Annotated in this window: 92 protein-coding genes and 2 riboswitches (2 of these 94 cut by a window edge); of the genes, 82 read left to right on the top strand and 10 right to left on the bottom strand. The window is 38.7% G+C overall.

What is annotated here, in order from left to right:
* The 8 genes from ACFSFW_RS15325 to ACFSFW_RS15290 form a co-directional block, all read left to right on the top strand.
* Positions 1–487: the final stretch of an alpha amylase family protein gene (locus ACFSFW_RS15325; RefSeq protein WP_388039522.1), read on the top strand. Its footprint begins 695 nt before the window's first position; 487 of the gene's 1,182 nt are visible here — the last part of the coding sequence; the start codon falls outside the window, past its left edge; it ends in the stop codon at positions 485–487.
* A gap of 14 nt (positions 488–501) precedes the next feature.
* Positions 502–1,194, top strand: coding sequence for an N-acetylmannosamine-6-phosphate 2-epimerase (locus tag ACFSFW_RS15320; protein WP_388039520.1), 693 nt, complete (start codon positions 502–504; stop codon positions 1,192–1,194).
* A gap of 83 nt (positions 1,195–1,277) precedes the next feature.
* Positions 1,278–2,156, top strand: coding sequence for an ROK family protein (locus tag ACFSFW_RS15315; RefSeq protein WP_388039518.1), 879 nt, complete (start codon positions 1,278–1,280; stop codon positions 2,154–2,156).
* A gap of 19 nt (positions 2,157–2,175) precedes the next feature.
* Positions 2,176–2,907 carry an alpha/beta hydrolase gene (locus ACFSFW_RS15310; RefSeq protein WP_388039516.1) on the top strand — a complete coding sequence of 244 codons (732 nt, stop codon included), beginning with the start codon at positions 2,176–2,178 and terminating at the stop codon, positions 2,905–2,907.
* Between the two features lie 53 nt (positions 2,908–2,960).
* On the top strand, positions 2,961–4,829 hold the full coding sequence (locus tag ACFSFW_RS15305) for a beta-N-acetylhexosaminidase (protein WP_388039514.1): 1,869 nt from the start codon (positions 2,961–2,963) through the stop codon (positions 4,827–4,829).
* An 88-nt stretch (positions 4,830–4,917) separates the two neighbouring features.
* Positions 4,918–5,976, top strand: coding sequence for an SGNH/GDSL hydrolase family protein (locus ACFSFW_RS15300; protein WP_388039512.1), 1,059 nt, complete (start codon positions 4,918–4,920; stop codon positions 5,974–5,976).
* Between the two features lie 52 nt (positions 5,977–6,028).
* Positions 6,029–6,979 carry an acetylxylan esterase gene (locus ACFSFW_RS15295; RefSeq protein WP_388039510.1) on the top strand — a complete coding sequence of 317 codons (951 nt, stop codon included), beginning with the start codon at positions 6,029–6,031 and terminating at the stop codon, positions 6,977–6,979.
* A 299-nt stretch (positions 6,980–7,278) separates the two neighbouring features.
* Positions 7,279–7,953: a CBS domain-containing protein gene (locus ACFSFW_RS15290; protein WP_388039508.1), complete on the top strand. Its 675-nt coding sequence runs from the start codon at positions 7,279–7,281 to the stop codon at positions 7,951–7,953.
* 111 nt (positions 7,954–8,064) lie between these two features.
* Here ACFSFW_RS15290 and ACFSFW_RS15285 read toward each other — a convergent pair whose 3' ends face one another.
* Positions 8,065–10,743, bottom strand: a complete 2,679-nt coding sequence (locus tag ACFSFW_RS15285) for a GTP-binding protein (RefSeq protein ID WP_388039506.1) — start codon at positions 10,741–10,743, stop codon at positions 8,065–8,067.
* A 495-nt stretch (positions 10,744–11,238) separates the two neighbouring features.
* On the opposite strand from ACFSFW_RS15285, the gene ACFSFW_RS15280 reads away from it, so the two are divergent.
* Complete coding sequence (locus ACFSFW_RS15280; RefSeq protein ID WP_388039505.1) at positions 11,239–11,742, top strand: hypothetical protein; 504 nt, start codon at positions 11,239–11,241, stop codon at positions 11,740–11,742.
* A gap of 13 nt (positions 11,743–11,755) precedes the next feature.
* Positions 11,756–13,162: a hypothetical protein gene (locus ACFSFW_RS15275; protein WP_388039504.1), complete on the top strand. Its 1,407-nt coding sequence runs from the start codon at positions 11,756–11,758 to the stop codon at positions 13,160–13,162.
* Positions 13,163–13,263: 101 nt separating this feature from the next.
* On the opposite strand, the gene ACFSFW_RS15270 is transcribed toward ACFSFW_RS15275, so the two are convergent.
* A complete protein-coding gene (locus tag ACFSFW_RS15270) occupies positions 13,264–13,395 on the bottom strand; it encodes a hypothetical protein (RefSeq protein WP_304216764.1) in 132 nt (43 codons plus the stop codon).
* Between the two features lie 20 nt (positions 13,396–13,415).
* Positions 13,416–13,502, bottom strand: a riboswitch (cyclic di-GMP riboswitch).
* Between the two features lie 198 nt (positions 13,503–13,700).
* Complete coding sequence (tagU, locus tag ACFSFW_RS15265) at positions 13,701–14,657, bottom strand: polyisoprenyl-teichoic acid--peptidoglycan teichoic acid transferase TagU (protein ID WP_388039503.1); 957 nt, start codon at positions 14,655–14,657, stop codon at positions 13,701–13,703.
* 149 nt (positions 14,658–14,806) lie between these two features.
* Here tagU and ACFSFW_RS15260 point away from each other — a divergent pair, with 149 nt between their 5' ends.
* The 18 genes from ACFSFW_RS15260 to ACFSFW_RS15175 all read left to right on the top strand — a co-directional run bounded on the left by ACFSFW_RS15260 (position 14,807) and on the right by ACFSFW_RS15175 (position 38,991).
* A complete protein-coding gene (locus ACFSFW_RS15260; protein WP_388039501.1) occupies positions 14,807–16,822 on the top strand; it encodes a penicillin-binding transpeptidase domain-containing protein in 2,016 nt (671 codons plus the stop codon).
* Positions 16,823–16,980: 158 nt separating this feature from the next.
* Positions 16,981–17,790: an SGNH/GDSL hydrolase family protein gene (locus ACFSFW_RS15255; protein WP_388039499.1), complete on the top strand. Its 810-nt coding sequence runs from the start codon at positions 16,981–16,983 to the stop codon at positions 17,788–17,790.
* Between the two features lie 153 nt (positions 17,791–17,943).
* Complete coding sequence (locus ACFSFW_RS15250) at positions 17,944–19,026, top strand: Gfo/Idh/MocA family protein (RefSeq protein WP_304216768.1); 1,083 nt, start codon at positions 17,944–17,946, stop codon at positions 19,024–19,026.
* A gap of 595 nt (positions 19,027–19,621) precedes the next feature.
* Positions 19,622–21,496 (top strand): polysaccharide biosynthesis protein, encoded by a 1,875-nt coding sequence (locus ACFSFW_RS15245; protein WP_304216769.1) that lies wholly within the window; start codon positions 19,622–19,624, stop codon positions 21,494–21,496.
* A gap of 94 nt (positions 21,497–21,590) precedes the next feature.
* On the top strand, positions 21,591–22,295 hold the full coding sequence (locus ACFSFW_RS15240; protein WP_304216770.1) for an acyltransferase: 705 nt from the start codon (positions 21,591–21,593) through the stop codon (positions 22,293–22,295).
* 19 nt (positions 22,296–22,314) lie between these two features.
* Complete coding sequence (locus ACFSFW_RS15235; RefSeq protein WP_388039496.1) at positions 22,315–23,544, top strand: glycosyltransferase family 4 protein; 1,230 nt, start codon at positions 22,315–22,317, stop codon at positions 23,542–23,544.
* A 27-nt stretch (positions 23,545–23,571) separates the two neighbouring features.
* Entirely contained in the window at positions 23,572–24,723 is a 1,152-nt protein-coding gene (locus tag ACFSFW_RS15230; protein ID WP_304216772.1) for a DegT/DnrJ/EryC1/StrS family aminotransferase, read from the top strand.
* An 8-nt stretch (positions 24,724–24,731) separates the two neighbouring features.
* Positions 24,732–25,373 (top strand): sugar transferase, encoded by a 642-nt coding sequence (locus ACFSFW_RS15225; protein ID WP_304216773.1) that lies wholly within the window; start codon positions 24,732–24,734, stop codon positions 25,371–25,373.
* A gap of 168 nt (positions 25,374–25,541) precedes the next feature.
* A complete protein-coding gene (locus ACFSFW_RS15220) occupies positions 25,542–26,651 on the top strand; it encodes a glycosyltransferase (protein ID WP_304216774.1) in 1,110 nt (369 codons plus the stop codon).
* A 93-nt stretch (positions 26,652–26,744) separates the two neighbouring features.
* Positions 26,745–27,854: a DegT/DnrJ/EryC1/StrS family aminotransferase gene (locus tag ACFSFW_RS15215; RefSeq protein ID WP_388039493.1), complete on the top strand. Its 1,110-nt coding sequence runs from the start codon at positions 26,745–26,747 to the stop codon at positions 27,852–27,854.
* Positions 27,855–27,863: 9 nt separating this feature from the next.
* Positions 27,864–28,631: a Wzz/FepE/Etk N-terminal domain-containing protein gene (locus ACFSFW_RS15210; RefSeq protein WP_388039491.1), complete on the top strand. Its 768-nt coding sequence runs from the start codon at positions 27,864–27,866 to the stop codon at positions 28,629–28,631.
* Between the two features lie 2 nt (positions 28,632–28,633).
* Positions 28,634–29,947 carry a nucleotide sugar dehydrogenase gene (locus ACFSFW_RS15205; protein WP_388039489.1) on the top strand — a complete coding sequence of 438 codons (1,314 nt, stop codon included), beginning with the start codon at positions 28,634–28,636 and terminating at the stop codon, positions 29,945–29,947.
* Positions 29,948–30,036: 89 nt separating this feature from the next.
* Positions 30,037–31,371, top strand: coding sequence for a flippase (locus ACFSFW_RS15200; protein WP_388039488.1), 1,335 nt, complete (start codon positions 30,037–30,039; stop codon positions 31,369–31,371).
* The gene (locus tag ACFSFW_RS15195; protein WP_304216780.1) at positions 31,368–32,531 is read left to right on the top strand and encodes a glycosyltransferase; all 1,164 of its coding nucleotides are present in this window, start codon (positions 31,368–31,370) and stop codon (positions 32,529–32,531) included. Before ACFSFW_RS15200 ends, ACFSFW_RS15195 begins: the two co-directional genes overlap by 4 nt.
* Positions 32,528–33,775 carry an O-antigen ligase family protein gene (locus tag ACFSFW_RS15190; protein WP_304216781.1) on the top strand — a complete coding sequence of 416 codons (1,248 nt, stop codon included), beginning with the start codon at positions 32,528–32,530 and terminating at the stop codon, positions 33,773–33,775. Before ACFSFW_RS15195 ends, ACFSFW_RS15190 begins: the two co-directional genes overlap by 4 nt.
* A 37-nt stretch (positions 33,776–33,812) precedes the next feature.
* Positions 33,813–34,910 carry a glycosyltransferase gene (locus tag ACFSFW_RS15185; protein ID WP_388039485.1) on the top strand — a complete coding sequence of 366 codons (1,098 nt, stop codon included), beginning with the start codon at positions 33,813–33,815 and terminating at the stop codon, positions 34,908–34,910.
* 17 nt (positions 34,911–34,927) lie between these two features.
* Complete coding sequence (galU, locus tag ACFSFW_RS15180) at positions 34,928–35,803, top strand: UTP--glucose-1-phosphate uridylyltransferase GalU (RefSeq protein WP_388039484.1); 876 nt, start codon at positions 34,928–34,930, stop codon at positions 35,801–35,803.
* A gap of 188 nt (positions 35,804–35,991) precedes the next feature.
* A complete protein-coding gene (locus tag ACFSFW_RS15175) occupies positions 35,992–38,991 on the top strand; it encodes an SH3 domain-containing protein (protein WP_304216785.1) in 3,000 nt (999 codons plus the stop codon).
* 70 nt (positions 38,992–39,061) lie between these two features.
* On the opposite strand, the gene ACFSFW_RS15170 is transcribed toward ACFSFW_RS15175, so the two are convergent.
* Both ACFSFW_RS15170 and ACFSFW_RS15165 read right to left on the bottom strand, forming a co-directional pair.
* Positions 39,062–40,069, bottom strand: a complete 1,008-nt coding sequence (locus tag ACFSFW_RS15170; RefSeq protein WP_304216902.1) for an LCP family protein — start codon at positions 40,067–40,069, stop codon at positions 39,062–39,064.
* Positions 40,070–40,101: 32 nt separating this feature from the next.
* Complete coding sequence (locus ACFSFW_RS15165) at positions 40,102–40,743, bottom strand: YigZ family protein (RefSeq protein WP_388039482.1); 642 nt, start codon at positions 40,741–40,743, stop codon at positions 40,102–40,104.
* Between the two features lie 424 nt (positions 40,744–41,167).
* On the opposite strand from ACFSFW_RS15165, the gene ACFSFW_RS15160 reads away from it, so the two are divergent.
* The 18 genes from ACFSFW_RS15160 (at position 41,168) to ACFSFW_RS15075 (ending at position 59,315) form a co-directional block, all read left to right on the top strand.
* The gene (locus ACFSFW_RS15160) at positions 41,168–42,307 is read left to right on the top strand and encodes a sensor histidine kinase (protein ID WP_388039481.1); all 1,140 of its coding nucleotides are present in this window, start codon (positions 41,168–41,170) and stop codon (positions 42,305–42,307) included.
* 191 nt (positions 42,308–42,498) lie between these two features.
* A complete protein-coding gene (locus ACFSFW_RS15155) occupies positions 42,499–43,188 on the top strand; it encodes a response regulator (RefSeq protein WP_388039479.1) in 690 nt (229 codons plus the stop codon).
* Between the two features lie 490 nt (positions 43,189–43,678).
* Positions 43,679–48,175 (top strand): S8 family serine peptidase, encoded by a 4,497-nt coding sequence (locus tag ACFSFW_RS15150; RefSeq protein WP_388039477.1) that lies wholly within the window; start codon positions 43,679–43,681, stop codon positions 48,173–48,175.
* Positions 48,176–48,263: 88 nt separating this feature from the next.
* Positions 48,264–48,800: a BsuPI-related putative proteinase inhibitor gene (locus ACFSFW_RS15145; RefSeq protein WP_388039475.1), complete on the top strand. Its 537-nt coding sequence runs from the start codon at positions 48,264–48,266 to the stop codon at positions 48,798–48,800.
* A gap of 145 nt (positions 48,801–48,945) precedes the next feature.
* Positions 48,946–49,788, top strand: coding sequence for a DegV family protein (locus ACFSFW_RS15140; protein WP_388039474.1), 843 nt, complete (start codon positions 48,946–48,948; stop codon positions 49,786–49,788).
* Between the two features lie 60 nt (positions 49,789–49,848).
* Positions 49,849–51,339, top strand: coding sequence for an ATP-dependent helicase ComFA (locus ACFSFW_RS15135; RefSeq protein WP_388039472.1), 1,491 nt, complete (start codon positions 49,849–49,851; stop codon positions 51,337–51,339).
* Positions 51,340–51,405: 66 nt separating this feature from the next.
* Positions 51,406–51,993, top strand: coding sequence for a class D sortase, LPxTATN-specific (gene srtD / locus ACFSFW_RS15130; RefSeq protein WP_388039471.1), 588 nt, complete (start codon positions 51,406–51,408; stop codon positions 51,991–51,993).
* Between the two features lie 181 nt (positions 51,994–52,174).
* Positions 52,175–52,456, top strand: a complete 282-nt coding sequence (locus tag ACFSFW_RS15125) for a late competence development ComFB family protein (protein ID WP_304216796.1) — start codon at positions 52,175–52,177, stop codon at positions 52,454–52,456.
* Positions 52,457–52,459: 3 nt separating this feature from the next.
* Positions 52,460–53,164 carry a ComFC family protein gene (locus ACFSFW_RS15120; RefSeq protein WP_388039469.1) on the top strand — a complete coding sequence of 235 codons (705 nt, stop codon included), beginning with the start codon at positions 52,460–52,462 and terminating at the stop codon, positions 53,162–53,164.
* A gap of 84 nt (positions 53,165–53,248) precedes the next feature.
* Entirely contained in the window at positions 53,249–53,656 is a 408-nt protein-coding gene (locus tag ACFSFW_RS15115; protein ID WP_388039467.1) for a TIGR03826 family flagellar region protein, read from the top strand.
* Between the two features lie 73 nt (positions 53,657–53,729).
* Positions 53,730–53,990, top strand: coding sequence for a flagellar biosynthesis anti-sigma factor FlgM (gene flgM, locus ACFSFW_RS15110; RefSeq protein WP_388039465.1), 261 nt, complete (start codon positions 53,730–53,732; stop codon positions 53,988–53,990).
* 21 nt (positions 53,991–54,011) lie between these two features.
* Positions 54,012–54,494: a flagellar protein FlgN gene (locus ACFSFW_RS15105; RefSeq protein WP_388039464.1), complete on the top strand. Its 483-nt coding sequence runs from the start codon at positions 54,012–54,014 to the stop codon at positions 54,492–54,494.
* A gap of 15 nt (positions 54,495–54,509) precedes the next feature.
* The gene (flgK, locus tag ACFSFW_RS15100) at positions 54,510–56,075 is read left to right on the top strand and encodes a flagellar hook-associated protein FlgK (protein WP_388039462.1); all 1,566 of its coding nucleotides are present in this window, start codon (positions 54,510–54,512) and stop codon (positions 56,073–56,075) included.
* Between the two features lie 9 nt (positions 56,076–56,084).
* Positions 56,085–56,963 (top strand): flagellar hook-associated protein FlgL, encoded by an 879-nt coding sequence (gene flgL, locus ACFSFW_RS15095; protein WP_388039460.1) that lies wholly within the window; start codon positions 56,085–56,087, stop codon positions 56,961–56,963.
* 42 nt (positions 56,964–57,005) lie between these two features.
* On the top strand, positions 57,006–57,596 hold the full coding sequence (locus tag ACFSFW_RS15090) for a DUF6470 family protein (RefSeq protein WP_388039458.1): 591 nt from the start codon (positions 57,006–57,008) through the stop codon (positions 57,594–57,596).
* 17 nt (positions 57,597–57,613) lie between these two features.
* Positions 57,614–58,057 carry a flagellar assembly protein FliW gene (gene fliW, locus ACFSFW_RS15085; protein WP_388039456.1) on the top strand — a complete coding sequence of 148 codons (444 nt, stop codon included), beginning with the start codon at positions 57,614–57,616 and terminating at the stop codon, positions 58,055–58,057.
* A gap of 11 nt (positions 58,058–58,068) precedes the next feature.
* Positions 58,069–58,302: a carbon storage regulator CsrA gene (gene csrA, locus ACFSFW_RS15080; RefSeq protein ID WP_388039454.1), complete on the top strand. Its 234-nt coding sequence runs from the start codon at positions 58,069–58,071 to the stop codon at positions 58,300–58,302.
* A 197-nt stretch (positions 58,303–58,499) separates the two neighbouring features.
* Positions 58,500–59,315 (top strand): flagellin N-terminal helical domain-containing protein, encoded by an 816-nt coding sequence (locus tag ACFSFW_RS15075; protein ID WP_388039452.1) that lies wholly within the window; start codon positions 58,500–58,502, stop codon positions 59,313–59,315.
* Positions 59,316–59,717: 402 nt separating this feature from the next.
* Here the strand turns inward: ACFSFW_RS15075 and ACFSFW_RS15070 are convergent, their stop codons facing one another.
* Complete coding sequence (locus tag ACFSFW_RS15070) at positions 59,718–60,572, bottom strand: DNA endonuclease (protein ID WP_388039450.1); 855 nt, start codon at positions 60,570–60,572, stop codon at positions 59,718–59,720.
* A gap of 153 nt (positions 60,573–60,725) precedes the next feature.
* Between ACFSFW_RS15070 and flaG the strand changes: the two genes are divergently transcribed.
* The 5 genes from flaG (at position 60,726) to ACFSFW_RS15045 (ending at position 69,086) form a co-directional block, all read left to right on the top strand.
* The gene (gene flaG / locus ACFSFW_RS15065) at positions 60,726–61,094 is read left to right on the top strand and encodes a flagellar protein FlaG (protein WP_388039448.1); all 369 of its coding nucleotides are present in this window, start codon (positions 60,726–60,728) and stop codon (positions 61,092–61,094) included.
* Between the two features lie 44 nt (positions 61,095–61,138).
* On the top strand, positions 61,139–62,668 hold the full coding sequence (locus tag ACFSFW_RS15060) for a flagellar hook-associated protein 2 (protein ID WP_388039447.1): 1,530 nt from the start codon (positions 61,139–61,141) through the stop codon (positions 62,666–62,668).
* Positions 62,669–62,686: 18 nt separating this feature from the next.
* Complete coding sequence (gene fliS / locus ACFSFW_RS15055; RefSeq protein WP_388039445.1) at positions 62,687–63,088, top strand: flagellar export chaperone FliS; 402 nt, start codon at positions 62,687–62,689, stop codon at positions 63,086–63,088.
* On the top strand, positions 63,088–63,438 hold the full coding sequence (gene fliT, locus ACFSFW_RS15050) for a flagellar protein FliT (RefSeq protein ID WP_388039443.1): 351 nt from the start codon (positions 63,088–63,090) through the stop codon (positions 63,436–63,438). The genes fliS and fliT overlap by 1 nt, the downstream gene beginning before the upstream one ends.
* 153 nt (positions 63,439–63,591) lie before the next feature.
* Positions 63,592–63,677, top strand: a riboswitch (cyclic di-GMP riboswitch).
* 81 nt (positions 63,678–63,758) lie between these two features.
* Positions 63,759–69,086, top strand: a complete 5,328-nt coding sequence (locus tag ACFSFW_RS15045; protein WP_388039441.1) for an OmpL47-type beta-barrel domain-containing protein — start codon at positions 63,759–63,761, stop codon at positions 69,084–69,086.
* Between the two features lie 100 nt (positions 69,087–69,186).
* On the opposite strand, the gene ACFSFW_RS15040 is transcribed toward ACFSFW_RS15045, so the two are convergent.
* Together ACFSFW_RS15040 and fdhA are read right to left on the bottom strand one after the other, a co-directional pair.
* Positions 69,187–69,603 carry a GlcG/HbpS family heme-binding protein gene (locus tag ACFSFW_RS15040; RefSeq protein ID WP_388039440.1) on the bottom strand — a complete coding sequence of 139 codons (417 nt, stop codon included), beginning with the start codon at positions 69,601–69,603 and terminating at the stop codon, positions 69,187–69,189.
* Positions 69,604–69,631: 28 nt separating this feature from the next.
* Positions 69,632–70,849: a formaldehyde dehydrogenase, glutathione-independent gene (fdhA, locus tag ACFSFW_RS15035; protein ID WP_388039438.1), complete on the bottom strand. Its 1,218-nt coding sequence runs from the start codon at positions 70,847–70,849 to the stop codon at positions 69,632–69,634.
* Positions 70,850–71,024: 175 nt separating this feature from the next.
* Between fdhA and ACFSFW_RS15030 the strand changes: the two genes are divergently transcribed.
* The 5 genes from ACFSFW_RS15030 to prfB all read left to right on the top strand — a co-directional run bounded on the left by ACFSFW_RS15030 (position 71,025) and on the right by prfB (position 77,708).
* On the top strand, positions 71,025–71,384 hold the full coding sequence (locus ACFSFW_RS15030; RefSeq protein ID WP_388039436.1) for a winged helix-turn-helix transcriptional regulator: 360 nt from the start codon (positions 71,025–71,027) through the stop codon (positions 71,382–71,384).
* Positions 71,385–71,845: 461 nt separating this feature from the next.
* Positions 71,846–72,403, top strand: coding sequence for a ribosome hibernation-promoting factor, HPF/YfiA family (gene hpf, locus ACFSFW_RS15025; protein WP_099361320.1), 558 nt, complete (start codon positions 71,846–71,848; stop codon positions 72,401–72,403).
* Between the two features lie 177 nt (positions 72,404–72,580).
* Positions 72,581–73,648, top strand: coding sequence for a GGDEF domain-containing protein (locus ACFSFW_RS15020; protein ID WP_388039434.1), 1,068 nt, complete (start codon positions 72,581–72,583; stop codon positions 73,646–73,648).
* A 276-nt stretch (positions 73,649–73,924) separates the two neighbouring features.
* Positions 73,925–76,435, top strand: a complete 2,511-nt coding sequence (secA, locus tag ACFSFW_RS15015) for a preprotein translocase subunit SecA (protein WP_388039432.1) — start codon at positions 73,925–73,927, stop codon at positions 76,433–76,435.
* Positions 76,436–76,606: 171 nt separating this feature from the next.
* Positions 76,607–77,708 (top strand): peptide chain release factor 2 gene (prfB, locus tag ACFSFW_RS15010; RefSeq protein WP_388039430.1). Its coding sequence is split into 2 segments (ribosomal slippage): positions 76,607–76,678 and positions 76,680–77,708, totalling 1,101 coding nucleotides; the frame shifts between segments, so codons are not numbered across the junction.
* Between the two features lie 175 nt (positions 77,709–77,883).
* On the opposite strand, the gene ACFSFW_RS15005 is transcribed toward prfB, so the two are convergent.
* Positions 77,884–78,042 (bottom strand): Fur-regulated basic protein FbpA, encoded by a 159-nt coding sequence (locus ACFSFW_RS15005; RefSeq protein ID WP_099354889.1) that lies wholly within the window; start codon positions 78,040–78,042, stop codon positions 77,884–77,886.
* A gap of 618 nt (positions 78,043–78,660) precedes the next feature.
* On the opposite strand from ACFSFW_RS15005, the gene ACFSFW_RS15000 reads away from it, so the two are divergent.
* Positions 78,661–79,404, top strand: a complete 744-nt coding sequence (locus tag ACFSFW_RS15000) for a DUF4230 domain-containing protein (protein ID WP_388039429.1) — start codon at positions 78,661–78,663, stop codon at positions 79,402–79,404.
* 113 nt (positions 79,405–79,517) lie between these two features.
* Positions 79,518–81,014, top strand: coding sequence for a methyl-accepting chemotaxis protein (locus ACFSFW_RS14995; protein ID WP_388039427.1), 1,497 nt, complete (start codon positions 79,518–79,520; stop codon positions 81,012–81,014).
* A 167-nt stretch (positions 81,015–81,181) separates the two neighbouring features.
* Here ACFSFW_RS14995 and ACFSFW_RS14990 read toward each other — a convergent pair whose 3' ends face one another.
* Positions 81,182–82,066: a LysR family transcriptional regulator gene (locus tag ACFSFW_RS14990; RefSeq protein WP_388039425.1), complete on the bottom strand. Its 885-nt coding sequence runs from the start codon at positions 82,064–82,066 to the stop codon at positions 81,182–81,184.
* A 183-nt stretch (positions 82,067–82,249) separates the two neighbouring features.
* Between ACFSFW_RS14990 and ACFSFW_RS14985 the strand changes: the two genes are divergently transcribed.
* From ACFSFW_RS14985 to ACFSFW_RS14870, 24 genes are all read left to right on the top strand, one after another.
* A complete protein-coding gene (locus tag ACFSFW_RS14985; RefSeq protein WP_388039423.1) occupies positions 82,250–83,074 on the top strand; it encodes a sulfite exporter TauE/SafE family protein in 825 nt (274 codons plus the stop codon).
* A 154-nt stretch (positions 83,075–83,228) separates the two neighbouring features.
* Complete coding sequence (locus tag ACFSFW_RS14980; RefSeq protein WP_388039422.1) at positions 83,229–84,392, top strand: galactokinase; 1,164 nt, start codon at positions 83,229–83,231, stop codon at positions 84,390–84,392.
* A 74-nt stretch (positions 84,393–84,466) separates the two neighbouring features.
* Positions 84,467–85,456, top strand: a complete 990-nt coding sequence (galE, locus tag ACFSFW_RS14975; RefSeq protein ID WP_388039420.1) for a UDP-glucose 4-epimerase GalE — start codon at positions 84,467–84,469, stop codon at positions 85,454–85,456.
* 10 nt (positions 85,457–85,466) lie between these two features.
* Entirely contained in the window at positions 85,467–86,954 is a 1,488-nt protein-coding gene (galT, locus tag ACFSFW_RS14970; RefSeq protein ID WP_388039418.1) for a UDP-glucose--hexose-1-phosphate uridylyltransferase, read from the top strand.
* 12 nt (positions 86,955–86,966) lie between these two features.
* Entirely contained in the window at positions 86,967–88,001 is a 1,035-nt protein-coding gene (locus ACFSFW_RS14965) for an aldose epimerase family protein (RefSeq protein WP_388039416.1), read from the top strand.
* 92 nt (positions 88,002–88,093) lie between these two features.
* A complete protein-coding gene (locus ACFSFW_RS14960) occupies positions 88,094–89,074 on the top strand; it encodes a LacI family DNA-binding transcriptional regulator (RefSeq protein ID WP_388039414.1) in 981 nt (326 codons plus the stop codon).
* A gap of 666 nt (positions 89,075–89,740) precedes the next feature.
* Complete coding sequence (locus ACFSFW_RS14955) at positions 89,741–90,085, top strand: kinetochore Spc7 family protein (RefSeq protein ID WP_388039412.1); 345 nt, start codon at positions 89,741–89,743, stop codon at positions 90,083–90,085.
* 130 nt (positions 90,086–90,215) lie between these two features.
* A complete protein-coding gene (essC, locus tag ACFSFW_RS14950; RefSeq protein WP_388039410.1) occupies positions 90,216–94,826 on the top strand; it encodes a type VII secretion protein EssC in 4,611 nt (1,536 codons plus the stop codon).
* Positions 94,819–95,070 (top strand): methyltransferase, encoded by a 252-nt coding sequence (locus tag ACFSFW_RS14945; RefSeq protein ID WP_099354906.1) that lies wholly within the window; start codon positions 94,819–94,821, stop codon positions 95,068–95,070. Before essC ends, ACFSFW_RS14945 begins: the two co-directional genes overlap by 8 nt.
* Before the next feature lie 397 nt (positions 95,071–95,467).
* Positions 95,468–96,154, top strand: coding sequence for a hypothetical protein (locus ACFSFW_RS14940; protein ID WP_304216867.1), 687 nt, complete (start codon positions 95,468–95,470; stop codon positions 96,152–96,154).
* A gap of 4 nt (positions 96,155–96,158) precedes the next feature.
* Positions 96,159–97,577 (top strand): Mbeg1-like protein, encoded by a 1,419-nt coding sequence (locus tag ACFSFW_RS14935; RefSeq protein WP_304216869.1) that lies wholly within the window; start codon positions 96,159–96,161, stop codon positions 97,575–97,577.
* Positions 97,578–97,579: 2 nt separating this feature from the next.
* The gene (locus ACFSFW_RS14930) at positions 97,580–98,347 is read left to right on the top strand and encodes a hypothetical protein (protein WP_304216870.1); all 768 of its coding nucleotides are present in this window, start codon (positions 97,580–97,582) and stop codon (positions 98,345–98,347) included.
* Positions 98,348–98,383: 36 nt separating this feature from the next.
* Positions 98,384–98,575, top strand: coding sequence for a hypothetical protein (locus ACFSFW_RS14925; protein WP_099361338.1), 192 nt, complete (start codon positions 98,384–98,386; stop codon positions 98,573–98,575).
* A gap of 110 nt (positions 98,576–98,685) precedes the next feature.
* Positions 98,686–98,988 (top strand): WXG100 family type VII secretion target, encoded by a 303-nt coding sequence (locus tag ACFSFW_RS14920; protein WP_099354911.1) that lies wholly within the window; start codon positions 98,686–98,688, stop codon positions 98,986–98,988.
* Between the two features lie 40 nt (positions 98,989–99,028).
* Positions 99,029–99,331, top strand: coding sequence for a pore-forming ESAT-6 family protein (locus ACFSFW_RS14915; RefSeq protein WP_099354912.1), 303 nt, complete (start codon positions 99,029–99,031; stop codon positions 99,329–99,331).
* Between the two features lie 108 nt (positions 99,332–99,439).
* Positions 99,440–100,696 carry a DUF6382 and FHA domain-containing protein gene (locus tag ACFSFW_RS14910; protein WP_388039407.1) on the top strand — a complete coding sequence of 419 codons (1,257 nt, stop codon included), beginning with the start codon at positions 99,440–99,442 and terminating at the stop codon, positions 100,694–100,696.
* A 162-nt stretch (positions 100,697–100,858) separates the two neighbouring features.
* On the top strand, positions 100,859–101,626 hold the full coding sequence (locus tag ACFSFW_RS14905; RefSeq protein WP_388039405.1) for a PP2C family protein-serine/threonine phosphatase: 768 nt from the start codon (positions 100,859–100,861) through the stop codon (positions 101,624–101,626).
* A gap of 31 nt (positions 101,627–101,657) precedes the next feature.
* On the top strand, positions 101,658–103,598 hold the full coding sequence (locus tag ACFSFW_RS14900; RefSeq protein ID WP_388039403.1) for a protein kinase domain-containing protein: 1,941 nt from the start codon (positions 101,658–101,660) through the stop codon (positions 103,596–103,598).
* 63 nt (positions 103,599–103,661) lie between these two features.
* Entirely contained in the window at positions 103,662–104,231 is a 570-nt protein-coding gene (locus ACFSFW_RS14895; protein ID WP_388039401.1) for a hypothetical protein, read from the top strand.
* Between the two features lie 5 nt (positions 104,232–104,236).
* Positions 104,237–109,612 (top strand): Ig-like domain-containing protein, encoded by a 5,376-nt coding sequence (locus ACFSFW_RS14890; RefSeq protein ID WP_388040325.1) that lies wholly within the window; start codon positions 104,237–104,239, stop codon positions 109,610–109,612.
* 259 nt (positions 109,613–109,871) lie between these two features.
* Positions 109,872–111,080, top strand: a complete 1,209-nt coding sequence (locus ACFSFW_RS14885; protein WP_388039400.1) for a hypothetical protein — start codon at positions 109,872–109,874, stop codon at positions 111,078–111,080.
* 25 nt (positions 111,081–111,105) lie between these two features.
* On the top strand, positions 111,106–111,447 hold the full coding sequence (locus ACFSFW_RS14880) for a hypothetical protein (protein WP_388039398.1): 342 nt from the start codon (positions 111,106–111,108) through the stop codon (positions 111,445–111,447).
* Positions 111,448–111,464: 17 nt separating this feature from the next.
* Positions 111,465–112,268, top strand: a complete 804-nt coding sequence (locus ACFSFW_RS14875; protein WP_388039396.1) for a YfjC family protein — start codon at positions 111,465–111,467, stop codon at positions 112,266–112,268.
* Between the two features lie 134 nt (positions 112,269–112,402).
* Positions 112,403–115,343: the 5' portion of a lamin tail domain-containing metallophosphoesterase family protein gene (locus tag ACFSFW_RS14870; RefSeq protein WP_388039394.1), read on the top strand. Its footprint extends 815 nt past the window's final position; the window shows 2,941 of its 3,756 coding nt (coding positions 1–2,941); the start codon lies at positions 112,403–112,405; its stop codon lies beyond the right edge, outside the window.

Below are 115,343 nucleotides of genomic sequence, written 5' to 3'. Positions count from 1 at the left end.
AAACTTTGTTCAAAAAGCAAAAAATGTGGTTAAAACAAGGAATTCAGATTTGATTTTCACGATCTATGTGGGTTCGTGGTATCCATTGTATTATAACGAAGGCGTCAACTGGGGAAGTGAGACCTATCACCCTTCTTTCGAGTGGACATCTGATACGCACAATACGTCTGGATATGCCGAGGAATTCGATTTTATCATGACAGGTTGCTATTACCCAGAAGTAACGATTGAGGAAGCGTTAGTCAATGAGAGACCTGCAACTTGGTATAGTGTTGAGGGCGCGATTGAGATGAGTAAGGAAGCAATTAACGGACAAATTCCTGTGATTGCTAGCTTATATTTAAAAGATTATACCGATAATGTTGAACAATTTAAGAAGGCTGTGCAACTTTGTAAGGAAAAATCAAATGGAGTTATGCTGTTTGACACAGTGTATTTAGAGGATTATCAGTGGTGGGAAGAGCTAGAAAAATCCATTAGTAAGTAATTGGAGTGGATGACATGGAAAACAAACAAGGGTTTTTTGACAAAATATATAGAAAGTTAGTTGTGTCTTGCCAAGCCTTGCCTGATGAGCCTCTTCATAGCTCCTATATTATGAGTAAAATGGCGGTGGCTGCAACTCAGGCAGGCGCAAGTGGGATTAGAGCTAACAGTGTTGAGGATATCCATGAGATAAAGAAGGTAACAGATCTACCAATCATTGGAATCATTAAACAGGATTACGATAACTCGGAGGTTTTTATCACACCAACATTGAAGGAAATTGAGCTTCTTGTAAATGAAGGTGTCGATATGATTGCGCTAGATGCGACAAGCCGGGTACGACCAGATGGCCATACAATTACTGAGATTTATCCAGAAATCAGACGAAAATATCCCAATCAACTCTTTATGGCGGACTGCTCTACCTTAGAAGAGGGCATTCAAGCAGAAAAACTAGGATTTGATGCGGTTGGAACCACATTGTCAGGCTATACCGAATACACAAAGGATGTAAAACTGCCCAATATTGATTTGATAAAAGAATTTGTGGAACATTTGAGTGTACCAATCATTGCTGAGGGCGGAATCTCGTCACCCGAGGAATTAAAGGAAGTCATGTCAACGGGAGTCCATTCAGCAGTAGTTGGATCCGCAATCACACGACCACAAGAAATCACAAAACGATTCATAAAAGTTATACAGGAATAGGGACAAGGGGACAGGTCCCTTGTCCCTGTAAAAATATGGTGGGACGAGGGACCTGTCCCTGTGACCCATGAGGTGAGAGAGAAATGAAAATATTTGCTGCGGATATTGGTGGGACCTCGATCAAAATCTGTGTGACGGATGAGAGCGGTACGGCACAGATTTTTGATGAGGTTGAAACGGAAAGTAAAAAAGGTGGCCCACATATTATTCAAAAATTGGGAGATATCATCGCAAAATACCAAGACATAGACGCAATCAGCATTAGTACGGCTGGTCAGGTGAATAGTGAAGAAGGGTATATTATCTTTGCAAATGAAAATCTACCAAACTATACCGGTACTCGGATAAAGGATTTACTAGAATCAAGGTTTAACGTACCTGTGAAGGTAGAAAACGATGTGAATTCAGCAGCTCTTGGTGAAAAATATTATGGAGTTGGCAAGGAATATCGTGATTTTCTGTTTTTAACATTTGGAACAGGCATCGGTGGAGCGATAGTAATTGATTCTAAGCTGTATCGCGGTTTTACTGGCAGTGCAGGAGAATTTGGTCACATGAATCTATATCCGAATGGTATCGATTGCGGTTGTGGAAAGGTAGGTTGCTATGAACAATATGGCTCCACAACAGCCCTTATCAGGGAAGCGAAAAAGGTTAATCCCGACTGCACGAACGGTAGAAAGTTGTTTGAAATGATTCAGCATGGTGATAATCAGTTATATGAAGTTTTTGATAATTGGACGAATGAAGTGGCTCTTGGACTTTCCAGTTTGATCCATATCTTCAACCCTCCTTGTGTCATTTTGGGTGGAGGGATTATGGAACAGGACTTAGCTGTTAAACTTGTATCTGAAAAGGTTCAAAAACATATTATGGACAGTTATTCAGGTGTTGAAATTTTGAGATCCAAAAATGGCAATAAATCTGGGCTTTACGGAGCGATTTCGCTTCACAAAATTTAGCTATAAGGGGCTAAATACAATGAATAAATCCAATCGAACATTTTATAGTTCTCATTTAAACAAAACACTAGATTACATGGTACTAACGTTAAGCGAAAATATTGAAGATGCTTATCTATTATATGTCCAGGATGGCCGTGATTATTTAGAATTAGGTGGATTGGAAAATGCGATTCAGGATGTAGTACGTGTGAATCCTGAATTGGCCAATCACCTTGTTCTCGTGCTGATTCACCCTGGGGATTCGATTGAAAGATGGGAATCGTTCAGTAGATCAGGATCTTCCTTTCATCAATACCTGCGTTTTATGAATGATGAATTCATTCCTGAGTTTGAAAGAAACCTAGGCGCTAGCATTTCTAAAAGAGGTCTCCTTGGCGACTCATTAGCGGGGAATATAAGTTTGAATATTGCATTAGAGAAGCCGGAACGCTGGACGCACTTATTGCTACAGTCTCCGGCTATTTCTGATGGAGATATTCAACAGGTGAAAGAAACGGACATTTCTGGTTGGAATGTGCTTCAAACCGTCGGTACTTATGAAGATGAGTTTATCTCCTCGATATCGAATGAAAAATTATATATCTTAACTAGAAATCGAGAGTTATATAGAAGCTTCTCAGCTAAAAATATAAATATTAAATATATAGAAACAGAAGATGAGCATCTGTGGAAAGTGTGGGAGCGGGATCTACCGCAGGCGCTTGAATTTTTCTGTTGGGACAGAGGGACAGGTCCCTTGTCCCTGTAAAAATATGGTGGGACGAGGGACCTGTCCCCGCGACCCAGTGAAGGAGGTTTGAGATGAGGGTTCATTTTACAGGTGATTTAGCCGAGGTGCTGGATGGGGTTCGAATTCTTTGTGATGATTTGGGATTAGAAGTTACGGAGGACGGATACCCGATTGAAGTAGTAAATCGTCAAGGTCCGTTAGTCGTGACGAACAACCAGATCATTTTTGATAAAAGGATTCATTTTTTCAGAGGGTTAGGATTATGGCTTCAACATATGGAAAGGAACAATGAGTTCCATTTAACTGAGGAGCCTCAATTTGAAACAAGTGGAGCAATGATTGATGTTTCTAGAAACGCGGTTCTAACGGTAGATGGCATTAAAATGTTGCTTCGTAAAATGGCCGTGATGGGCCTAAACATGGCAATGGTTTATACAGAAGATACGTATGAGGTTCCAGAAGTCCCTTATTTCGGATATATGCGTGGGAGATATACGGAAAAGGAAATTCGTGATTGTGATGAGTATGCATTTCAATTAGGGATTGAAATGATACCGTGTATCCAAACATTGGCCCATTTAAAGGAAGCACTGAAATGGGGTTATGCGAATGAAATCAAGGATACAGATGATATACTGCTTGTCGGTGAGCCGAATACCTATGAATTTTTGAAACATTTGATTGAGGGAGCTGTAAGACCGTATCGGACAAAAAGGATCCATATCGGCATGGATGAAGCCTTGCAGTTAGGTCGAGGTAAGTATATGGAGAAAAATGGGTATGATGACCGTTTTGAAATTATGAACAAGCACCTTCAGGAAGTTGTATCAATTACCGAGGAATTCGGCTTGGAACCAATGATTTGGAGTGACATGTATTTTCGTTTAGCCTCTAAAAACGGGAATTATTATGACTTTGATCAGACGTTATTGGAACAGGTTAAACAATCTATTCCTAACGTCCAAATGGTGTATTGGGATTACTATCATGCCGAAGAGGAATTTTATGAGGGAATGTTAAATACCCATAAACGAATCGTATCGGATCCACTTTTTGCAGGCGGTATATGGACCTGGAATGGAATCTCTCCTAACTATGCGAGGGCCTTTCGAAATTCGGAGGCCGCATTAAATGCTTGTAGAAAAACAGGAATTAAAGAAGTATTTACAACCATGTGGGGTGACAATGGAGCTGAAACTCCAATTCAAACCGCGCTTCCAGGACTGCAATTGTTTGCTGAGCACACATATCATCAAGAGGTGAGCCGAGAACATTTGGAAGAACGTTTTTACTACTGCACAGGTTATCAGTTAAACGATTTCTTTTTGTTAAATCAAATGGATGAGATCCCAGGAGTCATGGAGGATAACTTATATTCCTCAAATCCGTCTAAGTTCTTGCTTTGGCAGGATGTGTTAATGGGACTGTTTGATGAAAATATAAAAGGATTGCCGGTTGCTGAACATTACAAAGGTTTAGTGGAAAAGCTAAAGACAGCTAAGGAACGCAATCTAGGCGCTGAAAAATTGTTTCACTTTTATGAGCAACTAGCAAGTGTCTTAAGTGAAAAGGCTGAGTTGGGAATTGAGCTAAAGTTTGCTTATGATAAGGGGGATAAAACAGGGGTTAAGGTGTGTCTTGAAAAGGTAGAGCTTCTTAGAGTAGAAATTGATGCTTTACGAAAGGCACACAGAGATGTATGGTTTACCGTCAATAAACCGTTTGGATGGGAAGTTCTAGACATGCGATACGGCGGCTTACTAACACGAATGGAAACAGCACAACATCGATTAAATCTATGGCTGAATGGTGACATTTCATCACTAGCAGAATTAGAAGAAGTGCGACTTCGTTACGACGGTCCAGAACAATTCCCTGAAAACGTAACACTAGGAAGAGGCGAAACCTACAACCGAATCGCCACAGCAAGCGCGACATAAGTCTGGGACAGAGGGACAGGTCCCTTGTCCCTGTAAAAAATGGTGGGACGAGGGACCTGTCCCCTTGACCCAAATGGGGGGATGAAAGGTGCAAGAGGAGTTGCAGTGGTACAGTCCAAAAGAAAAGCCTATTCGTTTAAGTGGTTTTGCGTGGTTTAATGAGGGAGAACGATATCGGCGACTTCCTGTAAATCCGGAATATCATATTCCGCCACGTGTGGATGAATTAGCGGATCATACTTCTGGTGGACAAATTAGTTTTCGGACAAATGCTACAAAGCTTGAAATAAAAGTAAAGCTAACGGATGCAGCTTACATGGGGCATATGACGGCCTCTGGTCAATGTGGCTTCGATGTATACGTGGGGGAACCAGGGGAACAACAGTATTATACAACTGCCATTCCATCACTACTTGATCAATCTTATGAGAAAACGGTATGGGATTTTACTAGTAGTAATCAACCCTCGATCGAGCATCCCAGAGAGGTAACGTTGTATTTTCCTTTGTATCAGGGGGTAGAAGAGGTTTTCATCGGAGTTAATCCAAGTGCAATTATTGAACCGCCTACTCCGTATGTTTCAGATAAACGAGTGATTTTCTATGGTACATCCATTACCCAGGGGGCCTGTGCAAGTAGGCCTGGTATGTCGTACACAAATATCCTTAATCGAAGATTTAATTTTGAATTTATTAATCTAGGATTCTCCGGAAGCGGGAGAGGTGAGCAAGGAGTGGCCTTAACCATCAGAGAAATCGAACGGCCAGCCTGCTTTGTCCTTGATTATGAGGCTAATGTTTCATACAAGGAATATAAAGAGACACTACTTCCTTTTATCGATACCTATCGGGAAGTTCATCCGGATGTTCCTATTGTCATAGTGTCACGAATTCCATTTGTACAGGATAAAGAAATTGGAGAGTACGAGGATTATCAAAACCGTAGAGAGTACTCGAAATCAACAGTGGAAAAATTAAAGCAACAAGGTGATAAAAATATTTCATTTATAGATGGATCTACGTTGTTAGGGGAATACTGGCATGAATGCACAGTCGATGGAATCCATCCGAATGACCTAGGATTCATGGAAATGGCAAATCGTATGGAGAGTGCGTTTGCTTTTTTAAATACCCATAAAGGTGATTAGTAATTCCTAGTCACTGCTCAAGAAACGATTAAAAGTATTTGGGAGGGTTATTTTGTTATATTTCGAACAACAAATCAAAGAATATGAAACATATAAACCACCTTTAACAAAGACGAAGGACTTCCATACATTCTGGGAAGATACGTTAAAGGAGTCTGAGCAACTCCCTTTACAAAGCCATCTAGTAAGAGAAGAATATCCGATTAAGCAGATTGATGCCTATAAGGTAACCTACCAAGGATTTGGTGGAACACCAATAAGTGGGCATTATATTTTACCGAAAGAAGCTAAGGAAAACCTGCCTTGTATCATTTTGTACCATGGTTATGGAATGGATAAGGAGTCTATTTCAGATTATATGAAATGGGTTATACAAGGATATGCAGTTCTAGCGATTGATAATCGTGGCCATGGTGAGAGTAGTGACGACTCTGGCTACATGACTGGAACAAATGGGACATGGGTGTTACATGGCATTCTAGACAAAACCGAATATTATTATCGAAAAGTATACATCGATAATAAACGCGCAATCGATTTTCTGTTTACAAGACCTGAAATCGATAAAAGTCGGATTTGTATTTATGGTGGAAGCATGGGTGGAGGAATCGCCCATGCGGTTGCTGCACTGGATAATCGACCTAAATTAGTCATTGCTGATGTGCCGAATATGTGTAATATTGAACTAGCTATTCAGCTGAAGCTAGAAGGATCACTAGTTAGCCTCGAACATTATTTAGCAAGGTATCCTGAAAAGGTACAACAGGTTTTCCATAATCTAAGTTACTTTGATAATCTGAATTTTGCTTCCATGATAAAAAGTAAAACGAGAGTAACAATTGCGCTGAAAGACCCGGTTTGTCCACCACAATCGATTTTTGGTGTATATAATCACATCCAAGCAGAGAAGAGTTATGTCGTTTATCCGTTTACTGGACATAACGTTGGGGGCATTAGCTCACATCTTGATGATACGCTTACATATGTGAATGAGAATTTATAAAGGTAAAAGTGTTTGGCACTGCAGAAAATATAGAATATTCTTGTCTTTTGTTTGTGGGGAAATTAGCATAAATTTATATGGAAAATAAAGACGCAATGAGTGAGAAAAATTCGCTCGTTGTGCCTTTTTTGTGTTCAGCGAAAGTGAGGAAAGGGAATCCAGAAAAAGTGGTGGGACAGGGAACCCTGTGTCCCAAAATATTTTTAGTTGAGATGGAGCCGCTGGTATTTTAAGATATAGGTTAGCAAATGAAATACATAATAGTTTGTTAAAGAATTAGTTTTTAAGGAGAATTCAAAATGAGCACGATTTATACATCGTATCAACTTTCGGAAAGGTTTGAAGTGGCTTTTAATCAAATACATGACTCGTTAAAATCTATTGTTAAGATACAGGATGATAGATTCAAAGTACTATTAGATGTTGGTTCGAGGAAGCATCAAATCATTAGGGAATTTTACGAAGACTTAAAACAATATGCAAAACTTCGGAACTCCCTTGTTCATGATAAAAAACAGCTAGGGTTTTATATTGCTGAACCTCATATCGATGTTGTTAAACAAATTGAAAAAATTGCGGCTATCTTTAGTCGACCTAATTTTGCACTTTCAATTGCAACAAAAGAGGTAATAACGGTTGGTTACGAAGATGATCTCATCGATACGTTTCAAACTATTAAAAGGTATGGGTTTTCCCAATATCCTGTTTATAAAGGGAAAGAATGTGTGGGCATTCTAAATACAGGGGAAATTGTAAGATGGGTAACCGAAAACGTAACAACTACAATTGTTGATTTTTCAGGTATTAAGGTAAAGGATGTCCTATCCAGGGTTCATCATCATCCGATAGATTTTGTTGCAAAATCGATTGATATCTTTTCAATTGAGGATATCTTTGAGGAAAAGCACAAGAAAAAATTAGATTTAGAAGCCGTTATTATCACGGAAAATGGTAAAAACGATGAGATTCACTAGGTTTGGTTACTGCATGGGATTTGATTGAGATTGATTATACCATTGACTAATGATCTTATAAAAAAGGTCCAACGAGTTGTTTTTTAATGCTCGTTGGACCTTTTTGTGTTTTTAGTTGGTTTGGGACATGGAACCCGTCCCCGTGTCCCCAGATGCTGGGACAAGGGACCTGTCACTAAGACCCACTATTTTTTCGTAGTGTACGAGTCTTGTTTCGAATAGTTTCAATGGGTCGTAGTAGACTTCTGGGTTTGATTTCATTTTTGCCAAGGTTTCTTTGTCTTGTTCTATACGGTCTTTAGTTTGGTCGATTGCTTGTGAAAGTCCATCTAAAGGTTCCTTGTAGAATAGACCGATATCCTGCGGCAGTGACCTCTTGAAGAAGTCAAATTGCTGCCAGAACTTACTTTGTATGGATTCTACAACTTCGGCGTAAGAAGCATTTTCTACATATTTTTTATATTGATTGAGCATGTATGATTGCTGCTTCTGTGGTAGCAAGCCCAATACTTTACCTGCGCCTTTCAATAATACTTGCGCTGGATTGTGGCGAAGCATGATGTTTTCCTTATCAATTTGGATTTGATAAGTCATGCGACCAATGTCTCGGCGCCAGTCCTCAACGACTTTAAAGTCACATTCCAACTTGAGCTCTTTTTCAGGATAGACCTCAGACAGTGACTGGGTCATGTCATCTAAATATTCTTGAGTCGCAACCAATTTCGAATTCGAATTTTCAAGCCAATCTTGTAGTTTACTAGAGAGCCCGGGTATAACCTCTTGCTGGAATAAACGCTGAATCTCTTCGTTCATTTTTTCATTTAACTCAATATGCAATTGGTTGAGGTTGCTGTCTTCAGTAATAATCTCCGAGCAACCTGTAAGGATCTTTGGTATTTTTTCAGAAAGATCTCGTTTAACGTCCGAGATTACTTTGGAGAATGAATCCGTAATTTCCTTACTCTTCTCGGTTTCCTTATCATGAAGGCTATTTAAAAATCCAGCTAACCTTGTATTGTATTCTTCATTATGCGCGATTACATCGAGTAATTTGTTCTCTGCATCGGCACGTTTTTTCAATAGGCTGGAAATCACTTTTCTCAATAAAAATAGGGTTTTTCCAACACGATAATTCGTTCCGAAGCCTACTTTAATATCACGTAAGAAGTTCATGTTTCTTACTGAATGAATCACCGCTTCAGGGAAATATTCATTTATCTTCACTGTGTCCAATGTATTACGCAATACAAAATGTACAGGAGTATCCTTTGCACTATGTTTGATTTGCGCGAGATAGTCAAAATCAGCCTCTGATAGGCTTTCTGCATCGCTCACGAATAATACGCCATCGACAACAGGTAAGAAACCGAACGTTTTTCTCTTCTCCATAAAATACTCTTTATATCCAGTGGTATTCAATCGTAATTCAGACGTTCGTAACTGGGCAGACGGTACTGTCAACTCTAATATCGAGTCTGGAGTAATGGCTTCCTCCGGACTTGGTAGGGGATGACGACCAGCGTCCGACACGTCGGCTATCCTTTTTTCTGCTCCGTATTGAATGCTTGTATAATTAGAGAGAGTTGGAGTCAGTAATTCCTCATCTAAAATGGCATTTACAAATGAATACTTACCTTTTCCTAGGACAAGTAAATTCGTTGTTTTTGTATCAAAAAGTTGATCAAAGCCCCATATTAACCGGTCGCTCGTTTCAATATTATTTTTTTGAGCCCAATCAATGATTGATTTCATGAAGTGTTGGCATTCATCCAGGGATAATGAACGGCTATGTGCGTTTTCTAGGACAATTTCTGCCTCTTTTACGATTACCATTTTGATGGCGGAAGGGAAAATATCATCCCACGCAAGAATGGCTGCCGCTGCAGCTAATCCATTCGTTGCAGTCGTTGTGTTCAACCAATTGACCAGCAATTTCGGCATAAGCTGCCCGATATCACGTAATAAATAATCACCAGTCGTTAATTCAAGATACGCTTCCTCGAATAAGTGAGTAATGGTATGCCACTGCTCGTACGGATTGATCTCCAAATCCTTCATGATTTTTACGACCGCTTGAAGCCAGTTTAGATATTCGCTCGTATTCTGGTAGCTTTTCCAAACAGCAGCCATTAGTTGTTTAAATCTTGCTTGGTCAAGTTCGTATAACTTGCGCAATACCGAAACGAATGTATCAGGTGCAAATGAACTGCTATGCCCTAATTCGCAGTAATCAATTAAAGCGTCAAACCATTCAAGACCCTCTGTTCGCTTCGTTTCATTGATAGCCAGTTCAATCGCATTTTTCCAATCTTCTTGTTCCTCGTAAAAATGCTTGGCAACCGTTGTAATGTTTGGATAATCGGGATTTCCTTCAACTGCTTCCTGAATAATTCGGTAGGCTGCATCAATCTTGTTATCCTCAAGATAAAGTGAGAATAGGCTCAACGAAACCTCGCTGGTCAGGGTTTTATTACTCGATATAATTGAGCCATACACTTCATCCGCATTTGAGAGCAAGCCAAGCTCATAATACGCATCCGCAATATTTTTCTTCGCCCACGGCTCTAAGTCGTTCGAGATGTTCTCCCACTTATAGATGGCCGCCTCATAATCCTTATAATGAAAATAAATCTCCCCTTGCGCAAAGCGTATATAGGACAGGTCATACAGCTCCTTCTCCTGCTCAGCCATATATGCCTCACCAAGAATCTCTACCGGATGCCTCGTGTCATTTTCAGAAATAAAAGTTTGATAGTACGTCTTCGTAATAAACTCATGCTCAGATGTCATATGTAAACCTCCAATGCTAGGACAGTGGGATCGAGCCGGTGGGGCCTTGCCCATTGGGCAAAGCCCCATGTCAAGGTCTCGCCCAGGGGACAAGGGACCTGTCCCTGTGTTCCACTGTCTTTTGTTGTTTAATTTGGTTCATTTATCCTTTTATGGGTATTCGTATACCCAATCATATATTAATACGTTTTAAAAGCTGATTTTATGTCGATTATTGGGGAAGTAAAACTAGTATTCTATTAAAAAAATCCCACTTAAGATAACTGTACTAAATAAGGATACTATATTCAATCAAACTTCTTATTGGTGCTTTGGGTCGAAGAGGAGATAACCACTTATTGGCTGTAAAAAAATGGTGGGACGAGGGACCTGTCCCTGTGTCCCTTAAATATTATTCTTATATTGTGAGAAAAGTCCTATATAATTAAGAGTATGTGTAATTTAGCGGTAGAGATAACGGGAGGTCACTATATGTATTTTAAGGATGAAGAGAGCTTGAAAGAAATCGATGAATTGATAGAGGAAGCAGATAGAATCCTCCGAACGGATCAGGTTTTATTATTGGGAGGTAGTACCACTTCTTTAGCTGTTGGCCGAGCCATTGGTGGCAGCATAGGTGAAGACATTATGTATGATGGTATGGGTGCCCTACACGATGACATTTTGAAAAGGCTCAAAGCCCTTGAATCCATAACCATAGATTCAGGAAGGCCTTCTTTTTTTAAATGGTTAAAACAAATCATTACGAAAATACTTTTTAAGAAAAAAAGAGAAAGAGAATTACTTCAGAAGAAAATAGCTAGATTACAAAAGGTGGTTGCGAAACAAAACGAATTATACGAAAAACAGAAAACTGAAAAGGAAAAACTAACCAGGGAATTTGATAGAACGAGGGAAGAAGTTGAAAAGTTAAAGGATAAATTGAAGGAATATGAGTTGTTATTTGAGGCTTTACTGAAAAAACAAGAAGAGTTGATGAGTGATTTAAATCAAATATAGGGGTTAAAGCGAGATGGATATTGAAAAAGAACAACAATTACTGAATCTATTAAAATATAACCAGGACAAAATCGAAAACCTGTTACAAGAATCAAAATCAAAAAAAGATGAAGTGAAAAAAAACAACAGAGCCATAGAAAGTCTTAATGCACAAGCGGATCTAAAGCTTGCCCATTTTAAGCAGCGCATGCAGGGGATAGGAATCGATTTATCAAAAGTTGATCAACAAATGGCTAAACACAAAGAATCTAGGGCCACAGATGTGAAGGAAGAAACGTTTGATGAAGATATAAAACCTACTACATATGAAGACCTATTCGAAACAGCAACTAAAAGTGGCTATCATGAAACAACCATAGAGGAGTTATTGACTCCAACTGAGATTGCTGATGCAGATGCTAGGGTTGATGAGATAAATCAACTGTTTCAAAATAAAACAAAGCTGACAAAGGTTGATATCACCTTTCTCATTTTAGCTACGGCTATCCAATGTATACGCCAATATGTCTTTACTTCTTTTGATAGTCGCTATGGACACAAAGAAGGTGAAGATGTTGTTAAAGAGGAAAAAGAAAAGTGGAAGAAAAAGTTTCCAGAAGGTTTGCATGATATCTTAACTGATGGAGTTCCTTATGATGTTATTAATGGAAGTAAAGAAATAGGGCTGGGGGGTAATGGCAAGGGGTACGATAGCGTCAGTCATAGGTATCGAACACTTGGACACGACCCTATTCTGGGATGGGTTTTTGGCACTTTAAATATTTTAACAAGCACTTTAACGGATTGGCGATTTTCCACATACAAAGTGATGAGGGTCCCGGATATTATCGGTAGGATGTCAAAGAAGATTGTGGATGAACCTAATGTAACAACGGGTGAAATGATTGAAAATGGGATTCAGAAAGCGATGGATGAAAAGGTGTTGCTCGCTGCGGCAGTTGTTACACAAGGTCTTCATCTTAAATCGGATGTTAACACAAAGGTTGGTCTTCCTATTCCTTTGGTAAGTTCAAGTCTATCCCCGGAAATTGCAGAAAAATTAGCCGATGTGGGCATCGATTTTAAAAATCTAGCTACGGTTGGGAAACAGGCAGGAGCATCGATTCTAATCAACCAGATTATCGCAATGATCCATGCATTATTTTACGACGAAAAAAAGTACCTAAGTCGCGAACTCTATGAGGTCAAAACACGCAAAATCCTTTTGTATTCGAATGTTTTAGCTTCATCTAGTAACCTCATTGTTACAGCACTTACAAAAGATGTAAAAAAGCTCGATGTAGGTGGATTGTTGGTGACAATTGCAAGGCTATTTACTGATATCCGCTTTATCACAAGAGTCAAAGAAGAATTTGTTTATTTGGAATTGGACAAGGATCTTCAGAATGAGATTGATCGGTTAGACGGGTTATTAGAATAGTAATCATTGTGCTTGTCCAGTTCATGGGAACAGGTCCTTGTCCCTGAGTCCAACTATAAAAGAGGGTCCAATAGCGAATAGCTTTTTGGACCCTCTTAAAATTACAAATTATTTGCAAGTAAAGTCATAGTTGCACTAACTAAGATTGCTAGAATAGGAAATGAAACATATAAAAGAGTTTTGTTTCTCTTTCTTTTTCGTTCCATTTCTTCTGGTGTAACCCATGTACTCATTATTCACTTTCCTCCTCGTTTTCGGTAGCTGGCTGGCTTAGTCAATTGGACGGTAGCCCCTATAGCTTTGCGTATTCCACTTTTCAATGGTTTTGCTATTATCGAACGAATATAACAAATCAATACTATTATCGTCGCATTTTGTCGAAAAGTTAATAGGTAAAATGTACTATTATAAAGTTAAATATTGGGAGTTTCGCATCGAACACGAGTAAAAAGAAAAGGCCCGATTAGCAGATGCTTATCGGGCCTTTACAACGGATGGGACAAGGAGCGGCGTCCCAGGAAGACACTTTTACCTTTACTTAATTCATAGTTACACTATCTGTCATTTCTAGGTGTTGTTTCAATTTTGCTGTTAGGGCAGTGCGCTCTTCTTCAGGAACGATATAATAGTAGATGCCGTCAATTTTTGTACCACTTCCGGCAATTTGACTTTGTTCTAGAGTAGTAGAAGCCGCTTTATAATTTTTTTGGATATCTATCATTTGATCAAAAGTAAGGTTTGTTCGAATGTTCTCTCCAAATATATTTAGAATATCACCTGCTTTTGGAAGCGATGATAATGATGCACCTTTCTTAATAACGGCTTGAATAATTTGTCGCTGACGCTCTTGTCGTCCGAAATCCCCTCTAGGATCCTCATATCTCATCCGCGAATAAGCAAGAGCTTCATCACCATTTAAGGTAATGCTACCTTCACCAAAGGAATGTCCTCCAGATGAAAAAGCAAATGAATTGTCAACAGTCACTCCACCAACTGCATTCACGATATCCTTAAAGCTTTCCATATTTACTTGGATAAAGTAATCAATTGGAATATCGAGGAAGTTTTCTACTGTGTCAATTGCCATTTCCGGTCCACCAAATGCATAAGCATGGTTAATTTTATCATCGAATCCCTTACCGATAATCTCGGTTCTTGTATCACGTGGAATACTTACCATTTGTGTTGACTTCTCATTTGGGTTTACGGTGAGAACAATTAACGTATCTGAACGGCCGCTATCACCTTTACGCTCGTCGACACCCATTAATAAAATAGAGATTGGGTCCTGTTCTTTAAACTCAACAGCCTCTGTTCGTTTCTCTGACTTATCCCTATCAATTGGATTGTGCATAGAAGAAACTGTGTTTTCAACAGAATTATATAAATAAAAAGCATATCCTCCCAAACCGAGAATAAGAATGCCAATAATACTTGATATACTAACGATCCATTTTTTAAATTTACTCATCTTTTTCTTCTTCGTTTTCTCCATACATATCCCCTTCTTGTATGAAACTGTAAATACCATAAGATTATAGACCTATTTGTAAAAATATACAATAAAAAATCGAAAAGTCTCTAAATATACTATAATATGTATAATATAGGAATAATACATAAATATGGAAGGAGTGAATTTAGATGAAACGGTATTTATGGTTAACTGCATTTTTTGTATTAAGTGTTTTATTGTTAACAGGTTGCAAACAAGATCCTCTTCCAGAAGATAGCTTTGACTCATTTATTCAAGATTGGGAAAAGCAGGACTTCAAAAAAGTATATGAGCAATTTTCCTCTGATGTTAAAGCTAACATCCCCAAAAATGAATTCGATGAACGTTTTACGAAAATCTACAATGATGTTGATGTAAAAAAACTAAAAGTCAGTTTTAAAGCACCAGAAGAGAAAATTGAACCCAACGAAAAAGGAGAGGTTACTTTCCCATACGCCCTTTCAATGGAAACAATAGCTGGTCCCATTGAATTTAAAGAACAAGCGACACTTGTTTTAGAGGAAAAAGGTGACGAAAAAAAATGGACAATTAGGTGGAAACCAGCAATGTTCTTCCCTGAAATGGAAGATGGCGATGAAATAGGTCTTGCGCTATCATCTCCGACACGTGGGGAAATTTTAGACAGAAACGGTGTCCCGTTAGCTGAAAATGGAATCGTATATGAAATTGGCTTAGTACCTAAGGACCTTGGAGAAAATAGAGCATCTACTATTGCAACAGTTGCAGAGAAGTTGAAATTATCTCCTGAGTCTATTGAAAAGAAATTAAATGCTTCATGGGTCCAACCTGATTATTTCGTACCAATCAAAAGGCTTTCCTTAGAAGAACAAAGCCTTGCCACAGAAGTAACACAACTTAACGGTGTTTTATCCAAAAAGGTAGATTCACGGGTATACCCATTTAAAGAAGCAACAGCTCACTTAATTGGGTATATTGGAAATGTGACAGCAGAAGATTTAAAAGAACTTGAGGAAAAAGGCTATTCTGCAAATGATATAATTGGTAGAAAAGGTCTTGAAATGGTTTTAGAAGACCGCTTAAGAGGAGAAAAAGGAGCTAAAGTCTTCATTAAAAAGGCAAATGGTGAAGGAGAAGTCACCCTTGCTGAACAGAAAGCAAAAGACGGAGAAACGATTACTTTAGCTATTGATATTGATGTTCAACTTACGACATATGATCAACTTGGTGGGAACGCGGGGGCTGCTGCTGCAATCCATCCATTAACAGGAGATACATTAGCTCTCGTAAGTAGTCCTTCCTTTGATCCAAATGCCTTTGTTCTTGGAATTTCGACAGAAGAATGGAATCGATTGAATGAAGATCCGTTAAAGCCTTTAATTAATCGTTTTGGTGCTACTTATGCTCCTGGTTCAACGTTTAAACCAATCACAGCAGGGATTGCTCTTGAGAATCAAGTGATTACACCTGAGACAACAATAGATATAAAAGGCAAAGAGTGGAAAAAAGATAATTCATGGGGAGGTTATTCAATAACGAGGGTAACAGACCCTGGCAAACCAGTGAATTTAAAAGATGCTTTTGTTTACTCAGACAATATATATTTTGCCCAGGCGGCACTAGGAATTGGCGGGGAGAAATTTGAAGCTGAACTAAAGAAATATGGCTTTGGTGAACCATTCCCTTTCGAGTATCCTTTATATGAATCAAAAGTTTCAAACGAAGGTTTGAGTTCCGAAATTCTAATTGCGGATACGGGCTATGGCCAAGGTCAACTTGAAATGAGTCCAGTTCATTTAGCGATTTCCTATACACCATTATTAAATTCCGGAAATTTAATCAAACCACGTCTAGTATTAGATGGTTCAGAAACAGAGGTCTGGAAGGGAAATGTCATCTCTCCTGATACCGCCCAACTAATCCTTGGAGATTTAGTTCAAGTCATCGAGGACCCTCATGGCACTGCGCGTGATGCAAAAGTTGATAGTATTAAGTTAGCTGGCAAAACTGGAACAGCAGAGCTCAAAACTAGTAAGGATGAGGACGGAAAAGAAAACGGTTGGTTTGTCGCCGTTAACACTGAAAATCCTAGGTTATTGGTAGCTATGCTGATTGAGAACGTCAAAAATGGAAGTCATGATGTCACTCCAAAGGTTAAAGCGGTATTTGAATCTGTATTAAAATAATAAAAAGGCTGACGACATTGTCGAGGTTCGTCAGCCTTTTACATGCTGAATTTCCAATTTCCGAGGAAATATTACATAAATTCCCCAAAAAAGCTAAAAAACATTTGTTAATATTGTATAATATAGTCAATTCGTAGTGTTCTGTTGGGGGTTAGTGTATGAAAAAGATACTTGTTTTTATTGTCATAGTTCTTTCCGTTGCAATTGTTGTGACCGGGAAATTGCATTGGAATGATAAAATTCAAGCAACTGCTAAGACTGCACAAGTCAAAAAGGCAGAGAAAGTAGAAGTAAAAACTGCAGCTGAAGAAGGCCAAGAGAATAGAGCAAAAGAAGTAACAGCCTATTCGAAAAATTTACCGAAAGAGATACAAACAAAACTTATTTCTGCTGTAGAAAGTGGTAAGCCATTGAATCTAGTCATCGCCGGTTCAAGTGCAACACCGGAAGATCCAACAGGGTGGCCAACCCTTTTAAAAAATGAGCTAGAATTAACGTATGGTGAAAGTGTATTTAATGTTGCAATAAAAGAAATAGCTGATAAATCATCAACTGAGTTTGTCCAGGAAGAGTTATATCAGGAAATCATAAACCTTTCCCCAGATGTTTTATTATTAGAACCGTTTATTTTGCACGATAATGGAGAATTAATCAAAATGGCGGATCGACTAGCTAATCTTACAACCATCATTGAAGCTATCAAAAAGGAACTGCCAGAAGTAATTGTGCTATTACAACCTGCCTATCCAATACATAATGCAAAGCATTATCCAATAGAAGTTAATGAACTCAAATCTTATGCAGAAGAGAGTAATATTATATACCTAAACCATTGGGAGGCTTGGCCAGATTATCAATCCGATGAGATTACCGAATATTTAATTGATGGTGAACCAAATGAAGATGGTCATAAACTTTGGGCAGATTATTTATCTAATTATTTTATTTCTAAGAATGTTGAAAAATAAATAGGAATAATCTTCCTTATAAAGATTTCTAAATTTGAAGGTTTGGCAGCAGAGCTTTTTTGTAATAAAATAAGGATGGTATGGATAAATCTGACGAAGATCGTCAAAATAACTAATAATTTGCTGTTAAGTTATTAACTAAGGAGGAGCAACATGACTTTAAAATATGCATTAATAGGCTGCGGACGTATTTCCCCAAACCATATCGCAGCAGCTCAAGAAAATAAACTGGACATCGTTGCCTTATGTGATGTTATACCTGAAAATATGGAAGATAAATTACAGAAATTTAATCTTCCAAAAACAACAGCTTTATACACGGATTATAAAGAGATGCTTGAAAAAGAAAAACCTGAATTAGTTGCGATATGTACAGAGAGTGGGAAGCATGCTGCAATGGCATTAGACTGTATCGAAGCTGGTGCAAATCTCATTATCGAGAAACCGATTGCACTTTCATTAGAAGACGCAGATGAGATTATCAAAAAAGCAAAAGAGAAAAACGTAAAGGTTAGTGCATGTCACCAAAACCGCTTTAATAAATCAATTCAAAAGATTCGTGAAGCAATTGAAGCGGAACGCTTCGGTCGTCTTCTCCATGGAACAGCGCATATCCGATGGAACAGAGGAGAAGACTATTATACCCAAGCTCCTTGGCGTGGAACATGGGAACAAGACGGCGGAGCATTAATGAACCAATGTATTCACAATATTGACCTTTTACGCTGGATGATGGGCGGAGAAATTACCGAAGTTGTTGGTATGACTGATAATCTAAAACATGGATTTATTGAGGCGGAAGACCTTGGGATGGCTTTAATCAAATTCTCAAACGGAAGTTACGGAATCGTTGAGGGTACTACTAACATTTTCCCTACGAACTTAGAAGAAACTCTTTACATATTTGGCGATAATGGAACTGTAAAAGCTGGAGGTAAATCAGTTAATATCATTGAGGAATGGCTTTTTGCTGATAATAAAGATAATCCAGAAGAGGTAAAAGCGAAATATCAGGAAAACCCTCCAAGTGTTTATGGATTTGGACACAATCCACTTTATACTGACGTCATTGAGGCTATTAAAAACGACCGTGATCCATACGTGACAGCAAAGGATGGAAGAGATGCTTTAGAACTTGTGCTCGCAATTTATAAATCTGCAGCAGAAGGAAAGGGAGTAAAACTGCCGATGGAAAAATGCAGTACTCTCGACTTTCAAGGTAGATTTGCAAAATAAATAGAAAAAGGAGAATGGACTTATATTCATTCTCCTTTTTCTATTAGAAATTATTTAAATAGAGTACACCGGGAAATCGAGAATGTAGAAGGTATTTATCGATAATATCATGTATACTTGTTACAGATGAAGATGTCTAAATTTATTGAAGAAAAAACGACCTTATTATCAGGGATTTTACTATGAATGTATAAAGGTTAAATAATAATTATTAAATTATAATATGTCAGTATTTCTATTTTCGACTAAGCTTTTACACACGGTGGATAGGAGATTTATCAACTAAGGATATTTTTTTTTGTTAAATATGTGCAAATCCTGCAATCCCGAAGTATACAATAGTATAGGATTATAACAGTGGCTGTTTTTGTTACAAAGACATTTTTTTTTATGTATTTTTAAATAAAATGTAACAAAAAACTTTTTAATAAGGTCTAATGAAGTGTATCAAAATATGTAGAGTACTCACAATTAATATTTATAGTGAAGCCCAATAATTTTATGTTATAATTAGTGTCGAATTTCAAATGCTAAAATAAAATCAATTTAAACCTCCGTGACAAGAGTAAATAAAAAAGATCTGGGAGGGTCTATCATGTCATACCGAACAAGGATTTTGAATTTGGTCATTATTGACTCAATTATTGTACTTTTTTCAATATATATGTCACATTTTTTCTTGAATCCCTTTGCAGCGTATTATGAAGATAATCGAGTGTTGATAAGTTCCATTATTTTGCTTATTAGCCATCATGTTTTTTCATATGTATTTGGGCTTTATCGAAAAGTGTGGAGGTACGCAAGCGCTGAGGAATTAGTGGGAATTGTATTAGTGGTGACCTCTTCAATTGCAATAACAGCCATATCTCAAAAAATTATGTTTGGAAACATCTATGCTAGAGGTTTATTTCTTACTTTCCTACTCCATCTATTTTTACTGGGAGGAGTGCGTTTTTGGTGGCGTTTTACCTCAACGGTTCTCTTCGCTATTAAGACGAAAGAAATTCGTTCAGTTAAACATAAGCGAACATTAATATTGGGCGCTGGTTCAACAGGAAGAATGCTGGTCCGTCAGTTAAAAGAACATCCCGGAACAGAATTAAAACCAATTGCTTTTTTAGATGATGATGCATCTTTACAAAATTTAAATATTGTCGGAATTCCTGTTGTAGGGAAGGTTGATGATATAGTAAAGATTATTGCGAAGTTTCGTATAGAACATGTTGTAATCGCAATTCCATCATTACCGAAATCACAACTAAATGAAATTGTTGCCAAAGCAAAAAAACTTGTCGATAATGTTCAAATTTTACCGATGATTGGTGATTTGGCTGTAGGTAAGGTTTCTGTTAATCAAATAAGGGATATATCTATTGAAGACTTATTAGGCAGGGAGCCAGTTGAACTAGATACTAAAGCAATTGCTGAAAAGATACGAAATCAAACAGTATTAATAACTGGAGCTGGTGGTTCTATTGGTTCTGAGTTGTGTAGACAAATCTGTTTGTTCCATCCGAGTAAATTGATTCTATTAGGGCATGGGGAAAATAGCATTTATAACATTGAAATGGAGTTGCTCAGTAAATATAAAGGGCAAATTATACTTGAAACAGAAATTGCTGAAATACAAGATGCGAGGAAAATGATTGATGTTATGGTACATCATAAACCAAAATTTGTATTCCATGCAGCGGCACATAAGCACGTCCCTTTAATGGAGAAGAATCCAGAGGAGGCAGTAAAAAATAATATATACGGTACAAGAAATGTTGCAGAAGCGGCTTCAATTGCAGGAGTAGATACCTTTGTTTTAGTTTCTACGGATAAAGCAGTTAATCCTACTAGTGTAATGGGAGCTTCAAAACGTATTGCAGAACTTACTATTCAAAACCTTGATCGTAACAGTGATACTCGATTTGTTGCAGTACGATTTGGGAATGTATTAGGAAGCAGAGGTAGTGTTGTTCCTCTATTTAAAAATCAAATTGCAAAGGGCGGACCACTGACAATTACTCATCCTGATATGACAAGATATTTTATGACGATACCAGAAGCAGCTAGACTTGTTATTCAAGCTGGAGCCTTAGCAAGAGGCGGAGAAATTTTCGTATTAGATATGGGTGAGCCAGTCAAAATTATCGATTTAGCTAAAAATCTCATAAGATTATCTGGTTTTACAGAAGATGAAATAAAAATTGAATTTACTGGTCTACGTCCTGGTGAAAAGATGTATGAGGAAATTTTAAATAAAGATGAAATACATCCTGGCCAGGTTTTCCCTAAAATATACATTGGAAAAGCCACCGAAGAAAATGCAGAAAATCTTATCCAACAAATTGAAAGTGTTTTGGATGACAAAGATAAACTTCGTGAGACCTTACTAAGACTAACTAACAAAAAGCAGGGTGTTAGTGATAAAAAAAAAGAGCAAGAGCAAGGTAAGGCTGTAGACGAAATGATTACAGTATAAGGATGCATTCTGTTTATCTTTTTTAGGAAGAGAAGCTGTTTAAACTTTAAATGATCTAGTTTTATAATCAATTCTGGAAAGTTGAGGACATGAAATGATTAAAAAAGGCAACAATGTAGTTATTGGAGAGAATGTAAAACTTGGAGAAAATGTAACAATAGGACATAATGTTGTTATATACGATGGTGTAGAAATTGGTAACTTTTGTATTATTCAAGATAATGCAGTAATTGGAAAACAACCAACAAGAGCAAAAAACTCTATCCTTCCTGATGTCAAAACCTTACCACCTACCAAAATAGGTGAAGGGGTGACAGTTGGAACCTCGGCAATTATTTATGCAAATGCTGAAATATCGGATGATGTTTTTATCGCGGATTTAGCAACTGTTAGAGAAAGAGTTACATTAGGTGAGAAGACAATTATTGGACGTGGTGTTGCGGTTGAAAATGATTGTAAAGTTGGGGCTTATTGTAAACTTGAAACCAATTCCTATATTACTGCTTATTCTGAGATTGAGGATTATGTGTTTGTTGCTCCCGGTGTTGTTACAACAAATGATAACTATATGGCAAGATCTAAGGAACGGTATAAACATTTTAAAGGCATCACGATAAAAACAGGGGGAAGAATTGGTGCAAATGCCACTATTCTTCCTGGTAAGGTTATCAATGAGGACGGGGCGGTGGCTGCTGGTTCTGTTGTTACAAAAGATGTTAACGATGGAGAAATAGTAGCAGGTGTCCCAGCTAAGAAATTAAAAATGGTTTCTGATGACCAATTGTTAAAAAATCAGTAAATGATGGGGTCGTTTCTTTATGAATATTTTACTTATTAATCATTATGCAGGATCAAATCAGCATGGTATGGAATATAGACCATTTTATCTAAGTAGAGAATGGGTAAAAATGGGTCATAATGTTACAATTATAGCCAGTTCCTACTCACATGTCCGAACCATTCAACCTGACATCAAGGGAAAATGGACATCAGAAATAATTGATGGGATTCATTATATGTGGATAGAGACACCCCCATACGAAGGTAATGGCGTAAAAAGGGTTGTAAATATCTTTTCTTTTGTGAAAGACTTGTATACCAATTCAGATAAGCTTTCAAAAGAGATCGCTCCGGACATTGTGATTGCATCATCAACTTACCCATTGGATATTTATCCGGCATCAAAAATTGCTGAAAAGTCTAATGCTAAACTTATTTTCGAAGTACATGATTTATGGCCATTAACGCCTATGGAATTAGGAAATATGTCTAAGTTCCACCCCTTTATTTTGACCATGCAAAAAGGTGAAAATGATGCTTACAAAAAAGCGGATAAGGTTGTATCATTGTTACCCAAGGCAAAAGAACATATGATAAATCATGGGATGGACCCTGAAAAATTTGAATTCCTACCGAATGGTATAGTAACCGAGGATTGGGAAAATGCAAATGAACAAATTCCGAATGAACATATTGAACTTATCTCAAAACTTAAAAATGAAGGTAGTTTCTTAATAGGCTATGCAGGAGGACAAGGAATTTCAAATGCACTCGAATATTTACTCGATGTTGCAAAAATTATGCAGGATAAACCCATTTCATTTGTACTTGTTGGAAAAGGTGCTGAACGTGATGCTCTTATTCAAAAGTCAAAGGACATGGGATTAACAAATATTCATTTCCTTCCGGTTATTAATAAGAATGCAATTCCTGATTTCCTTTCCAGGATGGATGCATTATACATAGGATGGAGAAGAAGTTCCCTATATCGCTTTGGTGTGAGTCCTAACAAACTTTTGGATTATATGATGGCCGCAAAGCCGATTATCCACAGCATTGAAGCGGGTAATGACTTAGTGAAAGAAGCAAACTGTGGGATATCAGTTGCACCAGAGGATCCAGTACTTATTGCAGATGCTATTGATCAGATATTTAAACTAACCGATATTGAAAGAAAAAGGTTAGGAGACAATGGAAAGAAATTTGTATTGGATAACCATGATTATAGGGTCTTAGCTGACAGATTTATAAAAATAATGAATTCATAAAACAACAAGGTAAGAAGGGTGAAGAAAATGGGCACAATTCCATATGCACTTCCAATGATTGAAGATGAAGAGATTAAGGAAGTCATTGATACAATTAAATCAAACTGGCTTAGCAAAGGACCAAAAACGGTTGAGTTCGAAGGGAAAATCAAAGAATATGTAAATGCAAACTTTGGTATTGGATTAAACTCTTGTACTGCTGGTCTACACCTTGCGCAATTAGCAGCAGGTATAGGGCCAGGAGATGAAGTTATTACTACACCTTATACGTTTGTAGCAAGTGCAAACACAATCATTCATACTGGTGCTACTCCTGTATTTGTCGATATCGACCCAATGACAATGAACATTGCTCCTTCTTTAATTGAAGAGAAAATAACACCACGTACAAAAGCGATCATTGCAGTCCATTTTGCAGGTTATCCATGTGACATGGATCCTATTATGGAGATCGCTCGTAAACATAATCTAATTGTTATCGAAGATGCTGCGCATGCAATCTATACTCAATACAAAGGGAAAATGATTGGGAGTATAGGTGATTTCACATGCTTTAGTTTTTATGCCACTAAAAATCTCGTTACTGGTGAAGGTGGGCTCGTAACAACTCATAACGAGGAATGGGCTGATAAAATTCGCATTATGAGTCTACATGGTATGAGCAAAAACGCTTGGAACCGCTATGGAGATAAAGGTACTTGGTATTATGAGGTTGACTACCCAGGTTTCAAGTATAATATGACTGATATTCAAGCTTCATTAGGATTGGTTCAGTTATCAAAGTTGGATAAAATGCAGCAAATTCGTGAAAATTACGCTCAAAGGTATAATGAGGAATTAGCAAAAATAGATGGAATCACTCTACCATACCATGATAATATTAACCGTCATGCCTGGCATTTATATGTGATACGATTGGATGAAAGTCAGTTTACAATAGATCGTGGGGAGTTTATTGAAAAGCTGAAAGAAGCAGGAATTGGCACAAGTGTACATTTCATTCCTGTACCAATGCATCCGTATTACAAAGGGCTCGGATATAAAATTGAAGATTACCCAAATGCTTTAAATGCATATAAAGGAGCAATTTCATTACCTCTATATCCCAGAATGACGGAGGAAGAAGTTACACAAGTGATTCAGGCTGTTCGTGATATTGCAACAAGTTATAGAAAATAGGTGAAAGCATGGAAGGGAAAGTCAAAGAATTAAACAATCAAAACCATTCTGTTAATGATGCTATAAAGAGGTTCTTTGATATTGTTGTATCTCTAATTGGTCTCATCATCCTATCACCTTTATTACTTATAATTGCAATTCTAATTAAAGTCGATTCAAAGGGACCTGTATTTTTCAAACAAGTAAGAGTTGGTCAGCATGAAAAAGAGTTTGAAATTCTAAAGTTTAGAACAATGGTTGTTGATGCCGAGAAGCATGGGAAACAAATTACGGTTGGCAAAGATAGTAGAATCACAAAGGTCGGATATTTTTTGCGTAAATATAAACTAGATGAATTTCCTCAACTTATTAATGTCTTGTTTGGTGACATGAGTTTAGTTGGGCCGAGACCAGAAGTTCCAAAGTACACAAAGTTTTATAATAAGGAACAAAAGGCGATATTTGAAATTAAACCTGGAATTACCGATTATGCATCAATAAAGTATAGTAATGAAAGTGAACTTCTTGGTAGGGCTGAGAACCCTGAAAAAACCTATATTGAAGAAATCATGGTTGATAAATTACGTTATAATTTAGAATACCTTCGTAATAGGTCTGTGATTGAGGATATGTCAATTATTTTGAAAACTGTATTAAAAATCCTCAAATAACAGAAAGCGTAGTATTTTGCTACGCTTTTTGTTCGTGAAAAATAAAAAGTGGTTCATAATTTTCTTTGCGAAATTTGTCTTTTCTTGACAAAGGACTATCAACTTGTTATTGTTTTATGTTGAATAATGATATATTTATGACTTTATTGTAAAGGGACTGATTCCAAATTGACGAAGAAAATAATTGTTTATTACCCTTTTCAATTGAAAACTGGTGATAGTGGTTCTGGAGTTAGACCTACCCAAATGCTAAAGGCATTTCACGAATTAGCTTATGAGCAAGGGTTTGAATGTTTAGATGTGATTGGCGATGCAAAGGAAAGAAAGAATCAACTAAGGAAAATTTATGAAGAAGTAAATCCCGATGATATCTTATACTGCTATATGGAAAATCAAACAATTCCTATTTGGTTAACAGATCCGGATCATATACCAAGACACCCATTGGTGGACCACAGTTTCTTTAAATTTCTTAAAAAGAATAAGATACCACTGGGGATTTTTTACCGTGACATTTATTGGAAATTTAAAGATCTCTATAAGGTAAAGCCTATTATAAAGACAATCATGGTTCAATTATTTGAAATAGAGTTATTCCTATACAAAAAAAATGCAAAAAAAATTTTTTTGCCCAGCTTGGAAATGAATAAGTACGTGAAAATTCCTTCACAGCAGGTTTCTTCGTCGCCTCCTGGTGGAATCGATAGAACTGCGGTTATAAACAAACAAGATTCAAAAAAGGTACGTGCAGTTTACGTTGGTGGGATTGACCCAAGGTATGGAGTATATGAGGTTCTTGAAGCCTTTAAACAGCTAAACAAAGGTACTACATATATTGAACTTTTGTTTGTCTGTCGTGAAAAAGAATTTAATACTTTTAAAGAGTACTTAAAGCCCTATTTAAATGAGGATTGGTTACATATTCATCATGCTCATGGGGAGGCATTGCTCCCTATTTATAAAGATGCTGATTTTGGAATTGTTACTCTAAAAAGGGGAACATATAATGATTTTGCAGTTCCTGTAAAATTGTTCGAATACCTTTCATATGGTTTACCAGTTTTAGCTACCGATTGTACTGCCTTACAAAAAATAGTCGAACAGGATAAAATCGGGTTAATTGTAAAGGATAATAGTGACTCTATACAAGGTGGATTAAAGGAAATGCTTGATTCCACAAAACGAAATATGCTGAGGCAAAATTCGATATTTGCACTTAAACGAAAACATTTATGGTTTCAACGCGCGAAAGATATTCAAAATGAATTACTTTCCTAAATGTCTTTAAATAGTAAAAAAATTAGTTAATATTTTATGCTAATATAAAGATTGTCAATCAAATCAAACAATTTATATGAGGAGAGTCTAAATATGAAAGTACCTATGTTAGACCTATCTGAACAATATCAATCACTTAAGGATGAAGTAATTAAAGCTTTAGATGATGTTATGAGTTCTTCGAGTTTCATTCTTGGTGAAAATGTGAAAAAGTTAGAGCATGATGTTGCTGCCTTTTCGAATACTTCTCATGGCGTAGGAGTTGCGAATGGTAGTGATGCGTTACATATTTCTTTACAAGCGTGTGGAGTAGGACCTGGTGATGAAGTTATCACGACAACATTTTCATTCTTCGCGACTGCTGGAGCAATTGCTAGAGCAGGAGCAAAGCCGGTTTTTGTTGACATTGACCCAATAACCTTTAATATTGACCCAAGTAAAGTTGAACTTGCTATTACTGACAAAACAAAGGCAATCATACCCGTTCACTTATATGGACAAGCTGCAGACATGGATCGAATTTTAAAAATTGCAAAGAAGCATAATTTGAGGGTTGTAGATGACGCTGCACAAGCAATTGGTGCAGAGTATAAGGGTAGAAAAGTCGGGGAACTTGGCGACACTACATGCTTCAGTTTCTTCCCTACAAAGAATTTAGGAGCATATGGTGATGGAGGAATGATAGTCACTAATGATGCTGACCTAGCTGAAAAAATGAGCATTATCCGAGTCCACGGTAGTAAGCCAAAATACTATCATCACGTATTAGGATACAACAGTCGTTTGGATGAATTACAGGCAGCTGTATTGAACATTAAGTTCCCTCATTTGACTAAATGGAGTGAACTTCGCCGTGAAAAAGCAGCAACCTACACAAAATTATTAAATGAAAAGCTTTCTGAACATGTTATTACACCTAAAGAAGAAGAGAACAGATATCATGTGTTCCATCAATATACGATTCGAGTTGAGAGAAGGGACGAACTCCAACAATTCTTAAAGGAAAATGGAGTTGCTTCAATGGTTTATTACCCTGTACCATTACATTTACAACCTGTTTTCGCAGAACTTGGCTATAAAGAAGGAGATTTCCCAATTGCTGAGAAGGCTGCAAAGGAAGCATTGTCTCTACCCATGTTCCCAGAATTAAAAAAGGAACAACAAGAATATATCATTGATATCATTGAAAAGTTTTTCGCGTAAGGAGAAGTCATGGTAGAACAAAATAAATATATTCTTTATGGCTATTTACAGTTTTTATGGAAGAAAAAGTGGTTAATTATACTTGTAACTATTATTGGGATGGGGATAGGTTATGCGTATACTTTAACGAAGACGACAACGTATACGTCAAAGGCTACTGTATTTACTGGAAAGATGGAAAATATTGATTTATCAATAAAAGATATTATTACAAATGATTATAAACATTTATTATCTAAAAAAGTTCAAAATGGTTTTAGTGTAACGATACCAGCAAATAACCTAATATACCTAACCCTAGTCGGATCAGACAAGTCAATTGTTGAGTCGGACTTGACAATTGTTGCTAATAAATATTTAGAAGATCTTACGGAAAAGTATAATGTACAATATCAAGCGAGGAAGAATTATGTAGATGCTTTGTCTAAACAAGTAAATGCTACTAATGATTTAATGGAGTATTTGCTTAAAGAAAATCCAGACAAGATAAGCACTGACTTTCTTGAAGAGATATTTATCTCTGACAGTCAACTAGTTTATATAGAAGGAAATTACTATAATGCTGATACCGAAGAGTTACTTTTTTACGCAGAAAATGAACTAGCAGACATGAAAAAACACGAACCTAGAATATCAGGTGGTATTGTTACTAGTGAAAACAAACCAAGCGCACTCCGTTATATAGTTCTCGGTGGAGCAGCGTTTTTTCAACTTATGTTAATTATTGTGGTTTTGTGGAAATATATAATTAACGCCCGTCAATTTAAGGAGATGTAAGCATGAGTATATTTGAAAATTTATTAAATAAAATTGAATCTAAAGATGCTGTAATAGGTGTTGTTGGATTAGGATACGTTGGTCTGCCATTAGCAGTGGAGAAAGCAAAAGCAGGCTATAAAGTAATTGGCTTTGATGTGCAGCAATCAAGAGTGGACCAAGTTAATCAAGGAATTAACTATATTGGTGATGTTGTTGATGAAGAGTTATCAGAAATGATCAAAGAGGGCAGACTTGAAGCGACAACAGATTATGAAAAAATCAAAGAAGTAGATACTGTAGCAATTTGTGTACCTACACCTTTAGATCAACATATGCAGCCAGATACTTCCTATGTAGAAAGTTCTTCAAAGGAAATCGCAAAATATGTACATGAAGGAATGTTAGTGGTTCTTGAATCTACTACATACCCTGGAACAACAGAGGAGATTGTAAAACCCACTCTTGAAACAAGTGGATTAGTTGTTGGAGAGGAAATTTTTGTTGCGTACTCACCAGAACGTGTAGACCCTGGTAACAAACTTTACAATACAAAGAATACACCGAAAGTAGTTGGTGGGATTACAGAAAAATGTACAAGGGTTGCAGCTGCTCTTTACCGCGCGGTACTTGAAGGAGATGTACACGAGGTTTCAAGTCCTGCTGTTGCGGAAATGGAAAAGATCTTTGAAAATACATTTAGACATATTAATATTGCGTTAGCTAATGAAATGGCCTTATTATGTAAGAGAATGGGCATTGACGTTTGGGAAGTGATTGATGCAGCTAAAACAAAGCCATATGGATTTATGGCGTTCTACCCTGGACCAGGTCTAGGAGGTCATTGTATTCCAATTGATCCTTTTTATCTAACATGGAAAGCAAGAGAGTATAATTATCATACTCGTCTTATCGAGCTTGCAGGCGAAATAAACAATAGCATGCCAGAGTATGTTGTACAAAGAAGCTTAGAAATTTTAAATGAGTACGGAAAGCCCCTAAAAGGATCTAAAATCGCGGTATTAGGTGTTGCGTATAAGAAGGATATAGATGATTATCGTGAATCTCCTTCCCTTCCAATTATTACAATGTTGCGGGAAAAAGGAGCAGAGGTATTGGTAGTGGACCCATATATAAAGAGCTATAAATGTGGCAAGAATTTTGCAGAGACACTACCTTTAACTAAAGAACTTCTTAACCAGAGTGAAATGACCCTTATTTTAACGAATCACAGTGATTTTGATTATGATATGATTGTGAAAGAAAGTAAGGTAATCTTTGATACTCGTAACGCGCTAAAAGATTTTGATAAAAACGAAAATTATTATAAGCTTTAATAATGAAAAGGGGACTATAAATATAAATACTGTTATTTATATTTATAGTTCTATTTTATTTCCACAATCTTTCTTGTAAGAGGTATATCATGAGTGAATCAAAACAATTCATTAAAAACACATTAATGACAATTAGTCGCCAAGTATCTGCAATTCTAATTGGCCTTCTCTATACAGTTATTATAGCAAGGGTTTTAGGACCAACTGGTAACGGGATTTACCAGCTTATCATACTATTGCCTACTATGTTATTAACAATTTTTAATTTAGGGGTAGGGTCGTCTTCTGTCTATTATATAGGCAGAAAACAATATTCAGTCGAAGATATCCTGAAAACAAATTCAAGAAGTGGAGTACTTTTAAGTTTTCTTTCTGTTATTTTGGGAGCACTTTTTCTACTGTTTTTTTCAGGTCAATTTTTTCAAGATGTTGACCCTATTTACTTATTTGCGATTTTGTTATTGATGCCATTCTTGTTTTTAAATGAATATTTTTTAGTCATTTTCCAAGGGAAACAAGACTTTAAGAGTTATAATATGCTCTCATTGTCGAGGCAAATTATTGCACTCTTGTTTACTGTTCTATTTTTAGTTATAATACGCCTTGATATATTGGGTGCGGTCCTTGCCTTTATTTTTGGGATTCTAGCTCAATATTTATTGTCTCGTTATTTTTTAAAAAAGAAGCTAGGTATTAGGGGAAAAGACGGGTCCTATTCAAAGGATTATTTTAAAAAATCGATATCTTACGGTCTCAAGGCTCATATAAGTAATATTCTTTCATTTATTAATTATCGTTCTGATATTTTTATTATTTCATTTTATATTAACCCTGCAGCAGTAGGGATCTATACTGCAGCAGTTTCTATTTCAGAAAGATTGTGGATTGTTTCACAGGCCATCTCTTCCGTATTGTTTCCAACGGTATCATCCCTTGACAATCAGGATGAAAAAAATCATCTTACATCAGTTTTAAGTAGAAATGTCCTGTGGTTATCGATATTTGGTGGATTAATCTTCTATCTTCTAAGTGATCTAATTATTTTAATCTTATTCGGTAAAGAATACATAGAAAGTTCGTTGGCAATAAAGTTTCTATTACCTGGTATTGTTTTATTTTCAGTGGATCGAATTCTTTCCAATGATTTAGCTGGACGTGGAAAACCCGAAATAAATATGAATGTTTCAATTTTTACAGTTATTTCCAATATAGTTCTTAATATTATCTTAGTCCCCATATATGGTATATTGGGTGCGGCAATCGCTACATCTATTACATATAGTCTTGCAACGATAATAAAACTCTTTATATTTAAAAAACAGACAGGTGTAAAAATAAGTAAACTCTTGCTTATCCAATCCGAGGATTATCAATTTTATAGAAGGATTCTAAAAAAAGTTAAACGCAGAAAGGTGTCAACATGAAAATTGTAATTGTTCCATCGTGGTATCCAACAGAAAATAATCCATTAAATGGTATATTTTTTAAAGAACAGGCTAAAGCACTTCAAAAAGCTGGTCATGATGTAACGGTGTTGTATCCGGAAGTTTGGACAACTAGAATGTTTAAGGCATCAAAAGGTAAGAAAGGTGTTTTAATTACCCATGAAGATGGTGTCAAAACTTACCGTCTAAGAGGTTATAATCTTATCCCTGGGAGAGTTCCTTTCGCAACAGCCATAGTATTCTATTCACGATTAGAGGCATTGTATAGGCTATATGTTGAAACTGAAGGAAAACCGGATATGCTTCATGCTCATTCTTGTTTATGGGCAGGATGGTCAGTTTCTAAGTTGTCTGAAAAAGAAGGTATACCGTTTGTTATTACAGAACACTCGACAGCTTTCTTAAGGAATTTAATTCGACCATATGAGAAGAAAGAAATAACGTATGCATGTCAGAAGGCTGAATATATTATTTCGGTTGGACCTGGTTTAGCAAAAGAGCTTGAAAACTACGTCACTAAAGATAAAATAAAGATCATTCCAAATATTGTAGATATAGGGATGTTTCAAATAGATGAAAGTAAACTTTCACAATCTGGAATTTTTCGATTTTTCACTGTTGCTTTTTTACAGCATAAAAAAGGAATGGACATATTAATTCAAGCATTCGCGAAGTATTTTAAGGGGAAGCCTGTTGAATTAGTGATAGGTGGAAATGGTGGAGAACGAGAAGCACTAGAGTTTCTTGCGAAAAAGCTAAGCGTTGAGAAGCAGATTACCTTTTTAGGAGAATTGAATCGTGAACGGGTCAAAGAGGAAATTCAAAAAGCACATGCTTTTGTTTTAGCAAGTCGTTTTGAAACCTTTGGAGTGGTGTTTATAGAAGCACTTGCTTGTGGAAAGCCAATCGTAGCTACTGCATGTGGAGGGCCAGAAATGATTGTCAATGAAATTAATGGAAAGCTAGTCCATGTTGAGGATATCGATGGCTTAGGACAGGCCATGCAATATATCCAAGAGAATTATCATGCCTATGATGCAGAATATATTCGTAATGACTGTGTGTCACGTTTTAGTGAGGAATCTGTTGTTACAAGAATAACCAAATTATATAAGCAGGTTTTTGAGGGTGCAAGATGAGAATAAAGCTATTTTTTTATCTATTTTTGTTTATTTTGGTTTTTCTGGACCCGTTTTTAATTAATGTTCCAATTGGACCACTCCATGTCACATTACTTAGAATTGTATTATTCTTGTTTTTAGTATTTTTATTTATTAAATATATATTATTACCTAATTCTTTACAAGTACAATCAATCAAGCCTGCTCTTGTCTTTTTAATAGGCTGGTTTTTATTTGGAGTTGCTTCTATTCTTTGGGCTACAAATAAAGTTGAGGGAATTAAAGAGTTATATTATTTTGGTGTATTCATTCTACTGGTAATTGCAATAATTGAAAGCCTTAATCGAAAGAATTTATTACAGTGGATTAATTATTCCTTTATTCTAATTGGAAGTGTTACTATTGCCCTCTCTCTTTTGGAGCTAGCTTTTAATTTTCATCTTGGTACTTCGCGTTATGTTATAGATGAGAAATTTGAAGAATTAGGATTAAGGGTAGCAACAGCTTTCTTTTATAATGAAAATGATCTCTCATTATTTCTTGTTATGATCACACCATTTTTCCTTATGATAAAAAAACCATTTCAGTTACCTATTCTTGGAGCGATCTTATTCATAATGTTTATGAATGGATCAAGAATTGCTATACTCGCATTCTTAATACAAATTATTGTATTCTTATTTATGCTTTATCGCCCTCGTTTAGTTAATTTGATAAAGTTTCTATTAGTATTTACTCCACTTTTTATCGGGGTCTTTATATATTTCTCGGGAGATATCATTAATAAGGTTATTGAAATTACAGGAGTTGCCGAACAAGGATCAACTAGTACTAGAATAAGTTTGATATTGAATGGTATATACTCTAACATTAATTACTTCTTATTGGGAGTAGGGTCAGGTAACTTTCAATATCACGTTAATCAAGAAAAGTTTAATACAAATGGAATTGTTAATCCACATAATTGGTGGATCGAGGTTAGTACAAATTATGGCATTATTGTTTTTGCGTTTTATCTAGCTTTCCTCATCTTCCTAGTTAAGAAGTTATGGCAAATTTATAAAAGAAATAATGAAGCTTCGGCATTAGCTTTTTGTCTGTTTTTAAGCTATATTGGTTTTGTTATTGCTTGCATTGGACCAAGTCGTTTATTTTATTTTTGGCCAATGTGGCTCTTATATGGTGTTTCATTAGCATTTATAAACACAGCATATGAAAAAAAGGGTCATATAAAAGAATTCACCCAGCATTCCAAACTATAGCTTTGAAAAAATGATTTGATAAAGGAAATGATAGTTTATGCATATATGTTTTCTAGCACCGGCGAATTCAATACATACCGTTAGATGGGTTAACTCTTTGGTGGAAAGAAATCATAAATTGACTCTACTAACGATGCATCAACAGGAAGAGCATAAAATTGATTCAAGAGTTCAAATTATTATACTTCCTTATCCAGCACCGCTAGGGTATTATTTGAATGCCTTAAAAGCAAAGAAAATAATTTCGGAACTAAAACCAGATATCCTTAATACTCATTATGCAAGTGGATACGGAACCTTATCTAGGTTTATTAACTATAAACCAACTTTATTATCTGTATGGGGAAGTGATGTGTATGATTTCCCGTATGAGAGTTCTTCAAAGCGAAAAATATTGATGAAAAATTTAAGGGTAGCTGATCGCTTAGCTTCAACAAGTCATGTCATGAAAAAACAAACCGAACAGTTTTGTCCTAAAGAAATGAAGATTGAAGTCACTCCTTTTGGTGTTGATATGAACCGTTTTAAACCTAGTAAGGAAGGGAAACATGATAATAACATCACAATCGGAATGATTAAAGCGTTAGAAACAAAATATGGTCCTGAATATTTGATCGAAGGTGTACATTTACTATTAAATCGATTACAAGAGGAATACAAATATGCAATTGCAGATCAAATAAAGCTTTTAATTATTGGGAAAGGATCACAGCTTCAGGAATTACAAGATTTAGTTAAAGAATATCAAATGGAGGACATTGTATCATTTACTGGCGCAGTACCTCACACAGAAGTTCCTTCCTATTTAAATAAACTAGATATATACTGTGCGCCAAGTACACTTGATAGTGAAAGCTTCGGCGTTGCGATAGTTGAGGCGTCGGCTTCAGGAATACCTGTCATTGTAAGTAATGTTGGAGGGTTACCCGAGGTAGTAAAGGACGAAGAGACTGGTTTTGTTGTTGAGCCAAAGAATGCAAAAGAAATCGCTGAAAAACTGTATGAGCTAGTTATGGATGAAGAAAAAAGAGAGCGATTAGGAAACCAAGGCAGAATATATACACAATCCTTATATGATTGGGAGAAAAATGTTTCTGTTATGGAATCCATTTATAAGGATATGACTAGTAGATAAAGATAGGAGTGTATGGCATGAAAGTTAGAAAAGCAATTATTCCGGCAGCTGGATTAGGAACTAGGTTTTTACCAGCAACAAAGGCACAACCTAAGGAAATGCTTCCAATTGTAGATAAACCAACAATTCAATATATTGTTGAGGAAGCCATCGAATCAGGTATTGAAGATATTATTATTGTCACTGGTAGGGGAAAACGTTCGATTGAAGACCATTTTGATAAGGCATATGAATTAGAAGATACTCTAGCCAAAAAAGAAAAGTATGACCTTCTGCAACAGGTACAAGCAGTTGCGAATTTTGCAAACATCCACTATATTCGACAAAAAGAACCAAAAGGTTTGGGACATGCCATTTTCTGTGCAAGCCGTTTTATTGGAAATGAACCATTTGCTGTGCTTTTAGGTGACGATATTGTTCAATCTGAAACTCCGACTTTAAAACAGCTTATTGATATATATGATGCTTATCAAACACCGGTAATTGGTGTCCAACCAGTTGAAGAATCAGACGTATCTAAGTATGGAATCATTCAAATTAAACACCAGCTTTCAGACAAGCTTTTTGAATTAAGCTCATTAGTAGAAAAGCCATCTGTTAAGGAGGCACCATCTAATTACGCAATCATGGGACGCTATGTGTTAACACCTGAAATTTTCTCTATCCTTGAAAATCAAAAGCCTGGTAAAGGTGAAGAAATCCAGCTTACAGATGCAATTAACCGTTTAAATGATCTAGAAAAGGTATTAGCCTTACATTTTGAAGGGAAACGGTATGATATAGGTGATAAATTGAGCTTTATTCAAGCAACGATAGAGATTGCACTCAGTAGAAAAGAATTTTCAGAAGAGCTAAAGGACTATTTAATTGAATTAACCAAAACTTTCCGTTGAGACTCAGTTTTGAGTCTTCTTTTTTTGGATATTTTTTGGTATTTCTTTAAGTCTAAGAATCAAGTATCCTATCTAAGTGTCATAGAAAAAAATATGACAAAGATATACAAATTTTTTATAAAAATGTGTCTAATTTTGACACACTGTAGTATAAATTAGATATAATAAGAGGCTAGGAGGGAGTGATGATGATAAAAAATAATAAAAAAATTATTTTGCTAATTTCCTTATTATACGCTTTTTGTTTTTTACTTGGAATTCCAGGAAATACATTAGCAGAAGGAACGGAATCCACTAAAAGTTCAGAACCACAAAGTCAAGTAGTGGAGACCGATGAAATCCAAGAACATGAAATTTCAAACCAGCAAGTAGAACAAACTCAGATTTTAGTTAAGTTCACTGACGATATTCTATTGCAAAATGAGGAAGGTCAAGAAGTTGGGACTATATTAAAGAATGCAGTTGTTTTTGTTAATCAAGGGACAGATGGAAAATATTTTTTCCAATTTGGAAATCAAAGTATAAGTGTTGAGCAATTATATTTTGAACCTCTTGATGATGCACAGACTAGTTTCTATGAAAATAGTTCTGACCTTTCAGACTTTGTAGTTTCAGAACTTACGGATGTTTATTCGGAAGATCTAACTTCTGTTCTCGGTACAGTAGAACCTTCTCAAACTATTAGTATTTATGAAGAAAATGAAAAAGAAGTCACAATCATCTTTGGAAATGTTCTTGGGAAAATAGTAAAAGCTGAGGATAAGGAAGAAAGTAAAAGTGAAGAATCAAACACCACAATTAATGAAGTAGTAAAAGAAGAAGCAGCTTCTGATTCAACAAATATCGTACAAGAAGCAACTCCTTCACAAACAATTACTACACAATCCATTATGGTGAAGAAAACGCAAATTGTAGAAAAAACCGAAACACAGCCTACCTTTACTGGGAATGAGAAGTATTTTAAAGTTAATGAACCAGGAGTTCCAATTTATTTCAATCAAAATGGCTCTAATGTAAAGGTTGGAGAACTGGTAGAGGGGCAAGAATATGTTATTCTAAATCAGATTGATGGCTTTGTTCGAATTCATTTTGGTAATCAAAATGCTTATGTGAGAAAGTCAGCTATTCAACCAAGTAATGGAGCTACAATTAAAAATCTGAATAAGGGTTTAGCTAATTCTAACCGATTTGTTACAGCAAATCGAAATTTATCAGTATATGATAATACTTCTGGTAGTTTAGTAGAATTTGCAAAAATCCAGTATGGAGAAACATACCCTGTCATCAGACAAACATCTACGGATTGGTTTGAAGTGGGTCTTGGTGGAAGAATTGGTTACGTGTATATTCCACATGTAACTCCTATGCTAAATACTTCAGATAAGTACTTTAAAGTTGTAGATGATGAAACTTTTGTATATGTGAATCAAAATGGAAGTAGTATTCCTGTTGCAAATTTAGCAAAAGGACAAGAGTATGCAATACTTGGACATATTACTGGATTTGTAAGAATTAAATATGGATCTTCTATTGCATATGTTAGAAATGGTAAAATTGCGGCATCTACAGGCACCAGTATTAAAAATGTTAACAGCTCGGCTACAAACTCTGGGGAATCTATTCGTGCTAGACAAAACCTAGTAGTTTATGATAATACCTCGGGTAGTCTTGTAGAAATGGGTACAATCAATCCAGGCGAGTACTATCCATTCATTAGACAGACATCTACTTATTGGCTAGAGGTAGATTTTGGAGGAAGAATTGGCTATGTGTACAAGCCGCATCTTGAGATGTTCTTCTCTTCTAACGATAAGTATTTTCAATCACTCTTTAGTGATGTAAATATCTATTTGAACGATAATGGTAACAATGTTAAAGTTGGGAATTTAGTTAAGGAACAGCAATATGTGATTCAGAGCTGGACTGATAGTTTTATTAAAATTAAATACGGTCATGGCATTGCATATGTAAGGACAAGTGATGTTCATCCATCTACTGGTGGAGGATTACGTGGTATGGATACTGGTAAAGAAGTGTCGACTAAAACATTTACAACATTTAAAAAAACAACCGTTGTAACTGAAGGTGATTTAGTAGAATTTGCAACTCTTGAACCAGGATTGACATATCCAATTATCCGTCAAACTTCTAGAGAATGGCTTGAAGTCTCTATTGGGGGAAGAATTGGGTATATTTATAAACCTGATGTCCAGATTGGTCCATTTATTACTTATGTATATAAGCAATATGAACTTTCTTTAGAGGAATCTTTAACTAAACAAATGGCTTCATCTCCACCACCACAAACTGATAAGTATTATAAAACGTTTGTGTCAAAAGACTACATTCAATTGGATTCTACTAATCCATCGATTGGTTATGTTACTGCTGGTACATTAAACGTTAGAGGTGGATCATCAACAAGCTATTGGGTTGTTGCCCAGCTAAGTAAGGATAGTAAGGTTAAGATTGTTGGTGAAGAAAATGGTTGGTATCAAATTGAACACAAGGCTACATGGAAAAATGCAAGTCCTGAAGATACTCTATACTATCTAGACCCAAATAACTTCAGTCGCGATTCAGCAGCATTTTACCAGTTCATGAAGTTATCTGGAACTGCTGGGGTCACTGCTAGTGAAGTAAACGAGAAAATTCTAAAGGATAAAGGCATTTTATCAGGTAGAGCGGCGGCTTTTATTGAAGCAGGACAGTTATACAATATTAATGAAATTTATTTGATGTCACATGCCTTACATGAGACTGGAAATGGTAAGTCTCAACTTGCTTTAGGTGTGAAGATTAATAGAAAATATAATGATGAGGGTCAATTGATTATCGATATATTAGATTCTTCTGCTACTTCATATGATAATATCGTATTTAATATGTACGGTATTGGAGCGGCTGATTCATGTCCGTTAAAATGTGGAGTTGAAAAGGCCTATTATGAAGGATGGACTAGTCCAGATAAGGCAGTAATTGGTGGAGCTAAGTTTATTGCGGAAAAATATGTCCATAATAAAAAGGAAACATTATATAAAATGAAATGGAATCCAGATACTCCAGGGGCATATTTATATGCTACTGATATCGGATGGGCAGTTAAACAAACAAGCAGAATCTATGATCTTTATTCTTTGTTAGAAGGCTACTCAATTACATTTGAAATACCAGAATATCGTAAGTAATGAAAAGAGACCAAATCAGTAAAAGATTTGGTCTCTTTCTAATCTAATCTAAACCCACTTTAAAGTGGGTTTAAGGATTATTTGAGTTATTACCTTCCAATCCAAATTGATTTTGGCTATTGAGTTCCAAGTGCGTCATCAATTCATCGTGAATTTCATTAACCGAGTTTTCATCGGGAATAATATAAGAAATTCCATTTATAGTGTCACTATAACCTTCTAATATAAGTGTTTCTATATTATCTGAACCGAAATTTGGGTACTGCTTAAGTATTGCCAGTAAATCTCTTACACGCAGGTTAGTTTGAATATTACTTCCTATTTCTTTAGAGATTTTGTCTATTTTCATTACTGATGTTGGCTTTACTAATTCGTCAATTACAGCCATTACAATTTGTTTTTGTCGTTCGTTACGACCGATGTCACCCATGGGGTCCCGGTATCTCATTCGCGCATAGGTTAATGCTTCATCACCATTCAATTTCATTTTACCCTCGGTAAAATAATATTTGGTATTCCAATCACCTTGTTTATAATCCCAAAAGTCAAATGGAACATCCACGGTAACGCCACCAAGAATATCAATTGTATTCACGAAGCCTTCGAAGTTTATTGTTGCATAATAATCGATAGGAATATCTAAATAGTTTTCAACTGTTTTAATTGTTAACTCTTTTCCACCAGCAGAATATGAATGATTGATTTTATCCTTATTTTGCTTACCAGGAATTTTAACAAGCGAGTCACGAGGAATACTCACAAGTTTTGCTGACCCTTCATTAGGATTAAATGTTGCTACCATTAATGTATCGGATCGGCCACCCTTACCTTCGCTTGAATAATCCTCAATTCCCATAAGTAATACTGAAAAAGGATCCTTACTTATAGTTACTTCTTCCTCTCGTAACTCAGATTTATTACCTCGATCAATTTCTTCATATGAATTATTTGCTGCTTTCATTGCAGAATAAAAAACATATCCACCATACGCTAGTATGATTATTAAAATAAACAGAAATAGGCGTAAAAATATTCTCCGTCTTCTTTTCTTCTTCTTTTTTACTGATTCTCTTGACATGTTCAATTTAATTTCTCCTCTTTATTAGAAGCTTATTTGTTTTCTAATATCTTTTCTAAATATGTCGCAACCCCCGCCGAAATATCCGCTTGTCCATTCGTAAGCTCTGTCATCCATTCGGTGAATTGTGGTGTTTGGCTTTCTTCTACATAGGTTTCGATTTCTACAGCATCAATATACTTGATTTCTTTGATTTGGTAAATGGATGAGCGTAGTTCGTTTTCGATCTTGCCTAGCCAAGTGTAATCGATTTTTGTATGCATAACTCTCATTAGTTTGCGCTCGACGATTCCAGTTGCTTGTAGGCCTTCTGAGGTTGATTTTCCATATGCACGGATAAGTCCGCCTGCACCTAATTTTATTCCTCCAAAATACCTAGTTATGACAACAACTGTATCTTTTAGATGTTTTTTCTTTAAAACCTCAAGTATTGGCACACCTGCAGTTCCACTAGGTTCGCCGTCATCGTTTGCTTTTTGAATTTGGTCGTTTTCCCCAATTAGATATGCGGAACAGTTGTGTGTGGCATTCCAGTTTTGCTTTTTAATTTTTTGAATGAATTCCTGCGCTTCCTCTTCAGTTGTAGCGCGGTCAATATAAGCAATAAAGCGTGATTTTTGAATATTTATTTCATGCTCGCCATACCCTTTTACTGTATAATAGGAATGAAGCATTACGTAATACCTCCTATCTGGGCTTCATTGCGAAAAATAGGCTTGAAAAAAGTAGTGCGACATAATTCGGCACTAATTTAGTTTTTCTGTAATTTTTTGCCCATTCTTCTATTATAAAACGACATAATTTTTACATCAATGGTTTGTTTTTGGCATAGGCTGAATGTAATACAAATGTAACTGTTATGAAACGCTGTAAAAAACAAATCGGTATATAATTAACTTTATTCATCAAAGGCCTAACTTTTCATATTGTTGGTATTAATGCACCAGGTATTTAAATTACTTCGGGTATTTCCTAATTGAATAAAGTTAATGCCTCCGGCGGATGCCACAGATTTTCAGAGGTAACTTTTCGAGCAAACTCGAAAAAATCTAGGCGCAAATACGCCAAGGCGCATTTGATTAATATGGAGGTGGGAAGATGGCCACCAAAGGACTTGATATCAAAGTTCTGGATTCAATTTTGGAAAAAATGGTGCATACCGTTGATCATAGTAAAGAAGAAATTTTTCGAATTGGCGAGCAATCACGCCAAGAATTTGTCAGTTTAACGGACGAGTTAAAGGACATTAAAGAACGTGTTGGGACGATTATTGATGAAGTGGATAAGTTAGAAGTCCATACACGGTTTGCTAGAAAACGCCTTTCTGAGGTGAGTAGCCATTTTAAAAAGTATTCGGAAGAAGAAATTCGCAATGCATATGAAAAGGCTCATGACCTGCAGATGCAGTTGACTGTTGTAAGGCAGGAAGAAAAGCAACTGCGCGAACGTCGCGACGAGCTTGAAAGACGTCTAGTTGGCCTAAATGATACGATTGAACGCGCGGATCATCTAGTCGGACAAATTTCCGTTGTTCTCAATTATTTAAACAGTGATTTTAAGATGGTCGGGGAAATTTTAGAGGACGCCCAGCAAAAGCAGGCATTTGGACTTAAAATTATTGAAGCGCAGGAAGAAGAACGTCGAAAGCTTTCTCGTGAGATTCATGATGGACCAGCCCAGATGCTAGCGAACGTGATGTTGCGCTCACAAATTATCGATAAGGTCTATCGCGAAAGTCCGGAGCAAGGCGTTAAGGAGATTCATGATTTGCGTAAAATGGTTCGCTCGGCGCTGTATGAGGTACGCCGAATCATTTATGATTTACGTCCAATGGCATTGGATGATCTTGGATTAGTTCCGACCCTCAAAAAGTACCTATCCACGATCGAAGAATATAATGGAGACACTGCGATTTCATTTACATTTATTGGATCAGAACAGAGAATACCTTCCAAATTTGAGGTTGCTCTATTCCGTATGGTTCAGGAAGCTGTCCAAAATGCACTAAAACATGCGGATGCTCGTGAAATCGTCGTGAAGCTTGAAATAAGTAGACATCATGTAACGGTTATCGTAAAAGACAATGGAAAAGGCTTTGATATCCGCGAAAAGAAAAAAGACTCATTTGGCCTAATCGGGATGAGAGAACGAGTAGATTTACTTGATGGAAATCTTACCATTGATTCAAGTGTTGGGGCTGGTACAATTGTTATGATTCAGGTACCAATAGAAGTTTAATTTTCCCTTTTCAATCCGTGAGAAAATTTCGGTAATTCATGATACGTTACAAGAAATGGTCTAACTACTATACGCTACTTATTTATATAGAGTATATAAGAATAATCCTACTAATATGGTCTGTTAATACTGCTTTAGGAGTATTGACCGAAATTGCCTCAATTGTAAAATGAAAGGGGGAGGCGTTATTTATGAAAACAAGCATAGTTATTATTGATGATCACCAATTATTTCGCGAAGGTGTAAAACGAATACTAGATTTTGAACCATCCTTTCAAGTTGTAGCAGAAGGTGACGATGGGGAACAGGCATTAGCACTCATTGAGCAACATAAGCCTGATGTTGTCATCATGGATATCAACATGCCTAACTTGAACGGGATTGAAGCAACGAAACAATTGATTGACACTTACCCTGATACGAAGGTCATTATTTTATCTATCCACGATGATGAAAGCTATGTGACGCATGCCCTTAAAACTGGAGCAACTGGTTATTTATTAAAGGAAATGGATGCGGATTCTCTAGTCGAAGCGGTTAAAGTCGTAGCAGAGGGTGGATCGTACTTGCATCCAAGAGTAACTCATAATTTGGTGAAAGAATTCCGTCGTCTTGCTGTTGCAAGTGGCCAATCTGTTTCAGCGCACTCGCATACAACGGTTGAGGTTCGCCGCCCATTGCATCTACTAACGAGAAGAGAATGCGAAGTTCTCCAGCTATTAACAGATGGACGAAGCAACCGCGGTATTGGTGACGACCTATATATCAGTGAAAAAACGGTTAAAAACCACGTAAGTAATATTCTACAAAAAATGAACGTAAACGACCGTACCCAGGCCGTTGTAGTGGCTATTAAGAATGGTTGGGTTGAGGTTAAATAATAGAATAATAATAAGGTAGAAAGCTGAGCTCTTTGATGGGGCTTAGCTTTTTTTGTTTAATGGGATGTAATCAAGCTCTTCTACCGTTCTCTTAAACAAATCCTCTGGTTTTTTTGTTTGAGTATTTCAGCAGAAAAAAATCCTCTTAATAAAATAATCCCAAAGACCTATTTTAAAGACAAATTATGACAAATTTATAAAAATACTAATCTTGCCATAATTTTGCACTAATGTATCTTGATTGTAGGTTAAACACAGATTTTTCGCCAAAAGTTTTTCCTTTTCATGTCTTTTTCTTACAAAATTCTACAAAAATATTGTGAAATGTCGATTTTTTTCGAATTTTAAGTATTTATAGATAGGTGAGACTATAGTAACATTTTAGGTGTTCCAATAGAACATAAAATAGGAAAAAGGGGAGGGGCATCAAAAGATAGAGATAATTGGAAATGGTCTACAGAGATATGAGAATGAAAGAGGGGAATAGGTATTGTCGAAAAGTGGTAAGTTCTACAAATTATTTAATAGTTTACTAATCTTAATTCTAGTATTCTCGTTTTTTGCTCCAGGATTAGTATCCGCAGAATCAACCTCTACGAAAAATATAAATTTAGACGAACGAAAAGCTGTAATGAAACAAGTAATTGAAGAACAAGAAGCACTTGTTTCAGAAAAACCAACGATTCACCCATCCTTGGTAAATTTAAATGGCGACAAGAAAGTTTCAGTAATAGTACAACTATCAGAGAATCCAGTTGCTCTTGAAAAGGGGAAATTGGAGTTAACAGGTAAATCACTCTCTGTAGCAAAAGAAGCGGATATTGAAAAAAAGGTTATAACGCAACAAGCATCTTTTGAAAAGAAGTTAAAAGAAGCAAAAATTAATGGAGTAAAAGGGCATTCATATCAAAAAGTATTTAATGGTGTGTCTTTAACTCTATCTGCTAAGGATATTCAAAAGCTTGTGAATATTAAAGGCGTCGTACGAGTAGAGCCAGATAGTCAAAGATACGCATTGGGTGAGATTTCTCCCGTAGATGGTAAAGTTTCAGCGGCGATGAATACAAGCAATTCCCATTTAGATATTCCTGCTATCTGGGATATGGGTTATGAAGGTGAAAATGTAAAGGTAGCAGTATTAGATACGGGAATTGACTATAATCACCCTGAATTTGAGGGTATTTATAAAGGTGGATACAACTTTGTTCTGCATGGTAGCGACTATGCTCGTGACCGTGCTGATAATGATCCGTATGAGACAACACCAAAAGATAGACCAGCTCATATGCCTGAAGTTAACTCTTCTGGTCGCACTTTCTATACGGACCATGGTACACATGTTGCAGGAACAATTGCTGCGATTGGTGCCAATGCTTATGGAATTAAAGGAATTGCACCAAAGGTTGACCTATATGCGTATCGTGTATTAGGAGCCTATGGAAGTGGAGCAACTTCTGGAATTATTGCAGCAATTGAGAAGTCTGTAGAAGAGAATATGGATATTATTAATCTATCATTAGGTGGAGGAAGTACTAGCGAAACCGCGCCTGACTCGATTGCGATTAATAATGCAGTTCTTGCAGGAGTAACTGCGGTAGTTGCTACTGGTAATAGCGGCCCAGGACGATCTAGTATCGGAAATCCATCGACTGCAACACTCGCCATTTCTGTTGGGAACTCTACTTTACCATCAGAAACAATCCAGGCTAAAATGTCTGTGAAAGCTGGTAATTTTGAAGATGAGTACAATGTAGGCTTAATGGGCTGGACATTTGCATCTGATCCAGAAGTAACTTTATCTGGAACATATGATGTAGTTGCAGTTCCTGGCCTTGGATCAGCAACTGATTATAACGGTCTAGATGTTAATGGAAAAGTAGCACTCGTTTCTCGTGGAGAAATCGCATTTGTCGATAAGATTGCGAATGCAAAAGCTGCTGGAGCACTAGGCATTATTATTCATAATAATATTGAAGGTGCTGGACCGGCTGGATTCTTACTTGGGGATTCATTTAAATTCATCCCTACATATGACATTCCTACAGCGAAAGGAAAAGAATTCAGAGACGCGATCGCAGCAACTGATAATAAGTTAGGTCAAGTAACTTTCAGCAACTATGTAAAAGGAACAATTGCTGGAGACGATATTAATGATTCAAGTTCACGTGGTCCATCTACGCCGAACTTTGATATTAAGCCAGATGTATCGGCACCAGGTACAAATATCATGTCTTCTGTACCAGCATATGGTAAGGATTATCCAGATGCGGATTATTCGGAAAGCTATGACCGTTTTACTGGTACAAGTATGGCAACACCGCATGTAGCGGGAATTGCAGCATTACTACTATCAAAGAATCCAGATTGGAAACCATCCGATATCAAAGTAGCTTTATCGAATACTGCAAAGCAACTTGACACTGGATTATATGACGTGTTTGCGCAAGGTGCTGGACGTGTTCAGCCATTAGAAGCTATTAATGCGGAAACGTTAGCATATGCATTGGATACAACGCAGTTTGAAGGTAAAACAGTCAACCATGAAAAAGGAACAGTTACTTTTGGAAAAGTAATTCCTAATCCTGAGTCGGAAACTACTATCACAAAGCAAATTGAAGTGAGAGATTTAGTGAGTAAATCTACTAACTTTGATGTAAGTGTTGAAGTAACAAAAGCCGCGACAGGTGCATTAACTGATGCTAAGGTAACCGTTGACCAATCATCATTTACACTTAACGGCACAGAAACACTTAATATAACATTAACTGTTCCGGCTGGTGAAGATTCTCCAGGTAACGAATTACTTGGATATATCCACATCATAAGTGAAGGAACAAAACTAGCATTACCATTTGCAGCAGCATTTTCTGACGAAGGTCCGTCAGGATTGGAATACTACCAATTAACGGAATATGCAATTTCTCCAAATGGTGATGGGGAAACTGAAGAAACACTTCTTCAGTTCGGTCTTCTAGGTGATGAAGCACTTATGTCCATTGAATTATGGGATGCGGCTAATCCAGAAGGGGGACCATTTGGAGATGGGTATTTAGGATATTTTGCATTCCAGTCGCTACCTGCGGGCAATTGGCAACTTCCTATCGGCGGTACTTACTTTGATTGGGAAACAGATGAAGAAAAAGTGATCCCAGAAGGTGTTTATACTGTAGATATGAATTCTTGGGATATAGAAAATCTTGCAATCAGTCCACTAGGCTGGGATGGACCATTATTTGTAAAGACATCATCACCGGAAATTTCATTCAATGCAGTTGAAGGAGAAATTGAAGGATCTGAATATGTCGTCAAAGGTTCAATTGCTGACAAATTCGTTGATTTTAAATCAACTGTTGAAAATGTGTTTGGTATTCCATATGACGTAAATAATCAATTAGGTGTTTCATATGAACTAGTGAATAAAGATGGAAGCACGATTGGTGGAGGTTCAATTACCATTGCACAAGATGGTACATTTGAAATTCCATTAACAGTTCTTCAGTCTGGTGAAAATACATTAACTCTAACTGTTGAGGATAGCGTTGCAAACTCTGCAACTCAAGAAGTTAAACTTCCAGTAAAAGAAGCTGAAGAGCCAAAAGATATTGTGGTTTCATTAACACCTTCTACAACTGAAGAAACAGAAGGACCAGTTACTGTAACTGTTGCTACCGACAGTGAAGAGGAACTTGTTGCTCTTAAATGGTTGAAAGGTGAAAAAACTGCCGCAGATTTTGTTGAGGGCGGAATCGATATTAGCCTTGAAGAAATGAAATTTGACGTAATTGAAAACGGTACGTACACAGTTTATGCGAAGAATAGTGTAGGTGTAGAAGCGGTACAAACTATTACTGTTGGGAATATCGTTGTGCCACCAGCACCGATTTCGATTGAATTAACACCATCAACTACAGACCCGACTGAAGGTCCAATTACTGTAACTGTTACAACAGACAGTGAAGAAGAACTTGAAGCGGTCAAATGGTTAGAAGGACAGAAAGAGATTTCTGATTTTGCAGAGGCTGGAAATGAAGTAAATCTTGAAGCGCTGGCATTTGAGGTATCTGCTAATGGAACGTATACTGTATATGCAAAAAATACTGCAGGTGTAGAAGCGGTGCAAACAATTGTTGTGGACAATATTGTTGAACCAGTAAAACCAATTTCAATCAATCTTACTCCATCAACAACAGAACCAACAGAAGGTCCTGTATCGATTACAGTTGCAACAGATAGCGAAAGTGATCTAGTCGCAATGAAATGGTTACAAGGTGAAAAGACAACTGAAGACTTTGCGAATGCTGGGGCAGACATTGATCCAGAAACAAAAACGTTTGATGTTGTTGTAAATGACACGTATACAGTTTATGTGAAAAACCTTGATGGTGCAGAAGCACTAAAAACCATTAAAGTGGAAAATATTATTGTACCAACTGAACCAGTTACAATTGAACTTACACCATCCACTACTGAGCCAACAGAAGGTCCAGTTATAATTAATGTTGATGTAGATAGTGATGTAGTTGCAATGAAATGGTTAGAAGGCGAAAGGACAGTCACTGATTTCCAAAACGATGGAATGCAAATTGACCTAGAAGAGAAGTCGTTTGCTGTTATCAAGAATGGAAAGTACACAGTCTATGTGAAAAATAGCGATGGAACTGAAGTCGTACAAGTAATTGAAGTAAACAATATTAAACTAAAAGTGGAGCCTGAGAACCCAAGACCGGGAGATCCAGATCCACAACCAAATCCGGACCCACAGGATCCTAAACCAGAAGATCCAAAACCACAGGATCCGAAGCCTGATAACTCTGGAAAACAACCGAGTGGATCAGACGATAATGGGGATAAAGATGATAATGGAGACAAACTTCCAACAACGGCAACTTCCATATTTAATTACCTATTATTAGGGGGAGCCTTACTACTTGCTGGAGTTATTGCACTGTTTATCCTGAACCGAAGAAATAAAAATGTTACACTTTAATTCTTAATCGAAACCTGCCTTTACTACAAAAATTTTATAGTAGAGGTAGGTTTTTTTACGAACACATATACATTAAAAGGAGATGAATATGAAAAAAACCCTACTTTATCTGATTGGCGGGCTCGCAGTCATTTGTTTTATCATATTTATTGTACAAGAGAAATCTGATGAAGTAATAAAAGAGGAGAGGGAAACGATAATAACGGAGGATGAGGCTGATATGAGGAATAATCGTAAAAAGTTAGGAAAGATTACTAGTTCAACGAAAAAAATCATTGGATTGAATCATATAGAAACCTCTATTTCAAAAAAGGAAACGAACAATGGAATCTCAATTATTTATGAACTTTATAATGCTGGGGACCAGGATATTAATCTACAATTTCCATCCAGTCAAGAGTATGATTATGAAATATTTAATGAAGCTGGAGATTTAATTTACCGCTATTCGGATGAATATGTTTTTGCGCAAGTCATTAGGGATGTTATTTTTGCAAAAGGCAAGACTTTAACCTTTGTAGCTGGACTCCCCAAATTAGAAAAAGGTGAATATAGAATATCATTTTGGGCTGCTGCTAAAGGATTGGATACATTAAAAGAAGAAATAACAATTCGTGTTGAATGATGAATCTTGTTTGGTTTACAGGGTGGCCGATATATTTGATTTCGCATAAAACACCGGGTCCTACATACAGATAAACGAGTGACATCCCCGTCAATTTCATTTAGAATGGAAATTATAAAGAAACTCAGACAGGAAGGTAAACTATATGAAAACGGCGATTGTAACTGATAGCACAGCTTACATACCACTGGAACTCCGTGAAAAACTTAATATACATATGATTCCGCTAAGTGTCGTATTTGGTAATGAAAGCTACCGCGAGGAAGTCGACATTACAGCAGAGGCGTTTTACGATGAACTTAAGGCGCGCAAGGAATTGCCAACAACCTCACAGCCTCCAACTGGGGAATTCGTAGAACTTTTTGAAAAGCTTAGTAAAGAAAATGATGCCATCATTAGTATTCATCTTTCAAGTGGAATAAGTGGAACTTACCAAGGTTCCGTGACAGCGGGTGAAATGGTAGAGGGTGTGAAAGTTTACTCATTTGATTCTGAAATTAGTTGTATTGTGCAAGGCTTTTATGCGCTTGAAGCGGCTGAGTTGACGAATGAAGGCAAGTCTGCAGACGAAATAGTAGCCCGACTTGAAGAAATGAAGCAAACTATGAGGGCCTATTTTATGGTTGATGACCTCACTAATCTTCAGCGTGGCGGTCGTTTGAGTGGAGCCGCGGCATTTGTAGGAAGCTTGCTTCAGGTGAAGCCAATTCTTAACTTCGAAGATAAAGTGATTGTTCCTTTTGAAAAAATTCGCACACGTAAAAAAGCGTTGAATCGTGTATTCGAATTATTTGATGAAGATGCAAGTAAAGGTGTGCCAATGCGAGCAGCACTGATTCACGCAAACATTGAGGAAGAAGCAAAGCAATTAAAGGCAGAGGTTGAAAAGAAATACCCACATGTTGAATTTTTACTAAGCTATTTCGGCCCCGTGATTGGAACCCATCTGGGTGAAGGTGCGATTGGGTTAGGTTGGTATATGAAATAAAAAACTGGTGCCGTACCTGGGTGCGGCGCTGTTTTATGAATAATAAAATTGGAGGTTACCATGAGGTTTTTACTAGAAAACGAAATATTAATCCCCGAACCATTATCGGACAAGCCTGGCTGCAAACGAATATCCGACCATGGATTAGGCTATCCTCAACTACTAAATCCTTCCTATGACTACTCTTCAGAACTCCAACACCTACTCTACGGCAAGCAACTCCTACTCGAAGAAATACCATTTTCCCTTGAAGATGTACATCAACACTATTTGAACGGTTATATCCATTACCGAAAGTGTATTACGAAAACAAAAGAAGGTTATTCATGTGTTCGCTGTGGCAATTCGGATCAAAAGCTTTTTGCGTCGTTTGATTGTGCAAGATGTCAGCAGGAATGTAAGTATTGCCGGAAGTGCATTAATATGGGGCGGATGAGTGAGTGTACGGTTATGGTGAGTTGGGCGGGGCCAAGACCGACAGTAGAAATCCCGGATAAACCACTTGTATGGGAAGGAACACTCTCTGCTGGACAACAAAAAGCTTCCACAGAACTTATTCGAGCGGTTCAGACAAATGATCAGCTCCTGATTTGGGCCGTGTGTGGAGCGGGAAAAACGGAAATTCTTTTTGAAGGAATTGAAACGGCACTTGAAGCAGGTAAAAAGGTTTGTATTGCTACACCACGAACCGATGTCGTTATTGAGCTAGCCCCGCGGATAAAAGCCGCATTCCCACAAGTTGATGTCATTTCCTTGTATGGAGGAAGCGAGGATCGTAACAAGACAGCCCCCATCACTCTCTCCACAACCCACCAATTGCTGCGCTTTTACAAAGCCTTTGACATGATTATCATCGATGAGGTGGACGCCTTCCCGTATTCCGTGGAACCCATGCTACAATACGCTGTCAACCAGGCGAAAAAAGAGATTGCCTCGACCATCTACCTCACTGCAACTCCAAACAAAACATGGAAAAGTGAAATTTCATCTGGAAAAAGAAAAGCTGCCACGATTCCGGCGAGGTTTCATCGCCATCCATTACCGGTGCCTGAATATGTATGGTGTGGGAACTGGGAAAAGAGACTAAAAAAGAAAAGGCTGCCAGGGAATGTGATGGGTTGGATTAAGGAACATCTTGATATCGGAAAACAAGCCTTCCTGTTTGTCCCCCGGATTACCTATCTAGAAAGCATCGTCCAACTTTTACAAAACATCGACCCCCGAATTGAAGGCGTTCATGCTGAGGACCCCAACCGCAAAGATAAGGTAGCACGCTTCCGTATCGGCGAAATTCCAATCCTTGTCACAACGACCATTTTAGAACGAGGCGTAACTGTTCCAAACATTGATGTGGCTGTCCTGGGTGCGGAGGATCGAATTTTTACCGAGAGTGCCTTGGTCCAAATTTCAGGAAGGGTTGGACGCAGTGCAAAATTTCCGACTGGTGAGATTTTATTTTTTCATTTCGGAAAAACAAAAGAAATGTTAAAGGCGAAACATCATATTGAAAAAATGAATAAAGAGGCCCTTCAAAACGGCTTCATTGATTGATTTTGTAGCCCATTTTGATTATGATTAAAGATAACGGACAAAGAACGAAAATGGTGGTGATTTCCAGTGAAAAAGGTTGTTTATACGTTTGCGCTTTTGTTAATCATCGGTGGAGTTTCATTGACAGGTTACTCGGTTTTTCAAATTTGGGATTCAAATCAGGCACAAAAAGAAGCATTGGTTCAGGCAGAGGAACTTATCTCAACCTCTCCTGTAGAGGAAGAGGCAGAAAAGGAAATTGTGATTCCAACCTTTGAAAAAGGCGAGACAATGGGAGTTTTAGAAGTTCCAAAGCTTGGTGAGAAAATGCCAATCATAGAGGGAACGGATGAGGATGAACTCGCAAAGGGCGTAGGTCATTATCTCGGCACCGCGCTACCGACGCAAAACGATCAAATTGTCCTCTCAGGTCATCGCGATACCACTTTTAGACGCTTTGATGAACTTGCAATCGGTGACACATTTGTTGTGAAAATGCCATACGGTGATTTTACCTATGAAATAGTGGATACGAAAATCGTGGATGCGGACGACCGGACCATCATTAAATCAACAGCGCCAAACGAGGAGCTTATTGTAACAACCTGTTATCCGTTCGGATACATTGGAAACGCGCCACACCGCTTTATTTTTTATGGAAAAATGGTTAATTGACCTTGTGACCCCTAAGCTGGACGGAATCTGGCATAGGGGTTTTTCGATAGGACCAAAGCATTATTTTTCGATCGTTAAAAAGGAATAATACGAAGGTCTGTCAAATTAAATGAGTAGGCCAAAAGTATTTCCAATTAATGTTTATTGTGTGATAATGAAAAAAGAGAATGGAGAGGTTCATATGAAGGTTTTTAATGCAATGGAGCCATTAGTGGCTGAAGCAATTAATGATAATTGGTCTGAATTTAACCTGCCTTGTAAATGTGAACAATGTAAAAATGATGTGTTTGCCCTCACGCTAAATAATATTCCACCTCGTTATGTCTCAAAAGACAGTGGGATGGCGTATGTTCGGGCTCAATATTTTAATAAACAAATGATGGCGAATATCTATGTGAAAATCGCAGAAGCCGTGAACATCGTAGCAAAAAATCCTCAATGCGCAAATTTTCAAAGGAGCTAACCGATGTCTACATGTATTCTTTGCCATCAATATTTTGAGGAAGTGGATTCATGGGCGACCCTGTTTTCTTTAGTAGAACCTGATCCACTTTGTTCTACTTGTAGTGAGAAATTCGAAAAAATAGAAGGCGAATTTTGCGAATGTTGTGGCCGACTTTTTTCGGATGTGGCCGACGAATATCGTGAAGGAAACCTCTGCTATGACTGCGTTCGCTGGGAACAAGATTCCAACTTTCAAGGTGTCCTTACAAAGAACCGGTCGATTTACCTCTATAATGACTTTGCAAAAGATGTGATCTCCCTTTATAAATTCCGCGGTGATTTTGTGATTTCTTCAATCTTTAAAACCCCTCTTAAAAAAGCTTTCAAAACTCATTTTAATTCTTCCTATCTTGTTGTTCCAATTCCATTAAGTGACGAGCGTTTGTATGAACGTGGATTTAACCAGGCTAAGGCGCTAGCAGCGTTGTTGGAAGTGCAGGTACACGAGGTGATGACGCGGACTCATTTGGATAAGCAATCAAAGAAGAATCGTTCCGAGAGGATTCTTGGTGAAAATGTATTCCGAGTGACCGGCGAGGTTCAGGGTAAAGATATTTTGTTAGTAGATGATATTTATACGACAGGCTCGACGCTGAGGCATGCGGGAAAAGTGTTGGTAGAGGCAGGGGCGAAGTCGGTCTCGTCGTTGACGTTGATGAGGGGGTAGATATTTCAAAAATCTGTCACTATAAACTCCTCCAAAACCACCGATATAATAGATAGAAAAAAGGTGTTCGAGGAGAGAATCAATATGGCGGAACTAATGAATTGCCCAAATTGCGGAGGACTATTTGTAAAAACGAATCTACGTGATGTATGTGAAAAATGCTATAAAGAAGAGCAAATCGCGTTCGAAACGGTTTATACGTTTATTCGAAAAAAGGAAAATCGGACAGCAACTATCTTTGAGACCTCAGAGGGAACGGGTGTGGATGAGGAATTAATCATCAAATTTATTAAAAGCGGACGTTTGCGTCTTGCGCAATTCCCAAACCTTGGATATCCATGTCAAAAATGTCGCACTATAATTAGGGAAGGTAATCTATGCGACGACTGTACAAAGGAACTTCGTAGTGAATTATCTACTTTCCAAAAAGAACAGGAACGAATGCGAGAACTGCGAATTCGTGAACAAAGAACGTATTATGTTGATAAATAATCTAAACTTTTTCATGTCGCTGCCGATATAAAATAAAAAGAAATAAAGTTCGGATAGAAAGTGAGGTTTTACCATGAAAATTAACCAGTTCGGACCAGTCGGAATGAATCCATATAAAAAGCAAATGAACAAGGTTGCTGCTACAGAAAAATCAACCCAAACGGATAAAGTGGAGATCTCTTCGGCTGCAAAACAGTTGCAGGAAACATCACCTATAACCGTTGAACGTCAACAAAAGGTTGAAGCCCTTAAACAACTAGTACAAAGCGGTACATATAAAGTAAACGCAGAGGACGTTGCGAAAAGCGTATACAATTTTTATTTTAAAAAGTAATGTGAAAAAAGGAGGGTCATTATGTCTGCAGAAAACTTAGTCTCAACGCTCAAAAAGATTCTTATTCTACATCAAAACCTACTTAAGCTATCTGAGCGAAAAACAGAAATTCTAAAAAATGGCGACATCGATGCCCTCAACGAACAAATGAAAGAAGAACAAAAATATATTTTGGCAATAAGGCAAATGGAAAATGAACGGATTACCATTGTCGATAATTTGCTTGGACCACGTGTTCGAGAGAAGACATTATCGAAGTGTATTGAGGTTGCAGGTGAACCAATTCGCTCAGAGTTAGTGGGATTGCTTGAAGAATTAGTAAAAGTTACTCGCGATTTAAAGGTTGTCAACGAATTAAATCAACAGCTCACACACCAGTCACTGCAGTACGTGAACATGTCGTTGGACATGCTACTACCACAGGAACAAACTGCTACCTATGGCAATCCAGCGGGAACAAAAGAGAAAAAGCAAACACGTTCGATGTTCGACTCAAAAGCTTAAACGGAGGATGGAAAAATGGTATCAACTTTTCATGGACTAGAAACTGCACGCCGCGGCATGATGACCCAGCAAAGTGCGTTATATACAACTGGACACAATATCGCAAATGCGAGTACACCTGGCTACACAAGGCAACGTGTCAACTTCACCCAGACAAATCCATATCCATCTCCTGGTCTAAATGCACCTAAATTTCCTGGACAACTTGGAACAGGTGTTGAAGCCGGAACAATACAACGTGTGCGCGAAAGCTTTTTAGACGTTCAATTTCGTGGTGAGCAAACAAAAACAAGCTACTGGGAAACACGCGCAAACGCTTTGGGTAAAATGGAAGAAATCATGAATGAGCCATCTGAAACAGGTCTTGCAAACACAATGAACCAGTTTTGGCAGTCGCTGCAGGATTTAGCGGCTAACCCAGAAGACCAAGGTGCACGTTCGGTAGTGCGCCAACGTGGAGAAATGGTAGCAAACACTTTCAATTATCTATCAAACTCTTTAACTGCGATAAAAGACGACTTTGGCAAACAAATCAGTGTAACTGTGAAAACAGTAAACTCGCTTTCTGATCAGATTAGTAAAATAAATAAACAAATTTCAGAGATTGAGCCAGTCGGTTATTTACCAAACGATTTATACGACGAACGTGATCGGTTAATTGATGAGCTTTCAAAATACGTGGAAATTAAGGTTCACCCTCCAAGAAGCAGTGGTGGTGATTCCCTACCGGTTGCTGAAGGAATTCTAGACATTTCAATCGTTGGTGAGAACGGAACAGAGACCAAACTGATTGATGGAAGTAATTTTAAAAAGCTTTCAGTCGTTCCTGCAATGGATTCTGACGGAGACGGAGTGAATGATCAACCAACCGGGCCTGTTACTGGTTTCCAATTAGATGGACAAACTATTCCTTTTGTACGTAGCGGGGAAATGAAAGCATTAGTTGAGGCATTCGGTTATGTTGATAGCAACGGCGAGGAAAAAGGCATTTACAACAAGATGCTAGATGACTTGGATAAAATGGCTTATTCGTTTGCCAATCAGTTTAATAACGTTCATAAACAAGGATATACATTAAAAACTTCAACAGAACCAAGTGTGCAGGGTGGCGACTTTTTTACTCCATTTACTGGAACTGGGGCAAAAGCACATGCTGGAGCAGCATCGACTATCAGTATTTCTTCTAACATTGACAATCTCAGCCATATTGCTGTTTCAACGATTCAAGGTGAATCAGGAAATGGCTACAATGCTACAAATTTAGCAAATGTTAAAAATGCAGACTTCGGTAAACTAGCTGGCTTCCCAATAACAGCCGGAAGTATTCAGTCCTTCTACGAATCTCTCATTGGTTCTATGGGAGTAGATTCCCAGGAAGCAATCCGAATGGCAGATAACTCTGCGGTATTGAAGGATTCAGTCGAAAATCGACGTCAATCGGTAAGTGCGGTCTCATTAGATGAAGAAATGACAAACATGATTAAATTCCAGCATGCATACAACGGTTCGGCTAGGATGATTACAGTCCTTGATGAAATGTTAGATCGAATCATAAATGGCCTAGGTACTGGTGGAAGGTAGGTGTAAAACATGCGCGTAACACAATCCATGTTAACAAATAACATGCTCCGAAATCTAAGTAACAGTTACGAAAGACTTGGTAAATATCAGGATCAATTAAACACTCAAAAGAAAATAACAAAGCCCTCCGACGATCCAGTAGTTGCAATTAAGGGCATGCGCTATCGTACAGACCTTGCAGAGATTGAACAATACCAACGGAATCTATCCGAAGCATACACATGGATGGAGTCAGCGGACGATGCGATGGATAAGATGACTCAGGCACTTCATCGTGTTAGGGAGTTGACGGTGCAGGCGAGTACGGGGACGAATGGTGCAGATGAAAAGAAAAATATTGCAATAGAGATTGCGCAATTAAAAGAGCATATTGCTACTGTTGCTAATACTAAGGTTGGGAATAAGTTTATCTTTAATGGTACAAATACAACTGAAGCTCCAGTTGATTTAGCTACTAATAAGATTCCGTCAACAAGTAGTGATGTGTTGCTTGAGGTTTCAAAAGGGGTTCAGATGAATGTGAATGTGAAGGCTACAGACCTATTGCAAGGTAGCAATGCAAATGACATTTTTACTGAACTGGATAATTTAATAAATGATCTAAGCTCCAATGGCGACGTTGCTAAGTATCTTGACAGTTTAGATGACCATAGTTCTAACATTGTTACAAATCGTGCAGATCTTGGAGCAAGATATAACCGTGTGGAACTTATTGATGACAGACTTAGTTCGCAGGAGGTAATTGCAAATAAAATTATCTCAGAGAACGAAGATGCTGATATGGAAAAGGTAATAATTAATTTAACAACTGCAGAGGCAGTGCACCGTGCATCACTTGGAGTTGGATCTCGAATCATTCAACCCACACTTTTAGACTTTTTACGTTAAGCTATCTTATAAAAAGATAGCTTTTTTGATAGAGGTGAAACTATGGAATTAGCCCAAATTCGATTAGAATCTCAATATGCTAAAATTGGAATTCGTAAGAACAATCCAATTCAAGAAATCCAACAACCAAAAGCAGATTTATCAATTGAACAGCCCAAAGCTGAATTAACGATCCAAACTACGCCTGGGAAACTAACAATTGACCAATCTCAGGCAAGAGCGGACATGGACCTAAAAAGCATTTCTCAAAGAATTGCGGAGGCTGCTGACAAGGGTTATCGGGATTCCCTTGAAGGTGTTGCAAGGCGGGCACAAGAAGGAAATGAATTAATGAAAATCGAAAACGGTGGAAATCCAATTTCTCAAATTGCTAAAAGAAATAGTGAAGGACCTGAGTTGCAATTTAATATAGGTTGGATACCGTCTCACTTTAGTGTTAAAACTAATTATGTTCCGGCAGAAGTGGACATACAGGTTAAAGTGAATAAGCCAGTTATAAATGCTAACATTAATAAACCAATTCATGAGTACACTCCTGGAAAAGTAGATATTACTTTAGATCAAAGGCAATCACTAAAAATTGACTTTGTAAATTTAAAATATATCGGTGTGAACTACGAACAAGAGATCTAAAATAAGGTTGTGAAAAAATGAAAATAGATACGAAATATCATGGTGAGATACATATAGAGGAAAAAGAAATTATCACATTTGCAAATGGTATACCTGGATTTTTAGAAGAAAAGTGCTTTGTGATACTACCTTTTGGAGAAGATACTAGTATTTCAATTATGCAGTCAGTAGGAAATTCACAATTGGCATTTGTCGTAACAAACCCGTTTTTCTTTTTTAAAGAGTATGATTTTAATCTTGATGATCAAGTAATTGAACAACTTCATCTGGAATCAGAAAAGGATATTTCAGTTTATGTGATTTTAACCGTGAAAGATCCGTTTGAAAAAACTACGGCGAACTTGCAAGCTCCGGTAGTTCTAAATACAAAAAAACAATTAGCTAAGCAAGTTATATTAACAAATACTTCATATCAAACAAAGCATTTAATTTTTGAAAAAGGAAAAGTATCTGCTAAATAGGAGGTGGGAGTATGCTTGTATTAACTAGAAAGATCAATGAATCAATAAAAATTGGTGATGATATTGAAATTACAATATTATCAGTGAGTGGAGAACAAATTAAAATCGGAATAGAAGCACCAAAACATATTGAAATCCACCGGAAAGAAGTTTACCTAGATATTCAAAATGAAAACAACCAAGCCTCCCAAACTTCATTTGATTTGTTAAAACAGCTGAATATCAATTTTAAGAATACCCGTTAATCTAAAAATGATAACGGGTATTTTTATTTAAGAATTTTGTAGAAAAAACTAAAAATCTATTAAACAATTACAAAACGTGTCGATATAAAGTATGTAAAACATATCAGTGCAAAAGGCGGCCGACTTTCGTACTGTTTGTTAATATATCAAATTCCACAAGGACGTGGGATTACAAACATTCAAGGAGGAAAAAATAAATGAGAATTAATCACAATATTGCAGCACTTAACACACATCGTCAATTAGGAGTTGCGAACAGCGCTCAAATGAAGTCGATGGAAAAGTTATCTTCTGGCCTTCGTATTAACCGCGCAGCAGATGATGCAGCAGGCCTAGCAATATCTGAAAAAATGCGAAATCAAATTCGTGGGTTAGACCAGGCATCAAAGAACTCACAAGATGGAATTTCTTTAATTCAAACTGCTGAAGGTGCCCTAAATGAAACTCATGCAATGTTACAACGTATGGCAGAATTATACACACAAGCTGCAAATGGTACTCAAACTTCGGACGATAACGATAAGATTCAAGCAGAAATTACTCAGTTAACAGAACAAATTGGTGATATCGCAACTCAAACTAAGTTCAACAAACAATCCTTACTTGATAATACTACCACTATAACTTTCCAAGTGGGTGCAAATGCAGGGGAAACAATTGATTTGGTTAATTCAGATAATACTGCAGCTGGCCTTGGATTAGATGCGTTAACGACTCTAGATGGTACTAATACAGTTGCAACTGGTAACCTAACTATTATTCAATCTGCAATAGATACGGTTTCAGATAATCGTTCTAATTTAGGTTCAATACAAAATAGACTTGAACATACAATTAACAACTTAAACACATCATCAGAAAACCTTACTGCAGCTGAGTCTCGAATTCGTGACGTAGATATGGCGAAAGAAATGATGGAACAAACTAAGAATTCTATTCTTGCACAAGCATCACAAGCAATGTTAGCTCAATCCAATCAAATGCCTCAAGGTGTATTGCAACTTTTGAGATAATTGATTAGAAGGGCGTCTTATCTGGTAACGGATAAGAGGATAACTGGGTGAATTGCTGGAACCTCCTAAAGCTTCATCAACCACAACGTAACTGGAAACGGTAGGCGTGACGGTATGAAAATGATGAAGATGAAGATGAAGAATGGATAATCAGCAGCCAAGCTCCTGTGAGGAAACTCTGGAGAAGGTTCAACGACTAGGGAACACGGTCTAAGGTAAAGCTAGGACTATGAATCTCGTAGGGCAGCAAGTGCTGTTCGAAGTGCCCAGCCCCAACGTATTTTGTTGGGTGAAGATATAGTCTATTCTGTATTCGAAAGGTACAGCCGCGAAGCAAGCGAACCAACAACCACAAGGAGTTCTACAACTTCTTCGTTAATAAAATCTTAAAGATGGCCGCCTTTATAGGTGACCATCTTTTCTTAATTCTTTAAGTTTATACACAATTGACCAATACGATCTATTTACCCTTTCAGCTATAACCCTATCTTTTTCTCCCATCAATTTTAATCTAATGATTTCTTTAATTTCCGTTTTTGAATAGTTCTTGTTTCTATCACTGTTTGTTGCTAGAACAGAATAACCTGGATATGTTACTTGGTATTTGTGGATTTCCTTCTGATATCTCCAATTCCAGTTTGTTTTATAAAACATACTTGGGCAACTCGCAGTAATTGGTGATATTTGTTCTAGAAAATCATACGTATTATCTGTAGACGTAAACCTAAGAATGTGACCATGTCCATCCTGACGTTTGTTGATTGTGAATTTTATTTTAAATGTTTTTTGAAAATGTTGACTTAGGATTTGAAGTTGGTTTAAATGAAAGTTTTGTAAATATAAATATACATTTGGTGTTAGGTAAATGAGTTTCTTATTGTGGTTAATTCTTGAGGTAATTGAAAGTGTTCCATCATCCATAAAAATGATAGCTAGAAAATGCAAAAGAGTGCACTTATGTAACAAATCTACTGGTATTATTTTTTCTCCATCTAAATTATAAAAATGAGGATATAATTCAGTAAACAATGGTAAAGCTCTAGAACGAAGTGTATTACTCTTGGGCGTTAAATATAACAAATCGGGGAGAAATGACATCTTCCATTTGCGGTATTCTTTTTGTTGAACCCCAAAATGCTCACGAAAACTATTATTCTTACTTCGTGAACCCTTGTAAATTTTAGTTATTTCCCCATCTCCTATAATGCTTCCAAATAGAATGTTTAGTTGAACGTCGGACAGTTTATTTAAATTCATGCGTCTCCTCCTCTTTGTTTCTATTATACCAAACGTACGTTCCTTTGGTGAGGGGATAAAAAAATTTAAAGGGTTAATTAAGTGGTATCCTTAACTTTTGCTGTTTCCTTCCGATATAACTAATAAAGCCCCGTTCATTTAGGAGGAAACTATATGTCTATAGATAAAATCTCTTCTAGTACAACAATGAACTTCAACAGTGATTATTTTCAACAAAAAAAATCTATTGAGACTGAAACCAGAGGGGAGAACGTTACTTCCCCGCAACAACCCATAAAACAGAGTGAAAAGATAGACTCAAAAGAGAATGTACAACAAGTAATCGATAGCCTGAATAAATTTTTGGAGCCGAATAACACTTCATTGAAATTTGAGCTGCACGAGGAGCTAAATGAATATTACGTCACAATCGTGAACGATGAGACACATGATGTTGTTCGGGAGATTCCTTCTAAGAAAATCTTAGACATCTATGCAGCAATGACTGAATTTCTTGGCTTTGTTGTTGATAAAAAGATTTAACGGGACCAGATGCTTTGTCCCAAATGAAAAGGTGGTGAACACCAATGGTTAGAATTGGTGGATTGGCAAGTGGAATGGATATTGATTCAATCGTTAAGGATTTAATGAAAGCCGAACGCATCCCGTTAGATAAGATGCATCAAAAAAAGCAATATCTTGAATGGCAACGTGATGATTATCGTGATATAAACAAGCAATTGCTTGATTTTGATACATTCATTTTTGATAAGTTAATGATGAAATCAACTTATACGAAAAAAAATATAACAAGTTCAAATGATGCGGCTGTTACTGCTCGCAGTATTAGTGCAACTAATGAAATCTCTGGGTCTATCACTGTGTTCCAGCTTGCAAAAGGTGCTTCGATGCAAAGTGCATCAAATACTGGACTTGATCCAACAAAAAAATTAAGCGAGTTAGGTATTACTGAAACTTCTATTACAATTCAGTCAACAAAGAAGGATGGAACATTTGACGAAGTAGGACAAACAATCACATTTGATCCTGCTCAAGAAACCATTAACTCACTTATAAGCAAAATAAACTCTAACACAGGTGTTAATGCGTTTTTTGATAGTGTGACAGGTAAAGTTTCCCTCACTACAAAATATACGGGGGATGCCAAGGATGCAACTGGTGCAGACCAACCTGAAATTAAACTAACTGGTGAATTTTTTACTAAGTTACAGCTGGACTCCGATAATATTCAGGCTCAGTCCAAAGGAATCGGATCAACTGGACAGGATGCCAAATTTAATTACAACGGTCTTGTTACAACTCGAAGTTCGAATACCTTTCAAATTAATGGTTACGAGTATACATTAAAGCAAGTTACGGGTGACCCTACTACCTTAACTGGACAAGCAGTTACATTTTCATCGTCACCTGATGTGGATTCAATCCTGTCTACCATCGTTTCGTTCGTAGACAAATATAATGCGTTAATTGAGAACATCAACTCTAAAACCAGTGAGAAGCCGAATCGGAATTATCAGCCTCTTACAGACGAACAAAAGGAAGATATGACGGAGGACCAAATTGAAAAATGGGAAAAAGAAGCACGGAAAGGAACCCTTTATCGTGATTCGACTCTCATATCCAGTACAAATACAATGAGACAGCAACTATATTCGAATGTTTCTGGATTGAGCTCAGATTTTAATCAACTCTCGGATATCGGTATTACAACTTCTAAAAACTATATGGATAAAGGAAAGTTGAATATTGACGAAGGCAAGCTGCGTGAAGCCATCTCCAATAACCCAAATGCCATTTATGAGTTATTTCAAAAAGATGGACCTACAACAGAGGAAAAAGGGCTAGGGAGAAGGCTGAGGGATTCTATTAAAGAAACGATGAGTGGTATAGAACTAAAAGCTGGCAAAGCTTTTTCTACAAATAATTCATTTACCATTGGTCGAAATCTCGACAACGTGGACAATCGTATAGATAGCTTTGAGGCGCGATTACTCAAAATCGAGGACCGTTATTGGCGCCAATTTACGGAGATGGAAAAAGCAATTCAGAAGGCCAACTCACAATCGGCCTATTTAATGCAGCAATTTAGCTACTAAAAGGGAGTGTAAGAAGAAATGGCGATAAGTAACCCATATCAAGCCTACCAAACAAATACCGTCACAACAGCTTCGCCTGGAGAGCTAACATTAATGCTGTATAACGGTTGTATAAAATTTATTAAGCTTTCCCGAAAGGCAATTGAAGAAAAAAATAATCAAGAGAAAAATACAAATCTGCAGAAGGCACAAAATATTATCAGGGAACTAATGGTTTCGCTTAATCCTAATGTAGAAGTGTCTAAAACGATGATGACCATGTATGACTATATTAATCGCCGGTTAATCGATGCTAATATCAAAAATGACGTAGAGATCCTTTCTGAAGTTGAAGGGCTTGTAACAGAATTCCGTGATACATGGAAGGAAGTTATTCAAATTAACCGTCAGCGACAACATGCACAAGGTGGACAAGTGTAGTGAGTGCACTAGATTCTCTTTTTAAGGCTACAGAAGAACTATTAGCAATTGTTTCACAGCCAATCCAAAAGGAGATGCGGGAAGAAGTTATTGAAAGGATTAACTCCTTATTAGTTTCAAGAGACACCCTGATTACAGAGATTAAGCCTCCTTTTACGGAAGACGAAAGTAAAATTGGTGCTGAAATTGTACGTATGAACAAAATCATTGATGCTAAACTAGCAGAACTCAAAGTCGAGATCCAGATGGATTTAGCCCAATTGAAGAAAAGTAAAACTTCTTCGATAAAATATACGAACCCTTATCAATCAGGACCATCAGACGGAATGTTTTTCGATAAAAAAAAATAGAGTCTACACCGAGTAGTGCTATTAGCTACTCGGTTTCTTTTGCTAGATTTATCTGTTAAATAAGGATAAATTGCCTATTACTAGTAAAATAGACCTTTTCAACCGGATGGTAAAATAGTATGATAATAAGTAATGAATAACAACAAAAAACCAAAGTGAAAAAGGCAAACTATGGGAAATCATAGGACGCAAAGCCAAGGGCCTGACCCACAGATAGTGGATGGTAGCCGGTTGCCACAAGGACTCATAGTCTATCTACCTATGAACCTTGTATGAGGTTCTTTTTCTTTTGGCTTTTTTTAGAAAGGTAGGAAGAAAGAATGAAGAAAATCTTGAAGAGAAACGTTATTTTTCTCGCATTGCTTCTAATGGTTGTTCAATTATTTTTCCCGTTAGGCAATGCATTCGCTAATGGTAGTATGCTCCCACCAAGCGATATTTCGTATAAGGAGGTAACTCCAGATGATATTACCCTCAGTTGGAATTCCGTATATGGCGCAACTGGGTACAATGTCTACGAAATAACAGAAGGCAAGCTTATCTTAATAAATAAGGTCACTGCTACTAGTTATCAAATAAAAGATCTACCAGAAGGAACCTATACTTATGTTATTTCAACCTTGAATTCTGAAGGCGAATCTGGACCAAGTGCCCCGATTAGTTTTACCGTTACATATCCAGAAATGGTCGCGCCATCAAATCTTTCTTATAAAATTTCGAACGGCAACAACATTGTTTTAACCTGGGATGCATTTAAATATGCTGATTCGTATAATCTTTATCAGGTTTCCGAGGACGGACAGTTTACGTTACTAGATTCTTCAACAAAAAATAATTATACAATTACGAATGTGGCTGAAGGAACTTATAAATATGCGGTGTCCACGAATAACACATTATACGGAGATTCCCAAGCTTCAGCACCAATAATTGCTGAGGTAGTTCATCCAAAGATGGAAACTCCAAGTAATTTCAAATACTCTATTACAAATGGGAATGACATTACCTTCAGTTGGTCATCAGTTCCTTATACAACAGAATACAAGTTATATGAAATTACCGAAAATGGGAAAGAGCTTGTTGGAACAACAACTAATAAAACTATCAGACTATCAAATGTTGCTGCAGGTAGCTATAAGTATGAAGTTCAGGCATTTAGTGATCGCTTTGGTGAATCAAAAGGTGGAGAAGGTTTAACCGTCGTTGTAGATGAAATTATCATGGCGGCACCAGCAAATTTCTCATACCAATTACTAAACCTTAATGATATAAAGCTAACTTGGGACAGTGTTCCCAATGCTACTGCATATAAAATCTATCAAATTATTGATGGTGAGAAAGTATTAAAGAGTACAGAAACAAGAACGTATGTGACATACCCTAAGGCAGAAGCTGGCGAGTATGAATTTGAGATCCATTCTTATAATGATAGATTTGGAGAGTCAAAAGAAGGTGCTAAAGTTTCGCTAACAATTGATCACGTTGAGATGCAGGCGCCAACTACTGTTTCTTCATATATAAAGAACGTCAATGATATTATTTTGGAATGGGAACCAACTTCTAATACTGACGAATATTATGTTTACCAAGTGAAAGATGATGGGTCTAAGGTAAGAATAAGAACAGTAAAAAACCCTTCTACTTCAACTAATTTTACAAACATGGCAGAAGGAAACTACAAATATGTGGTTCACTCCAATTCAACTAGGTTTGGCGAGTCAGCAGAGGGAACTGAAACAACCATTTCAGTTGTGCACCCTGAAATGAAAGCACCAACCAATGTTACAAAGACAATTAAGAGTGAGACATCGTTTAGTCTCGAATGGGATACGGTTGATTACGCAACGTCTTATAAGATTTATCAGATTGAAAATGGAGAAATAATTAATACTAAAACTTCAACTTCAACAAGTATTACTTACTCTAATATGTCTGCAGGGGAATACACATATGAGATTTTCTCTGTTTCTTCAAGATTTGGGGAATCTGAAGTAGGCTCTCAAGTAAGTGTTACAGTTGAAGGGTTAACAATTAAAGCTCCAACAGATCTAAAGGTTGAAATCAAAAATGGAAATGATATTTCTCTTTCATGGGCAGTTGCAGAATTCGCTACAAATTATAATGTTTATCAGGTTATTGATGGAGAAAAGGTTCACTTAAGAAATATTAGTTCAAAAACAACTACTATTTCGAACCAACCTGAAGGAGACTATCATTTCGTCATTCATTCAAACTCTACGATTCATGGAGAATCGAAGTTTGGGGCTGAAATATCTGTTAGCTTAGTACATCCGGAAATGGACAAACCAGCTTACCTTAGCTATGAGATTCTGAATGGAAATGATGTTAAACTTACATGGGAAAAGGTAGATTATGCTGATTCTTATGACGTGTATGAAGTAATGGGCGACCAAAAGGAATTGCTTAGAAATACTACATCAAATTTATATCAGGTAAGTAATGTTTCTGAGGGACAACATTCATATATCGTACATGCGGTAAGTAAACGTTTTGGTGAATCTGTAGAGGGAACTACTGTTTCTTTAGAAGTAGTATATCCAACTATGCAAGCACCTCAAGACTTAACTACAAACATTTTAAAAGGAAATGACATTCAATTAAAGTGGTCTTCATCTGAATACGCTAAATCTTATAATGTCTACCAAATCATAAATGGTGAAAAAGTTTTACAAAAGACAATTACAGGAACTAGTGTAACTTTTACAAATCAACCTGAAGGAGACTACGTATACGAGGTTCACTCATTTAGTGACCGTTTTGGAGAATCACCGGAAAGTAATGAGATTTCACTTACTTTGGTTCATCCAATTATGCAGAAACCAGAAAATGTGACAAATAGCATTTCAAACGGAAATAATATTGTTCTTAAGTGGAATAGTGCAGAGTTTGCGTCAGGATACAATGTATATCAGATCATTGAAGGCGTAAAGGTATTTCAACGTAAAGCTACTAGTCCATCAACTACGTTCTCAAATATGCCTGAAGGCGACTATGAATATGTTGTACATTCATACAGTGACCGATTTGGAGAGTCTCCAGAGAGTAGTTCAATTGAGTTAACACTTATCTGGCCTGAAGTGCAGCCTACCCAGTTGGAGGGAATAGTATTTGATGTAAATAATATTACTTTGAATTGGGGAGCTGCGGACTGGGCAAATAACTATCGAGTGTATCAAATAACAGATGATACTCGTGAATTAATTTATGAAGGTTCGAAAAGAAGCTTTAAGGTTTATAATTTAACCGAAGATACACATGCCTTTGAAGTAGTGGCTTATCATACTACTTTTGGTGAAGCTCACCCATCTAATCGAATTACAGAAAATATCATTTATCCTATCATGCAACCACCAGTCGCAAGCTTAAAGCTAACAAGTGACACAAGTGCAAGAATTACCTGGAATTTCGTAACTTATGCAAATGGATATAACATCTATGAAATGATTGATGGTGAGAAAGTTTTAATAGCTGAAAAGGTAAATAATTTATCTTACACAATCAATAACCTTTCCTATGCTAACCATGAATATGTTGTAACATCTTATAGTAATTCTTTTGGTGAATCAGCACCTTCAGATGTAGTACTTGCTAAATTGATTATTGACGAAGAGGCACCTGATACAACAATTGATGCACCGACTGATTGGGTTAATGAGAATGTGGATGTTAACCTTACTGCTACTGATAATGAGGTAGGCGTTGAAAAAACATTCTATTCTCTAAATAATGGAGCATTTGTTGAAGGTACAACCTTCTCTATCAAAGAAGAAGGAATCCATAAGGTGGCTTATTACTCTGTTGATAAGGTCGGTAATACTGAAAAAATAAAAATAGCAGAAGTTAAAATCGACAAAACAAAACCAACTACAATATCAAATGTTGATGATGCATGGAACAATAAGGACTTCCAAGTAGAATTAACAGCTACCGACAATTTAAGTGGTGTTTCTAAAACATTCTATTCATACGACGGTCTGATTTTTGTAGAAGGTACAAGTTTTATAGTTAAGGAAGAAGCAATAAATAAGATTTACTTCTATAGCATTGACCAAGCTGGGAATAAAGAAGAGGTCCAAACAATAGAGGTTAATGTAGATAAGACAGCACCTGTGACAACGTCAAATGTCCAGGAAGTATGGGGCAACGAAGATGTTCAGGTTGAATTAAATGCAGCAGATAACTTAAGTGGAGTAGAACAAACTTTCTATGCTGTGAATGGCGAAGATTTCTTAGAAGGCACGAGCTTATTAGTAAGTAAAGAAGGAATCACAGAAGTATCATTCTACAGTGTTGACGTAGCAGAAAACGTTGAAGAAGTACAATCAAAACAAGTGAAGATTGACAAAACAGCACCAGTTACGACATCAAATGTAGAAGACTTATGGTCTAACAAAGAAGTACATGTTGACCTAACCGCAACTGACAATTTAAGTGGAGTAGCTCAAACATTCTATTCCGTAAACGGATCTGAATATGTAGAAGGTACAAGCTTAACTGTAAGTGAAGAAGGAATCACAGAAGTATCATTCTACAGTGTTGATAAAGCAGGAAATGTTGAAGAAGTCCAAACAATACAAGTGAAGATTGACAAAACAGCACCAGAAACAACATCAAATGTCCAAGATGTTTGGAATAACAGAGATTTCCAAGTTGACCTAAAAGCAACTGACAACCTAAGCGGTGTAGCTCAAACATTCTATTCCGTAAACGGCTCTGAATACGTAGAAGGCACTAGCTTAGTAGTAAGTGAAGAAGGAATCACAGAAGTATCATTCTACAGTGTTGACGTAGCAGGAAATGTTGAAGAAGCCCAAACAGTTCTGGTTAAAATCGACAAAACAACACCAGAAACAACATCAAATGTAGAAAATGTATGGAACAACAAAGACTTCCAAGTAAACCTAACCGCAACCGACAACTTAAGTGGAGTAGCTCAAACTTTCTACTCAATTAATGGTTCAGAATTTGCAGAAGGTACAAGCTTAACAGTAGATGAAGAAGGAATCACCGAAGTCTCATACTACAGTGTAGACCATGCTGGTAACAAAGAAGATATTCAAACAGTCCAAGTGAAAATCGATAAAACAGCACCAATTATTTCTCTAGATTTAGCAGAAGAATATGCGTTGGGTACTGATTTACAATTAGCCTATTCTGCAGCAGACAATCTATCCGGAATCGCAAATGAACAAATGACTGTTAATGGTCAAATAGTTCAAAATGGTGGAAATTTTATTTTCGATCAACCAGGACAATATGTAATTGAAGTTGAAGCAACAGATTATGCTGGATGGACAACAAAGATTACAAAGACAATTCTTGTTTATATTCCAGCAACTGTTGAAGTATTACCTAAGGTCATGAACGGAAACAAAGGTGTTTTCACAGTGCAGGTATCTTTACCAATGGGGTATAATCCTAAAGATTTTGATTTAGATAAAGTGACTCTAGATGGAGTATCAGCTCTAACATCCAACAAAGGCTATTACCAACAAGCGAAAAAAGGCCAGTTCAAGTTTGAACGACAAGACTTCTACTGGGTACGTGGTCAAATGACAATGAACTTCGAAGGGAAACTGGGAGATTTTGTTGTAAAGGGCAAAGCAGATGTGAAAGTGATTAAATAAATTTGTCAAAAGGCATCCAATTAGCAGCATTTGCTGCATTTGGATGCCTTTATTAATAACTATTTTAGGTTAGCGTACAGTCCAATCATGTTGATATTTATTAACGATGTAAGCTATTAAATACCTCTACAGCAGCCTCTGCCACTTGAACATCATGTGGAACGGTACTACCGCTAACTCCAACAGCGCCAACGGCTTTTCCATCAATCTCGAGTGGAATCCCACCACCGAACACGACAAGACGTCCGTTGTTTGTTGTATTCAATCCATAAAGCTCGGCTGCAGGAACCGTTGCATCGGCTAAGTTTGCTGAAGGCATTTTTAATGCAACAGATGTCCAAGCCTTGTTTTGGGCAATGTCAATGCTCGCTAACCACGCATCATCCATGCGGTGAATCGCAATCAGGTTTCCACCTTCATCCACGACTGAAATCACCATGGATACTCCAATTTTATTGGCTTCTTCTTCTGCGCCTGCAATGACTTTTTTCGCTAAATCCAATGTAATTTTACTCATAATAATAGCCTCCTTGTTTTTAAATACCTTATTTATTCAACATTCCATGAGGGTCAATGACAAATTTCTTGGATGCACCTTGATCAAATTCAGCATATGCTGCTGGTGCTTGTTCTAGGGAGATTAGTGTTGCGTTCACCGCTTTCGCAATTTGCGCTTTTCCGCTTAGGATTGCCATCATTAAGTCACGGTGATATTTCATAACAGGAGTTTGGCCAGTTACGAAAGTATGTGCTTTCGCCCAACCAAGTCCCAGTCGAACTTTTAACGTACCGATTTTCGCATCCTCGTCGACTGCACCTGGATCTCCTGTCACGTATAGTCCTGGAATCCCAAGTCGACCTCCAGCACGGGTTACTTCCATAATGGAGTTCAGTACAGCGGCAGGTGCTTCACCAGCACCAGCACCATGTCCGTGTGCTTCAAAACCAACACAGTCAATGGCACAATCCACCTCTGGAACACCTAGAATTTGTTCGATTTGCTCTCCTAGATCTGGATGTTCTCTCAGGTTGACCGTTTCACAACCGAAGCTTCTCGCTTGTGCAAGTCGCGCGTTATTAAGATCACCTACGATTACAACTGAAGCACCTAGAAGTTGAGCAGAATGGGCAGCAGCCAAGCCAACAGGGCCAGCTCCCGCAACATATACAGTAGAACCAGGCTTCACGCCAGCACTCACCGCACCGTGATAACCTGTCGGGAAAATATCAGAAAGCATCGTTAAATCAAGAATTTTTTCTAAGGCTTGATCTTTATCAGGGAATTTCAACAACTGAAAGTCCGCGTAAGGAACCATGACATACTCGGATTGTCCACCAACCCAGCCCCCCATGTCGACATAACCATAAGCGGAGCCTGGTCGATCTGGGTTTACATTTTCACAAATATGGGTGTTCTGTTCTTTACAACTGCGACAACGACCACATGCAATATTAAAAGGTACGGAGACTAGATCTCCTTTTTTAATAAATTCGACATCGCGTCCTACTTCAATAACTTCACCTGTAATCTCATGACCGAGAACAAGCCCCGATGGAGCAGTTGTCCGACCACGAACCATGTGCTGATCACTTCCGCAAATATTAGTTGTAACTACCTTTACAATAACCCCATGATCACACTTACGACCAACATTTAAAGGATTTACTCCCGGTCCGTCTCTAAGAATCAAATCTGGGTAGCTAATATCCTCAATTGCTACGCTACCTGGACTTTTGTATACAACAGCTCTGTTTCCTGCCATTCTTCCATCCCCCAATCTTCTTTTGATAGAGTTTTAAGGTCGTGAACTTAAATTTAAATTATTCTCTATCCTACATCTAGTCTAAAAAATAAATCTTTTGTTTGGAAGAACGCACTTTTTTGTGAGAAGATAACCTTAAGGATACTTTTGAGCCAGTGAGGAGGAGAAGTATTTAATGGATGATTTACGGAGAGAAGTCAGAAAGAAACTTGAGAGTGGCGAATTTAATTGTGAAAAGGAATTGACCTTATCCATTCTAAGTGGCAAGTGGAAAATTACGATTATTTACTATTTAGGGACGGATGGTACATTACGTTTTAGCGAAATTAAAAAATTATTCCCCAAAATTACACATAAGGTGTTAACAACTCAGGTTAGAGAGTTAGAGGAAGATGGGATTGTTCATCGGAGAGTATATCCCGAAGTTCCTCCGCGGGTAGAATATAAATTAACAGAATTAGGTCAAAGCCTAATGCCGATTGTTTTCATGATGTACGATTGGGGAAAACAAAATATCAAATCTTTCACTAATTAAGGTAAACGCTGGTAAAAAATAAATAGTTGGACATACTACTACTGAAGAATTCTTCAAGCAATCCCATCTAAGAAACCACACAAGTTCCATTCATAACTCACCTTAGACATGCATATATTTTTACACCTACACATAATGTTTACAAATTTACATTAATAGCAGGAAAAGTGGAACATTGGGATAACTATATCCAATTTCTGGTGGGACAAGGGACCTGTCCCTGTGACCCAAGCAAGGCCCATCTGTGACCCACGGGCATACCTTTGCCTATGTAAATATTGTTTACAAATTCACAATTTCTTCATATTTAGTTTACAAAAAAGCAGGAATTGGGAAGGGGTGTGTAGAATTAGTTACTATAACCTTAATTTAAAAAGGGTTATATTGTTACACAGGTTGGTTACCCTAAAAAGGGTCTTGGCTGTGTCCAATGCATTAGAGTTAAAAGGAGGAGTTCATGTATGAATTACAACGTTCGTGGTGAAAACATTGAGGTAACTCCAGCATTGCGAGAGTATGTTGAGAAAAAGGTAGGAAAGCTTGAACGCTATTTCGATGGCACTCCAGATGCAAAAGTAAATGTTAACTTAAAAGTAAATAATGCAAAGGATCATAGAATAGAGGTTACGATTCCGATGACTCAGCTTGTGCTTCGTGCGGAGGAGTCTAATGAAGATATGTACGCAGCAATTGACCTTGTGACTGATAAGCTTGAGCGTCAAATCCGCAAGCATAAAACAAAAGTAAATCGTAAGCTCCGTGAGAAAGGCTCTACTCGCACTCTGATGGAGAATGGCGGGGCAACAACGGCTACTGCAGTTCAGGATATCGAGGACGAAGATTACGAATTAGTACGTACAAAGCGTTTTGATTTGAAACCGATGGATAGTGAAGAAGCGATTCTACAAATGAATATGCTTGGCCACAATTTCTTCGTTTTCACAAACGCAGAAACCAATACAACGAATGTTGTGTATCGTCGTAAAGATGGCAAATACGGCATCATTGAACCTAGCTAATAAAACAATTTACGAGTGCGCAGTCTGATTTTCAGGCTGTGCCTCTTTTGTGTAAAGGCCAAACCTACTATACGAAAAATAGGGGAAATCCCCCATAGCCAAAAACTCCCACATCATAGATAATACAATTGAGGGACAACCCTCATAAATTGATCTTTTAATAAAGCAGGGATCTAGATGACAACTATCCTACAACCTACCCTTTCAAATATTGCAATTATTTTGTTCTTATATATGTGTATCAGTCTATTAGTATCTAACCGGAAATCCATTCACAAGTATCTGTTTTCAGCGAGTATTCTCATTCTTACTGCGACTTGTGTAATATCTCTTTTCTATTTGCCAATTCATTTTGAAGGTTATAAGTTCGACCTCCGCCTTGTGCCATTGGTGATATTTTCACTCTTGTTGGGGTGGAAACATGCGATTCCTATCCTAATCATAACGGTTAGCTGGAGGCTTGGCATGGGTGGCGTGGGAGCTTGGCCAGGCGTGTTATTTGGAATGACTTTACCTGTGTTACTGGCTCTTCTTTTTCATAAAAAAGATCGAGTCATGCCTAAACCTCTAACCTTGTTCAGTATCGTGATGGCTAGTTGGCTCATATCGGATGTACCGATTATTTTCCTTGTGCCGGATGGTTGGGAAATATTTGATGAAATCCATCTCGTTCGAATGATAGCGCTTCAGGTATCCGCGTTTATTCTATATTTTTTCATTAACCTGCTCAGTCGAGAAATAGAGTTGAAACGAAAGCTCCGGTTTTATGCAGAACGGGACCCACTTACAGGTCTGTACAATATGCGCTATTTCGAAAGTCGCGTTAAAAAAGTTTCAAGCCAACGTAATACGTACATTGTGATGATTGATATCGACCATTTTAAGAAAATCAATGACACGTTCGGCCACTTAAATGGCGATTCGATTTTAAAAAATGTCGCACAAACCTTATATAAAATCGTTCATCCTCATAGGTCGATACTTGGAAGATATGGTGGGGAGGAATTTATTTTACTATTAGAATGCGAATCAAAAGAAAAGTTGATGAATATCGTTTCTGACATTCGTAGCGGGATTGAGTCAACACCTTTTTATGCGGATAATCAAGAGCTGACCCTAACAGTATCGATCGGTGTTTCCGCACTGAAAGACCCGGATCATCTTTATCAAGCGATTGAAAAAGCGGACAACTCCTTGTATGCGTCCAAACAAAATGGCCGAAATCAAATCAGTTATGCAATTTAAGTATCTCGTGAAGAGCGAGGTACTTTTTTGTGTCCAGCTGCAGTGCCTAGCCCCTCGAGGTCACAAGCCAATCCATCAAGAAGGTCAAAGTACAACCTTCATGCTGGCTCGTCTTGTGCTTGTCAGGGCTGAACAGGCACTTCCGCTTTTCGTTTTTGTCGAATCCCCTCACATCACGAAACTCGATAATATTTTACCCTTGTCCTATTTAGTGGTAAAATGGGAAATATACATAATCTCGTAATTGACGAATTTTACGATAGAGGAGCGTACATGATGCTTGGAATTTTAAACAAAGTTTTTGATCCAAACAAACGCACAATCAAGCGCTTGGAAACACTTGCAGATAAAATTGAGGCCCTTCATCCTGAGATGGAGAAGCTTTCTGATGAAGCCCTTCGCAACAAAACCGAAGAGTTCAAGGAACGATACCAAAAAGGTGAAAAACTTGATGATTTACTAGTTGAAGCTTTCGCTGTTGTTCGTGAAGGTGCAAAGCGTGTGTTGGGTTTACACCCATACCGCGTCCAGTTAATGGGGGGGATTTCCCTTCATGAAGGAAATATTTCTGAGATGAAAACAGGGGAAGGTAAAACATTAACTTCCACTATGCCTGTTTATTTGAATGCGATCACTGGAAAAGGCGTTCACGTTGTTACTGTCAACGAATACCTTGCAAGCCGTGATGCGCACGAGATGGGCCAGCTTTATGAGTTTTTAGGTCTAACTGTTGGGTTGAACCTGAACTCCATGTCTCGTGATGAAAAAATTGAAGCGTACCGTGCTGATATTACGTATGGAACGAACAATGAGTTTGGTTTCGACTATTTGCGTGATAACATGGTCCTTTATAAGGAGCAAATGGTGCAGCGTCCGCTTTATTTTGCCGTAATTGATGAGGTTGACTCGATTTTAATCGATGAGGCGCGTACACCGTTAATCATTTCAGGTTCTGCTCAAAAATCAGCAGCACTCTACGTTCAAGCGAACGGATTTGTGACGACACTAAAAAAAGAAGAAGACTACACCTATGATGAAAAAACAAAAGGTGTTCAACTCACTGAAGAAGGGATTTCAAAGGCTGAGCGGGTGTTCGGTGTTGAAAACCTATTTGATATTGGAAATGTGGCTTTGATTCACCACATCAACCAAGCGTTAAAAGCGAATGCGAGTATGCATCGTGACATTGACTATGTGGTTGAAGAAGACCAAATCGTCATTGTTGACCAGTTTACTGGTCGTCTGATGAAGGGGCGTCGTTATAGTGAAGGCCTTCACCAAGCGATTGAGGCGAAGGAAGGCGTCGAAATTCAAAATGAAAGTATGACACTTGCGACCATCACGTTCCAAAACTACTTCCGTATGTATGAGAAGCTTTCAGGTATGACGGGTACAGCGAAGACTGAGGAAGAGGAATTCCGCAACATTTACAACATGAACGTTGTCGTGATTCCAACAAACCGTCCGATTGCCCGTGATGACCGTCCTGATTTAATTTATAAATCGATCGAGGGCAAATTCCGTGCGGTTGCTGAAGATATTGCAGAGCGCCATGCGAAGGGACAACCTGTCTTAGTAGGTACGGTTGCGATTGAAACGTCTGAAATTATTTCGAAGTTTTTATTGAAAAAAGGTGTTAAACATAATGTCTTGAACGCGAAAAACCACGAGCGTGAGGCTGAAATCATTGAGAATGCTGGACAAAAAGGTGCGGTAACAATCGCGACAAACATGGCAGGTCGTGGTACGGATATCAAGCTTGGCGAAGGTGTAAAAGAGCTTGGTGGACTAGCAGTAATTGGTACCGAGCGACATGAGAGCCGTCGTATTGATAACCAGCTTCGTGGACGTTCAGGTCGTCAAGGGGACCCAGGGGTAACACAGTTCTACCTTTCAATGGAAGATGAACTTATGCGCCGTTTCGGTTCTGACAATATGAAAAATATGATGGAGCGCCTTGGCATGGATGATTCCCAGCCAATTCAAAGTAAAATGGTCTCAAGAGCGGTTGAATCTGCTCAAAAACGTGTTGAGGGTAACAACTTTGATGCACGTAAACAACTTTTACAATATGACGATGTTCTTCGTCAGCAGCGTGAGGTTATTTATAAACAGCGTTATGAAGTTCTTGATTCTGAGAATCTTCGTGATGTTGTCGAGAATATGATTAAGTCTTCACTCGATCGTGTGATTCACGCTCACACACCAAAGGATGAGGTAGAGGAAGACTGGAACTACAAAGGAATCGTTGATCATGTGAATGCGAATCTTCTAAATGAAGGTGACATATCAATTGATGACCTTCGTGGGAAAGAGCCTGAAGAAATGTCCGAACTCATTTTTGAAAAGGTAAAAGTGCGTTATGATGAAAAAGAAGCGCAAATTGAACCTGAGCAAATGCGTGAATTCGAGCGCGTTGTTGTACTTCGTGCCGTTGACAGCAAGTGGATGGACCATATTGACCAAATGGATCAGCTTCGCCAAGGTATCCATTTACGTGCATACGGTCAAAACGACCCACTTCGCGAATACAATTTCGAAGGCTTTGCGATGTTTGAAAACATGGTTGCATCCATTGAAGACGATGTTGCGAAGTTTGTCATGAAGGCGCAAATCCGCAGCAACCTTCAGCGTGAAGAAGTGGCGAAAGGCCATGCCGTTCAACCAAAAGAAGGCGGCGAAGAAAAGCCGAAAAAACGCCCAGTCCAAAAATCCGTGGACATCGGCCGTAACGATCCATGCTACTGCGGAAGCGGTAAAAAATACAAAAACTGCCACGGTCAATAATTGGACAGAGGGACAGGTCCCTTGTCCCAGACATCAATATTAAAAAAGGTGAGAGCCAACTCTCACCTTTTGTTTCGAAAAAAATCAGAGACTAATCCTGTAAAAATGAGTAAGATAATGAAGTAGGAATCATGATATAAGTTAAATACCACACATCTTGGAGGAAAAATAATGGAATTAGTAGAAATTAAGCATGAACTTGATAAAATGGCTAAGAAATTAGCGGGTTTCAGGGGGTCTCTTTGACTTAGAGGCCAAACAAGCGCGTATCACCGAGCTTGACGAAATCATGTCAATGCCCGACTTCTGGAATGACCAGAACGCAGCTCAAACGATCATCAACGAAGCCAATGCATTAAAGGATCAAGTAGTTGAATTTGTAAATTTAAATGATTCTTATGAGAATCTTGAGCTCACTTATCAGCTCGTAAAAGAAGAACCAGATGCAGATTTACAAGCTGAGCTAGACGAGGAAATTCAACAGTTGTCTAAGAGCCTAAGCGATTTCGAATTGCAGCTCCTTTTAAGCGAGCCTCATGATAAAAATAATGCGATCCTAGAACTTCATCCAGGTGCGGGCGGTACTGAATCACAGGACTGGGGCTCCTTGCTTCTACGCATGTATACTCGTTGGGCGGAGAAAAAAGGATTCAAAGTTGAAACCTTGGACTATCTTCCTGGAGACGAAGCTGGGATTAAGAGTGTGACTCTTTTAATCAAAGGACACAATGCCTACGGCTATTTGAAGGCTGAAAAAGGAGTACACCGTCTTGTTCGGATTTCACCGTTCGACTCTTCAGGTCGTCGTCACACCTCTTTCGTTTCATGTGAGATCATGCCTGAGTTTAACGATGATATCGAAATTGATATCCGCAGTGAAGATTTAAAAATTGATACGTACCGTGCGAGTGGAGCGGGTGGTCAGCACATCAACACCACCGACTCAGCCGTTCGTATCACACACTTACCAACGAATACAGTTGTAACCTGTCAAACTGAGCGTTCACAAATCAAAAACCGCGAACAAGCAATGAAAATGTTAAAGTCTAAGTTGTATCAGCTTGAAATTGAAAAACAACAAGCCGAATTAGACGAAATCCGCGGCGAACAAAAAGAAATCGGCTGGGGTAGCCAAATCCGCTCCTACGTCTTCCACCCATACTCCATGGTAAAAGACCACCGCACGAATGTAGAGGTTGGTAACACCGGGAGCGTCATGGACGGCGAGATTGATATGTTTATTGATGCGTATTTGAGATCGAAGTTGAATTAATAATTGGAGAGGGGCAGCCATTGGCTGTCTCTTTTTTTTGAGCGAAAAAGTGCTATGGGCCGAAAAAGTGAAATAACAGCTATAAATCAAAATTATCGTCCATTAGCCTTTAGCTAACAGCCATAAATTTGATTTATCGGCCATAATCAGGTTCGATGCGCCGTTGATTCGAAGGTCACTCGCGGTCATATACTAATTTATATTCATTTTCAAGTTCACTCAAACTCAATTCATACAGATGTTTTTCATCTTTTTTATAGATTCCTTGTTTAATCAACTTATTAATCAAATCTTTCTTTTTTGACTGAACAGCGTATCGTAGTAGATTTCCCATTTTATCACCTCTATTTAGTAACAAAACCTATGTATTTAACACCGGCTATTGTGCTTATTTTCTTTGATTTTGGAGATTTTATGACTTAACTGACTGAAAGATAGATTCAACAGAAAAATTAAAATAAGCGAACCCAATAAATATATGCTTATAAAGTTAACGATATTCATAAAAAGTTACCTCCATTTTTCTTTTACTAATTACAGAAGGTTGACTCCTAACCCTCTAACTCCTGTCATTATAGATAATCATACCTTTAAAATTTGTCGATTCATCTGGAATTTACAACTCTTAAATGAATTGTTAAGCTTCGTTAATAAAAGAAAAACTTGTAATGATTTGTAACCTTTGTAATTTTGTAAAATAAGACATCACTGTTATTTGTCCGAATAAACTTAATCCCAAAACTCTCAATCTTAATTTAAGTGACAGTTAAAAATCACCTATGATAAAATAACCATAAGAGAATTTGTAAAAAATAGTAGAAATGACACAGAATATGACGAAAGCACCTCATATTAATATGCAGGCTACACCCCAGTTAGGTGTAGCCTTTCATTTTGCATTTTTTAAAAACTAGCAATCAATCATATTAAGTCAAAGAAGGGGTTGGATCCAATGAGGAAAAAGGATGAAACAGTAGCACAGTTGGAAGCAATTTTAAAGGAACTTAAAACAGCAAATGATGAAAGTGCGGCTACTGCTGTTGTCGGACAGCGAAGAGCAGATCGAAACACATCTGGAACGCTAACTAAGTTTCTATTTCGAGTTCTAGGAGCAAGGATTCTCCTAGTTGCTGTCCTTCTCATTGCGGTTTCAGCGGGGAGTGTTTGGTTTCTATCTGGGAGTACGTTAAAAAAAGAAAGTACGGTTTTTGTTGAAGATATCAAAGAGCTGGCTACACTCGCAACAGCTGAAGCCTCTGTGAAAACAGTTATCAAGCAAGAGGATAATAAGTTGTTTGGGAATGATCTACCGATTAAGGTCCCAGGCACAAAGAGAGAGGTCTTATTAATTGTTCCGGGTACGGTGATTGCTGGTGTTGATTTAGAAGGGATAACCGCGGATGATATAAAAGTGAATGAAAAAGAAAAAGTGCTAGATATTGTACTCCCACATGCTGATCTAATCCAAGAACCAGCGATACAGATGGATAAGTTAATCACATTTTCAGACGAAGGAATATTCCGTGGTGAGGTGAAATGGGATGAAGGCTTTGATTTAGCGGCTGAAGCCCAGAAGAAAATCAGGAAAGAGGCAATCGAGGGAGGTCTATTAGAAACCGCCGAAAAAAATGCTGAAAAAGTTTTAGTAGGCTTTTTTGATAATCTAGGCTATACAGTGAACCTGACCTTTAAATAACATTTCAATCCAAACAAACGCTTGTTTGAATCCCAAATTCCCATAATTACTATATTCAATCCTCCTAAAAAACGGTAAAATAGAGGGAGATATTAAAAATGGGGGATAACCTTATGAACGAAACGGTTTTATCTATTGAGGAGTTAAAACGAGAGGATCTTATCCGAAAAAACAAATTGGTCGGCATTGTTTCACTTATTTCTATCATTCTAGCAATTATTGTTGAGGTCTCAATCCAACAACCACTTCAAATGATTCTTACAATCGGAATCGGTGGTGCGATTTTTCTAGCTCTCTTATTTTTACTTATTTACAAGAATCTACTATTAACTCAAACACCTTATATTTCAGTCGTAGGGATTGCGGTGGTGATCTTTGTGATTATGTCTAGCTCACAGTCAACGCCAATCGTCCTTTTACCGTTATACCTCTTGACAACGGTTGCAATCTATAATAAGCGGAAAACGCTAATCTTTGGCGTGGCTTGTGCCATTGCATTAACGGTTTTATTTTTTATCACAAGTGGACATGAATTCAGTTATACTTCAAAGGAAATTGTGATCTATTATTTGATCTTTGTGGTGATTATTGCGACCCTGTTTTTCCAGAGCATTGTGACTGGAAGGTTGACTCAGGATATTCAAGCAACGCATAAGCACACCGAGCACCTTCTTGAGATGAGAAGGCATCATGCGGCTCAGCTTGAGGAAAACTCACAAGTGATCAGTGAGAACATCACAAACATCCGTCGCCAAGGTGAGGAGCAAATGCACTCCTTTAATGAGATGACAATCGCCGTTACGGAAATCTCTTCCGGAATGAACACGCAAAATGAGGCAGCGACAACCATTACTGAATCCATCGAAGATCTTAATGGAATTGTCCAGGAGCTTGTAAAAGGTTCGAACCACCTTAGTAATCAGACCGAGAATACGAATCTAGCAGCTGACAACGGAAATGAATCTATCGACCTTTTACTCTCAAAAATTACAGACTTTCAAGCATCCGTACATTCGATGTCTGAAACCATGAATTTATTAGTTGAAAAAATCAATGAGACAAACGGGTTTACGGACCGAATTCAGGAGATTGCGTCACAAACGAATTTACTCGCGTTGAATGCTTCGATTGAAGCGGCCCGTGCAGGTGATAGTGGTAGAGGTTTTGCGGTAGTTGCATCTGAAATTAGAAAACTTTCAGAGGTGACTTCTAATACAGCAAACCTCATATCTGAGAATTTAAAAGAAGTAAACGAAAGCACGACATTAACACAGAAGCATATGGCAGAAAATGCGATAAAAATGGACGAAAGTGTCCAGCTTACAAAGGATGCAAAGGGCGTCTTCACAGTTATCGACGACACAGTTTCCGAATTGAACGAAGCCGTTAAGCATTTCGAAAAAATCTCAAACCAAATTAGCCATTCATCGGTTTCGATTGAAACATCAGTCAGTGAATTCGCAGCAATCATTGAAGAAACAACAGCATCTCTTGAGGAAATTACAGCATCCATCGAAAACCAGAACGGCCAAATGCAACACCTCGTCTCCTACGTCCAAAACACAGACGACGCAACAGCCGAACTGATGGAAATTTTTAAAGAAAAATAGAGCATAATTCACTGTAAAAGTAGGTATACTAGTACAGCGCATAATAAAAGGGGAGTAGCCTGTGGTGATTAGGTTACTCCTCTTTTATTTTGAACCAGAGGGACGGTTCCTCTGGTTCCCACCTTGGATGGGACCACGAGAACCGTCCCTGTGGTTACCTGGTTTACTCAGTAATTCCGGATAAAATCTACAAAATGTTGCAATCCTATTTTTGGGAAACGATGTGGTTTTTGGACCATCCAGAGTGTACGCGTGAGTGAAAAATTGGTCACGTTAATCTGGCATAATGTTCCTAGTTCTAATTCTTTTAATACCGTAATCCTTGGGAGAATGCTGATGCCAAGGCCTGCTTCAACCGCACTTTTGATAGATTGGATACTCCCCAGTTCCATTTCGCTTTCAATGTCATCAATGATTCCATGATCACGAAGGTAATTTTCGACGATCAGACGAGAACCAGATTCGGGCTCCCGCCAAATCATTTTTTCTTCTACCAATTCATTTATTGTAATTGTTTTTCGATGCTTCCAATGATGGTCATTCGAAGTGACTAAAATAAGCTCATCTTCAGCAAATTTTTCAATTCTTAAAATTGGATTTTCTACATGACTTTCCACAAGAGCGATATCAATTTCATTGTTTTCAAGCATTGCAATTATATTTGGGGTATTTCCTATTGTAAGACTGAACGTTATATGTGGATATCCTTTTTTTATCATTCCAAGAATTTGAGGTAATAGATATTCACCGATCGTTAAGCTTGCGCCTATATGTAAATTGACTTCCTCATTGCCAGTCATTTTTTGAACAGCATCGAAGGATCTTTTGATATTTTCAATCACATCTTTCGCATAGGGATAAAGGACTTCCCCGGCCTTTGTTAGTTCAAGTCTTCCACCGTTTCTCTCAAAAAGCAGGGTGCCATATTCATTTTCAAGCTGGCTTATCTTTTTCGTGACAGCTGGTTGAGAGATAAAACTTATCCGTGCAGCGTTTGTAATACTTCCCTCTTCTACGACAAGGCAAAAGAGTTTAAGATTCTCAATGTTCATGGTATCCCCCCCTTGCAAACGTAATTTCTATAGCCTTTACTTTCATTATATAAGATTGAGTTCGTATTATTCTATATCACAAGCAGTATTACGTTTTGTTATGACCTATTATACATTGTTATTTTACTACTACTTAAAGATTTGATAGGTTAATAGAGAGTCATACATAGGGGGAACGTAATCATGGATATCGTAACAGGGGTTTTACTTGTGGCAATCGGGATATTTGCTGGTGGTTATGGGGCAATTGTTGGGGCGGGTGGAGGCTTTCTATTTGTACCGGCACTTTTGCTGCTTTTTCATGTCGATCCCGTTCTTGCTGCAGGAACAGGGCTAGTCATTGTACTAATTAACTCATTGTCTGGTGTTTTTGGATTTGCAAAACAAAAACGGATTGATTACCGAACCGGAATCATGTTAGGTATAGGTGCGTTCCCGGGAACTTTTATCGGTGTGCAACTTCTTCAAGCTTATTCCTCTACATATTTTTACTTTTTCTTTGCAAGTGTACTCGTCTTTTTGGGCTTCTTTTTAGTGGTGAAAAATACGAATCTGCTAAAAAAGAAGAATATGACGAAGGAAGCGAAAACTGAAGCCGCGGCAACGGGGGAATCAGCAGATCACGTCACCTCTAATCTTCAAACAAATAACAGATTACAGGTTAAATGGCTTATCCCACTTGGTTTTTTCATGGGAATTCTCTCAAGCTATCTTGGAATTGGGGGAGGCTGGATGCTTGTTCCGATTTTGGTTTACATTTTTCGTGTGCCAACCCATATCGCAACTGCAACCTCAATCTTTTCTTTATGCTTGTATTCTTCTGTAGGTGTTTTTCTTCAGGTCTGGCATGGGAATATTGATTGGTTGATTGTTGCATTTGGTGGAACCGGAATTATCATTGGTTCACAGCTTGGTGTTATCCTCTCACAAAAAATCCCAAGTCGTGTTATCATGCAAATGTTATCTTTTCTATTAATCATCATAGGATTTCGAATGTATTTTCATTAAGAACCAAAGAGCAGATCTCTTTGGTTCTTTTTTTATGGGGGCAGAAAACTGCAGGCTAAATAATTTAGTAAAACTTTAACTAAAATTAATTGACCTTTTTTACTTCCGGTTCTACAATAAAGATAGAAACCAAAGTATTGGAGGTAAATCCACCATGGATCTCAAACAACTTTCAAATAGATTTATAGAAGTATTTAACGAAACCGATTACAGAAGCTTCTTCGCGCCTGGCCGTATTAATCTCATTGGTGAGCATACCGATTACAATGGCGGCCATGTTTTTCCGGCTTCAATCACAAAAGGTACCTATGCAATAGCTAGAAAGCGTGATGATGAAAAAATCAGAATGTACTCGATGAACTTTGAAGAGCTTGGGGTAATCGAGTTCGACCTACGCGACCTTGACTACAATAAAACACATGATTGGACGAATTATCCGAAGGGGATGCTTCGTTATTTACGTGAAAAAGGGTATGAAATTGAAACTGGAGTTGACGTGCTTTTTTACGGCAATATTCCAAACGGTGCGGGCCTTTCCTCATCGGCATCCATTGAGCTTGTGTCAGGCGTGATGTTCGAAAAATTATTTAACCTTGAAATTGACCGTGTTGAACTTGTAAAAATTGGTCAACTTGTAGAAAATAAGTTCATTGGTGTGAACAGTGGAATCATGGACCAATTTGCAATCGGAATGGGTAAAAAGAATGCAGGAATTTTACTAGATTGCGATACATTAAAGTATGAATACGCACCAATCGAGTTAGACGAACATCTCATTTTAATCATGAACACGAACAAACGCCGTGAGCTAGCGGACTCTAAATATAACGAGCGTCGCAGTGAGTGTGAACAGGCACTTGTCCAACTTCAGAAGGAGCTGGATGTTCAAGCGCTTGGTAACATCACTAGCAAGCAATTTGAACAACACAAGCATCTAATCCAAAACGAAACCTTGCAAAAGCGAGCTAAACATGCGGTTTACGAAAATGAAAGAACGTTAGATGCGCTAAAAGCCCTGAAAGCGGAGGACCTCGTCGAGTTCGGTCGTTTGCTAAATGCATCACACACATCGTTGCGTGATGATTATGAAGTAACCGGCAAAGAGCTTGATACTTTAGCAGAAGCAGCATGGGCGCAAGAGGGTGTACTTGGTGCACGAATGACAGGCGCTGGTTTCGGAGGCTGTGCAATTGCCCTCATCGAAAAAGAAAAAGCGCAAGCAATCATCGATGCAGTCGGAAAAATCTACGAAGAAACCATCGGCTACCCGGCTACCTTCTATGAGGTAAGCATCGGCGACGGCGCAAAAGAACTATAACAGGGTGGTGGGACACAAGGTTGTCCGTGGGACACAGGGACAGGTCCATCACCCACAAAAAGGAGCGAATGAATATGAGTATTTTAGTTTTAGGTGGAGCGGGTTATATTGGCTCGCATGCGGTTTATCAGTTAATTGACGCGAACGAGGATGTTGTGGTTGTTGACAATCTTCAAACAGGCCACAAGGAGGCGGTTCACCCGAAAGCGAAGTTTTATCAAGGTGACATTCGTGACCGAGTGTTTTTACAATCTGTTTTTGAAAAAGAAGATATTAATGCGGTGATCCACTTTGCGGCGAATTCCCTTGTCGGCGAATCAATGGTTGACCCGTTAAAATACTATGACAACAATGTATTCGGCACACAGATTGTCCTTGAAACAATGAAAAACAATAACGTGAAGTACATCGTTTTCTCATCAACTGCTGCAACTTATGGTGAGCCTAAGCAGGTGCCAATTACGGAGGACATGCCAACTGTTCCAACAAATACGTACGGTGAAACGAAGCTCGCGATGGAGAAAATGATGAAGTGGTCTGAGATGGCGCATGACATTAAATTTGTTTCACTCCGTTATTTTAACGTAGCTGGGGCTCGCGCAACTGGTGAAATCGGGGAGGATCATGATCCGGAAACTCATCTAATCCCGGTTATTTTACAAGCAGCATTAGGACAAAGAGATGCCATCACGATCTTCGGTGAGGACTATGATACGCCAGACGGCACATGCATCCGTGACTACATCCATGTCGAGGACTTGATTAATGCGCATATTTTAGCGCTGAAATATCTCCAAAACGGTGGCGAGAGTAACTATTTCAACCTTGGAAGTAACAGTGGATTCTCTGTAAAAGAAATGGTTGAGGCAGCAAAAGAGGTTACACAGCGCGATATTCCTGTCATTATTGGCGAGCGCCGTGCAGGTGACCCAAGCATTCTCATCGCATCATCAGGAAAAGCGAAGGAAGTGCTCGGCTGGGAGCCAAAGCGTGCGTCAATCAATGAAATCATTAAGGATGCGTGGAACTGGCATGTAAACCACCCAAATGGGTATGAAAGCTGAGGGGAGAAACTTGACTATCTACGGAGCTGTTCAGCAGTTAACGGAGCAGGCCATCAAGGTCGGACTTATTAAAAAAGAAGACGTGATCTATGTTCGCAATCAGGTCCTTTCCTTGTTAAATCTTGAAGACTTCGCGCCAACTGAGCAAGTCTCACCGGAAAAAGACATCCCAACTTTGGTTGAGGATCTAGTTGAATATGCATGCGAACAAGGTGTTATCGAGGATTATTTCGACGCTAAAGAAATTTTCGCAAGTAAAGTCATGAACGTGATGATCCCACTGCCGTCAGCGGTGACACGTCATTTTTATGAACTTCATCAAAAAGACCCGGCGGCAGCAACAAACTATTTTTACGAGTTAAGTAAAAATAGCAACTACATTCAAATGAAACGAATCGAAAAAAACATTGAATATAAAGTAGAAACTAAGTACGGTGAGCTTGATATCACCATCAACTTGTCCAAACCCGAAAAAGATCCAAAGCAAATCGCACTTGAAAAAGAGACAAAAAACAGCGGTGAGAAGTATCCGAAATGCCTGCTCTGTGTAGAAAATGAAGGGTATGCGGGCCGCATCGGTCATCCGGCTCGCTCGAATCACCGCATCATTCCAGTGCCACTTGAGAGAGAAAACTGGTATTTGCAGTACTCGCCATATGTGTACTACAACGAGCACAGCATCTTGCTTTGCGAAGAGCATCGTGATATGAAAATCAGCAGTGAGACATTTGCGCGATTACTTGGCTTTGTTGAAAAGTTTCCACACTATTTCATTGGTTCAAATGCAGATATCCCAATTGTCGGGGGCTCGATTTTAACCCATGATCACTACCAAGCTGGAAACTATGAATTTGCGATGGCCAAGGCAGAAGATGATATCAAATTTACATGGGACCGTTATGACAGCATCGAATTTTCAACGGTAAACTGGCCGATGTCTGTACTTCGCCTTAGAAGCACTGATAAGGATGCCTTGGTGGAAGTGGGTGACCACATTTTACAAACATGGCGCAATTACAGTGATCCAGAAGTCGATATCATCGCGTTTTCTGGTGAAACGCCGCATAACACAATTACACCGATTGCTCGGAAACGAGACGGCAAATACGAGTTGGACCTTGTTCTCCGAAACAACCGTACGAATGACGAACATCCACTCGGCATTTTTCACCCGCATGCCGATGTGCATCATATTAAAAAGGAAAACATCGGTCTCATCGAGGTAATGGGATTAGCGGTGCTTCCAGCTCGACTCAAAACTGAGTTGCAAGAAGTGGAAAATTACCTAATCGGCGAAGCAGACTCAGTCAATCCAATCCACCAAGAATGGGCGGATGAACTGAAAGCTTACAACCCGCCGAAAGATAATGTGCACGAACTTGTCAAACAGGAAGTCGGCAAAAAGTTCATGCGTGTGCTTGAAGACGCCGGCGTATACAAGCGTGATGAAGTTGGCCAAGATGCATTTAAGAGATTTATAGACCACTTTACAAAATAGGAGATTGTTAATATGGAAGTTACTGTACATCCTTACGGAAAGTTCGATAACCAACAAATCCAAGCTTTTACGTTAAAAAATGACCACGGGCTAAGCGTTACCTGCATTGACTATGGTTGCATTATCACTGAGGTTATAGCGCCAGACAGAAACGGTGCACAGGAGAATGTCGTGCTTGGATTCGATAACCTTGATGGATATATTGCAGATCAAACTTATCAAGGGGCGATTGTTGGTCGGATTGCAGGCCGTATTAGAGGTGGGGAGTTTGAACTGAACGGCAAAACCTATCATCTTGATAAAAATGAAAACACCAACCATATCCATGGTGGAGTAAAAGGGTTCAGCAAAGTCGTCTGGGATTCTACTATTATAAAGGAAGAAAATCATGTCGGCGTTGAGTTTAAGTATGTCAGTAAAGACGGTGAAGGGGGCTATCCTGGAACATTTGAAATGACAGTCACTTATTCACTTAATAATGAAAATGAATTTTTGATCTCTGCAGTAGGTGTTCCTGATGCAGACACAGTTTTAAATATCACAAACCATGCTTATTTTAACCTATCAGGCAACATGAAAAGGGACATACTTGATCATGAACTCTTTATTAAAAGCAGTAAGTTTCTTGAACTAGACCAAGAGTTTCTTCCTACCGGTGAACTTCTTGATGTCACTGGTACTGTTTTTGATTTTCGTTATGGACGAAAAATCGCCGACGGACCGAATTCAAATGATGAGCAGATTGCCCTTGTTGGCCAAGGGTACGACCATCCATTTTTGCTCGATGAAAAATTGGTTACACTTTATGATGAAGCATCCGGCCGCCTATTAAAGGTAGAAACAAACCAACCAGCTGTTGTCGTTTACACAAGCAACACAATGGAAGGCTTTGAAATGCGCGGTGGCAAGGCACGCCCGTATTTAGGCGTGTGCCTTGAAACACAAGCACCACCTGATTCAATCCATCACGCGAACTTCCCATCCACGATCGTCAAAAAGGGTGAGGAATACCATTGGGAAACGAAGTACACATTTTTAGTAAGATAGGGACCAAGGGGACGGTTCTCCTGGTCCGCTATAGTGGCCAGGTGGGGAGCCAAGAGAACCGTCCCTATGGTTCCACAGAAAGGAGATGAATCATGGCGACAATTAAAGATATTGCGGAAAAAGCGGGTGTCTCGATTGCAACGGTGTCAAGGGTGCTGAACTATGATTCCAGCTTATCTGTCAGTGATGAGACCAAAAAGAGGATCTTTGAGATTGCTGAGGCACTTTCGTATAAAAAGCGTCCCTCTAAAAAGTCTTCTTCTGCTCGGATAGGGATTCTCCTTTGGTACACTGAAAAAGAGGAACTAAATGATCTCTATTACATGTCGATTCGTCTTGGGATTGAGCAGCGCTGTGAGCAGCATGGCATCCAAGTGGCTAATTTTTACAATAGTATTGATAGCATGAAGCAAGAGGAGTTTCAGGGAATTATTGCGGTTGGTAAGTTCAGTGAAAATCAAGTTGATGAGCTATCGAAAATGGCTGAGCATATCGTGTTTGTTGATTCGAACCCAGATGAGGATGTGTACGATGCGGTTGTTGTTGACTTTGAAAAAGCCACCCGAACTGTGTTGAGGCATTTTATCGAAAATGGTCATACGAATATTGGATATCTTGGTGGACGTGAGGAATTCAAGGACCACTCTGCGGAAATCGAAGAAATACGTGAGAAAACGTTTAGGACCTATCTTTCGCAAGCCAATCTACTAGATGAGAGCAACTTATATATAGGAAGCTTTACAGTCGAGGACGGGTACAAATTGATGAAACAGGCAATCGTGGAAAAAGGAGACGACCTCCCAACGGCCTTTTTTGCTGCTAATGATTTGATTGCAATCGGTGCATTACGTGCATTAAATGAAGAAAAACTCGCAGTGCCTGACCGTGTAAGCCTGTTTGGAGTCAATGATATCAGTGTCTCCAAATATGTCTATCCGCCACTGTCAACGGTCAAAGTCCATACCGAAGTCATGGGTGAAACTGCTGTCGACACCATCCTTGAACGAATCAACGGGAGACAAATACCGAAAAAAGTATTCATTGCTACTAAATTAGTGATACGAGAAACCTAGTCAACCACCTGACTAGGTTTTTTACAATCCATTTTAATAGGAAAGAAAGATTACAAAATCCCCCTGCAACAACCACGAAACTCCTAGAGAATTTAGTCGAATCCTCGTACCTTTTCCTTACCTATCCACCAACATTTACCACCCCAAACAACTATTCTTCAAAAATAAAATCCTATTTTACAAAAACATTACTTCATTTTAAGGGAAAGACGAATTTATAACTTCACACCAATGAAAGTGCTTACAAGTACCAAGGAAGTTGTAAGTATTGTCAAGTTACAATTATGTTACAAACATTAACGATAAAAGGACTAATTTCCTACTAATTGTAATAAAGGGAGTCAAGAGGCTTGAAATCAAGATATTATGTCGAGAGTTATCAACGTTCTTCCGTTTCATGAATTTCTCAAAAGTACTAGAGGGGTAGTACACCTAAGGTAGTAAGCAACTCCGTCAGGAACGATAATTTGTAGAAAAATGTAGAATAAACAGGTCTTTCGTCTCGGTTACTAAGTTGGTTGAATATTCTGGAAAAATTGACCTAATCCAAAATATCGAGTAATTTTTAGTATATATCTGGAAAAAGTGTGACCGTACTATGTCAATTTTGCCCCATAAAAGGGCATTACACTATATTAAACTTATTTACGATAAGTAGGTGATTTTATGGGAATCAGTGTTTCAGCAGCAATTTCACAGGCAAACCAACTTCGCAATTATGCCACACAACTTCGTAATCTAAAAAGCTCTCTAAATGGATTTCAAGGAAATATCAACTCGGCTTGGCAGGCAACTGAGGTTCAGTATATCAATCAAGCAATTGCCGAGATTAATCGAGAACTAAATCAGATTGCCTCAAAGCTTGATTCAGTCGCGCCAGACATCATATCAGTTGCAAACCAAATCAAGCGAGAAGAAGAGGCAGCTGCTCGTGCAGCAGCGGAAGCGAGAAGAAAGGCTGAAGAAGAAGCACAGAAAAGAGCTGACGCAAGAGCCCCTCATCTACGCTAAGACTGCTAGAATAGGATATTTTATACCCCTTTGCTTACAACTATGAAAATAGCTTATTGCAATAGTTAATACTGGCGTTAGGAAAAAGACGTGACAGCCTTGCGCTTTTTTTATGAAGGAGAGATTTGCTTTGATATTAACTCTATTTGATCGGGAAAAGGCTTTTACATATGTGCTGCCAGAACGCATCACGGGCCGCTATATTTTAACCTCTGAAGATGCTCATGGGGAACCGAAAGACTTAATCGCCATCGAGGCCGAGGAAGGCAAATGGTTCTTGAAGTCGAACAAGTCGGCATTCCTGGCAAATGATAAGCAAGAAATACTTGTCAAACAGGAAATTGAGCCATTTAAAACTTACTCGATTTCGCGCAACAATGATGCATCTGCTCTCCTCTATGTGGAGCCGCCGACAAACGATCGAAATGAGTTTACAAAGCATGAGGTGACGGGAAGTAGCATTCAGGTTGGTCGTGGTAATGACTGCCACATTCGATTTTCGAATAAGCTTGTCTCTAGCTCCCACTGTGTGATTCAGTACGACACACAAGGCCATGCGATCATCCGTGACAACAATAGCTCGAATGGTACATATGTCAACGGAGAGCGCGTGACGGAAAAAGTCCTTTCAATCGGTGACGTTATCTACATCATGGGATTAAAAATCATCTACAATGGCAAGTTATTATCCCTGAATAATCCACATCAATTGGTATTTTTAGACCGCAATGCCTTTCGCCCGTTTGAGGTGCAAAAGCCGTTTATAGAAGAAGAGGAACCGCTTGACGATTTTGAAACCGAGGAATTAAATGACGACCTCTTTTATCGCTCACCGCGTTTTAAGCGGGATATTAAGCGAACAGAAATTAGTATTGATCCACCGCCATCTAAGCCAAATATTGACGAAACTCCATTGATGTTCATTCTCGGACCTTCCCTCACGATGGGGATGGCGTCCTTGTCCATGGGGCTATTTATGCTAAATAACGTATTGGCACGCGGCGAAAGTCTTACGTACGCGATGCCGACATTGATCATGTCCTTTAGTATGTTGATCGGAACGGTGCTTTGGCCAATTTTAACGAAGAAATATGAGAAGAAGCAGCGGATTAAGCTTGAAGGCAAACGTCAGGAAAAATACTCAACATACATTGAAGAAATGGCGCAGGTGATTGAGGAAGAATGTCAACGTCAAAGTGAAATTCTTCATGAAAACCATGTGGCCCTCCAAAATCTAATTTCACGAATTACGATGCGAAAAAGAAATCTGTGGGAGCGTGCCATTGGTCAAGATGATTTCCTTAAGGTTCGCCTCGGAATCGGCGATCTTCCATTAAATGCAGAACTGAAATACCCTGAGAAAAAATTCACCTTAGAGGATGACAATCTCCAGGATGATCTTTATAAATTGGTTGAAACACCTCACATTTTAAAACAGGTGCCCGTAACCTTAAGTTTTGTAGAGGAGTTTGTCAGTGGTGTGATTGGACGCCGCAGTCGCGTACAAGATTTTGTAAAGGGACTTATTTTTCAATTAACAGCCCTACATAGTTATGACGAACTGAAGCTTGTGTTTCTTTACGATAAAAATGAGGAAGAGTATTGGAAGTTTGCGAGATGGCTACCGCATGTGTGGGATGAGGCGATGCAAATACGCTTTATCGCAACAGATGCGACAGAGGTAAAAGAGCTGTCTTCCTATTTTGAAAAGGAAATTGCCTACCGTGCAAGCCTTGATGAGACAGAGATAAAGGAACTTGACCAGCATTATTTGATTTTCTCAATGAGTAAATCACTAGCTTCAAGGGCTGAGATGATCAACCTCCTTTTAGAGGAAAATAAGGACATCGGAATTAGCCTCGTCACTTTATACGATGAGCTAAAAAATCTACCGAAGGAATGTACGATGGTTGTCGAGCTTGCGGATGATATGTCTAAGATTTATGACAAGGACGACATTTCCGGCTTGTACACAGCGTTTGATGCGGAGTTTTATGAGCGTGAGGATGCGGAAGAGGTTGCGATACGCCTAGCCAATATCCAGCTTGCATCTTCCGTTGAAGCATATACGCTACCAGACATGATCACGTTCCTTGAGATGTTTGGTGTAAGTAAAATCGAGCACTTGAACGCATTGACGCGCTGGAAGGAAAACAACCCTGTGCTCTCCATTGAAACACCAATTGGGGTCGACACAATGGGTGAGTCGTTCAAACTAGACCTTCATGAAAAATACCACGGTCCGCATGGGCTGATTGCAGGTATGACGGGGTCTGGTAAGTCTGAGTTCATTATGACGTTCATTTTATCGCTTGCGGTGAACTATCACCCTGATGAGGTTGCATTTATTTTAATCGACTACAAGGGTGGCGGAATGGCGAATGCGTTTTTAAATCTGCCGCATCTAGCTGGTACGATTACAAACCTCGATGGGGCAGCAGTGAAACGCTCGTTAATTTCAATTCAGAGTGAGCTAAAGCGTCGTCAGTCTATTTTCAGTGAGACGAGTCGACGTATGAATACTAGTAATATCGACATTTATAAATACCAAAAGCTGTATCGTGAAGGCTTAGTGAGTGAGCCACTTCAGCATTTGTTCATGATTTCCGATGAGTTCGCCGAGCTGAAAACCCAGCAACCAGAGTTCATGGAGCAGCTGGTGAGTGCGGCTCGTATCGGACGAAGCTTAGGTGTCCATTTGATTTTAGCTACTCAGAAGCCATCTGGTGTGGTGGACGATCAAATTTGGAGTAACTCGAAATTTAGAATCAGTCTGAAGGTACAGGAAAAAGCGGATAGTATGGAGGTCATCAAACGACCAGATGCTGCCGAGCTATCAACGACCGGCCGTTTTTACCTGCAAGTTGGGTATAACGAGTTGTTCGAACTTGGTCAATCGGCATGGGCAGGGGCACCGTATTATCCTTCCGATAAGATTGAAAAACGTGTGGATGAAAGCATTCGCGTGATTGACCACTTAGGTCGCGTCATCAAGAGTGCAAAAATTGACCGCAGAACGATGGTGAAGAATCCACCGAAGCAAATTGATGAAGTCACAAAGTACTTAGAAACTCTAGCAAAACAGGAAAATATCAAGGTAAAGCAGCTATGGCTTGAACCGATACCTGCAAGGATTTATTTAGATCAGTTAGTTGAAAAATACAGTGAAGAAACAACAAACCGCTTTGAACTGAACCCTGTAATTGGGGAATATGACGATCCAGCGAATCAACGCCAAAATGTTATGAGACTACCAATCACACAGGATGGCAATACTATCATTTATGGAGTTGCCGGTAGCGGAAAGACAACGTTTATTGCGACGTTGATGTACTCGCTAATGGAGTCCCATACGCCAGATGAGCTACATTCTTATTTACTAGATTTTAGCTCAGAGACATTGAGTTGGTTCCGTGAAGCCCCACATATCGGGGACGTTCTGTTATCCCATGATAGTGAGAAGATTGATAATCTCTTTAAAATGCTAAATAGCGAGATTGAGAAACGGAAAAAGCAGTTGTCCAATTATGGCGGTGATTTGCAGACTTACAACCGTCTGTCAGAGGATGGTCTACCATCGATTGTGATTGTGATTCACAACTATGCCGCGTTTTCTGAAATGTACGAGTCACACGAAGAGGCGATTTCGTACCTCACTCGTGAAGGCACGAAGTACGGCATTTATTTTATCGTGACAGCGGCACATACGGGTGCGGTTCGCTACCGCTTGATGCAAAACTTCAAGCAGTTGTATGTGTTGCAGCTTAATGACACATCTGAATATTCAGCGGTACTTGGAAATGTGGACGGCGTCTTCCCATCGAAGCATAAAGGTCGAGGCATTTTCAAAGCAGACAGTGTGTATGAATTCCAGGTGGCTCTCATTACTGAGGGTGTCGAGGACATGTACCAATATATCACGGACTACTGTCGACGCCTGCGCGACAATTGGGGCAAGAGTGCTGCGAAACGAATTCCAGTCTTGCCTGAAAAAGTAGATATTGAGTATCTACAAGATGAAATTCAGTACAACAAGTCAAGTAAACTACCAGTTGGTGTTGAAAAAGAGTCCCTTGCCATCACGTATTTCGATTTCGGAGATTCGCCTGTAAATCTAGTACTCGGCAGTAGCAGCGATGCCTGCGCAGGTATGATGCAGGGAATATCAGAGATCGTTACTAAAAATGAGAAAAATGAAGTGGTTATAATTGACCCGAATGGGGAACTAATTGAAGTTGGCGGGAAGCATGTTTCTAGTCCAACGGAGATAGAGGAAACCATCGTTGAGTTGTTTAACACATTGGTGTTCCGTAACAACACAACGAAGGATGCGATAGGAGAAGGTACAACACCACCAGTGTTCGAACCGCTCTACTGCATTGTTCATTCCTTCAACGACATGTTGTTGATGTTATCCGAGGATGGTCAGGATAAGCTGAAGGTATTCCTAGAACGAATCGACGGACTCAATGTCTTTATGATCATCTCAGACCGCGCCGATGCACTGAACTCAGTCGCATTTGAGCCTTGGTTTAAAAAGCAGGTCTCACTCAGCGACGGCATCTGGGTTGGAAACGGCATTACCGATCAATTTTTATTAAAAGTTTCAAAAGTGACAAACAGCATGTACCAAGAGATTCCAGAAGACTTCGGATATGTGCTCACTAAAGGAAAACCAAAGTTAGTCAAATTACTGACGGGTTCGGCAGTTCGTGAAGAGGAGGCAGTTTTCAATGGATAAAGTGTTGGTCGAAGTATTCATTCCAGCCGCCGGTGAATCCTACGACGTCTTCATCCCGGCCCAAAGCAAGCTCTATGAAGTAACATTTTTACTCGCAAACACCATGACTGAGCTATCCAACGGCTACTTCGTCGCAACCGACACCACCGTGGTGTGCGACCGCGAAACCGGCAAGATCTTCGACATTAACCAAACGGTGGAAGAACTAGGATTTATGAACGGAAAGAAATTGATGTTGGTTTAGATGGGGCAATGGCTGAATTTTGGCATAGGGCACAATTCGCTCGGCATAGGGCACAATTGGAGCCACCGGCCTGGCTGGAAATGACGGCTTTGTCCGATATATTGAAAAGTTTGTCCGATATCTTGCCGAAATTGTCCGATAATCCCGAGATTGTGTCCGATAAATTAAATTCAATGTCCGATATATTCAAAACAATGTCCGATATATCCAAAAAGAGCGGGCCCGGGCACTTAGCAAAGTGTCCCGCCCCGCCATTCAAAGTCAATTTTGTGGCAACAAACAATTTTCACTAGGAATCAAAGTCATTTTTACGTAAGGAAGGTGCCAAATGAGGTTACAAAAGAGGGTAGTCTTATTCCTTCTTCTATTCATTCTCATAATAGGAGGAACAGGGTGTATGAGTTCAAGTAGTGCGAGTACGGAAGAGAAGATCATTAAGCATTTAGAAGATAAGTATAATGAGAAATTTGAAGTTGAAGCTGTTGACCAAGGTAGTGAAGCTTTCGCCAATATGTATGGAAAAGATAAATTTGTTCTACACCCAGAAGGTAATTCTGATGTGGTATTCATTGCGGAGGAGAAAAGCGATGAAGAAGATGTGTATCTTGACAATTATTTAGCCGCTAAATGGGGCGAGGAGTTAAAGGCTGATTTAGCCGATGAAATTGAAAATTATATTCCAGTTGATAGCGAGTATAAAGTTTTGGTTTACCCATATTCAGACCTGAATGCCTCTCTGAAGGATATGAGCATACAAGATTTTTTAGCAAATGATAAAGATGTAAGAATTGCGCTGGTTGCTGGTGTAAAAGTAGAGGGCGAACCTGATGTTAGTCAGTATAGCGAAGGAGTCTATCAACTTTATGAGCTAATTAAAGGTCTCGGAACTTCTCAATATACAATTTCAGTGGGGTTTGTTGAAAATTCGGAGGATATTTCGGACTATATCAGAACCTCTTATGTGAACAATACACCATGGACAAATCTAGCATTAAAGGTATATGGGGAAATAAATGTAGATGATCGATACGATACTGTAACTCCACAAATTGTGGAAGAGAGCTATCAGACGATTGAGGAGTGATTAAATGTCTCTTACAAATTTAACTGAAGAAGAGAAAAATATATTACTTCAATTATCGTACATTGATTTACCACCAAATATTGATGTGAGTGATCATCCAAACAAAACCCTAACTATTGAAAAGTTTCTATCTTATGTGGATCCGCAAGTTAGAAAAAATCAGGAAACCCGATACAAAAATATCGATGAATTTTTAGCGAAAAATCCCGACTCTGCCTTACACGATATTCAATTAGTTCAGTATCAGAATAATAATCCGACTGAAAACAATAATTCGGTTTCCGGCTCACAATCAGGTTTTGTAGGTTACGGATTTAAAGATAATGATGGAAATGCATCAGCGGTATTTCGTGGGAGTGAAGATATGAAAGACCCCGTCCACTTCGATACCGATTGGAAATCAAATATTGAAGCTGGTATTGGGTATGAAATTCAACAGCAGCGTGAAGCGGACGCATTTTACGAAAAGCTTACTGCCGGAAAAGATGGGCAAACCTTGTTACTAGGTCACTCTAAAGGTGGAAACCTAGCCACGTATGTGTATGTTAATCATCTTGGCGACAAAGTTGTAGCATATGTGTTAAATGGTGCGCCGATTTATTGGAATAACTTAACGACAGAGCAGAAAAAAGCGTTGATGGGTAATCGATATACCTTTGTTGTTTATGAGGGTGATATCGTATCGCAGACGGGGGTTGCACCCTATGTCGATAAAATTGTAGAAACGATTAAGGACCCATCCGAGTACATGGCTGGAGAGGATAGGGATTTCTTTTATCCACATTATGAAACAAGCGCTGAATTTGACGAGAATGGTTATTATAAAAATTACCGAGATGGAACGTCAATCCCAAGAGCCACTGCCAACGTAGTCATGTTGAGATTAACGGAGTTAGTAGATAAGTTTAAACTTGCCTATCATATTGGGAAGGCGATGGCTGAGGCAACAATTAAAGTGATTGTTTCTATAAAAAAAGGAATTGAAGCTCTTGCAAGTTACATCAAAGATCAAGTCATAAATTATGTGAAAAAGACAATCAAAGCTGGAATTGACTTGATAAAAGCCGTTGGTGACTACTTTGATAATTTAGCTAAAGATGTAGCGTCATTTGTTATAAAAGCAATCAAAAAGCTTGGGGGCTACTTCCCAGTAGAGCCATACCTGAAAGTAAACGTCGCAAGGCTCTACTATTATGCACAACGACTTGAAAGTATCAAGCGAAGAGTGAATGCACTCAATAATCAGATTGACTCTCTGTATTGGGAGGTAGACCTGTTAGATATCCGTCATGTGTTGAGCGCCGATATTTTAACGTCTTTCTCTTACAGGCTCAATCAAAACATCAACTACCTAAATACTGCCGCCCGATTGCTTGATGCGAACGAAACGAAACTAGTTGGCAAGGCTAGGATTATTCAATAGCTATGAAAATAGTGAAAATAACGGTGCTACTATTTTTCTTTATAGGAGTTGTTGGCTGCAGTAACTCTGAAGAAAAAGCACTTCAGTATTTGGAAGATAAATATGGTGAAGAATTTGAGGTTATGTGGTCAAAAGAGGGAAGTACGGTTTTTCAAGATTTATATGGTGGAGATAAGGTTATCGTTCATCCTAAGGGTGAACCTAATGTGGTTTTCATTGTAAAAGAGTTTAACGATAAAGGTGAATGGGTTGACGACTATTTATCAGCAAAATGGGGATATGAATTACATCAAAAACTAGAAGCGGATATCGCAAAGGAACTTCCGGAAGGAACCCAATTTAAGGTGAACTTATCAGTTGGTAGTGACGAGGTTGATGAAACAATGGCCGCTATTTCAGTTAATGAGTACCTCAGTAAAAATAAAGATGTCAAAATTTCTCTTACCGCAGGGGTAAAAACAAATGGTCCACCAGATATAAATCAATATAGCAATGGAATTTACAATCTTTTTCAATTATTTAAAGGCTTAGATGTAAAGCTTTATGCTATTTCTATTGGATTTATTGACCAGTCTGAAGACATTTCCGAATACATTCAAACGTCTTTCGTAAATAATCTTCAATGGTCAAATTTTAATGCGAAGGTTTACGGAGTAGTGGGTGTAGACGATAGACTTGACCCTGATGATCCGAGTGATATTGTCGATCCAAGTGTGATCCTTCATGGACCTGAAAACATTATTGATAATTACGAATCCTTCATGGAATGATTTTTTTAGAAATACAAATCCAAAGGAGGTAACCCAATGAAACCTCATGTTCGACGAAAGATTAATAGCATTATTTATGAGATCAATGCCATCTCAAGGGAACTCGATGAGATCTCAAATGGTCTCAACCGTGAATTCAAAGGGATTGGCTCTACCAAAAGTGCATCAAGTTTGCAAAGTGCAGCGGACAAATACCGTAGAGTCGGCAATGACCTGAGAAGGATTTGAGTTAGATAGATTACTAGACCACTAGACCACTGCTAAATACAATCCAAAGTTCTCTCGGCCATAAAACCGAGTTAGCTTATACATATCCCCTTTAAAGGAGGTGAAAAAAAATGGCACGTTCAATTACTGTTGATCCAGCGAAGTTAGACACTGCGGCTACTAAAATTGACCAACAATCTGCTGACTATGAGAGACTTTACAAGGCTCTTTACACAGAGGTTGAAGGCATGGGTGCTGCGTGGCAAGGTACTGATAACCAAGCATATGTTTCTCAAATCAAGGGCTTCATGGATGATTTCCAAAAAATGACGAACTTGATGAGACAATACTCTGAGTTCTTAAAGCTTAGCGCAAAAACATACCGTGAAACACAAAGCGAGGTAGTGAACCAAGCTCGTCGCTTAACGAACTAATCTCAATTTCTATAAAACTACCAAAAAAGGAGGTGGCACGATGTCAGTTGATGGAATCAAGATTTCCCTTGGCGAGGTTAGTAAAACCGCTGGGCAAATCCGTAACCTAAACCAACAGCTTGCAACTGCACTAGAAGACATTAAGAAGGAAATGAATGGCTTATCTGCTACATGGAACTCTGATGCATCTAATACTATTCGCGGAAATTTCAATGCGTTGGCTCCACGTTTTGAGGAGTATCGCCAAGTTATTGATAGCTATGCGAAATTCCTAGATAACACTGTTACAAACTACAACGCTGCAGAAACTGCAATCAATAATAACGCTAGCGCATTTAAATAATCCATGAGGAGGGCAATTGGCCTCGCCGGTTGTCCTCACCAACTTTATTCAGTAATGGCGTGAAAAAATATGAAGTACGCATTTGATAAACAATGGGAGTGCAAGAAAATGATTAAACATGTTGAATTACATATTGAAAATTACGGTGTTTCGAAGTTCATATTTTACAAGGTGCCACCTGCGATTCGTGTTGATTTTACAGAAGCTGATAAGCTTAAAAACAACAAGGTTCCTGGCCTTTTGCCATGTGTTGTGATTAACAAGGAAGATGAGGCGTATTTTCGCTATGATTTAGTCTCAGAAGTGACTCTTAGCCAACAGACCACGAACCCACTCACAAAGGATCAGCTCCATAGCTATTTTTCAAACATCATCGAAACATTAATTGAATCCGAGCGACTTGGGTTAAATGTGAACAACTTTGTTTTTGATGAGAACTACATCTTTATTGATAATTTTTCAAACAGATTAATTCTACTGTACATGCCGATTAAAAATAATATTTTTGAAAAGGTATCAATCCGGGAATACTTCACCAGTTTCTTACACTCCCACTCCTATGAAGAAAATGATGACCTTGCTTTTTTTGTGCGGCTACATAATTATTTCGCAACATCAGAGGAAATCAATTTATATGCGCTTCAACAAAAGCTGAATGAGTTGCTCTTGAATAAACCAACTTCACCTCAGAGTTTCAGAAAGTTTCCGATTCAGGACGAAGAACCTAAAACACCGAACTATTATAGTCCTAGCAGTGAAATCAAGGCATCCGAAGAAAACGGCGTGATTACATCAGAATATAGCAGTAAAAAGGTTGATAAAAAGACAAAACAAAAGCTTGAAATCGAGGAAGAGGTTCAGTACAAGCGAATCACTCGCACTGAGCTTGGCGAAGGAAATCCACTCCTATCAGGTGGAACATCCATCAACATCAAGCCAAATGTGGGAAGTCCGATTTCGTTTGATACCGATGAGCCTGATGAAGAAGAGGGTACAACTGTCCTCACCGCGTATAAAGAGCCGGAAGAGGAAGAAGGAACAACGGCGCTGGGTGTGGGCGCACGTTTCCAACAGCAGCAGCCATTCTTACTAACGTCTACTCAGGAAAAAATCGTTCTTTCCAAGCGAGTGTTTAAAATTGGCCGTGATCCAGGGATTACTGATTATACATCCAACAATAAAGTCATTGGGCGTGTCCATGCGGAGTTGATTACCGAAAACGGGGAATACTTCATCGTCGACCAAGAATCGAGAAACGGCAGCTATGTAAATGGCGTCAAGCTCGTCCCTAAAAACAAGGTAAAAATCAAACACGAGGATAAAATCAAGCTAGCAAACGAAGAATTTGTGTTTAGGCTTTTTTAGGATACGAAGATAAAAAGGTTTTTAATGTCTAGCTTCAGGCGCCATCGGCTCGAGGTCACAAGCCAATCGCTTCGGAAGGCAAAAAGCGCCTTCTGTCACCGCTTGTCTTGTGCTTGTCGCCGATAAGCGGGCGCCTTACGCATTTCAAAAGAGGTGAAATAAGTGTCGTTCATACATGCTTACCACACAGATGTGGGGATTAAAAAGAAAACAAACCAAGATGCGTTGCTCGTCAAGACCGCAAAAACGCCGAATGGATATGTGGGGATGTTCGTCGTGTGTGACGGAATGGGTGGACTCGATCACGGAGAACTCGCCAGTGCAACAGTTGTTCGCGGTCTGTCGGACTGGTTCGAACAGGAACTGCCAGAACTCCTTCATTCTGACCAACAGGATGAAGATATCCGCAAAGCTCTCGAAGCCTGTATCACGGAGCAAAATGAAAAGATCTTAGAATATGGGGACGAGACAAACACCCAGGTCGGAACAACGGTGACAGCACTCCTCATCATTCATTCGCGTTACTATATCGTACATATCGGTGACAGCCGTGCTTATCAAATTCAGCAGCATGTAACAAGATTGACGAAGGACCAAACCTTGGTGGAACGTGAAGTGGAGCGCGGAAACATTACACCTGAGCAAGCCTTAAAGGACCCAAGACGTAATGTCCTTCTACAATGTGTTGGTGCGACAAGGGAACTTGATGTCGTGATTCTGACTGGCGAGACAGAGCCGGGAACAGTGTTCTTGCTTTGCACAGATGGTTTTTACCATAAAATTACGGATACGGAGATTCTTGAGGAACTCCGTCCAAACCAATTTTTAAATGAAAAACAATTAAAATACAAGGCGATTAAACTCGTCGATGCCGTGAAGGAACGAAAAGAGGTCGACAACATCTCAATTGTTCTTGCGCATGTAGTGTGAATGGTCGAGGCCATTCATAGGAGGAATTACGTTGATTAAAATCGGAAGTTTTATAGATGACAGATACGAAATATTGAAGGAAATCGGGCGCGGTGGAATGAGTATTGTCTATTTGGCAATGGACAACCGACTCAACAAGTCTTTGGTGGTCAAGGATATCCGTAAGCGCGACAACAGTAACAACGAGCTCCTCATTAATAGTCTAGTTGTCGAGGCGAACATGCTCAAAAAACTTGACCACGGTTCACTTCCAAAGATTTACGACATCATCGAATCTGAGGGTGACATTTATGTGGTCATGGACTATGTCGAGGGAGAGTCGCTCAAGCAAAAGCTGAAGCGGGAAAAAGTGATCTCGGCGAAGCTTGTGATTAACTGGGCAAAGCAGCTTGCAGAGGTTCTTCATTATTTACATACAAGAAAGCCGCATCCGATTATTTACCGCGACATGAAACCGGACAATATCATGCTTACGCCAGAAGGGAAAATCAAACTGATCGACTTCGGGATCGCGCGTGAATTTAAAGATGAGAGCCTGACCGATACGACAAATCTCGGAACGAAAACCTATGCAGCACCTGAGCAGCTGTCCGGTAAGCGAACAGACGCCAGAACTGACATATACAGCTTGGGGCTAACGCTGTATCAACTCATTACGGGTAAAAGTCTAGCAGACCCGCCGTATGAGGTAAGGCCAATTCGCCAGTGGGATCCAACCTTACCAGAGGGACTCGAGCATATCATTTTAAAATGTACCCAGGCAGAACCGGAAAATCGGTACCAAACCAGTGAGGAGCTCCTATACGATCTTGAAAATATCAACAAGCTCACGGCAGGCTACCGGAAAAAAATGATGAAGCGGCTCTATCTCTTTTTGGTTCCAGCTGTATTGTGCCTAGGTTTTTCAACGACGTCCGTGCTTGGCTATCAAGGGATGCAAAATGAGCAGTTCCAGGATTATATGGGGCTTGTCAATGAATCTAGTATTTCATTAATCGAGGGCAATGATACCGAGGCAATCAAGCTTTTAGAACAAGCAATTAAAGTCGACAAGGGCCGTGCTTCTGCTTATATCAATCTGCTTGATGTTTACATTAACCGAAATGAAGTGGACACAGGTCTTGCGAAAATTGAGGCCTATGTGAATGACGAATACGGCAACATCCATAAAAACAGTGAGGTTCTTTTTAAGCTGGGGATGACGTATTTTGACCGGAAACGCGATTACCCTGTGGCACTGAAGTATTTTAAACAGGTGAATGAAAAAGACATTCCGGACGCGAGTTACTATATCACGCTTGCGACAACATTAGGCGGCATGAACATTGATTATGACCAGTTTTCTACGAATCTCTTAGAGTTTGAAACGTTCAATGATAATCTTCCGAACAACGTGAAAAAGGTAGATAACTATAATTCACTCGCGAACATCTACATTTCCTATAAAGGTCAAATCACGGATGCCAATACGAAGGCGATCACGGTTGTTCAGAAGGCACAAAAGGTTCTCGAGCTAGCTCCGGATGAGCAGCTGCAGTTAAAATACGAGATTGAGTTCGAACAAAAGCTCGCGCAAGCTTTTTACTCAAGAGGCGTGAACTCTGAGGATCAAGTTGCAGCACGAGATGATTTCGAACAGGCGACACAGCACTACAACAATCTTCTAGATTTGAACGTACCGAATAAGGAAGAGGTAATGAACAATATCGGTGTGATTTATCAAGAGATGGGGGAGCATTCCCAAGCGGTTGAACAATTTGAAGGAACGATTAAAGAATTTCCGAAAAGTCTAAATGCGTACGTGAAGCTAGGTAATCTCTTGCTAGACATTGAGCAAGGAAAGCAAGAAGACCAGCGCAACTACAACAAGGCAAAAGAAGTCTATGACAAAGCAGGAAAGCTAGAAGGCGCTAAAGACAACGAAGCCTACAAAAAGCTATCCAGACGCATGAGTAATCTAAATATCAGATAGTGGGACAATGCACCTGTCCACATGTCTCAAACTTGCGCATTTCGAATGAAAGGGGGCTCTCAATTGGAATACCAAATTATGTTTTACGGGGGATTAGCGGGAGCGGTGATTACGCTCATCATCTCGATCATCGTCTATATGAAACTACAAATTTCTCAAGTATTTGCGGACATTACGGGAAACCGATTTATGAAAAAGAAGACAAACAACCGAGTGTCCCTTGAGGCTCAAGAAACGAAGCGAACAACGAGTGAAATCAAGCTTCGGAAAAAAGAAGATCCAGTTGCAGCATCAGTTGAGGACACAGCCCTCATGAGCCAGGGACTTGAACCAACCTCTCTGCTTGAGGAAAGTTCACACCCACCGACGGAATTGTTGGTAGAAAACAAAGCTGACCGTGAAACTTCATTACTGGAGGAGACCTCACTTTTATCTGAGGAAACGGCCCTATTACAGGACGACGATGAGACGACATTGCTAGTCGGGGATGACGAAACAACGATTCTCCTTGAAGGCGATGGAGAAACCGCAATCCTCACTGAAAAAGAAGAAGAATCCGACTTCCAAATCGAAGTCGATGTCATGATCGTCCATACAAATAACATGATTGAAAAAAGGAGCGTAGTAAAGTGATAGCAATGATTTCAAAAAGCTACCGAAAAAACAAATCGGTACTCTGGTTACCGATTGCATTTGTTTTGGTGCTGTCGGTGGTATTCTTTAGCCTGAACGTATCATCTCAGGTTGAAACAAAACAGTATATAAAATATAACAATGAAAAATGGGAAATTGGGCAAAAGTTCTCAAATGAGTGGTACATAAATGGAGATACCTTTCAAGTCCAAGTCGATTTAAGTGAGGACTATGAGAATTACCTGAAGCCAAAGGAAACACCGGAGGAAACTGAAGGGGAAACGCCCCCTGAAAATACAGCGACAACTCCAGTAGCAGGTGAGGTACCCGAAGGCGGGTTACCTTTTGATGTAACACTATCAAAGGGATCTGGAGAAGCAACAATAACCCCAATTACAGATGGTGGGTTCACGGGTCTGTATAAAGTAACCATCTCTGGTGTTAATAATAAAGATGGTGAAATCCCAGTAACGATCAACTTTGTAAAAGACACATGGGTGAATGAACCACCAGCTAGCCAAACAACATTTACCGTACAAAAAGACACACAGGCTCCAGTCGTAAATCTGTCTGGACCAAAGAATGGTGAGTTTTATCGGAAAGATGTTGACCTAGGTATTGAAGTAGATGAAGAACACTTTTTACAAGACAAAGTGACTATTTCAATTAAAAAGGACGGTTCAGATTTCGATTTACAAAATCCTGTTCAATGGGATGGAAAAAGCACGTCCATTCGATTTGATCAAGATGGCCATTATGAAGTAACCGTAACTGCCACCGATAAAGCAGGTAACGTGAGCGATGCAAAGTCCATTTCATTTGCCAACGTTAAAACAGATGCGATTTTGTACATCAAAGATAAAACAGAAAACAATTTTTATAAAGATAACGTAAATATCGTGGTTGAAAATCCACTTTCCATCTACTCTGCAAAGCTTACTTATGTCAAGAATGGCGGCGAGCCACAGACTGTGGATATGGACATCAAAAATACTCTGTTTTCAAAGACTGCAACATACTCCCTTTCAGAAGAAGGAACGTATGCATTTAGTGCAAAGATAACAGATTATTGGAGACCAACTGGGTTTGAGCTTGGAACCTATGAAAATATCATCATCGACAAAACAGCACCAGAACTAAATATAACTGGAGTTACAAATGGTGGTGAATATACAGAATCCAAGGATTTAGTTATTTCAGCAACTGACACATATTTAGATGAAAACAAATCGGTGTTAAAGCTAACGAAAAACGGAAAAGTTGAAACCATCAGTGGAAAAGAAGCTCTTGAAAAGCGCAACTTAACAGATGGAGTATACTCTGTTGAACTAAGTGTGTTTGACAAAGCTGGGAATGAAACGAAAAACCCAGCACTCAACTTTACAATTGATACCCAGAAGCCAGAGTTAGAGATTTCTGGAGTTGAAAATGGAACGTATTATCCTGAAAATAAATCCGTTCATTTTTCAGTAAAAGATCTTACACTTGATTTGGCGAAAACAACTCTTGTCGTAAAGCACAACGATACCGACTACACAGAAGAAATCAAATTCGAACAGAACGGTACAGTAGCCGAAGCAAGTCATACGTTTAAAACGGAAGGCAGCTATACAATTGAGTTAAACGCGACTGACCAAGTAGGAAAGGTTGCAGACAAAGTCACGAAAACATTCACACTCGACAAAACGAAGCCAACCGTTACACTTACTGGCGCTGAAAATAAGAAGAAGTACAACCGCCAAGTAGATGTGGAGATTGTTGGAGAAGACACAAACAAAGATGATAGCAAGACCATTTTAACAGTAACAAAAGATGGGAAATCAGAAACGTTTGAGGGTAAAAAGGCACATGAGAAACATAGCTTTAAACAAGAAGGTGTCTATGAAATCAATGTAGACTACTTTGATAAAGCTGGAAACAAGGCTGATTTTTCATCGATTACATTTGTTATCGACAACTCTAAGCCGGAGGTTGATATCACGGGTGTAACTGAAAATGAGTTTGCGAATACAGACAAAGAAGTCAAGTTTACGGTTGAGGATTCGCATATCGACCTAGACAACATTGAACTGACTATTACGAAGGATGGCAAAGCTTATCCAACGGATGGAATCAAATTCAAGAAACAAAGGAACCGATACGCTGAGGCAGAGCATACCTTTACTGGCGATGGCGTTTATGTTGTAAAACTAAAGTCAACTGACGAAGCAGGAAATATTTCAGCAGAAAAACAAGTTCGTTTTACAATCGATAAAATCAAACCTGAGATCGTTGTGACAAACATCGGTGAAGATGGCAGATACAACGATGATCGTGAAGTAACTATTACGGTAACTGACCTAAATATGGGTGAGTCAAATGCAACAGTAAAGTACAATGGAGAGTCATATGAGATTGACCCACTTGTGCTTGACGGCAATATGGCAACAACCAAACACACCTTCACTGAAGAAGGGGTTTACGAGCTGCAAGTCGTTTCAACGGATAAAGCCGGAAACGAAAATACTAAATACATTAAATTCACGCTCGATAAAACAGGGCCTGCGATTAAATACTCTATTAAAGATGGTACGTATTTTAATGATAATAAAGTGAACCTAACAGTTACTGTTGATGACTACACACCGTTTGTTCCCGAAATCACAGTAAAAAATGGGGATAAAGCCATCGAGGTTCCAAAAGATGGATGGATGAAAAAAATCGTCTGGTTAATCACTCAAGAACTAACGGTTGAACTTGAGGACGAAGGTGTTTATTCAGCTCAAGTAAAAGCGAAAGACTACTTTGGCGCTGAAAGCACAAAGGATCTTGGTTTTACAATTGACCGTACCTCACCTGAAATTCAAATCAGCGGGTACATCCCGGATGGTGGATTTGTCCAAGGTGACAACGAGTTAATCGTAGACATCAATGACCTACATTTTGACGAAAGTAAAAATGAAGTCCTAGTAAACGGCAAACCGGTTAAGGATGCCCAGTGGAAAGAAACAGCAACAGGTTTTCAGTTCAAGCAAAGCTTCCCAGAAGACGGAGAATATGAAGTAACAGTTCGTTCTGAAGACTTTGCAGGTAACAAAGCAACGGAGAAAACACACATTTTCACAGTGGATAACGTAAAGCCTGTTATCACAATTGAAAATGTAAAAGACGGAACATTTTACGATAAAAAGCAAACAGCTACGATTAAGGTTAACGAGCTGAACTTTGCAAACAATGAAGTAGAAGTAAAAGTTAACAATAAGCCGTACGAGTGGAAAAACCAAGGTGTTGAATCAAGTCTTGCGATTCCGTTTAACGAAGATGGCGACTATGTGATTATGGTGTCTTCGAAGGATGCAGCTGGAAACATTGCGGACACAAAAGAAGTAAAGTTCACGGTTGACGAAAGCTTCCCGACGCTAAAAATCACAGGTGTCGAGCATATGACGAACTACAATGTTAGCAAGCCAGTTACATTCGAAGTAACCGATGCGAACATTGATCAAACTTCATTGCACGTGACGAAGAACGGCAAGGCATATGAGATTCCAGCACTACAACAATCTAGAACAAAAGCGAGTTTACAACACAATTTTGCAGAAGAAGGCAGCTACGTGCTTTACTTCAATGCAACGGATAAATCAGGTAACAAAACAACGCATGAGGAAATTGCTTTTATCATCGACAAAACCAATCCAGTTGTCACAATTGACGGTGTTGACCACCAGTCCTTCAATCCAACTGGCAAGCGCGTAACGGTTTCTGTTGATGAATTGAACTTTGGTACAAATTACGTAGTGCTTTCTGTAACAAAGGATGGCAAGGTATTTAATATTGGAACTTGGAAAAACAACAATAAGCTATCGAGCTTAGGCTACAATTTTAATGATGATGGCTTATACACCATTGCAATCAGTGCTGAAGATAAGGCTGGCAATGGTCCAATCACAGCGAACAAGACATTTACAATTGATACGACAAAGCCAGCAATCGAAATTACAGGTGTTGAAAATGCAGCACACTATAATGTGGATAAGCCAGTCAGTGTTGAAATCCGTGATGTGAACTTAGATTTGAACCGCATCACCGTGACTCGAAATGGTAGAGGCTATAACGCTGGTGGATTTGGAGTAGCGAATCAAACTGCTCGACTCAGCCACAACTTTAGCCAGGAGGGTGACTATGCGATCAACGTAGAAGCGATTGACAAAGCGGGTAACCAATTCAGCAGACAGATTGCTTTTACAATTGATAAAACAGCTCCAGTCATCACACCGAAATTTAAGGGTCAAAGCCGTGTAATTAAGAATGGCGAATATATTAATGAAGTATTCACCCCTGAATTTGCGCTAGACCAAAGTGAGGACACCATCGTTTCAGTAACAATGAATGGTCGGAATGTGACAGGTCGAATTCCAACGGCTACATTGGAAATGAAGTACGATTTCAGTGTTCTTGCACGAGACAAAGCAGGTAACGAGTCAACAATTGATATCAGCTTTATCCTTGATACGACAAAGCCGAACTTGAATATCACAGGTGTTATTGATGGATTCTTTAATAACAATCAAATGCCGACTGTGACCTACTCGGATCGTTACCTCGATTCAAGTCGCTCAAGTGTAACATTAAATGGCCGTCCGTTTGTAAATGGGGTACAACTAAGTGAAGAGGGAGACTACATTTTAAAAGCGCAAGTTTATGACTTAGCCAACAATGTTTCATCCCGAACCATTGTGTTTACGATTGATAAAACAGCACCAGTGATTAAATTTAAGGAAGCTATTTCTGAAGGGTACTTCAAGGAAAGCTTACTTCCTGAATTGCTAATTGAGGATTTAAATGCATATGACATCATCTCACAAACCTTGAACGGTCAGCCTTATAATCTTGGTGACCCAATTGAGGAAGAAGGAAAGCACGTGCTCTTCTTTGAGGTGAAGGACAAAGCAGGAAATATCCAACAGTTAAGTGTTGAGTTTATTATTGATAAAACTCCTCCGAAAGTGGTTGTCGAAGGAGTCAAGAAAAACGAAACCTATCGTGACCCTGTAACTCTCTCAATCAGCCTTGATAATCCTAGTGATACACTCAAGTCTGTCATGATTAATGGAGAGCTTTTCAATGGTGAGGTTAAAGATGTGAACGGAACGAAAGTCATTTCCGTGACACTATCTGATATCAACAAATACAAGGTGGAAGTGTTAGCCGAAGACGAAGCAGGTAATGAAATGAACGAAGTAGTAGAATTCGAAATCGTTGAAAAAAGCGTACTTGTAAAGTTCTATGAAAATAAACCATTATTTGCGGGCGCAATGGTAGGTCTTGCTGGTATTGCAGCAGCAAGTGCTGTCGCTCTCCGCAGAACCAACATCCGCAGAAGAGACGAGAAAGATATGTAACAAAAATGTAGGCATTCGCATTTTGCGGATGCCTGTTTTTAAAAAAAGTTAACTTCATTCAGCAAACCCGGCTGAATAAAGTTAAATCCCCGGCGGATGCCACGATTTTTTAGAGGAAATTTTCGAGCAGTAAGATCAAAGACTAAGGACGCCACTTCCTGTGGCAACGTCTTTGTGACCCACCTCGTGTGGGCCTAAAATCGGGCGCAAATACGCCAAGGCGTATTTGATTTATAATAGAATAAAAGGAGGCATCGTTTTGTCTAGAATCACGATTAAACCGAATCAAGTTATCGGAATCAGTCCCATGGTAGGGACTGTAGCCTCAAAACTTTCGCAGGTTGAGGGAGGCGTGGCTTCTGTCAGAAATTCCATTGATTATCGAATCTTGGCTAGAACCTCCATCCGGCCGCAACTAACAGAGGTAACTTCTTCAATTGATCAATTGGAAGCAAAAGTAAGAAAGTTGCAGTCCTTTTTAAATTTAGCTGTAACTCGCTATTCGTCAACAGAGCGTTATTTAAACTCTTCGTTTATGGCGATGGAGGCAGTTCGGGGGATGACCCCGGCAAAACCAGAAGAGGGTGGGAAAAAAGCCGACTCTCCAAAATCAAAAAACAGCGAAACATCTGCTCTTATTCATAAAATGTTGACATACTTAAACAATGTCAGCTCGACAATTACAAATTGGGATATTGCTTTAGTTGGTTCGCAATTACTGTCTGTAGCATCCTCAACTTTTTTAATGAGGAACCTAAAAGTTAACTACATAGGTGGAAAGCCTACGTTATGGCAAAAGTTTCGTGGTCAATATAAATTCACATTAACTGCAAAGCCTTCCTGGACGAGTAGAACAGGATATAGCTCGAAAATCGCAAAGTACATTAACGACTTTTCAAAATCATCACCGACAAATCCCCTATTAAAACGTGTGCATTCGTTTGTCAGTTCCTATAGAGGGCCAGCCTCCTTGTTAAAGCATGCTGCAGGTTTCTCGAAAAATGTGAATGCTGCCATGCATGGAACAACCCTCATGAGTCGTTTTCATCAGAGGATTACGATTGGTTCTAAGGAAGTCGTATCAAATCTTGCAAAAGTAAAGGGCTTTACAAGTGTCGCGAAAAGAGTTCCAATTGTAGGAAATCTCATCGCCATCGGGGCAAATGCGACAGAGCTAGTAGACCCGAATAATAGTCATTTATCTGGCGCTGAAAAAATAGGTCGATTCACGTTTGGAGCCGTTTCAAGCGTCGGTGCAATTGCAGGTGGTGCAAAAGCAGGTGCCATGATTGGAAGTCTTGGAGGTCCGGTAGGTATTGTAGTTGGTGGAGCCGTCGGCGGTCTTGTTGGAGGAATAGTAAGTTCTAAATATGGTAATCAAATTAAGGATGTTGGTGAAAAATTCGCCGGTGGGGTTGAGAAATTTGGAAAATCAGTTTTCAAATCAGTAAGTAGCTGGTTTGATTAATTAAAATGTTGATAGGATGAATGTTATGGACAATGCAAAAGAAATCATAGATTTAGTTACCTTATTTTTTGGAGCATGGCTCTCCCTTCAGGTCGGAATCAGCTTTTTAACTATTTTTCTAGGGAACGTGCTGGTCGAGCATGTGGAAACGGGTGTCTTCAGAAATACAAAGAACCCATTTCTCAAACTTTTTACCTTTATTGTATTATTCTTGATGGGCCTAGGGCCGTTCATTTACACAAAGCTTAATAGATTCTCATGGATTGTTAGAAGGTTGCTCATGTTAGTCATTACACTCGTCATGGGAATTGTGTTTATGCTAATCTATTACATTATCAAGGCTGCACTGCATGCAGTGTTTTTATAAAAAAGGAGGTACCAGACATGAATCATGCTTTAACATGCACGACGGAGGAATTGGCATTATTGGTTACAGTGTGTGGATACCCAGCTGTGGCAAAAGGAATCGCAGAGGCTTCGTACGGTGAAAAGTCTCCTGCAGAGTGGGACGCGATCATGGAATCAACGATCCACCAGTTGGTGATCAAATCACTGTGGGACCCTGACAAAAACGGCGAGGATGAGCATCCATTAAGCGATGAAATGCAAACTTTTATAAAGCATTATGTGGAATCCAAATGGATGATTCGTTGTTCGAATATTACGGGGCGAACCGTATTAATGATCCATCATTTTGAAGAAGACATTTGGCTTGCTCATGTAATCGCAGAAGACATTATGCATGAATTCGCGTTATTATCAAATGATGAAATTCCAACGATAATTAAGGACTTTTATTCTTTCGAAGGTACAAAAATAGAGGAAACACAGGAATTTTTCCTCACAGACAAACTGTTCGATTGGTTAAATGACCAGTCAAAAACAGAGAAGGTCCGGAAGAAAGCAAAGTTCACTCCGACTGAGGAACAGAGCTTCAATCTATTCATTAAGGACCTAGAAGAGCATGAGTGGTCACTTTACAATATTTCGCACTTCGAAATCCCAAACATAGAAGGTGACTTTCTACTCGCAAACATCGTCTTCTTTTTACCGTCAACTAAAGGGATGTGGATTGTGGAATATAAAGAGGATGCCGAAAATCCAGTCCACATTAAACTAAATACATACGAGGAATGGCACGAAATGCTCGACGCTGTAGGCACCGTGGCAGCTGCAGTAGAAGTATAAAAGATGACTTTCATAAGTCGTCTTTTTTTTATCCCCGGAACTAGTCCTTTTTGCTTATTTCGCATTTGTTTGTACATCATTTTATAAGCAATTGGCAAACTAAGATTGGAAAATAATTCTGGAGGGTATGCTGTATGATTTTTTGGCAACACGTGCTGAAAATAATTGTTCTATTTATTCTACTTTTAACAACTACAGTAAGCCCAGACATGGTAGTTGCACAACGGGACACAAATGCTCCGGTCATCACACACAAACCGAAAACAACAAGTGAGCCACTGTTACCCATCAAAATCAAGGCTGGTGTTACGGATGACACCGCCATCCAAGATGTGACGCTTTTTTATAAAGCGGGTGACTCAGACGATTTCAAAGCAATCCCGATGATATTGAACGAGGAAACATACATTGCCGAAATTCCGGGCTTCCACGTATATGATGAAATCGCTTATTATATCGAGGCGAGCGACGGTACCAATACGGAAAAAACGGACGTGAACAAAATCCAAGTTGTTCAAAAAGAGATTGATTTCGCAAAGATGCCTCAGCTGCTCGTGACGGAGATTCTTCCTGATTCTACGAATGTGGGCAGTGCTGATGGATTTGAATTTGTAGAAATCTACAATAACAGCAATAAAGCAACCAACTTCAAGGATTATAAGCTTTACTATCGATACGGAAAGAATCGCAGAACTGATGTGATGTGGCCTTCTGTAAAAGAGAATGTGGTCATTCCTGCCCGCAAAACGCTTGTGCTATGGATCGTTAATAGTGAAAATAGCGAGCAGACGGTGGAGGATTTTAATGCGCACTATGGAACCAACTTGAAGGAAAATCAGGATATTGTGCGGGTTCACAGTGGCGGTATGGCAAACAAAAGTATGCGCGGTGTCGTGATTGGAACGAATACGCATCGCGAAATTTCCGTTGCTTACTATAACAAGACGGAAGTTGATCAGGCAATTATCTACCGATATCCAACCAACAAATCGACGGTCTCTAAAAGAATCGGTACAAAGGATGCGACCCCTGGCAAGGTGGAGAGCTACCAAGTACCTAAAAAGCCCGTTCATATAGAAAAAGATAGTGTCCCACCAAGTATTGAGGATTTAACGTTAGCTTCTGAAGTCAATCAAAAAGACAATCTGGAACTCGTTGCAAATGCAACAGACGACCATACCGTTAAATCTGTTAAGTTGCATTATAAAATCGACCTAGATGACGAGTTCGATGAAGTCATTTTACATGAGAATTATGATGATTTACTTTTTCATCACACCATTTATGCACCAGCATTAATTGGACGTGAGTATATCGATTATTACTATGTTGTATCCGACGGAAGCAATGAGATAAAAAGTGAGACGTTTCGGATAAACATCAAGAATGAACTCGACCATTCGAGTCTAAGACTTAATTTACAAAATGAAGAAATGCTTCGTGGGGAAAAAACAATCAAGGCAACTTCAGAAGAAAACACGCCATTGAAGCTCATGATTAACGGAAACGAGGTTCAAGAGGGCGTCTATCGTTCACTTGAACACACCGCCTATTTTGCTTTTGAGGTAAATGGTTTGAATACGTATTTTCAAAATGCTGTTACGATGGGCAAGGAAGTATTACATGTGATGGACCAGGATTGGCTCACGGAATGGAAAACCTTCACGATTCCAATTGAGCCGGAGCGACTCCCTGTAGGCAACACAACGATTACGATTCGTTCCGGAAACAAGGCTTCACCGTTTGAACTCTGGTCGAGGGAAAATCGCGATGACTTTCAATTGCGGAACGTCCGACTCATCCTTGGCGATGGAACGGTGATCAAGGACCCGATTTATACAGATCCAAATCGCATCCTGAACATGGGTGATCAGCGTAAGTATGCCGATTTTACCTTTACGATTACGGAAAAAGAGGCCCGTTCGCTCACCTATAAATGGAACACAATCGAGGTTCAAGACAAAAAACATTTAGTTACAGTTCAGGCAGGTGATAAAAAGGTTAGTTCACAAGTTTTGGTTGATAATAGAGCTCCAACTATCAAAACAAATCTGAAAAAGAAACCATACAAGGGTGCTTTTACAATAGATGTGGACGTGAAGGATAAGCTTGCTGGTGTTGAAAAAAGTACGGTAACCTTGGATGGAGAGGAAATCGAGGTTCCGTTTGAAACATCGTCCGCAACGCTTAAACCAGGTAAACACAAACTCAAGGTACATGCGATTGACAAAGTAGGCAATGAAACAAAGGACGTTTTCTATTTTAAAGTTTTGAATGAAAATCCGAAAAAACCAGAGCGTATTTCTCCTAAGGGAAAGATTGACGGGGATCCACTTTTACAAGTGAAAGTGAAGGATCCGACAAAGGATAAGCTCGACGTAACCTTTTATGAAGCCTACAAGCATGATGTAAATTCAAGTGTAAAAGGATTTAAACATGCGACTGAGTTTGAGCCGCCAAATAAGATGGTTCCAGAAGGGGAGGCAGCTTTTACACCAGAAGATATCTCACTCGTTTCAAAAGCCGATGCCCGCTATTTAGTCACGGATTCTGACACGAAATTCCCGTACCACCGTTTTGATGTCACGGTTGATGAGTCTCTCGGTGACAATGACAGGGTTGAGCTTCTATGGAAAGGGAATTCGCTTGAAGGTCGAAAGGTTTCAATGTACGCATGGAATCACAATGATGGCAAATGGGTTTTGCTTGATTTTAAAATAGCGGGGTCAAAAGACTTTAAGCTTGCATCTGATGTGGCGGTCCGTGATTATGTCCGTGATTCAAAAATCAATGTCCTGATTCAAGACGAAATTGCAGAAGAATTTGATTACACCTTCGTCTGGATGTCCGACACCCAGTTTTACTCTGAGAGCTATCCGGAGATTTTTAAGAAACAAACGGAATGGATAGCAGAAATGAAGGAAAAGCTCAGTATCAAGTACGTGTTTCATACTGGTGATTTGGTCAATCAATCAAGGAAGAAGAAGCAGTGGCAAAATGCGGATAAATATATGAAGGTTTTGGATGACAATAACATTCCATACGGTGTGTTAGCTGGAAATCATGATGTTGACC

The sequence above is a fragment of the Ferdinandcohnia salidurans genome (assembly GCF_042680725.1).
Lineage (GTDB): Bacteria > Bacillota > Bacilli > Bacillales > Bacillaceae_L > Ferdinandcohnia > Ferdinandcohnia salidurans.
This window is presented reverse-complemented; position numbering and strand designations above follow the sequence as displayed.

Bases quoted from the DNA above. Each gene is read 5' to 3' on its own strand.
- ACFSFW_RS15320 (WP_388039520.1), top strand. From the start codon at position 502: ATGGAAAACAAACAAGGGTTTTTTGACAAAATATATAGAAAGTTAGTT.
- ACFSFW_RS15315 (WP_388039518.1), top strand. From the start codon at position 1,278: ATGAAAATATTTGCTGCGGATATTGGTGGGACCTCGATCAAAATCTGT.
- ACFSFW_RS15310 (WP_388039516.1), top strand. From the start codon at position 2,176: ATGAATAAATCCAATCGAACATTTTATAGTTCTCATTTAAACAAAACA.
- ACFSFW_RS15305 (WP_388039514.1), top strand. From the start codon at position 2,961: ATGAGGGTTCATTTTACAGGTGATTTAGCCGAGGTGCTGGATGGGGTT.
- ACFSFW_RS15290 (WP_388039508.1), top strand. From the start codon at position 7,279: ATGAGCACGATTTATACATCGTATCAACTTTCGGAAAGGTTTGAAGTG.
- ACFSFW_RS15285 (WP_388039506.1), bottom strand. From the start codon at position 10,743: ATGACATCTGAGCATGAGTTTATTACGAAGACGTACTATCAAACTTTT.
- ACFSFW_RS15275 (WP_388039504.1), top strand. From the start codon at position 11,756: ATGGATATTGAAAAAGAACAACAATTACTGAATCTATTAAAATATAAC.
- ACFSFW_RS15270 (WP_304216764.1), bottom strand. From the start codon at position 13,395: ATGAGTACATGGGTTACACCAGAAGAAATGGAACGAAAAAGAAAGAGA.
- tagU (WP_388039503.1), bottom strand. From the start codon at position 14,657: ATGGAGAAAACGAAGAAGAAAAAGATGAGTAAATTTAAAAAATGGATC.
- ACFSFW_RS15260 (WP_388039501.1), top strand. From the start codon at position 14,807: ATGAAACGGTATTTATGGTTAACTGCATTTTTTGTATTAAGTGTTTTA.
- ACFSFW_RS15255 (WP_388039499.1), top strand. From the start codon at position 16,981: ATGAAAAAGATACTTGTTTTTATTGTCATAGTTCTTTCCGTTGCAATT.
- ACFSFW_RS15250 (WP_304216768.1), top strand. From the start codon at position 17,944: ATGACTTTAAAATATGCATTAATAGGCTGCGGACGTATTTCCCCAAAC.
- ACFSFW_RS15245 (WP_304216769.1), top strand. From the start codon at position 19,622: ATGTCATACCGAACAAGGATTTTGAATTTGGTCATTATTGACTCAATT.
- ACFSFW_RS15240 (WP_304216770.1), top strand. From the start codon at position 21,591: ATGATTAAAAAAGGCAACAATGTAGTTATTGGAGAGAATGTAAAACTT.
- ACFSFW_RS15235 (WP_388039496.1), top strand. From the start codon at position 22,315: ATGAATATTTTACTTATTAATCATTATGCAGGATCAAATCAGCATGGT.
- ACFSFW_RS15230 (WP_304216772.1), top strand. From the start codon at position 23,572: ATGGGCACAATTCCATATGCACTTCCAATGATTGAAGATGAAGAGATT.
- ACFSFW_RS15225 (WP_304216773.1), top strand. From the start codon at position 24,732: ATGGAAGGGAAAGTCAAAGAATTAAACAATCAAAACCATTCTGTTAAT.
- ACFSFW_RS15215 (WP_388039493.1), top strand. From the start codon at position 26,745: ATGAAAGTACCTATGTTAGACCTATCTGAACAATATCAATCACTTAAG.
- ACFSFW_RS15210 (WP_388039491.1), top strand. From the start codon at position 27,864: ATGGTAGAACAAAATAAATATATTCTTTATGGCTATTTACAGTTTTTA.
- ACFSFW_RS15205 (WP_388039489.1), top strand. From the start codon at position 28,634: ATGAGTATATTTGAAAATTTATTAAATAAAATTGAATCTAAAGATGCT.
- ACFSFW_RS15200 (WP_388039488.1), top strand. From the start codon at position 30,037: ATGAGTGAATCAAAACAATTCATTAAAAACACATTAATGACAATTAGT.
- ACFSFW_RS15195 (WP_304216780.1), top strand. From the start codon at position 31,368: ATGAAAATTGTAATTGTTCCATCGTGGTATCCAACAGAAAATAATCCA.
- ACFSFW_RS15190 (WP_304216781.1), top strand. From the start codon at position 32,528: ATGAGAATAAAGCTATTTTTTTATCTATTTTTGTTTATTTTGGTTTTT.
- ACFSFW_RS15185 (WP_388039485.1), top strand. From the start codon at position 33,813: ATGCATATATGTTTTCTAGCACCGGCGAATTCAATACATACCGTTAGA.
- galU (WP_388039484.1), top strand. From the start codon at position 34,928: ATGAAAGTTAGAAAAGCAATTATTCCGGCAGCTGGATTAGGAACTAGG.
- ACFSFW_RS15175 (WP_304216785.1), top strand. From the start codon at position 35,992: ATGATAAAAAATAATAAAAAAATTATTTTGCTAATTTCCTTATTATAC.
- ACFSFW_RS15170 (WP_304216902.1), bottom strand. From the start codon at position 40,069: ATGTCAAGAGAATCAGTAAAAAAGAAGAAGAAAAGAAGACGGAGAATA.
- ACFSFW_RS15165 (WP_388039482.1), bottom strand. From the start codon at position 40,743: ATGCTTCATTCCTATTATACAGTAAAAGGGTATGGCGAGCATGAAATA.
- ACFSFW_RS15160 (WP_388039481.1), top strand. From the start codon at position 41,168: ATGGCCACCAAAGGACTTGATATCAAAGTTCTGGATTCAATTTTGGAA.
- ACFSFW_RS15155 (WP_388039479.1), top strand. From the start codon at position 42,499: ATGAAAACAAGCATAGTTATTATTGATGATCACCAATTATTTCGCGAA.
- ACFSFW_RS15145 (WP_388039475.1), top strand. From the start codon at position 48,264: ATGAAAAAAACCCTACTTTATCTGATTGGCGGGCTCGCAGTCATTTGT.
- ACFSFW_RS15140 (WP_388039474.1), top strand. From the start codon at position 48,946: ATGAAAACGGCGATTGTAACTGATAGCACAGCTTACATACCACTGGAA.
- ACFSFW_RS15135 (WP_388039472.1), top strand. From the start codon at position 49,849: ATGAGGTTTTTACTAGAAAACGAAATATTAATCCCCGAACCATTATCG.
- ACFSFW_RS15125 (WP_304216796.1), top strand. From the start codon at position 52,175: ATGAAGGTTTTTAATGCAATGGAGCCATTAGTGGCTGAAGCAATTAAT.
- ACFSFW_RS15120 (WP_388039469.1), top strand. From the start codon at position 52,460: ATGTCTACATGTATTCTTTGCCATCAATATTTTGAGGAAGTGGATTCA.
- ACFSFW_RS15115 (WP_388039467.1), top strand. From the start codon at position 53,249: ATGGCGGAACTAATGAATTGCCCAAATTGCGGAGGACTATTTGTAAAA.
- flgM (WP_388039465.1), top strand. From the start codon at position 53,730: ATGAAAATTAACCAGTTCGGACCAGTCGGAATGAATCCATATAAAAAG.
- ACFSFW_RS15105 (WP_388039464.1), top strand. From the start codon at position 54,012: ATGTCTGCAGAAAACTTAGTCTCAACGCTCAAAAAGATTCTTATTCTA.
- flgK (WP_388039462.1), top strand. From the start codon at position 54,510: ATGGTATCAACTTTTCATGGACTAGAAACTGCACGCCGCGGCATGATG.
- flgL (WP_388039460.1), top strand. From the start codon at position 56,085: ATGCGCGTAACACAATCCATGTTAACAAATAACATGCTCCGAAATCTA.
- ACFSFW_RS15090 (WP_388039458.1), top strand. From the start codon at position 57,006: ATGGAATTAGCCCAAATTCGATTAGAATCTCAATATGCTAAAATTGGA.
- fliW (WP_388039456.1), top strand. From the start codon at position 57,614: ATGAAAATAGATACGAAATATCATGGTGAGATACATATAGAGGAAAAA.
- csrA (WP_388039454.1), top strand. From the start codon at position 58,069: ATGCTTGTATTAACTAGAAAGATCAATGAATCAATAAAAATTGGTGAT.
- ACFSFW_RS15075 (WP_388039452.1), top strand. From the start codon at position 58,500: ATGAGAATTAATCACAATATTGCAGCACTTAACACACATCGTCAATTA.
- ACFSFW_RS15070 (WP_388039450.1), bottom strand. From the start codon at position 60,572: ATGAATTTAAATAAACTGTCCGACGTTCAACTAAACATTCTATTTGGA.
- flaG (WP_388039448.1), top strand. From the start codon at position 60,726: ATGTCTATAGATAAAATCTCTTCTAGTACAACAATGAACTTCAACAGT.
- ACFSFW_RS15060 (WP_388039447.1), top strand. From the start codon at position 61,139: ATGGTTAGAATTGGTGGATTGGCAAGTGGAATGGATATTGATTCAATC.
- fliS (WP_388039445.1), top strand. From the start codon at position 62,687: ATGGCGATAAGTAACCCATATCAAGCCTACCAAACAAATACCGTCACA.
- ACFSFW_RS15045 (WP_388039441.1), top strand. From the start codon at position 63,759: ATGAAGAAAATCTTGAAGAGAAACGTTATTTTTCTCGCATTGCTTCTA.
- ACFSFW_RS15040 (WP_388039440.1), bottom strand. From the start codon at position 69,603: ATGAGTAAAATTACATTGGATTTAGCGAAAAAAGTCATTGCAGGCGCA.
- fdhA (WP_388039438.1), bottom strand. From the start codon at position 70,849: ATGGCAGGAAACAGAGCTGTTGTATACAAAAGTCCAGGTAGCGTAGCA.
- ACFSFW_RS15030 (WP_388039436.1), top strand. From the start codon at position 71,025: ATGGATGATTTACGGAGAGAAGTCAGAAAGAAACTTGAGAGTGGCGAA.
- hpf (WP_099361320.1), top strand. From the start codon at position 71,846: ATGAATTACAACGTTCGTGGTGAAAACATTGAGGTAACTCCAGCATTG.
- ACFSFW_RS15020 (WP_388039434.1), top strand. From the start codon at position 72,581: ATGACAACTATCCTACAACCTACCCTTTCAAATATTGCAATTATTTTG.
- secA (WP_388039432.1), top strand. From the start codon at position 73,925: ATGCTTGGAATTTTAAACAAAGTTTTTGATCCAAACAAACGCACAATC.
- ACFSFW_RS15005 (WP_099354889.1), bottom strand. From the start codon at position 78,042: ATGGGAAATCTACTACGATACGCTGTTCAGTCAAAAAAGAAAGATTTG.
- ACFSFW_RS15000 (WP_388039429.1), top strand. From the start codon at position 78,661: ATGAGGAAAAAGGATGAAACAGTAGCACAGTTGGAAGCAATTTTAAAG.
- ACFSFW_RS14995 (WP_388039427.1), top strand. From the start codon at position 79,518: ATGAACGAAACGGTTTTATCTATTGAGGAGTTAAAACGAGAGGATCTT.
- ACFSFW_RS14990 (WP_388039425.1), bottom strand. From the start codon at position 82,066: ATGAACATTGAGAATCTTAAACTCTTTTGCCTTGTCGTAGAAGAGGGA.
- ACFSFW_RS14985 (WP_388039423.1), top strand. From the start codon at position 82,250: ATGGATATCGTAACAGGGGTTTTACTTGTGGCAATCGGGATATTTGCT.
- ACFSFW_RS14980 (WP_388039422.1), top strand. From the start codon at position 83,229: ATGGATCTCAAACAACTTTCAAATAGATTTATAGAAGTATTTAACGAA.
- galE (WP_388039420.1), top strand. From the start codon at position 84,467: ATGAGTATTTTAGTTTTAGGTGGAGCGGGTTATATTGGCTCGCATGCG.
- ACFSFW_RS14965 (WP_388039416.1), top strand. From the start codon at position 86,967: ATGGAAGTTACTGTACATCCTTACGGAAAGTTCGATAACCAACAAATC.
- ACFSFW_RS14960 (WP_388039414.1), top strand. From the start codon at position 88,094: ATGGCGACAATTAAAGATATTGCGGAAAAAGCGGGTGTCTCGATTGCA.
- ACFSFW_RS14955 (WP_388039412.1), top strand. From the start codon at position 89,741: ATGGGAATCAGTGTTTCAGCAGCAATTTCACAGGCAAACCAACTTCGC.
- ACFSFW_RS14945 (WP_099354906.1), top strand. From the start codon at position 94,819: ATGGATAAAGTGTTGGTCGAAGTATTCATTCCAGCCGCCGGTGAATCC.
- ACFSFW_RS14940 (WP_304216867.1), top strand. From the start codon at position 95,468: ATGAGTTCAAGTAGTGCGAGTACGGAAGAGAAGATCATTAAGCATTTA.
- ACFSFW_RS14935 (WP_304216869.1), top strand. From the start codon at position 96,159: ATGTCTCTTACAAATTTAACTGAAGAAGAGAAAAATATATTACTTCAA.
- ACFSFW_RS14930 (WP_304216870.1), top strand. From the start codon at position 97,580: ATGAAAATAGTGAAAATAACGGTGCTACTATTTTTCTTTATAGGAGTT.
- ACFSFW_RS14925 (WP_099361338.1), top strand. From the start codon at position 98,384: ATGAAACCTCATGTTCGACGAAAGATTAATAGCATTATTTATGAGATC.
- ACFSFW_RS14920 (WP_099354911.1), top strand. From the start codon at position 98,686: ATGGCACGTTCAATTACTGTTGATCCAGCGAAGTTAGACACTGCGGCT.
- ACFSFW_RS14915 (WP_099354912.1), top strand. From the start codon at position 99,029: ATGTCAGTTGATGGAATCAAGATTTCCCTTGGCGAGGTTAGTAAAACC.
- ACFSFW_RS14910 (WP_388039407.1), top strand. From the start codon at position 99,440: ATGATTAAACATGTTGAATTACATATTGAAAATTACGGTGTTTCGAAG.
- ACFSFW_RS14890 (WP_388040325.1), top strand. From the start codon at position 104,237: ATGATTTCAAAAAGCTACCGAAAAAACAAATCGGTACTCTGGTTACCG.
- ACFSFW_RS14880 (WP_388039398.1), top strand. From the start codon at position 111,106: ATGGACAATGCAAAAGAAATCATAGATTTAGTTACCTTATTTTTTGGA.
- ACFSFW_RS14875 (WP_388039396.1), top strand. From the start codon at position 111,465: ATGAATCATGCTTTAACATGCACGACGGAGGAATTGGCATTATTGGTT.